108 protein-coding genes, 1 tRNA gene, 3 pseudogenes and 1 riboswitch (2 of these 113 running past the window's edge) are annotated in these 113,298 nt (G+C 64.5%); of the genes and pseudogenes, 71 read left to right on the top strand and 41 right to left on the bottom strand.

The genetic code is table 11. From position 1 onward, the window contains the following. From H4V95_RS09455 to H4V95_RS09430, 6 genes are all read left to right on the top strand, one after another. Positions 1 to 730, top strand: partial view of a metalloregulator ArsR/SmtB family transcription factor gene (locus tag H4V95_RS09455; protein WP_209730056.1) — the 3' portion only. The gene continues 86 nt to the left of window position 1, outside the view; only the last 730 of its 816 coding nucleotides appear in the window; the start codon falls outside the window, past its left edge; its stop codon occupies positions 728 to 730. Beyond that, entirely contained in the window at positions 730 to 2,205 is a 1,476-nt protein-coding gene (gene sufB / locus H4V95_RS09450; protein WP_171585131.1) for a Fe-S cluster assembly protein SufB, read from the top strand. The genes H4V95_RS09455 and sufB overlap by 1 nt, the downstream gene beginning before the upstream one ends. A 3-nt stretch (positions 2,206 to 2,208) precedes the next feature. After that, entirely contained in the window at positions 2,209 to 3,474 is a 1,266-nt protein-coding gene (sufD, locus tag H4V95_RS09445; protein WP_196866887.1) for a Fe-S cluster assembly protein SufD, read from the top strand. After that, the gene (locus H4V95_RS09440) at positions 3,474 to 3,833 is read left to right on the top strand and encodes a non-heme iron oxygenase ferredoxin subunit (protein ID WP_196866888.1); all 360 of its coding nucleotides are present in this window, start codon (positions 3,474 to 3,476) and stop codon (positions 3,831 to 3,833) included. The genes sufD and H4V95_RS09440 overlap by 1 nt, the downstream gene beginning before the upstream one ends. Positions 3,834 to 3,911: 78 nt before the next feature. Next, positions 3,912 to 4,700 carry a Fe-S cluster assembly ATPase SufC gene (gene sufC, locus H4V95_RS09435; RefSeq protein ID WP_196866889.1) on the top strand — a complete coding sequence of 263 codons (789 nt, stop codon included), beginning with the start codon at positions 3,912 to 3,914 and terminating at the stop codon, positions 4,698 to 4,700. A gap of 46 nt (positions 4,701 to 4,746) precedes the next feature. Further along, positions 4,747 to 5,076, top strand: a complete 330-nt coding sequence (locus tag H4V95_RS09430) for a metal-sulfur cluster assembly factor (RefSeq protein ID WP_196841456.1) — start codon at positions 4,747 to 4,749, stop codon at positions 5,074 to 5,076. A 70-nt stretch (positions 5,077 to 5,146) separates the two neighbouring features. Here the strand turns inward: H4V95_RS09430 and H4V95_RS09425 are convergent, their stop codons facing one another. The 4 genes from H4V95_RS09425 to H4V95_RS09410 are packed head-to-tail and all read right to left on the bottom strand — an operon-like array spanning position 5,147 to position 7,313. Next, positions 5,147 to 5,290: a hypothetical protein gene (locus tag H4V95_RS09425; protein WP_196866890.1), complete on the bottom strand. Its 144-nt coding sequence runs from the start codon at positions 5,288 to 5,290 to the stop codon at positions 5,147 to 5,149. Continuing rightward, on the bottom strand, positions 5,283 to 5,918 hold the full coding sequence (locus H4V95_RS09420; protein WP_196866891.1) for an energy-coupling factor transporter transmembrane protein EcfT: 636 nt from the start codon (positions 5,916 to 5,918) through the stop codon (positions 5,283 to 5,285). The genes H4V95_RS09425 and H4V95_RS09420 overlap by 8 nt, the downstream gene beginning before the upstream one ends. Beyond that, positions 5,915 to 6,631 carry an energy-coupling factor ABC transporter ATP-binding protein gene (locus H4V95_RS09415; RefSeq protein ID WP_196866892.1) on the bottom strand — a complete coding sequence of 239 codons (717 nt, stop codon included), beginning with the start codon at positions 6,629 to 6,631 and terminating at the stop codon, positions 5,915 to 5,917. The genes H4V95_RS09420 and H4V95_RS09415 overlap by 4 nt, the downstream gene beginning before the upstream one ends. Positions 6,632 to 6,656: 25 nt before the next feature. Then, positions 6,657 to 7,313, bottom strand: a complete 657-nt coding sequence (locus H4V95_RS09410) for a biotin transporter BioY (protein WP_196866893.1) — start codon at positions 7,311 to 7,313, stop codon at positions 6,657 to 6,659. A 151-nt stretch (positions 7,314 to 7,464) separates the two neighbouring features. Between H4V95_RS09410 and H4V95_RS09405 the strand changes: the two genes are divergently transcribed. After that, on the top strand, positions 7,465 to 9,063 hold the full coding sequence (locus H4V95_RS09405; protein ID WP_196866894.1) for an ABC-F family ATP-binding cassette domain-containing protein: 1,599 nt from the start codon (positions 7,465 to 7,467) through the stop codon (positions 9,061 to 9,063). Positions 9,064 to 9,195: 132 nt separating this feature from the next. Here the strand turns inward: H4V95_RS09405 and H4V95_RS09400 are convergent, their stop codons facing one another. From H4V95_RS09400 to H4V95_RS09390, 3 genes and pseudogenes are all read right to left on the bottom strand, one after another. Next, the gene (locus tag H4V95_RS09400; RefSeq protein ID WP_209730054.1) at positions 9,196 to 10,032 is read right to left on the bottom strand and encodes an SURF1 family protein; all 837 of its coding nucleotides are present in this window, start codon (positions 10,030 to 10,032) and stop codon (positions 9,196 to 9,198) included. A gap of 174 nt (positions 10,033 to 10,206) precedes the next feature. After that, a pseudogene (locus tag H4V95_RS09395) lies at positions 10,207 to 10,464 on the bottom strand (hypothetical protein); the annotation flags it as partial. Continuing rightward, positions 10,461 to 10,919 (bottom strand): DUF3099 domain-containing protein, encoded by a 459-nt coding sequence (locus H4V95_RS09390; RefSeq protein WP_209730052.1) that lies wholly within the window; start codon positions 10,917 to 10,919, stop codon positions 10,461 to 10,463. The gene H4V95_RS09390 and the pseudogene H4V95_RS09395, both read right to left, overlap by 4 nt. Positions 10,920 to 11,056: 137 nt before the next feature. Here H4V95_RS09390 and H4V95_RS09385 point away from each other — a divergent pair, with 137 nt between their 5' ends. Beyond that, positions 11,057 to 11,794: a beta-ketoacyl-ACP reductase gene (locus tag H4V95_RS09385; protein WP_196866897.1), complete on the top strand. Its 738-nt coding sequence runs from the start codon at positions 11,057 to 11,059 to the stop codon at positions 11,792 to 11,794. 59 nt (positions 11,795 to 11,853) lie between these two features. Next, on the top strand, positions 11,854 to 12,597 hold the full coding sequence (locus H4V95_RS09380) for an SDR family oxidoreductase (RefSeq protein WP_196866898.1): 744 nt from the start codon (positions 11,854 to 11,856) through the stop codon (positions 12,595 to 12,597). A 51-nt stretch (positions 12,598 to 12,648) separates the two neighbouring features. Here H4V95_RS09380 and serB read toward each other — a convergent pair whose 3' ends face one another. Continuing rightward, the gene (serB, locus tag H4V95_RS09375) at positions 12,649 to 13,533 is read right to left on the bottom strand and encodes a phosphoserine phosphatase SerB (RefSeq protein WP_196866899.1); all 885 of its coding nucleotides are present in this window, start codon (positions 13,531 to 13,533) and stop codon (positions 12,649 to 12,651) included. Positions 13,534 to 13,715: 182 nt separating this feature from the next. Here serB and H4V95_RS09370 point away from each other — a divergent pair, with 182 nt between their 5' ends. The 5 genes from H4V95_RS09370 (at position 13,716) to H4V95_RS09350 (ending at position 17,677) form a co-directional block, all read left to right on the top strand. After that, positions 13,716 to 14,507: an ABC transporter ATP-binding protein gene (locus H4V95_RS09370; protein ID WP_196866900.1), complete on the top strand. Its 792-nt coding sequence runs from the start codon at positions 13,716 to 13,718 to the stop codon at positions 14,505 to 14,507. Between the two features lie 18 nt (positions 14,508 to 14,525). Further along, positions 14,526 to 15,305: a sulfite exporter TauE/SafE family protein gene (locus H4V95_RS09365; RefSeq protein WP_196866901.1), complete on the top strand. Its 780-nt coding sequence runs from the start codon at positions 14,526 to 14,528 to the stop codon at positions 15,303 to 15,305. Next, the gene (locus H4V95_RS09360) at positions 15,302 to 16,108 is read left to right on the top strand and encodes an RNA methyltransferase (protein ID WP_209730050.1); all 807 of its coding nucleotides are present in this window, start codon (positions 15,302 to 15,304) and stop codon (positions 16,106 to 16,108) included. The genes H4V95_RS09365 and H4V95_RS09360 overlap by 4 nt, the downstream gene beginning before the upstream one ends. Positions 16,109 to 16,245: 137 nt before the next feature. Next, on the top strand, positions 16,246 to 16,500 hold the full coding sequence (locus tag H4V95_RS09355) for a type B 50S ribosomal protein L31 (protein WP_171585149.1): 255 nt from the start codon (positions 16,246 to 16,248) through the stop codon (positions 16,498 to 16,500). Positions 16,501 to 16,600: 100 nt separating this feature from the next. Next, positions 16,601 to 17,677, top strand: coding sequence for a biotin/lipoate A/B protein ligase family protein (locus H4V95_RS09350; RefSeq protein ID WP_196866903.1), 1,077 nt, complete (start codon positions 16,601 to 16,603; stop codon positions 17,675 to 17,677). 15 nt (positions 17,678 to 17,692) lie between these two features. Here the strand turns inward: H4V95_RS09350 and pepN are convergent, their stop codons facing one another. Further along, positions 17,693 to 20,314, bottom strand: a complete 2,622-nt coding sequence (pepN, locus tag H4V95_RS09345) for an aminopeptidase N (protein WP_245345639.1) — start codon at positions 20,312 to 20,314, stop codon at positions 17,693 to 17,695. A 294-nt stretch (positions 20,315 to 20,608) separates the two neighbouring features. Between pepN and H4V95_RS09340 the strand changes: the two genes are divergently transcribed. Next, positions 20,609 to 22,005 (top strand): IS3 family transposase gene (locus H4V95_RS09340; RefSeq protein ID WP_395939811.1). Its coding sequence is split into 2 segments (ribosomal slippage): positions 20,609 to 20,960 and positions 20,960 to 22,005, totalling 1,398 coding nucleotides; the frame shifts between segments, so codons are not numbered across the junction. Here the strand turns inward: H4V95_RS09340 and H4V95_RS09335 are convergent. Beyond that, complete coding sequence (locus H4V95_RS09335) at positions 22,002 to 22,310, bottom strand: hypothetical protein (protein WP_209730048.1); 309 nt, start codon at positions 22,308 to 22,310, stop codon at positions 22,002 to 22,004. The two genes, H4V95_RS09340 and H4V95_RS09335, sit on opposite strands and share 4 nt — an antisense overlap. Before the next feature lie 113 nt (positions 22,311 to 22,423). Here H4V95_RS09335 and H4V95_RS09330 point away from each other — a divergent pair, with 113 nt between their 5' ends. The 4 genes from H4V95_RS09330 to H4V95_RS09315 all read left to right on the top strand — a co-directional run bounded on the left by H4V95_RS09330 (position 22,424) and on the right by H4V95_RS09315 (position 27,881). Further along, entirely contained in the window at positions 22,424 to 24,049 is a 1,626-nt protein-coding gene (locus tag H4V95_RS09330; RefSeq protein WP_209730046.1) for a circularly permuted type 2 ATP-grasp protein, read from the top strand. After that, positions 24,042 to 24,968 (top strand): alpha-E domain-containing protein, encoded by a 927-nt coding sequence (locus H4V95_RS09325; protein ID WP_196866907.1) that lies wholly within the window; start codon positions 24,042 to 24,044, stop codon positions 24,966 to 24,968. The genes H4V95_RS09330 and H4V95_RS09325 overlap by 8 nt, the downstream gene beginning before the upstream one ends. Beyond that, positions 24,965 to 25,816, top strand: coding sequence for a transglutaminase family protein (locus tag H4V95_RS09320; protein WP_196866908.1), 852 nt, complete (start codon positions 24,965 to 24,967; stop codon positions 25,814 to 25,816). The genes H4V95_RS09325 and H4V95_RS09320 overlap by 4 nt, the downstream gene beginning before the upstream one ends. A gap of 622 nt (positions 25,817 to 26,438) precedes the next feature. After that, on the top strand, positions 26,439 to 27,881 hold the full coding sequence (locus tag H4V95_RS09315; protein WP_209730044.1) for an HNH endonuclease signature motif containing protein: 1,443 nt from the start codon (positions 26,439 to 26,441) through the stop codon (positions 27,879 to 27,881). Positions 27,882 to 28,302: 421 nt separating this feature from the next. Here H4V95_RS09315 and glgC read toward each other — a convergent pair whose 3' ends face one another. After that, on the bottom strand, positions 28,303 to 29,535 hold the full coding sequence (glgC, locus tag H4V95_RS09310) for a glucose-1-phosphate adenylyltransferase (protein ID WP_209730042.1): 1,233 nt from the start codon (positions 29,533 to 29,535) through the stop codon (positions 28,303 to 28,305). A gap of 102 nt (positions 29,536 to 29,637) precedes the next feature. Here glgC and glgA point away from each other — a divergent pair, with 102 nt between their 5' ends. Both glgA and H4V95_RS09300 read left to right on the top strand, forming a co-directional pair. Next, the gene (glgA, locus tag H4V95_RS09305; protein ID WP_209730040.1) at positions 29,638 to 30,834 is read left to right on the top strand and encodes a glycogen synthase; all 1,197 of its coding nucleotides are present in this window, start codon (positions 29,638 to 29,640) and stop codon (positions 30,832 to 30,834) included. Positions 30,835 to 30,954: 120 nt separating this feature from the next. Next, on the top strand, positions 30,955 to 31,176 hold the full coding sequence (locus H4V95_RS09300; RefSeq protein ID WP_209730038.1) for a hypothetical protein: 222 nt from the start codon (positions 30,955 to 30,957) through the stop codon (positions 31,174 to 31,176). Between the two features lie 166 nt (positions 31,177 to 31,342). Here the strand turns inward: H4V95_RS09300 and H4V95_RS09295 are convergent, their stop codons facing one another. Continuing rightward, positions 31,343 to 33,439 (bottom strand): acyl-CoA dehydrogenase, encoded by a 2,097-nt coding sequence (locus tag H4V95_RS09295; protein ID WP_196867975.1) that lies wholly within the window; start codon positions 33,437 to 33,439, stop codon positions 31,343 to 31,345. Continuing rightward, positions 33,436 to 34,176, bottom strand: a complete 741-nt coding sequence (locus H4V95_RS09290; RefSeq protein WP_312883988.1) for a TetR/AcrR family transcriptional regulator — start codon at positions 34,174 to 34,176, stop codon at positions 33,436 to 33,438. Before H4V95_RS09290 ends, H4V95_RS09295 begins: the two co-directional genes overlap by 4 nt. Before the next feature lie 65 nt (positions 34,177 to 34,241). Between H4V95_RS09290 and H4V95_RS09285 the strand changes: the two genes are divergently transcribed. From H4V95_RS09285 to H4V95_RS09270, 4 genes are read left to right on the top strand one after another with little or no spacing between them, the layout of a single operon-like run. Next, positions 34,242 to 35,573, top strand: coding sequence for an acetyl-CoA C-acetyltransferase (locus H4V95_RS09285; RefSeq protein ID WP_196867976.1), 1,332 nt, complete (start codon positions 34,242 to 34,244; stop codon positions 35,571 to 35,573). Further along, on the top strand, positions 35,570 to 36,904 hold the full coding sequence (locus tag H4V95_RS09280) for a 3-oxoacyl-ACP reductase (RefSeq protein ID WP_196867977.1): 1,335 nt from the start codon (positions 35,570 to 35,572) through the stop codon (positions 36,902 to 36,904). The genes H4V95_RS09285 and H4V95_RS09280 overlap by 4 nt, the downstream gene beginning before the upstream one ends. Beyond that, positions 36,901 to 37,827, top strand: a complete 927-nt coding sequence (locus tag H4V95_RS09275) for a MaoC/PaaZ C-terminal domain-containing protein (RefSeq protein WP_196867978.1) — start codon at positions 36,901 to 36,903, stop codon at positions 37,825 to 37,827. Before H4V95_RS09280 ends, H4V95_RS09275 begins: the two co-directional genes overlap by 4 nt. Positions 37,828 to 37,836: 9 nt before the next feature. Beyond that, positions 37,837 to 39,075: a kynureninase gene (locus tag H4V95_RS09270; RefSeq protein WP_209730036.1), complete on the top strand. Its 1,239-nt coding sequence runs from the start codon at positions 37,837 to 37,839 to the stop codon at positions 39,073 to 39,075. A 43-nt stretch (positions 39,076 to 39,118) separates the two neighbouring features. Here the strand turns inward: H4V95_RS09270 and H4V95_RS09265 are convergent, their stop codons facing one another. From H4V95_RS09265 to H4V95_RS09240, 6 genes are read right to left on the bottom strand one after another with little or no spacing between them, the layout of a single operon-like run. After that, positions 39,119 to 40,282, bottom strand: coding sequence for an acyl-CoA dehydrogenase (locus H4V95_RS09265; RefSeq protein WP_209730034.1), 1,164 nt, complete (start codon positions 40,280 to 40,282; stop codon positions 39,119 to 39,121). Continuing rightward, positions 40,279 to 41,715 carry an LLM class flavin-dependent oxidoreductase gene (locus H4V95_RS09260; protein WP_209730032.1) on the bottom strand — a complete coding sequence of 479 codons (1,437 nt, stop codon included), beginning with the start codon at positions 41,713 to 41,715 and terminating at the stop codon, positions 40,279 to 40,281. The genes H4V95_RS09265 and H4V95_RS09260 overlap by 4 nt, the downstream gene beginning before the upstream one ends. Further along, entirely contained in the window at positions 41,712 to 43,511 is a 1,800-nt protein-coding gene (locus H4V95_RS09255) for an ABC transporter ATP-binding protein (protein WP_209730030.1), read from the bottom strand. The genes H4V95_RS09260 and H4V95_RS09255 overlap by 4 nt, the downstream gene beginning before the upstream one ends. After that, positions 43,508 to 44,332: an ABC transporter permease gene (locus H4V95_RS09250; RefSeq protein WP_209730028.1), complete on the bottom strand. Its 825-nt coding sequence runs from the start codon at positions 44,330 to 44,332 to the stop codon at positions 43,508 to 43,510. The genes H4V95_RS09255 and H4V95_RS09250 overlap by 4 nt, the downstream gene beginning before the upstream one ends. Continuing rightward, the gene (locus H4V95_RS09245) at positions 44,329 to 45,255 is read right to left on the bottom strand and encodes an ABC transporter permease (RefSeq protein WP_209730026.1); all 927 of its coding nucleotides are present in this window, start codon (positions 45,253 to 45,255) and stop codon (positions 44,329 to 44,331) included. Before H4V95_RS09245 ends, H4V95_RS09250 begins: the two co-directional genes overlap by 4 nt. A gap of 6 nt (positions 45,256 to 45,261) precedes the next feature. Further along, positions 45,262 to 46,938 (bottom strand): ABC transporter substrate-binding protein, encoded by a 1,677-nt coding sequence (locus H4V95_RS09240; protein WP_209730024.1) that lies wholly within the window; start codon positions 46,936 to 46,938, stop codon positions 45,262 to 45,264. Positions 46,939 to 47,083: 145 nt separating this feature from the next. Continuing rightward, positions 47,084 to 47,213, bottom strand: a riboswitch (SAM riboswitch). A gap of 197 nt (positions 47,214 to 47,410) precedes the next feature. On the opposite strand from H4V95_RS09240, the gene H4V95_RS09235 reads away from it, so the two are divergent. Further along, positions 47,411 to 48,652, top strand: a complete 1,242-nt coding sequence (locus H4V95_RS09235) for an MFS transporter (protein ID WP_209730023.1) — start codon at positions 47,411 to 47,413, stop codon at positions 48,650 to 48,652. Then, positions 48,649 to 49,008, top strand: a complete 360-nt coding sequence (locus H4V95_RS09230; RefSeq protein ID WP_209730021.1) for a metalloregulator ArsR/SmtB family transcription factor — start codon at positions 48,649 to 48,651, stop codon at positions 49,006 to 49,008. The genes H4V95_RS09235 and H4V95_RS09230 overlap by 4 nt, the downstream gene beginning before the upstream one ends. A 181-nt stretch (positions 49,009 to 49,189) precedes the next feature. On the opposite strand, the gene H4V95_RS09225 is transcribed toward H4V95_RS09230, so the two are convergent. Then, a complete protein-coding gene (locus H4V95_RS09225) occupies positions 49,190 to 49,492 on the bottom strand; it encodes a DUF4193 domain-containing protein (RefSeq protein ID WP_019482691.1) in 303 nt (100 codons plus the stop codon). A 378-nt stretch (positions 49,493 to 49,870) separates the two neighbouring features. Between H4V95_RS09225 and H4V95_RS09220 the strand changes: the two genes are divergently transcribed. The 5 genes from H4V95_RS09220 (at position 49,871) to H4V95_RS09200 (ending at position 52,874) form a co-directional block, all read left to right on the top strand. Continuing rightward, positions 49,871 to 50,578 (top strand): MSMEG_4193 family putative phosphomutase, encoded by a 708-nt coding sequence (locus H4V95_RS09220; protein ID WP_209730019.1) that lies wholly within the window; start codon positions 49,871 to 49,873, stop codon positions 50,576 to 50,578. 10 nt (positions 50,579 to 50,588) lie between these two features. Further along, positions 50,589 to 51,146: a DUF3090 domain-containing protein gene (locus H4V95_RS09215; RefSeq protein ID WP_196867984.1), complete on the top strand. Its 558-nt coding sequence runs from the start codon at positions 50,589 to 50,591 to the stop codon at positions 51,144 to 51,146. Further along, positions 51,146 to 51,913, top strand: coding sequence for an SCO1664 family protein (locus tag H4V95_RS09210; RefSeq protein ID WP_196867985.1), 768 nt, complete (start codon positions 51,146 to 51,148; stop codon positions 51,911 to 51,913). The genes H4V95_RS09215 and H4V95_RS09210 overlap by 1 nt, the downstream gene beginning before the upstream one ends. A gap of 56 nt (positions 51,914 to 51,969) precedes the next feature. After that, a complete protein-coding gene (arfB, locus tag H4V95_RS09205) occupies positions 51,970 to 52,392 on the top strand; it encodes an alternative ribosome rescue aminoacyl-tRNA hydrolase ArfB (RefSeq protein ID WP_209730017.1) in 423 nt (140 codons plus the stop codon). A 119-nt stretch (positions 52,393 to 52,511) separates the two neighbouring features. Beyond that, positions 52,512 to 52,874 carry a hypothetical protein gene (locus H4V95_RS09200; RefSeq protein WP_209730015.1) on the top strand — a complete coding sequence of 121 codons (363 nt, stop codon included), beginning with the start codon at positions 52,512 to 52,514 and terminating at the stop codon, positions 52,872 to 52,874. Positions 52,875 to 52,942: 68 nt separating this feature from the next. Here H4V95_RS09200 and H4V95_RS09195 read toward each other — a convergent pair whose 3' ends face one another. The 4 genes from H4V95_RS09195 to H4V95_RS09180 form a co-directional block, all read right to left on the bottom strand. Beyond that, positions 52,943 to 53,443, bottom strand: a complete 501-nt coding sequence (locus H4V95_RS09195; protein WP_209730013.1) for a DUF805 domain-containing protein — start codon at positions 53,441 to 53,443, stop codon at positions 52,943 to 52,945. Between the two features lie 133 nt (positions 53,444 to 53,576). Continuing rightward, the gene (locus tag H4V95_RS09190; protein WP_245345637.1) at positions 53,577 to 54,422 is read right to left on the bottom strand and encodes a hypothetical protein; all 846 of its coding nucleotides are present in this window, start codon (positions 54,420 to 54,422) and stop codon (positions 53,577 to 53,579) included. Between the two features lie 73 nt (positions 54,423 to 54,495). Next, positions 54,496 to 54,798, bottom strand: coding sequence for a hypothetical protein (locus H4V95_RS09185; protein ID WP_209730011.1), 303 nt, complete (start codon positions 54,796 to 54,798; stop codon positions 54,496 to 54,498). A 508-nt stretch (positions 54,799 to 55,306) separates the two neighbouring features. Further along, positions 55,307 to 55,462 carry a hypothetical protein gene (locus H4V95_RS09180; RefSeq protein WP_209730009.1) on the bottom strand — a complete coding sequence of 52 codons (156 nt, stop codon included), beginning with the start codon at positions 55,460 to 55,462 and terminating at the stop codon, positions 55,307 to 55,309. Between the two features lie 9 nt (positions 55,463 to 55,471). On the opposite strand from H4V95_RS09180, the gene H4V95_RS09175 reads away from it, so the two are divergent. Continuing rightward, complete coding sequence (locus tag H4V95_RS09175) at positions 55,472 to 55,717, top strand: hypothetical protein (protein ID WP_209730007.1); 246 nt, start codon at positions 55,472 to 55,474, stop codon at positions 55,715 to 55,717. A 30-nt stretch (positions 55,718 to 55,747) separates the two neighbouring features. On the opposite strand, the gene H4V95_RS09170 is transcribed toward H4V95_RS09175, so the two are convergent. Continuing rightward, entirely contained in the window at positions 55,748 to 56,788 is a 1,041-nt protein-coding gene (locus tag H4V95_RS09170) for a LacI family DNA-binding transcriptional regulator (RefSeq protein ID WP_196867994.1), read from the bottom strand. Positions 56,789 to 56,940: 152 nt separating this feature from the next. Between H4V95_RS09170 and pulA the strand changes: the two genes are divergently transcribed. The 4 genes from pulA (at position 56,941) to H4V95_RS09150 (ending at position 64,462) form a co-directional block, all read left to right on the top strand. Further along, positions 56,941 to 60,024 (top strand): pullulanase-type alpha-1,6-glucosidase, encoded by a 3,084-nt coding sequence (pulA, locus tag H4V95_RS09165; protein WP_196867995.1) that lies wholly within the window; start codon positions 56,941 to 56,943, stop codon positions 60,022 to 60,024. Between the two features lie 129 nt (positions 60,025 to 60,153). Continuing rightward, the gene (locus H4V95_RS09160; protein ID WP_312883985.1) at positions 60,154 to 62,868 is read left to right on the top strand and encodes an alpha-amylase family glycosyl hydrolase; all 2,715 of its coding nucleotides are present in this window, start codon (positions 60,154 to 60,156) and stop codon (positions 62,866 to 62,868) included. A gap of 130 nt (positions 62,869 to 62,998) precedes the next feature. After that, the gene (locus tag H4V95_RS09155) at positions 62,999 to 63,319 is read left to right on the top strand and encodes an aldo/keto reductase (protein WP_196867997.1); all 321 of its coding nucleotides are present in this window, start codon (positions 62,999 to 63,001) and stop codon (positions 63,317 to 63,319) included. A 60-nt stretch (positions 63,320 to 63,379) separates the two neighbouring features. Next, complete coding sequence (locus H4V95_RS09150; protein WP_395939831.1) at positions 63,380 to 64,462, top strand: IS630 family transposase; 1,083 nt, start codon at positions 63,380 to 63,382, stop codon at positions 64,460 to 64,462. Here H4V95_RS09150 and H4V95_RS09145 read toward each other — a convergent pair. Then, entirely contained in the window at positions 64,459 to 64,620 is a 162-nt protein-coding gene (locus tag H4V95_RS09145) for a hypothetical protein (protein WP_209730005.1), read from the bottom strand. The two genes, H4V95_RS09150 and H4V95_RS09145, sit on opposite strands and share 4 nt — an antisense overlap. A 321-nt stretch (positions 64,621 to 64,941) precedes the next feature. Between H4V95_RS09145 and H4V95_RS09140 the strand changes: the two genes are divergently transcribed. The 5 genes and pseudogenes from H4V95_RS09140 to H4V95_RS09120 all read left to right on the top strand — a co-directional run bounded on the left by H4V95_RS09140 (position 64,942) and on the right by H4V95_RS09120 (position 69,235). Further along, entirely contained in the window at positions 64,942 to 65,385 is a 444-nt protein-coding gene (locus H4V95_RS09140; RefSeq protein WP_209729989.1) for a hypothetical protein, read from the top strand. Continuing rightward, positions 65,382 to 66,383, top strand: a complete 1,002-nt coding sequence (locus H4V95_RS09135) for a DDE-type integrase/transposase/recombinase (protein WP_209730003.1) — start codon at positions 65,382 to 65,384, stop codon at positions 66,381 to 66,383. The genes H4V95_RS09140 and H4V95_RS09135 overlap by 4 nt, the downstream gene beginning before the upstream one ends. 147 nt (positions 66,384 to 66,530) lie before the next feature. Continuing rightward, a complete protein-coding gene (locus H4V95_RS09130) occupies positions 66,531 to 66,803 on the top strand; it encodes a helix-turn-helix domain-containing protein (RefSeq protein ID WP_196868154.1) in 273 nt (90 codons plus the stop codon). A gap of 644 nt (positions 66,804 to 67,447) precedes the next feature. After that, positions 67,448 to 67,882, top strand: coding sequence for a DUF805 domain-containing protein (locus H4V95_RS09125; RefSeq protein WP_196868155.1), 435 nt, complete (start codon positions 67,448 to 67,450; stop codon positions 67,880 to 67,882). A gap of 297 nt (positions 67,883 to 68,179) precedes the next feature. Continuing rightward, a pseudogene (locus tag H4V95_RS09120) lies at positions 68,180 to 69,235 on the top strand (IS3 family transposase). Positions 69,236 to 69,401: 166 nt separating this feature from the next. On the opposite strand, the gene H4V95_RS09115 reads toward H4V95_RS09120, so the two are convergent. From H4V95_RS09115 to H4V95_RS09090, 6 genes are all read right to left on the bottom strand, one after another. Further along, positions 69,402 to 69,839 (bottom strand): MarR family winged helix-turn-helix transcriptional regulator, encoded by a 438-nt coding sequence (locus H4V95_RS09115; RefSeq protein WP_196868156.1) that lies wholly within the window; start codon positions 69,837 to 69,839, stop codon positions 69,402 to 69,404. A gap of 53 nt (positions 69,840 to 69,892) precedes the next feature. Further along, positions 69,893 to 70,975: an acyl-CoA desaturase gene (locus tag H4V95_RS09110; protein WP_196868157.1), complete on the bottom strand. Its 1,083-nt coding sequence runs from the start codon at positions 70,973 to 70,975 to the stop codon at positions 69,893 to 69,895. A gap of 86 nt (positions 70,976 to 71,061) precedes the next feature. Beyond that, a complete protein-coding gene (locus H4V95_RS09105) occupies positions 71,062 to 71,529 on the bottom strand; it encodes a DUF4383 domain-containing protein (protein WP_196868158.1) in 468 nt (155 codons plus the stop codon). A 49-nt stretch (positions 71,530 to 71,578) separates the two neighbouring features. Then, positions 71,579 to 72,172 carry a DUF3618 domain-containing protein gene (locus H4V95_RS09100; protein WP_196868159.1) on the bottom strand — a complete coding sequence of 198 codons (594 nt, stop codon included), beginning with the start codon at positions 72,170 to 72,172 and terminating at the stop codon, positions 71,579 to 71,581. Next, the gene (locus tag H4V95_RS09095) at positions 72,169 to 72,618 is read right to left on the bottom strand and encodes a phage holin family protein (RefSeq protein WP_196842362.1); all 450 of its coding nucleotides are present in this window, start codon (positions 72,616 to 72,618) and stop codon (positions 72,169 to 72,171) included. Before H4V95_RS09095 ends, H4V95_RS09100 begins: the two co-directional genes overlap by 4 nt. Continuing rightward, entirely contained in the window at positions 72,618 to 73,412 is a 795-nt protein-coding gene (locus H4V95_RS09090; RefSeq protein ID WP_196868160.1) for a hypothetical protein, read from the bottom strand. The genes H4V95_RS09095 and H4V95_RS09090 overlap by 1 nt, the downstream gene beginning before the upstream one ends. A 533-nt stretch (positions 73,413 to 73,945) precedes the next feature. Between H4V95_RS09090 and H4V95_RS09085 the strand changes: the two genes are divergently transcribed. The 4 genes from H4V95_RS09085 (at position 73,946) to H4V95_RS09070 (ending at position 77,245) form a co-directional block, all read left to right on the top strand. Then, positions 73,946 to 74,389 (top strand): hypothetical protein, encoded by a 444-nt coding sequence (locus H4V95_RS09085; protein ID WP_209730001.1) that lies wholly within the window; start codon positions 73,946 to 73,948, stop codon positions 74,387 to 74,389. Next, a complete protein-coding gene (locus H4V95_RS09080) occupies positions 74,386 to 75,351 on the top strand; it encodes a DDE-type integrase/transposase/recombinase (protein WP_209729999.1) in 966 nt (321 codons plus the stop codon). Before H4V95_RS09085 ends, H4V95_RS09080 begins: the two co-directional genes overlap by 4 nt. Then, entirely contained in the window at positions 75,351 to 75,899 is a 549-nt protein-coding gene (locus H4V95_RS09075; RefSeq protein WP_209729997.1) for a DDE-type integrase/transposase/recombinase, read from the top strand. Before H4V95_RS09080 ends, H4V95_RS09075 begins: the two co-directional genes overlap by 1 nt. Positions 75,900 to 76,055: 156 nt before the next feature. Further along, a protein-coding gene (locus H4V95_RS09070; protein ID WP_209728230.1) for an IS3 family transposase occupies positions 76,056 to 77,245 on the top strand; the annotation gives its coding sequence in 2 pieces (ribosomal slippage) (positions 76,056 to 76,302 and positions 76,302 to 77,245; 1,191 coding nt in all). A gap of 604 nt (positions 77,246 to 77,849) precedes the next feature. Here the strand turns inward: H4V95_RS09070 and H4V95_RS18770 are convergent. Further along, complete coding sequence (locus H4V95_RS18770; protein ID WP_196868140.1) at positions 77,850 to 78,905, bottom strand: phosphatase PAP2 family protein; 1,056 nt, start codon at positions 78,903 to 78,905, stop codon at positions 77,850 to 77,852. 1,274 nt (positions 78,906 to 80,179) lie between these two features. Between H4V95_RS18770 and H4V95_RS09060 the strand changes: the two genes are divergently transcribed. The 4 genes from H4V95_RS09060 (at position 80,180) to H4V95_RS09045 (ending at position 84,544) form a co-directional block, all read left to right on the top strand. Then, positions 80,180 to 81,910: an alpha/beta fold hydrolase gene (locus tag H4V95_RS09060; RefSeq protein WP_196868141.1), complete on the top strand. Its 1,731-nt coding sequence runs from the start codon at positions 80,180 to 80,182 to the stop codon at positions 81,908 to 81,910. Positions 81,911 to 81,977: 67 nt separating this feature from the next. Further along, the gene (locus tag H4V95_RS09055) at positions 81,978 to 82,868 is read left to right on the top strand and encodes a diacylglycerol kinase family protein (protein WP_209729995.1); all 891 of its coding nucleotides are present in this window, start codon (positions 81,978 to 81,980) and stop codon (positions 82,866 to 82,868) included. Between the two features lie 344 nt (positions 82,869 to 83,212). Continuing rightward, the gene (locus H4V95_RS09050; RefSeq protein WP_209729993.1) at positions 83,213 to 83,785 is read left to right on the top strand and encodes a recombinase family protein; all 573 of its coding nucleotides are present in this window, start codon (positions 83,213 to 83,215) and stop codon (positions 83,783 to 83,785) included. Between the two features lie 255 nt (positions 83,786 to 84,040). After that, a complete protein-coding gene (locus H4V95_RS09045) occupies positions 84,041 to 84,544 on the top strand; it encodes a hypothetical protein (protein WP_196868144.1) in 504 nt (167 codons plus the stop codon). A 415-nt stretch (positions 84,545 to 84,959) separates the two neighbouring features. Here H4V95_RS09045 and H4V95_RS18765 read toward each other — a convergent pair whose 3' ends face one another. The 4 genes from H4V95_RS18765 to H4V95_RS09025 form a co-directional block, all read right to left on the bottom strand. Continuing rightward, a complete protein-coding gene (locus H4V95_RS18765) occupies positions 84,960 to 85,757 on the bottom strand; it encodes a multicopper oxidase domain-containing protein (protein WP_209729991.1) in 798 nt (265 codons plus the stop codon). After that, positions 85,754 to 86,197: a hypothetical protein gene (locus tag H4V95_RS09035; RefSeq protein ID WP_209729989.1), complete on the bottom strand. Its 444-nt coding sequence runs from the start codon at positions 86,195 to 86,197 to the stop codon at positions 85,754 to 85,756. Before H4V95_RS09035 ends, H4V95_RS18765 begins: the two co-directional genes overlap by 4 nt. A gap of 517 nt (positions 86,198 to 86,714) precedes the next feature. Next, positions 86,715 to 87,074: a hypothetical protein gene (locus H4V95_RS09030; RefSeq protein WP_196868162.1), complete on the bottom strand. Its 360-nt coding sequence runs from the start codon at positions 87,072 to 87,074 to the stop codon at positions 86,715 to 86,717. Positions 87,075 to 87,174: 100 nt separating this feature from the next. After that, a tRNA-Leu gene (locus H4V95_RS09025) sits at positions 87,175 to 87,257 on the bottom strand. Positions 87,258 to 87,408: 151 nt separating this feature from the next. Here H4V95_RS09025 and H4V95_RS09020 point away from each other — a divergent pair. Next, positions 87,409 to 88,713 carry a M20/M25/M40 family metallo-hydrolase gene (locus H4V95_RS09020; RefSeq protein ID WP_209729987.1) on the top strand — a complete coding sequence of 435 codons (1,305 nt, stop codon included), beginning with the start codon at positions 87,409 to 87,411 and terminating at the stop codon, positions 88,711 to 88,713. Positions 88,714 to 88,733: 20 nt separating this feature from the next. Further along, positions 88,734 to 89,891: an acyl-CoA dehydrogenase family protein gene (locus H4V95_RS09015; protein ID WP_196868164.1), complete on the top strand. Its 1,158-nt coding sequence runs from the start codon at positions 88,734 to 88,736 to the stop codon at positions 89,889 to 89,891. Between the two features lie 13 nt (positions 89,892 to 89,904). On the opposite strand, the gene H4V95_RS09010 is transcribed toward H4V95_RS09015, so the two are convergent. Next, entirely contained in the window at positions 89,905 to 90,138 is a 234-nt protein-coding gene (locus H4V95_RS09010; RefSeq protein WP_196868165.1) for a DUF5703 family protein, read from the bottom strand. 40 nt (positions 90,139 to 90,178) lie between these two features. Here H4V95_RS09010 and H4V95_RS09005 point away from each other — a divergent pair, with 40 nt between their 5' ends. Beyond that, on the top strand, positions 90,179 to 90,403 hold the full coding sequence (locus H4V95_RS09005) for a hypothetical protein (protein ID WP_209729986.1): 225 nt from the start codon (positions 90,179 to 90,181) through the stop codon (positions 90,401 to 90,403). Here H4V95_RS09005 and H4V95_RS09000 read toward each other — a convergent pair. Continuing rightward, a complete protein-coding gene (locus H4V95_RS09000) occupies positions 90,400 to 91,338 on the bottom strand; it encodes an aldo/keto reductase (RefSeq protein WP_196868167.1) in 939 nt (312 codons plus the stop codon). The two genes, H4V95_RS09005 and H4V95_RS09000, sit on opposite strands and share 4 nt — an antisense overlap. 74 nt (positions 91,339 to 91,412) lie before the next feature. On the opposite strand from H4V95_RS09000, the gene H4V95_RS08995 reads away from it, so the two are divergent. Then, positions 91,413 to 92,237, top strand: coding sequence for an undecaprenyl-diphosphate phosphatase (locus tag H4V95_RS08995; protein WP_196868168.1), 825 nt, complete (start codon positions 91,413 to 91,415; stop codon positions 92,235 to 92,237). 73 nt (positions 92,238 to 92,310) lie between these two features. Next, positions 92,311 to 93,588, top strand: coding sequence for a cysteine--1-D-myo-inosityl 2-amino-2-deoxy-alpha-D-glucopyranoside ligase (gene mshC, locus H4V95_RS08990; RefSeq protein WP_196868169.1), 1,278 nt, complete (start codon positions 92,311 to 92,313; stop codon positions 93,586 to 93,588). 109 nt (positions 93,589 to 93,697) lie between these two features. On the opposite strand, the pseudogene H4V95_RS08985 reads toward mshC, so the two are convergent. Both H4V95_RS08985 and H4V95_RS08980 read right to left on the bottom strand, forming a co-directional pair. Continuing rightward, positions 93,698 to 94,595: pseudogene (locus H4V95_RS08985) on the bottom strand (IS5 family transposase). An 82-nt stretch (positions 94,596 to 94,677) separates the two neighbouring features. Beyond that, positions 94,678 to 95,532, bottom strand: coding sequence for a PAC2 family protein (locus tag H4V95_RS08980; RefSeq protein ID WP_312884090.1), 855 nt, complete (start codon positions 95,530 to 95,532; stop codon positions 94,678 to 94,680). A 139-nt stretch (positions 95,533 to 95,671) separates the two neighbouring features. On the opposite strand from H4V95_RS08980, the gene H4V95_RS08975 reads away from it, so the two are divergent. The 16 genes from H4V95_RS08975 to H4V95_RS08900 all read left to right on the top strand — a co-directional run. Next, positions 95,672 to 96,460, top strand: a complete 789-nt coding sequence (locus H4V95_RS08975; RefSeq protein ID WP_209729982.1) for an HAD family phosphatase — start codon at positions 95,672 to 95,674, stop codon at positions 96,458 to 96,460. Continuing rightward, positions 96,457 to 97,614, top strand: a complete 1,158-nt coding sequence (locus H4V95_RS08970) for a site-2 protease family protein (protein WP_209729980.1) — start codon at positions 96,457 to 96,459, stop codon at positions 97,612 to 97,614. Before H4V95_RS08975 ends, H4V95_RS08970 begins: the two co-directional genes overlap by 4 nt. Before the next feature lie 52 nt (positions 97,615 to 97,666). Continuing rightward, on the top strand, positions 97,667 to 98,758 hold the full coding sequence (locus H4V95_RS08965; RefSeq protein WP_209729978.1) for a tRNA (adenine-N1)-methyltransferase: 1,092 nt from the start codon (positions 97,667 to 97,669) through the stop codon (positions 98,756 to 98,758). A gap of 96 nt (positions 98,759 to 98,854) precedes the next feature. Beyond that, positions 98,855 to 100,624: a proteasome ATPase gene (gene arc, locus H4V95_RS08960; protein ID WP_209729976.1), complete on the top strand. Its 1,770-nt coding sequence runs from the start codon at positions 98,855 to 98,857 to the stop codon at positions 100,622 to 100,624. Next, positions 100,621 to 102,276: a depupylase/deamidase Dop gene (dop, locus tag H4V95_RS08955; RefSeq protein ID WP_209729973.1), complete on the top strand. Its 1,656-nt coding sequence runs from the start codon at positions 100,621 to 100,623 to the stop codon at positions 102,274 to 102,276. The genes arc and dop overlap by 4 nt, the downstream gene beginning before the upstream one ends. A gap of 50 nt (positions 102,277 to 102,326) precedes the next feature. Then, on the top strand, positions 102,327 to 102,542 hold the full coding sequence (locus H4V95_RS08950; protein WP_209729971.1) for a ubiquitin-like protein Pup: 216 nt from the start codon (positions 102,327 to 102,329) through the stop codon (positions 102,540 to 102,542). Positions 102,543 to 102,547: 5 nt separating this feature from the next. Continuing rightward, positions 102,548 to 103,372: a proteasome subunit beta gene (gene prcB / locus H4V95_RS08945; protein ID WP_196866095.1), complete on the top strand. Its 825-nt coding sequence runs from the start codon at positions 102,548 to 102,550 to the stop codon at positions 103,370 to 103,372. Between the two features lie 2 nt (positions 103,373 to 103,374). Continuing rightward, a complete protein-coding gene (prcA, locus tag H4V95_RS08940) occupies positions 103,375 to 104,112 on the top strand; it encodes a proteasome subunit alpha (RefSeq protein ID WP_196866217.1) in 738 nt (245 codons plus the stop codon). Beyond that, complete coding sequence (gene pafA / locus H4V95_RS08935) at positions 104,112 to 105,473, top strand: Pup--protein ligase (protein WP_196866096.1); 1,362 nt, start codon at positions 104,112 to 104,114, stop codon at positions 105,471 to 105,473. The genes prcA and pafA overlap by 1 nt, the downstream gene beginning before the upstream one ends. Positions 105,474 to 105,637: 164 nt before the next feature. Next, on the top strand, positions 105,638 to 106,555 hold the full coding sequence (locus H4V95_RS08930; RefSeq protein WP_196866097.1) for an FKBP-type peptidyl-prolyl cis-trans isomerase: 918 nt from the start codon (positions 105,638 to 105,640) through the stop codon (positions 106,553 to 106,555). A gap of 39 nt (positions 106,556 to 106,594) precedes the next feature. Continuing rightward, the gene (locus H4V95_RS08925) at positions 106,595 to 106,990 is read left to right on the top strand and encodes an FKBP-type peptidyl-prolyl cis-trans isomerase (RefSeq protein WP_171585200.1); all 396 of its coding nucleotides are present in this window, start codon (positions 106,595 to 106,597) and stop codon (positions 106,988 to 106,990) included. A gap of 72 nt (positions 106,991 to 107,062) precedes the next feature. Further along, positions 107,063 to 109,030 (top strand): YafY family protein, encoded by a 1,968-nt coding sequence (locus H4V95_RS08920; RefSeq protein WP_209729969.1) that lies wholly within the window; start codon positions 107,063 to 107,065, stop codon positions 109,028 to 109,030. 87 nt (positions 109,031 to 109,117) lie between these two features. After that, positions 109,118 to 109,459 carry a hypothetical protein gene (locus H4V95_RS08915; protein ID WP_196866099.1) on the top strand — a complete coding sequence of 114 codons (342 nt, stop codon included), beginning with the start codon at positions 109,118 to 109,120 and terminating at the stop codon, positions 109,457 to 109,459. A gap of 75 nt (positions 109,460 to 109,534) precedes the next feature. Then, entirely contained in the window at positions 109,535 to 109,834 is a 300-nt protein-coding gene (gene tatA / locus H4V95_RS08910) for a Sec-independent protein translocase subunit TatA (protein ID WP_196866100.1), read from the top strand. 60 nt (positions 109,835 to 109,894) lie between these two features. Next, positions 109,895 to 110,680 (top strand): twin-arginine translocase subunit TatC, encoded by a 786-nt coding sequence (tatC, locus tag H4V95_RS08905; protein ID WP_196866218.1) that lies wholly within the window; start codon positions 109,895 to 109,897, stop codon positions 110,678 to 110,680. Between the two features lie 54 nt (positions 110,681 to 110,734). Continuing rightward, positions 110,735 to 113,298: the 5' portion of an RNA helicase gene (locus H4V95_RS08900; RefSeq protein ID WP_196866101.1), read on the top strand. Its footprint extends 262 nt past the window's final position; only the first 2,564 of its 2,826 coding nucleotides appear in the window; its start codon is at positions 110,735 to 110,737; the stop codon falls past the right edge of the window.

Below are 113,298 nucleotides of genomic sequence, written 5' to 3'. Positions count from 1 at the left end.
AGAAGACCGGACCCGCAGCAAGGTCCTGGCAGCGGTCCTGGAGCACGGACCCGTCAGCGCCGCCGAACTCGGCGAACGCCTCGGCTTCACCCCCGCAGCGGTCCGACGCCATCTTGACGCCCTGTCCCGCAAGCAGCTCATCGAAGTGAAACTCGTCGGTAATCCGTCCTCCGGCGCCGGCCGTCCCGCCCGGCGCTACGTCCTGAGCCAGCGTGGGCAGACCGAGCTCGGCACCGACTACCTTTCCATCGCCAAGGCCGCACTCACACAGTTGCAGGACGTGGCCGGCCCGGACGCCGTCGAGCAGTTCGCCCGCACCCGGTTCGCCGAAATGGAGTCCCGGTACCGTCCCCTGGTGGAAGCCGCAGGCCCGGACCTCGAAGACCGGGCGCGTGCCCTGGCCAGCGCCCTGACCACCGACGGTTTTGTCGGGTCGACCACGGTCGTGGGCCGGAACGCCCCCAACGCTGCCATGCTGGCCGTCCAGCTCTGCCAGGGGCACTGCCCCGTCCAGGAGCTGGCCGCCGAATTCCCGTCGTTCTGCGATCAGGAGACCGAAGTGTTCTCCCGGCTGCTCGGCGTCGATGTACGGCGGCTGTCGACGCTCGCCCGCGGCGGCCACGTCTGCACCACCCATATTCCCGTGGGCCGGGTTACACCTGCCCCCGCCGGAGCTGACACCTCCGAGCTAGAACCGACCGTATCCACCCATCAGCAAGAAAGGCCGTGATGACGGATCAAGTAGACCAGAAGACAATGGCAGAGGCAGCCGTTCCGGAAGCAGTAATCAGCGACATCCTGGAGCGCAACCCCGAGCTCGAAGGCATCGGTAACTATGCCTTCGGTTGGTCCGACAAGAACGACGTCGGTGCCAACGCCAAGCGTGGACTCAGCGAAGAGGTGGTCCGCGACATTTCGGCCAAGAAGGACGAGCCAGAATGGATGCTCGACCTGCGGCTGAAGGGCCTGAAGTACTTCGACCGGAAGCCCATGCCCGCATGGGGTGCCGACCTGTCGGGCATCGACTTCGACAACATCAAGTACTTCGTGCGTTCCACGGAGAAGCAGGCTGGCAGCTGGGAGGAACTCCCGGAGGACATCAAGAACACCTACGAGAAGCTCGGGATTCCCGAGGCCGAGCGTAACCGCCTCGTTTCCGGCGTGGCAGCCCAGTACGAGTCCGAGGTGGTCTACCACCAGATCAACGAGGAACTCGAACGCCAGGGTGTCATCTTCATGGACACCGACACCGCGTTGAAGGAACACCCCGAGTTCTTTGAGGAGTACTTCGGCTCCATCATCCCGGTGGGCGACAACAAGTTCGCCTCGCTGAACACCGCGGTCTGGTCCGGCGGCTCTTTCGTCTACGTGCCACCCGGCGTACACGTCGAAATCCCGCTGCAGGCCTACTTCCGCATCAACACCGAGAACATGGGCCAGTTCGAGCGCACCCTCATCATTGCCGACGAGGGTTCCTACGTGCACTACATCGAGGGCTGCACCGCCCCGATCTACACGTCGGACTCCCTGCACTCGGCCGTCGTCGAGATCGTGGTGAAGAAGGACGCCCGCGTCCGCTACACCACCATCCAGAACTGGTCGAACAACGTGTACAACCTGGTCACCAAGCGGGCCATCGCCCACGAGGGCGCCACCATGGAGTGGGTCGACGGCAACATCGGCTCGAAGGTCACCATGAAGTACCCGGCCGTGTACCTGGTCGGCGAGCATGCCAAGGGCGAGACCCTGTCGATCGCGTTTGCCGGCGAGGGCCAGCACCAGGACACCGGGTCGAAGATGGTGCACATCGCGCCGAACACCAAGTCATCGATCATTTCGAAGTCGGTTGCCCGGGGTGGTGGGCGAGCCGCCTACCGCGGCCTGGTCCAGGTTCGCGAGGGTGCCAAGCATTCGGCGAACACCGTGCGGTGCGACGCTCTGCTGGTCGACACGATCTCGCGGTCGGACACGTACCCATACGTGGACATCCGTGAGGACGACGTCACGATGGGCCACGAGGCAACCGTCTCGCGGGTCAGCGAGGAACAGCTGTTCTACCTGATGTCCCGCGGCATGCCCGAGGATGAGGCCATGGCAATGATAGTGCGCGGATTCATCGAGCCGATCGCCCGTGAGCTCCCCATGGAGTACGCACTAGAACTGAACCGCCTGATCGAACTCCAGATGGAAGGGGCCGTGGGCTAACACATGGCTGAAGCTACCCAGCTGGACGCACCAGCGTCCGCAGAGAAAATTGCCATCGACGGTTTCACCGAGGAAGGGGAGAACCTTTCCCCCTTCAACGAAGGGACTGTGCAGCACGGCGCCAAGAAGCATAGCCACGGCGACGCCCCGGTCATCCCGGAGGCGTCCCGCGGGGAACGTCTGAAGTCCTACAAGCTGGCCGACTTTGCGCCACTGAATGGCCGGGAAGAGGACTGGCGGTTCACGCCGCTGAAGCGTCTGCGCGGCCTGCACAACCAGCCGCTGACCGGCGCGGGACCCACTGTTGACGTGACGGGTGCCACCAACGTCACCGTTGAGACGGTCGGTCGGGACGACTCGCGGATCGGCTCCGCGTCCGTTCCCGACGACCGGGTGTCGGCTGCTGCCTGGGAGGCGTTCACCGAGGCGACAGTGGTGACCATTCCGGTGGAGACCATTGCCGACGCCGACGTAAAGATCAGCATCAACGGTGTCGACGAGGCTCCGGCCGCGCAGCACCTGATCATCAACGCGGAACGCTTCTCGAAGGCAGTGGTGGTCCTGGACCATCACGGGAAAACCACCCTCGCGCAGAACGTCGAGATCGTCGTCGGAGACGGGGCCGAGCTCACGGTAGTCAGCGTGCAGGAATGGGACGACGACGCCGTTCACGCCTCCACCCAGCAGGCCAAAATCGGTCGGAACGCAAAGTTCAAGCACGTGGTGGTCAGCCTCGGCGGAGACCTGGTGCGGATGACCCCGTCGTCGCTCTTCACCGGACCCGGGTCCGAGGTGGAAATGTACGGACTGTACTTCGCCGACGCCGGCCAGCACCTGGAGCAGCGGCTCCTGGTGGACCACGCCGTACCGAACTGCAAATCCCGTGTCACGTACAAGGGCGCACTGCAGGGCCAGGACGCCCACACCGTGTGGGTCGGCGACGTGCTGATCCGCAAGGCGGCCGAGGGAACGGACACGTACGAGACGAACCGTAACCTCCTGTTGACCGACGGCACGCGCTCCGACTCGGTCCCCAACCTGGAGATCGAGACCGGGCTCATCGAGGGTGCCGGCCACGCCAGCGCCACCGGCCGGTTCGACGACGAGCACCTGTTCTACCTGATGGCACGCGGCATCGACGAGAAGACCGCCCGCCGGCTGGTGGTCCGCGGGTTCCTCAACGAGGTCATCCAGCAGATCAAGGTGCCAGAGCTCGAGGAACGGCTCACTGACGCCGTCGAGCGGGAACTCGCGGCAGGAAACATCTAATGGCCGACGCACCGAAGGGCGAGCTGGTCTGCAATGTCAACGACATTGAGGTCCGGCAGGCACTGCGCATCCTGATCGACGACTACCCGGTGGCAGTGGTGAAGGACTCCGAGGGCGCCATCCACGCCCTCGGAGACACCTGCTCCCACGCCGACATCTCCCTCTCCGAGGGCGACGTCGAGGGGTGCGTCATCGAGTGCTGGGGCCACGGGTCGCAGTTCGACCTGCGCAGCGGTGCCCCGCTGCAGCTGCCAGCCTACGAACCCGTCCCGGTGTTTGCCCTGGAAATCCACGGCGACGAGGTCTACGTGGACATCAGCACCGTCACCAACGGTGCCGCTGTCCCTGACCTCGGTTAGCCACCCACACACTTTCGACCACCACGGTCTAACCCACATTGCACTCCCTGCCACGCAGGGCGCGAAGGAGAACCACAGATGTCCACCCTTGAAATCAAGGACCTCCACGTCAGCATCGAGACGGAGCAGGGGGCCCGGAAGCAGATCCTCAAAGGCGTCAGCCTGACCATCAACACCGGCGAGTCCCACGCCATCATGGGGCCCAACGGTTCCGGCAAGTCAACCCTCGCCTCCACGATCGCCGGCCACCCCCGGTACCTCGTGGACAGCGGATCCATCACCCTCGACGGTGAGGACGTCCTCGACATGAGCGTCGACGAGCGTGCCCGCGCAGGCCTCTTCCTGGCCATGCAGTACCCCGTTGAGGTGCCCGGCGTGACCATGACCAACTTCCTGCGCACCGCGAAGACCGCCCTGGACGGCAAGGCCCCGAGCCTGCGCCACTGGACCAAGGACGTCAAGGAAGCGATGTCGCAGCTGCGCATCGACGCCGACTTCGCCCAGCGCAACGTCAACGAGGGCTTCTCCGGCGGCGAGAAAAAGCGCGTCGAGATCCTCCAGCTCGAGCTCTTCAAGCCCCGCTTCGCCATCCTCGACGAGACCGACTCCGGCCTCGACGTCGACGCGCTCAAAGTGGTTTCAGAGGGCGTCAACCGCGAGCACTCCAAGGGCGGAATGGGTACCCTGTTGATTACCCACTACACACGGATCCTGCGCTACATCAAGCCTGACTTTGTGCACGTGTTCGTCGACGGCAGGATCGCCGAGCAGGGTGGCCCCGAGCTGGCCGACCGGCTTGAGGCCGAAGGCTACGACCGCTTCGGAACCCCCGCCCCGGCTTCAGCTGCTGCCCCGGCCGGCGCCTAGGTTCGTTGGTAGTGAGCTCGGTAACGCTTCGAGAAGGTAGACAACAATGAGTGAAGTGAACGCGGGACAGACCGCGATAGACGACGTCGAGGAAGCCCTCAAGGACGTGATTGACCCCGAGCTGGGCGTCAACATCGTCGACCTGGGTCTCCTCTACGGGCTCAAGTACGCCGACGACGGCGCCCTCCTGATCGACATGACGCTCACGACGGCGGCCTGCCCGCTGACGGACGTCATCGAGGAGCAGGTGGGGCAGTCGCTCGACGGGGTCGTCGACGACTGGCGTCTGAACTGGGTGTGGATGCCGCCCTGGGGTCCCGAGAAGATCACCGAGGACGGCCGCGACCAGATGCGGGCCCTCGGGTTCAACATCTAGGTCTAGGACAGCGCAGGATTCAAGACAACGCAGGATTCAAGACAACGCAGTATTTAGGACGGCGCAGCATTCAGGACAGGGCGATCCGGTAGTCCGCAGTGTAAAACGGCAGCCGCACCAGATATTTCTGGTGCGGCTGCCGTTTTTCTGCTGTGCCGGCCGTTCTGCGGCTGCCATTTTCACTGCGGTCGCCGTTTCCTGGTGCGTTAGCCATCCTCCGGGCCGGACTCGCCAAGCCCGCGGGCAGCCAGCGCTTCACCGGTCTGGTGCGCGTAGGCGACCGCGCCGATGACCACCGGGATGACCAGGGCCCGCGGGTTCCGCTCCAGGCCGCGCGCCCTCGCCGCGTCCCGGACGTCAGCGACCGAGCCGACAAGGTAGGGAATGCTGCGGGTCATGAGGGCAAGGGTCAGCCCAAACCGCTCCGGATCTGCTCCCACCCGGCGGAACGGGACGGCAAGGGTTACCAGCCCATCCAGCAGACGCTGCCCCTCGGTGGTCAGGGTGAGCAGGCGGGCAGCCAGGAGACAGGTGGCAATGTTCCCCACGAGCAGCACCGCCGGCGCAGGGCCGTTGACGATCACCTGGTACCCGCCGAGGATGACCAGCATCGGCCAGACCGGGGCCAACGGCCGCCACAGGTGCACCGGCGCCAGCCGAGCACCCACCAGATACCCGACGACGACCAGCACCAGGGCCGCCCCGGTGACCGCGGGACGATTGGCCAGCAGTACGCCCGTCGACAGGAGCAGGACGGCGAGGCCCTTCGACCATAGAGGAGCGCGGTGCAGCCGCGAGTCACCCTCCACGTAGGTGCCCAACAGGCTTCCGTGGCCCCTCACCGGTCGTCTCCCGGCAGCGCTTCCGCGTCCAGGTGCAGGCGGCGGTAGTGGTCGATGGCGGTGCGGGGAGCGCCGTCGAACACCAGTCGTCCGTCGTCGATCACTAAAACCCGGTCGCTGTCGCCCGCGAACTCCAGGTCATGCGTCGTGAAGACCAGCTGCTGGTCCAGGCCGCTGAACAGCCGCCGGACCCGGCGCTCATTGCGCAGGTCCAGGAGGGTGGTGGGTTCGTCGGCCACAAGGATGCCGGGGTCGACGGCGAGGACGGCAGCCAGTGCCATCAGCTGCCGCTCACCACCCGAAAGGTCATAGATACTCTGCTCGGCCAGGGACGCCAGCCCCAGGCGCTCCAGGACAGCCAGGGCGGCGGTCCGTCGTTCGGTGGGGTTCCGGAGACGGGCGCGCAACGACAGCTCCACGTCTTCGAGTCCCGTGGGCATCACGAGTTGCGACAAGGGATCGGTGAAGACGAACCCGACGCGCTGGCGGACCGCCCGGCCGGCCTTGACCGTGTCGAGTCCCTCCACCGCCACCCGTCCGGCCGTAGGGGGGACCAGGCCGTTGATGAGCTTCAGCAGGGTGGATTTACCCGACCCATTGGCACCGATCACCGCGATCCGACGCTCGGTGAGACTGAGGTTAAGGGGCGCCAGGATCCGGCGCTCACCCTCCGGTCCCGTGACGCTGACCGCGGCACCCTCAAAGACAATCATGGTTTTATCCGGTGCGACCGCCCGCTCAGGAAGCAGTCCCGGCGGCGGTTACCGGGCGCCGACCGGTACCGATCAACCGGGGGAACGCACGGTGCACGCTCAGCCCGATGGCCGCGGCGACCAGGTTTTTCAGCACATCGCCGGGCAAATAGATGACGTCGGCGGCGACGGCTGCCATCAGATCCAGCTTTCCGTTGATCATCAGACCCGCAATACCGAGGGGATGGATGACCAGCAGGCTGCTGACCAGGCAGGCCGCGAAAAGAGCTGCGTACCGGAACCTTTGGACCCTGGCCAGCACCAGTCGTGCCAGGAAACCGGCGACCAGCGCGGCAAGGGGAAAGGCCAGCAGGTACCCGGCGGACGGGCCCGCGAGAACCCCGACACCCCCGCTGAAGCCGCTGAAAATGGGAAGTCCGGCCAGTCCGACGACCAGATACAGGGCCACCGCCGCGAATCCTCGGCCCGGGCCGAGGACAATTCCCGTGACCATGACGGCGAGGGTCTGGAGGGTCAGCGGCACACCGAGCGGGCCGACGGGGATAGCGGGTAGGATTGCAAGAGCGGCCACCAAGGCCGCGAAGACCGCGATCAGCGAAAGATCCGTGGCATTCCAGCGGCGCCTGGCGTGAGTGGGAGTATCCACAGCGGCGGCCGCCGGAACCTGATTCTTCAGACGCATGATGGCTCTTTCTGTTAGTTATCGACAACAGCTTGCCGTCACTTACTGAGATTAGTGCCCCCGGATCCAAATTCGCTTGTAGGTTTCCTACAAAACTAGGCATCCAGCAACCATCCGATGGTGCGGACCCGTCCATTGAAAGGCCACGTAATTGATTACCGTCTCGAACTTAGAGCTGCGCGCGGGAGCACGCCTGCTCATGGATGCGGTGTCATTCCGTGTTGACCGCGGGGACAAGATTGGCCTGGTGGGGCGCAACGGTGCCGGTAAGACCACACTCACCCGCGTCATGGCGGGGGAGGGGCTGCCCGCCGGCGGCACCGTCAGCCGCAAGGGTGAGATCGGTTACCTGCCCCAGGATCCGCGCACCCCGGACATGGCCCAGCTGGCACGCGACCGCATCCTGTCCGCCCGCAACCTGGACGTCGTCGTCACCAAGCTCCGCGCGGCCCAGGAAGACATGGCCAGCGAGAACAACGCGGTGCGTGACAAGGCCATGGCCCGCTACGACCGGATTGAGGCGGAGTTCCTCGCCCACGGCGGCTACGCGGCAGAAGCCGAAGCTGCTGCCATCTCCTCCAACCTTGCCCTCCCGGACCGGATCCTCAACCAGTCCTTGAGCACCCTTTCCGGTGGCCAGCGCCGTCGTGTCGAGCTGGCGCGCATTCTCTATTCGGGTGCCGAGACGATGCTCCTCGATGAGCCCACCAACCACCTCGACGCCGATTCCATCACCTGGCTGCGGGAATTCCTGAAGAACCACCAGGGTGGACTGATCGTGATCAGCCACGATGTGGACCTCCTGGAGGCGACGGTGAACAAGGTATTCCACCTGGACGCCAACCGCGCCACGATCGACATCTACAACATCGGCTGGAAGCGCTACCTGCAGCAGCGTGAAACAGACGAGCGCGCGCGGAAGCGTGAGCGTGCCAACACGGAGAAGAAGGCCCAGGTTCTCATGGATCAGGCCAACAAGATGCGCGCGAAGGCCACCAAGGCCGTCGCCGCGCAGAACATGGCGAAGCGCGCCGAACGTCTCCTTGGCGGGCTGGAAGCGGTCCGTGCGCAGGACCGCGTCGCCGCCCTGCGCTTCCCCGAACCCTCGCCGTGTGGCAAGACGCCGATGACCGCTGAGGGTCTCAGCAAGTCCTACGGGTCACTGGAGATCTTCACCGACGTCGACCTGGCCATCGACAGGGGATCGAAGGTCGTGATCCTCGGACTCAACGGTGCAGGCAAAACCACCCTGCTGCGGATGCTGGCGGGCGTTGACAAGCCCGATACCGGCGAGGTCATCCCCGGCCACGGCCTGAAGGTGGGCTACTACGCCCAGGAGCACGAAACCCTCGATACCGAGCGGACCGTGCTGGAGAACATGCGCTCGTCGGCGCCGGACATGAAAGACGCGGAGGTCCGTGGTGTTCTCGGGTCGTTCCTGTTCACGGGTGACGACGTCGACAAGCCTGCGGGCGTGCTTTCCGGTGGTGAGAAGACGAGACTGGCCCTGGCCACGATCGTCGCGTCGTCAGCGAATGTCCTGCTCCTCGATGAACCGACCAACAACCTCGACCCCGCGAGCCGCGCAGAAATTCTCGATGCGCTCCGCAACTACAGCGGCGCGGTTGTCCTGGTCAGCCACGACGAGGGGGCAGTGGAAGCACTGAACCCGGAGCGGGTCGTCCTGCTGCCCGACGGCGTCGAGGACCTGTGGAGCGACGATTACCTCGACCTGGTGACGATGGCCTAGAACGATGGCCTAGAGAGTGCGGGCCGGGTTCTTGCGAGCCCGGCTACTGCTGAGCGTGACTACAGTGAGCGTGACTACGGCGGAGCTGGCTGCAACCGACCTGGAAGCCGTCCGCTGCCTGGAAGCCGTCCGCTAGTAGCCGCGCGCGTCGAGATAGGCGTCCTCTTCTTCCTCGGCGGTCGGCCGGCGCTGTCGCCTGACCGGCGCGGCCTGCACGGTGCCGTTGGCTTCCGCCAGGTCTTCCTCATCGGAACGCTGCTGCTGTCGGGCGGCGTAGCCGAAGCCGACGAAGAGGAGGGCGCCGAACGCAAACCACTGCATCGAGTAGGACAGGTGTGGTCCGGAGTCCAGGTAGGGACGGGGGAAGATCTGGGGCGACGTCGCGGGGCTGGGACTCTCTGCCGACATCAGGCCGTAAGCACCGGTCTGCAGGTCGTAGTCGACCACCTCCTGGTACCGGGTGAGGTCAATCGACGGGATCTGGCCGTCGGGCGCGCCGCGATTCAGCTCTGGCTCACCGGGTTTGATCCTGGCGGTCACCGTCACTTCACCCTCTGGCGGTTGCGGGAAAGCGTCGGGACGTCCCGCCTCATCGTTGCCGATGGGAAGCCAGCCCCGGTTGATGACCACGGCTGACCCGTCGGGGAGCTGCAGTGGCACCAGCACCTCGTAGCCCGGCCGCCCGCTGAAGGGGCGGTTACGGACCACAAGCTGGTTGGCCGTGTCATAGGTGCCGGTCAGCTCAAGGGGCAGCCACTCCTCCGCCGGGTCGAAGGACCTGAAATCAGCGGACCCAGCAGCATAGGGCGCCGCCGGCTGATCGTAGTTGGCCTCGATCCGCTCGATCGTGTCAGCCAGCTGATCCCGACGGTCCAACTGCCACATGCCGAGCGCACCGCAGGCGAGGGCCAGGACAGTCACGAGCGCCAGCCAACCGAGCCAGCGGGGTGAGATAAGGAACCGGTACATCTAGTCCGTGTTCCCGCCAGTAGAATTTTCCGCCGTGGCACTCTCTGCAGTGGCACTTGCTCCGGTGGTGTTGTCCGCGGTGGCGCTCTCTGCGTTGGTGCTTTCTCCGGTGGCACTTTCTCCGGTGGTGCTGTCAGCGGGGCTGCTTCCTCCCGATGCCGTGCCTTGTGAAGGGTTCCCCTCCGGGTGGGACCCAGCCAGGGGAAGGGTCTCCTTCCACAGACCACGGGTCTGCAGGTAGTCCTCAAGCCAGTCCCGGTGGTCGGCACAGGCCACCCAGGTCTTGCGGCGGTCTGGGGTGTGGATTTTGGGGTTGTTCCAGAGCAGCTGCCAGGCAGCCGGCAGGCGGCAGGCCTTGCGCGAGCAGACAGCCTCCGCGGGCCGCTCGTCCGGGGCAGGGTTGAGCTGCTGCAGCTGGTCAAGAAGGTTCATGCGGTGGGTCGGCCCTTGTCACGGTCGATGTACTCACGGTCGATGTACTCACGGTCGATGTACTCACGGTCAGCGTCCTGGATGGCAGTGGGATCGATGTCGTCGTCGATAATCTCGCCCTGCAGCACATCGTCGGCAGGCTCCACCGGGGCCGGAGCCATGGGCTCAAGCGCTGGGAGCGGCACATTGTCAATGAGGGACTGGCTGTGCGGGATGTCGCTTGTGTCGGATCCTCCGTTGGCGAAGATCACGGCGAAGTAGGGGAGGACAACCGCGCCCGCGATGACCACCCACTGCAGCCAACCCTCGACGAAGAACACCAGAACGAGACACACCAGGCGGATCCCCATCGAAATGGAGTACTTGATCATCCGCCCGCGGACTTCGTCACTATGAGGGGTTCGCGCGTCAGTAATACTGTGTACGTCAGCGCCGTGCCGGATCTGCTTGCTCATCACACTCCAAGGGACTTCTCAATTGTCTCACCCAGTGCTCCAGTTGTTAAAAGCCCCAGCGACACCAAAGGTTCCCTCCTGCCGCAAACTTGCGGTTGCGTGGGCGCCAGCTAGGATCGGCAGGGATAGTTGGAGCAATGATTTTGGAGGATTCCGTGGCAGACGCCGAACAGGGACGCAGTGTTTTGGTAACCGGAGGCAACCGCGGCATCGGGCTCGCCATTGCGCAGGCCTTTGTCGAGAACGGCGACCGGGTGGCCATCACCTACCGCAGCGGCGACGTTCCCGAGGGCATGCTGGGCGTCAAGGCCGACGTCACCAGCGAGGACCAGGTTGATGCGGCGTTCTCCGCCGTCGAGGAAGCCCACGGTCCGGTTGAGGTGCTCGTCGCCAATGCCGGGATCACCCGCGACACCCTGCTGATGCGGATGAGCGAGTCCGACTTCACCGACGTCATCGACACCAACCTCACCGGTGCTTTCCGCGTCATCAAGCGCGCGTCGAAGGGCATGATCCGGCTTCGCAAGGGCCGCGTGGTCCTGATCTCCTCCGTCACGGGCCTGTACGGCGCACCAGGCCAGATCAATTACTCGGCCTCCAAGGCGGGCCTGATCGGCATCGCCCGCTCGCTCACCCGGGAGCTCGGCTCGCGGGGGATCACCGCCAATGTCGTGGCCCCAGGTTTCATCAACACCGACATGACCGCCGAACTGCCTGAGGACACCCGCAAGAATTATCTCGCGACGATCCCTGCCCGCCGCTTCGCCGAGCCCACTGAGGTAGCCAACGTGGTGAAGTGGATAGCCAGCGACGACGCCGGCTACATCTCCGGTGCCGTCATCCCGGTTGACGGCGGTCTGGGCATGGGCCACTAGCGCCGTGTGAGAACCCCGTGCGGCATCTTCACCTCATTCATCAAACCTAAGGAGTACCCATGGCTGCGCTGACCGGCACAACCGCAATCGTTACTGGATCATCACGGGGAATCGGGGCTGATGTCGCGAAACTGCTCGCCGACGAGGGTGCCGCCGTCGTCGTGAACTACCGCCAGAAGGCACCCCGCGCTGCGAAGGTGGTGGCCGGGATCGAGGCTGCCGGGGGCAAGGCCGTCGCCGTGGGCGCCGACCTCACCACCGCTGAGGGGTCGGCAGCGCTGATCCAGGCAGCCGTCGACAACTTCGGCGGGCTAGGCCTGCTGGTCCTCAACGCGTCCGGCGGGATGGAATCGGGGGTCGAGGAAGACTACGCCCTGAAACTCAACCGCGATGCCCAGGTCAACATGCTGCGCGCCGCGATGGAGGTCATGCCTGCAGGGTCGCGGGTGGTTTTCATCACCAGCCACCAGGCGCACTTCATCAATGAAGTCCCCACCATGGCAGCCTACGAGGCCGTTGCCCGCAGCAAGCGTGCCGGCGAGGACGCGCTCCGCGAGCTTCTCCCCGAGCTGGAAGCCAAGGGCATCACCCTTGTGGTGGTCTCCGGCGACATGATCGAGGGCACTGTCACCGCCACCCTGCTCGACCGGGCCACCCCGGGGGCTATCGAGGCACGCCGCGAGCAGGCAGGGAAGCTCTACTCAGTCGCCGAGTTTGCTGCCGAAATCGCGAAAATGGCCACCGCGGATGTGCCCAACGGCCACACCGAGTACGTCGGCGGTCACGAATACTTCACCAGGTAACCGGTTCGCTCACCGCCCCCGGATCGACTCCCGGGGGCAGTGGGGATCAGGTCAGTGCCTGCTGAAGTACTTGACCACGTCCAGGTAGGGCAGATCGATGGATGCGTCCGCGGCGGCCCGCACCGCGGGCTTCGCGTTGAACGCCACGCCCAGTCCGGCCGCCGTGAGCATGTCCAGGTCATTCGCTCCGTCGCCGACGGCGATGGTCCGATCCACCGGAACACCCGCCTCAGCAGCCCAGCGCCGCAGGGAACGCTCCTTCGCCGCACGGTCCACCACGGGGCCCACCACCTCACCGGTGAGGTACCCGTCGGCACTGATTCCCAACAGGTTGGCCTCGGCGAACGTCAGGCAGAGCTGCGCGGCGAGGGGATCCAGCAGCTGGGTGAACCCGCCCGAAACAGCGGCGACGGCGTGCCCTGAGGCCAGATAGTGCCGCACCAGCTCCGCCGCGCCATCGCTGAGTTCGATGGTTGCCCCCACATCGGTGAGGACGCTGGCGGGAAGTCCCTTGAGCACCGCCACCCGTGAGCGCAGGCTCTGGGTGAAGTCGATGTCCCCGCGCATTGCCGCCTCGGTGACCGCCGCGACCTCGGCCTGACGCCCGGCGTGCGCAGCGAGCAGCTCGATGACCTCCTGACGGATCAGGGTGGAGTCAACGTCCATGATGAGCAGTTTCCGGCCCTCCGCCAGCAATGCCGGTGGAACGACGGCGCACCCGTGGCCGCCGGTGACCCGGGACTGCACCGCTGTGCGGAGCTCTGTTGCGGTGCCGTCGAAGGAAACCAGGAGGGTGGACGCCTGGAAACGGGACTCGTCGGCGTTCTCCAACTCGACGATCTGCGCTCCGGTCTCCTGCACCGCGCCCTGCACGGCGATCAGGAAGTCATCCGCGAGTTCCATGCCGTAACTGACCACACCGAATTCCCTGGGCATATTCCTCAGCTTTCACTAATCGTCGTGCAGCCGGATCGCCGTCCGCTTCCTTTAGTCATTATGGGCATGCGCCGGGCGGCGTCCGAAATCGTTGCCCGGCGACGGCGCCGTCCACGGGACCCATCCGGTGACGGGTGAGCCGTTTCGCGTTTGCCCCGGCAGTTGGCCTAATGTCTAGTGCTATGAGTGATGTTCTTGAGTTAGCTGGGGTAAGCCTTGTCCGGGGCGGTAAGAAGCTGTTGGACAGTGTGGACTGGCAGGTCAAGGAGGGCGAACGCTGGGTGATCATGGGTCCCAATGGTGCCGGCAAGACCACTTTGCTGCAGGTGGCCGGAGCGCGGATCCACCCCACCACCGGAGTGGCAGGCATTCTCGATGAAGTACTCGGTGCCGTTGACGTGTTTGAACTACGGCCACGCATCGGGCTCGCCTCCGCGGCCCTCGCCGCACAGATTCCCGAGCACGAAACGGTGCTGAACGTGGTCGTTACCGCCTCCTACGGCGTAACCGGCCGGTGGCGGGAGCAGTACGAGAAGCAGGACGCGCGCCGGGCCTTCGCCCTTCTCGACACGTGGGGCATGTCGACCTTCATGAACCGCAAGTTTTCCTCCCTCAGTGAGGGGGAGCGCAAACGGGTCCAGATCGCCCGTGCCCTGATGACCGACCCCGAACTGTTGCTGTTGGACGAGCCCGGCGCAGGACTCGACCTCGCCGGCCGGGAAGACCTGATCAGCCGCCTCACCACCCTGGCGCAGGACGAGGAAGCACCCGTCATGATCCTGGTGACCCACCACCTGGAAGAGGTGCCTCCGGGGTTCACCCACGCCATGCTGATGCGCGACGGCGGGATCGTGGCGTCCGGCCCCATCGACACCGTGTTCACCGAGGAGCATCTCAGCGCGGCGTTCGACGTGCCCTTGGACGTCCGCCAGCAGGACGGCCGCTACACGGCTGTCGCCCGCGTCAGCGCCTGATATCCAGGGAACCTGCTGATGGAACTATTGCAGGGCGCCCTGATCTTTGTCGCCGGGCTGTGGGCGGGCGCCATCAACTCGGTGGTCGGCTCCGGCACCCTCGTGACCTTCCCCGTGTTGCTCGCCCTGGGGTTTGCGCCGGTGACTGCCACGATCAGCAATGCGATGGGGCTGATTGCCGGCGGCGTCTCGGGCACCTGGGGGTACCGCCGGGAACTCGCTGGCCTCCGCTCGACCATCCTGCGCCTCCTGCCCGCCTCAATCCTGGGCGGCATCACCGGGGCGGCACTGCTGCTGAATCTCCCGGAGCAGGTGTTCGAATTCGCCGCACCGGTGCTGATCATCATCGCCCTCGGCTTCGTGATTTTTCAGCCCGCCTTGCAACGACGGGTCCTCCTCCGGGCGGAACGCCGAGAATCCACCGGTTCGCACCCCGTCGGACTGACCATCCTGGTGTACCTGGCTGGCGTCTACGGCGGGTACTTCGTGGCTGCGCAGGGGATCCTGCTGGTGGGCATTCTGGGGATCTTCCTCCACGGAACCATCCAGAATGCCACGGCGGTGAAGAACCTGCTGGTACTGGCTGTGAACGTGGTGGCGGGAATCTCCTACATGCTCTTCGCCTTTGACCGGATCAACTGGTGGGTGGTGCTGGTCATCGCGGTCAGCTCGCTGATTGGCGGGTTCCTGGGCGCGCTGATCGGCCGCCGGTTGCGGCCGGTGGTGTTGCGCTCCATCATCGTGGCGCTCGGACTGGTGGCCCTGTACATCATGGTTGCGCGGTTGGTGATCGGATGAGCATCCACCGGCTCGTTGACCCGGCCGACCCGCGGGTGTCGGATTACACCTCGCTCACCGACACCCAGCTGCGCCGTCGCAGGGAGCCTGCCGAGGGTCTCTACATCGCCGAAAGCACCAAGGTGCTTCGCCGCGCGGTCGACGCCGGCCACACGCCGCGGTCCTTCTTCCTCACCGACAAGTGGCTGCCCGACCTGCAGGACCTGCTGGACAGGTTCCCGGACGTCCCGGCGTACGTCGGGACCGAGCACATCCTTGAGCAGATCACCGGCTTCCATCTTCACCGCGGGGCCCTGGCCGCCATGGACCGGCCACGCCCGCTGGCGCTTGCCGACGTCCTGAACGGAGCCCGCCGGATCGCGGTCCTGGAGGACATCGTCGACCACACCAACCTCGGTGCCATCTTCCGTTCCGCTGCGGCGCTCGGCGTCGACGCCGTCTTGATCAGTCCCCGGTGTGCCGACCCGCTGTACCGGAGGGCGATCCGGGTCAGTATGGGCGCCGTTTTCCAGGTGCCCTGGGTGCGGCTGACCGACTGGCCAACCCAGCTCGCCGACTTGCAGGACGCCGGGTTTGTGGTTGCGGGGCTGGCGTTGGGGGAGCGGTCCGTGGACCTCGACGAGCTCAGCGCGGCACGCCACGAGCGGCTGGCCCTGGTCCTCGGCACCGAGGGCGACGGGCTCACCCAGGCGACCCTGGACCTCGCCGACCAGAGCGTGCAGATCCCGATGCGGGCGGGCGTCGATTCGCTCAATGTGGCCGCTGCCAGCGCCGTCGCGTTCTGGGAATGCCGCCTCAGCTAGGCGGGCCACGCGCACCGTTGGCCTTTTAGCCGCGAAGGCGCGCGGTGCGGTAGAGTAGGTTGCTGGTCCACGGGCCAAACAACTTTTCCAACCCCCTTGTGCCTGGCCAAATCCAGGCAACTAACGAAGGTAACACTGTGAAGTCTGATATCCACCCCAAGTACTCAACGGTTGTCTTCCGCGACCTCGCGTCCGAGAAGTCATTCCTGACCCGGTCCACCGTGACCTCCAAGAAGACCATTGAATGGGAAGACGGGAACACCTACCCACTGGTCGAGGTCGAAATCTCCTCCGAATCGCACCCTTTCTACACCGGCAAGCAGCGGATCATGGACTCCGCCGGCCGCGTGGAGCGCTTCAACGCCCGCTTCAAGGGCTTCGGCAAGAAGTAACGCCGACCGCGGCCTAGTTCTGCCGGATGGGTCCGGACCACTTCGGTGGTCCGGACCCATTTCTCGTTCACCACCCACTACGCCTCCAAGGAGCCACCAGATGACCAGCCCACTCCCCGCGGGAGAACTGCACGGCGAGTACAAGGTGCCCGGCGGAAAGCTTGTCGCCGCTGACTTCACCGTTGACGGCGGTTTCCTGACCAAGGTGTCAATTAACGGTGACTTCTTCCTTGAACCCGATGAGGCGCTCGACGACATCAACCGGGCGCTGGAGGGCCAGCCGGCAGCTGCGACGCACGGGGAGCTGACCGCGGCCGTCGCGCAGGGCCTGGACCCGGCAGCCCAGCTGTTCGGCTTTTCCCCGGAGGCGGTGGCGACGGCGGTCCGCCGCGCGCTGGGGTTGGCTACCGGCTGGTCCGACCACCAGTGGGATGTCATCGCCCCCACGCCCCTGTCCACCGAGATGCATGTCGCCATGGATGAGGTGCTGACCCGTGAGGTGGGCGACGGCCGTCGCAACCCGACCCTCCGGTTCTGGGAGTGGGAATCGCCGTCGGTGGTGATCGGCAGTTTCCAGTCGATGCGCAACGAGGTCGATCCTGACGGGGTGGCGCGGCACGGCGTGAGCGTGGTCCGGCGGGTCAGCGGCGGGGGAGCGATGTTCATGGAACACGGTAACGCCATCACCTACTCCCTGTACCTGCCGCAAACCCTCGTGGATTCGCTGAGCTTCGCCGAGTCCTACCCGTTCCTGGATGCCTGGGTGATGGAGGCCCTCCGGACGCTCGGCATTGAGGCCTGGTACCAGCCGCTGAACGACATCGCCACCGACGTCGGCAAGATCGGAGGGGCAGCGCAGAAACGGCTGAGCAATGGCGGAATGCTCCACCACGTCACCATGTCCTACGACATCGACGCGGACAAGATGCTCGAGGTGCTGCGGATCGGCAAGGAGAAGCTGTCCGACAAGGGCACGCGGAGCGCCAAGAAACGGGTCGACCCGCTCCGCCGCCAGACCGGTCGCAGCCGGGAGGACATCATCAGGGTCATGATTGACACGTTCAAGGCGCGGTACGGTGCGCAGGACTCGACCTTCACCGAGGCTGAGCTCGCCCGCGCCGGACAGCTCGTGGACGAGAAATTCGGCACCTCCGACTGGCTTTACCGGGTGCCCTAGGCACCGGATCTTTCCCTACCGGGCCTGCTTCTCCTGCGCCCGGAGTGAGCGCAGCAGGTGGTCGCGTTCCTCCAGCACGATCCGCCGCAGGGCGGCAGGGGCCGAGTGGTGGTCCGCCAGCCACGCATCGGCCGCCCGCACCACCCGATGTTCCCCTGCTGGCAACCCTGGCTCAAGGTCCTGGGAGCCGGGGAACAGTCCGCGCACAATCCGGCTGGCCATCTCGATGCCCCTGGTTTCCCACACCCGCCCAATCTCGGCAAAGTACTGTTCCAGGTAGGGGGCGCGCAGCTCGTCCGGGCCTTCAGCGAACCCAGCGATCGTCGCCGAGAGCAGCTCGTTGGAGAGCCGGGTGCCAAACACCGCTTCCTGCCACGCCTTCTCCTTGATGGCCGGGTCGGGAACCGAGGTGGATGCCCGGGTGAACCCGGCCTTGCCAGCCGCAGTGCGGTCGCGTTCCAGCTCAGCCTCCAGGTCCACTGCGGACGCACGTGCCTGGGCAGCGAGGGCCTGCCAGAGGAGCCAGCGCAGTTCGGCGTCGACGGCGAGTCCGGGCACGCGGTCCTGTCCTTCCAGCAGCGCTCTGAAGAGGTCCGAATGGGTGTCGCTGTGACGACCCAGCGCGGCGGCAGCGCGTGCCCAGACCAGCTGCTGGTCCGATTCGGGCCGCGCGGCGCGAAGGCCGTCCACCACAAAGCCGAACAACCGCTCCCGGAGCTGCCCGCGTCCCTCCGCCGACGCATAGTGTTCGACGGCGTAGTGCGCGTTGCGCAGCATGACCTGCAACGCACCGACGCCCGTCTCGCCGGGCGCAGCCAGCTGGACAGCGCCGACATAGTCGGCCGCGGAGAGCGCGGCGTCACGGGTGTTCGACCACAGTGCGGCCTGGCACACCGCGCGTGCCAACGGCTCGTCCAGCTGCCCCACACTCTTCAGCAGGGTCGCCAGGGAGCGGTCGTCGAAGCGGATCTTCGCGTAGGTCAGGTCGTCGTCGTTGATCAGGAGCAGATCCGGTTGGAGCGTACCGCGCAGTTCCGGAACCTCTGTGAGAGCACCGTTGATGCGCACATCGACGGTGCCGGTGCGGATGAGGGCCCCGGCGACCCGACTGTAGAGTCCCAGCCGGATCTGGTGCGGCCGCAACGCTGATTCACCGGTGACCGGGTCTACGGCCTCCTGATGGATCACTACGGAGCGGTAGGCGCCGTCGTCGTCGACCGTCACCTCGGCACCCAGCGAAGGCACACCGGAGGTCTGGAGCCACTGTTGGGCCCACCCGGTCATGTCCTGGCCGGTGGCGTCGGTCAGGGCTGAGAGCAGGTCGGCCAGTCGGGTGTTCCCGAAGGCATGGTTCCTGAAGTAGGCGCGGGCCGCTTCGAAGAACGCGTCGCTGCCGGCGTAGGCCACCAACTGCTTCAGCACCGAGGCACCCTTGGCGTAGGTAATGCCGTCGAAGTTCTGCTTGGCTGCTTCCAGATCAACAATGTCAGCGGTGATCGGGTGGGTGGAGGGCAGTTGGTCCTGGAGGTAGGCCCACGCCTTGCGGCGGTTCGCGAAACTCACCCACGAGGTGGCGGAGCCGGTTGCCTCGGCCACCGCGAGGGCGCCCATGTAGTCGGCGAAGGACTCCTTCAGCCAGAGGTCGTCCCACCAGAACATGGTCACCAGGTCGCCGAACCACATGTGGGCCATCTCGTGCAGGATGGTGTTGGCGCGGGCTTCGTACTCGTCGTGGGTTGCCTTGGACCGGAAGATGTAGCTCTCGGTGAACGTGACCAGGCCCGGGTTCTCCATGGCTCCGAGGTTGTACTCCGGAACGAACGCCTGGTCGTATTTGCCGAACGGGTAGGGATATTCGAACCGCTCGTGGAAGTACTCAAGCCCGCGCTTGGTGACGTCGAAAATGGTATCGGTGTCGAACGCACTGGCCAGGGACGCCCTGCAGTAGAGACCCAGCGGGATCTCCAGGGTGCCGCCGTCGGACAGGGTGCCGGACCAATGGTCGGTGGCTGCGAAGTAGGGTCCGGCGAGGACCGTGGTGATGTACGTGGAGATCCGTTCGGTCGGAGCGAACCTCCACACCGCCACGCGGTCCCCAGCCGCGGCGGGTGGCTCCTCTTCTGTCCGGGAGACCTCCGCGCCGTTGGAAGCCACGATCCACCCGTTCGGCGCGGTCACCGAGAAGGTGAAGGAGGCTTTCAGATCCGGCTGCTCAAAGTTTGCGAAAACACGGCGGGCGTCGGCTGGCTCGTACTGCGTGTAGAGGTAGGTCTCGCCGTCGGCCGGGTCGGTGAAGCGGTGCATTCCTTCGCCGCTCCGGCTGTAGAGAGCTGTTCCCGTCACCGTGACGGTGTTCTCTGCCGCCAGTCCGGGCAGGTTGATCCGGGCGCCGTCGACGACGACTGCGGGGTCCAGCTCGCTGCCGTTCAGGGTGATCGAGTGGACCTCACCGCTGATGAAGTCCATGAAGGTATCGCTGCCCGGTTCGGCGCAGGTGAACCTGACGGTCGACCGGGACAGGAAGCCGGCGACATCGGGGTCGGCAGCCGCAGTGAGGTCAAGGTGGACCTCGTAGCTGTCGACGCTCAGGAGACTGGACCGGTGGGCCGCTTCATCGCGGCGGAGATTCTCGTTCATCACCCGGTCATTCAATCACGGGTGGCAGCCGGAATATCAGTCAGCGAACAGGGACCCCAGGGGAGCGACCGGGACCACGCCATCGGCCTTCACCGCGAAATCCTCATTCACCGTGACGAGCGCATCGGCCTGGAGCCGGGTGACGGCGAGGTACTCGGCGTCGTCGATAGCCCTACGTGTCAGGGTTGGGTGAGGCCAGTACTTCGTAGCAACTTCGTCTAGTTCGTAGGGCGAGAACCAGGATCACCACTAATGTCTATCTCCACAATTTCCCCGCCGCGGGAGAATGGGTCGATGAGTAATCCTGGCCCCAGGTCCGGAGGCCCGACCCCTCGTAGGTCGTTCACTCCGGCACAAAAATTGGCGTACTTGGATGCGTACCAGCAGGCCTGTGACGATGGCACCGGCGGCGGGGCTTACCTGCGCCGCGAGGGCCTGTATTCTTCCCAGATCACCGAGTGGCGTAAGCTCCGCGACGCCGGTGTCCTCGAGGGCAAAAAGCCCGGGGAAAAGATCGGCAAGCCCACTGCTGAACAGGCAGAAATCGGGCGTCTACGTCGGCAGCTGGAGGTGAGTGAACGCAAGCTGGCACGGACTGCAGCTGCGTTGTCGATAATGGAAAAAGCACGGCTGCTTTTGGAGGATATCTCCGAAAGCGCGGAGCAGCAGCCCTGGTACAAGAAACCCTGATGAGCGCCTACACCGCCCTCACCCTGGCGGATATCTCTACCCGGGAAGCGGCCGTGATTGCAGGGGTATCCAGGGCCACAGCGACCCGCAAACCCCGCATCGCGGTGGAAGACCCTCCGCCGGTCCCGGCGCCGGCAAACAAGCTCTCAGTGGCCGAGCGCGCCCACATCCTGGCGACCGTGAATTCGAAGGATTTCGTGGACCTGCCGCCGGTGCAGATCTATGCCCGGCTCCTGGACGAAGGCGTCTATTTGTGCTCAATCTCCACGTTCTATCGCGTCCTGGAGGAGAACTGCCAGGTCAAGGAACGCCGCCGGATCGCACGCCACCCGGCGCGGGCCGTGCCGGAGCTGGTCGCGACCGGACCCGGACAGGTTTACACCTGGGACATCACCAAACTCGCTGGCCCGATCAAGGGAAAATACTACGACTGCTACGTCATGATCGACATCTATTCCCGCTACATCGTCGGCGCCTACGTCCATGCCCACGAGTCCGGGGAACTGGCCGTGGAAATGATGAAGGAAATCTTCGGCATCCACGGCATCCCGCAGATCGTCCACGCCGACCGTGGCACCTCGATGACCTCCAAAACAGTCGCGGCGCTGCTCTCGGACCTGGAGGTCACCCGGTCCCATTCCCGTCCCCGGGTCAGCAATGATAATCCGTACAGTGAGGCCTGGTTCAAGTCGCTGAAGTTCGCTCCCACGTTCCCCGAACGCTTCAGTTCCCTACCCGACGCGAGAGCGTTCATGGACTTCTTTGTCGACGGGTACAACCACACCCATTGCCACACCGGAATCGGCCTCAACACACCGGCGGATGTCCACTACGGACTGGCCGCCAGCAAAGCCCTCGAACGAGCCAAAATCTTGGCCGCCGCACGGGCAAAAACACCCGAACGATTCACCACCAACAACGACCCCAAAATCCTCGCCATCCCCAACACCGCCTGGATCAACAAACCAACCGAGAAAAACGACACAAAAGCAGCAGCCTAATTCCCACTGGCCTCATTCACCTTGACAAATTCCGTAGCGGCCCAGCCTTGATCCCGCGCGATCATCCAGGCGGTCCGGCGAGACACCCGGTCTCCCAGGAGCCGCAGCTTCAGCTCGGTCATCCGGTCGTGCTGTTTGAGGGCCTCCGCTTCGGTGAGCTCCCCGCAGCGGACGGCGGCAAACAGGATGGCGAGGGCCTGCGAACGGATGGTATTCGGTGCCACCAGCTGATGCTCCGCACTGGGGCGCCGGTCCTGGTTGACGAGGTGCACGAGCGTCGGCGGATCGATCACATAGCGGGTCATGGCGGCACTCTACGCTCTCCCAGGCTCGACGCCCTTGAGGCCGCTTCAAAACGCCACACGAGTGACCTACTGCACAATATGTATTCCAAGAAATCCGTGGCAATGTTGAACCCATGTCCGATCTCTTCCAAGATTATGCCGCTGCCGCCAGCCGCACGCCCGCCTTCGACGAAATGTTCGCGTCCGGCCAGCAGGCCCGTGGTGAATACAGCCAGGTAGCCGCCGCCCTCAGCGAACTGAACCTCGCCGATGTCACCGCGCGTGCCGATTCCATGGCCAGGACTTTCCTGGATCGTGGAGTCACCTTCGACTACGCGGGGGAAGAGAGGCCCTTCCCCCTGGACATTGTTCCGCGGGTCATCTCCGGCACCGACTGGCAGGTACTGGAGCAGGGCGTCACCCAGCGGGTGCGGGCTCTGGAAGCGTTCCTGAACGACGTCTACGACAAGATGGCTGTCGTAGCCGACGGCGTGATTCCCCGCCGGCTGATCACCTCCAGCGCCCACTTCCACCGCCAGGTGTCCGGTTTCGACCCGGCCGGTGGCGTCCGGGTGCATATTTCCGGGATCGACGTCGTCCGGGACCAGGAGGGCACTTTCCGGGTCCTCGAGGACAACGTCCGGGTCCCCAGCGGGGTGAGCTACGTGCTGGAGAACCGGCGCGCGATGGCCAAGGGCCTGCCGGAGGCCTTCGGGCAGCAGCACATTCGCCCAGTCGAGGAGTACCCGCGGCGACTTCTCGCTGCGCTCCGCAAGACGGCTCCGTCGTCGGCGGAAGACCCCACCGTCGTCGTCCTCACCCCAGGTGTGTTCAATTCCGCCTACTTCGAGCACACCCTGCTCGCTGGCCTGATGGGCGTCGAACTGGTGGAGGGCCGCGACCTGATCGCACGCGGAAACCGCGTGTACATGCGCACCACCGCCGGCGAACAGCGCGTGGACGTCATCTACAAGCGGATCGACGACGAGTTCCTCGACCCACTGCAGTTCCGTTCCGACTCCATGCTCGGCTGCCCGGGGCTGGTCAACGCAGCCCGCGCCGGCACCGTCACCATTGCCAATGCGGTGGGCAACGGGGTGGCCGACGACAAGCTGGTGTACACCTATGTCCCCGACCTGATCCGCTACTACCTCAGCGAGGAGCCGATCATCGCGAATGTCGACACCTATCGGCTGGAGGATCCCGAGGCTCGTGAGGAAGTGCTTGACCGGCTGGATGAACTGGTGGTCAAGCCGGTGGACGGTTCCGGAGGCAAGGGTCTGGTCATCGGCCCCGACGCGTCGAAGGAAGAACTTGATGCCCTGCGGGAACGAGTGACCGCTGATCCCCGCGGCTGGATCGCGCAGCCGGTGCTGCAGCTGTCTACGGTGCCGACGATGTCCGGTGGCCAGTTCAGCCCCCGACACGTGGACCTGCGCCCGTTCGCAGTGAACGACGGCGACGACGTCTGGGTGCTGCCCGGTGGCCTCACCCGGGTGGCCATGAAGGAAGGCTCGCTGATTGTGAACTCCAGCCAGGGCGGCGGTTCGAAGGACACCTGGGTGGTTGACGAGCAGAACCAGACCCCGGTGCGCCCGATCGTTGAGACGGTGCGGCGCCCGGTGCAGGAGAGGGTCTGGCCGATCGAATCGGGATGGCAGGATCGCCAGCCGGAGCAGCAACAGCAACAGCTGGGGTGTACCGAAGCCCCGGCCGGGGACAACCGCGGGAACCATGGAGAGGACACCGTCAATGCTTAGCCGGATCGCCGAAGCACTGTTCTGGATCGGCCGCTATGTCGAGCGTGCCGACGGAACAGCCCGTATCCTCGATGTCCACCTGGAGCGACTGAACCAGATGCCCCGCGCTGAGCAGCGCGATGTGTCCCGCCAGCTGCTGGGTGTGATGGGCAGCCGGGTGGACGGTGACGAGCTCGAGCTCTCTGACCTCCTGCAGGCGCTGGCCTACGACCGCACGAGCACCACCTCGATTGCGGGGGCGCTCGGCGCTGCCAGGGAAAACGCCCGCCGGGCCCGCGAAACCGTGTCCGGCAGTGTGTGGGAGAGCCTCAACACCACCTGGTACGGGCTGACCCAGCACCGGAAGGACGTGGTGGGCACCTACCGGTTCTGCCACTGGGTGGTGGAACGCACCGCGATGATTCGGGGGCTCTCGGATACCACCATGAGCCATGACGAGAGTTGGCAGTTCCTCGTGCTGGGCCGCAGCCTTGAGCGCGCCGACATGACGGCACGGATGTTGTCCACCCACGACGTCCACGCCGCGGGGTTGTCCTGGGTGAACATGCTGCGGTGCGCCGGAGCGTACGAGTCGTTCCTGCGCACCCGTCGGGCATCGTTCGGTGACCAGCAGGCCGCCGAGTTCCTCCTGCTTGACCGGTTGTTCCCCCGGTCGATCGTCTACGCGCTCAGCGACGCCGAGAAGTGCCTGACAAATCTCAACCCCGCCTATCGCCGGGTGGGATTCATCAACGACGCGAGCCGCATCGTGGGGCAGGCCCGCACGTTCCTTGAGTTCCACCAGACCGATGACCTGATGTCAGAACTGCCGGAACATATGGAACGCGTTCAGAAGGCCTGTGCGAAGGCCTCGGACGCGATTTCACGCACCTACTTTTCCCAGGCAGACGAACTGTCCTGGGTGGGAGAACTCTCATGACCCGCTTGCTCATCACCCACCGCACCGGTTACAACTACGTGCGGAAGGTGACCCTGTCCTACAACGAGGCCCGGATGACTCCGCTTACCGACCCCCAGCAGGTGGTTCTGGAGTCCACGCTGAAGGTGTCGCCGTCGAGCGCTGCCGTGTCGACCTACAAGGACTACTGGGGCACCCGGGTAACTGCCTTCGACATGCAGAGCGCCCACGAATTCCTCGAGGTAACAGCGGTGACCACCGTCGAGGTGAGCCGGATGGAACGTATCCCGGCCGACGACGAGGTTGCCACCTGGGAACAGCTCAGGTCCGACGACGTCGCGAACGAGTACGGTGACTGGCTCCCGCAGACCGCACTGACCGAACCCGACCCCGAGGTGAGCGCGAAGGCGCTGGAACTCGTTGACGGCCGCAACCCGCATCAGGCGGCTCATGCGATCTTCGCGTGGATCAAGGAGGAAATGTCCTACGTACAGGGCGTGACCGGGGTGCAAACCAACGCCAAGGACGCCTGGGGGTCGCGGAAGGGTGTCTGCCAGGACCTGGCACACCTTGCGATTGGTGCGTTCCGGAGCGTCGGCATTCCTGCACGCTACATTTCCGGGTATCTGCATCCGCGCAGCGGTGCGGGCGTTGGCGAGAAGGTCGCCGGTCAGTCCCACGCCTGGGTTGAATGGTGGGACGGTGAGTGGCGCGGCTGGGATCCGACGAATAAGGGCCCGGTCAGCGACTTCCATGTCTCGGTGGCCCGCGGACGCGACTATAAGGACGTGTCCCCATTGAAGGGCATCCTCTCTGGTGGCGGTGGGTCGACCCTGAATGTGACCGTGGAGATCACGCGCGTCGCCTAGCCCTGAGTTTGGTTTAGTGCTGCGTCTGGCTTGGCCGTGAGGTTGGTTTAGTGCTGCGGCTGGCTTGATTACCGGCTCCTTGGGGTATGCCCCAAGGTTTTTTTGGTGCTGCGTCTGGCTTGGCCCTGAAGCTGGTTACCTGAGCTTCGCTGGACTCCCGGCTCCGTGGGCATGCCCGTGAGGTTCCAGCCCGATTCTCGGGTGCGGTTCGGTTTGTGGGGTTCCGGTCCGGTTCGGTCGAGGTGTTCGGCTCAAGCGGCTCAGCTGGTGCCCCGCCGTGAAAACACCGGTGAGAAAGAGACCCGCCATCCTCCACTGAGCCCCACCAAATGTTCGCTGTGGGCTTAATTTCTTATAGCGTTTATCGGTCTCACCGGCGCCCAAAAATGTCAGTGGCGGGTGATGTGATAGGGGTATGAAGCGGCAGGAGAACGCAGAGCAGATCACAGGTTTTCCGGTGTCTGATCCTGGTGTCCCTAGCCAGCTTCCCGGCAGGTTTCATCCGAGCGAGAGGCCACGGGAAGGTGGGTCGGTGCCGGATTCGGCGGCGGTCCCGGATTCGTCGGCAGAGCGGAGTTCGTCAAGTAACCCGGAGTCGTTCAGTCTTGGGGGGAGGATCTGGATGGAGCCCGTCGCCGCTAGGGTCCGCCGCCGCCCGGTCGCAGGTGACACTCCACCCACCGTGGTGGAGGTAGCCAGCCCGGAAACGCTGGTGGCCATGCTGCAGGGGGACACGAGGCAGGCGGCGGGGACTGGTGCGCTTGAGCCACCGCCTGACACTGCCGAACCTGATACTGCCGAGTCTGACACCGCCGAGCCTGACACCGCCGAGCCTGATACGGCTGATTTGTTGGTGGCGGCTGATCGGTTGATGTCGTGGGTTGTTGCCCGGCAGGCGGAACTGGTCGCCGCGTTGCACACCGAGGTCCAGGACCAAACAGCCGCTCAGGCCGGGTCCCGCCCTGGTGGGAGGGTGGGGGCGGGTCTGGGGTTTACTTTGACGGCTGAGGAGCTGGTGCCGTTGCTGAACCTTTCCACCCGTGCCGCGCACCGGCTGCTGGACCAGAGCTTGAGGCTGGTCGAGGATCTTCCCAAGACCCTGCAGTCGCTGGGAGCGGGGATGCTCACGGCCCGGCAAACCCAGATCATCCTCGATGAGGCATCCACCATCCCGGCGCAGGCGTTGGCGGGCTTCGAAGATGAAGTCCTCGCCTCGGGGGCACACCTGATGGCGCCGCGCCTGAAAGCCAAGTGCAAGCGAGTCAGGGAGAAGCTCCACCCCGAATCTGCGATCGCCCGAAGGGGTGCTGCAGCGGCGGACCGGCATATCGAGGTAACCCCCGATCAGGACGGCATGGCCTGGCTTTCGGCGTATCTGCCCGCAGAGCGGGCCTGTGGCATCGAGAACCGGCTCACCTTCATGGCCCGGGCACTGCAGAACCCCCAGGAAACCCGGACCCTCACCCAACTCAAAGCCGACGTCTTCGGAGACCTCCTCACCCACCGCTGCGACCCGGGCCCCGGCGACGCTCACGCCAGCGGTACCGGTGCTGAGGGTGCGGGCCTGGTCGATTTGGCGTCAGTGCTGGGCGTGCAGCCTGTGGTGTTCGTGACTGTTCCCGTGATGACCCTGCTCGGCGGCAACGAACCAGCCGAGCTCGAGGGGTTCGGGCCGATCGACGCGGACACCGTCAGGAAGCTCGCCGCCCACGCAAAAGGGTTCACCCGGATCCTCACCCACCCGGAAACCGGGACGGTACTCAGCGTCGGCCGTGACCGCTACAAGGTCCCCAAAGACCTTCGCAGGACCGTCCTGGTCAGGGACAAAACCTGCCGCCACCCGGGGTGTAACCGGCCCGGCCCTGCCTGCGACCTTGACCACACCATCCCCTGGCACCAGGGCGGAAACACCAGCTACGACAACCTCGCCGCACTCTGCCGGAAACACCACATGCTCAAATCCGCTGGCTACTGGCACTACGAGCAACCCGAACCCGGCACCCTCACCGCCACCTCACTCACCGGCAAAACCTACACCACACTGCCCCAACCACACCCGTTCTAGCGGGTAAATCGGTTCCTTGAGATGCGGAGGAGGGGCGGCGTCACGGGGCAAGCCGCGCCGGGGACATCGTGATGAAGCGGGCTAGGGGGATAGCGAGCTGATGAGGCGATACCCGGGGTTCGTCAAAGTAAGCGCCAACGGCAGGCTAGTGCAGGCAACGTCATGCTCAGGCCAGCCGAGGCCATGTCACCAGTAGACAGGAGCAGGCACAGCCACCCGCAGACCGGTGTAGGACACGTTACCGGCAGGCCAGTGCAGGCAACGTCACCCGCAGGCCAGCCAAGGCCATGTCACCAGTAGACAAGAGCAGGCCAGCCACCCGTAGACCGGTGCAGGACACGTCACCGACCGGCCAGCGCAGGCCGGGTCAGGCCGTAAACTCCTTCACGTTGCAGGCGATCCGTTCCGGGCCCGGCGGTTCTCAGCCAGGCTGGACTATCTGACCCTTACTGAGGATGGTAAGTCCAGAATCGGTCACCGTGTAGCCGCGGCTGATGTCCTTGGCCTTGTCCACGCCAATCGAGGCTCCGGCCGGCACCCTGACGTTCTTGTCGATAATCGCCCGTCGGATCACCGCACCCGGACCCACAGTCACTTTGTCCATCAGTACCGAACCGGATACCGACGCGCCCTCATCGACAAACACGTCCGTCGCCAGAATTGAGCCCAGGACCTCGCCACCGGAGACCACGGCACCGTTGGAAACAATCGAGTCGTGGGCAAAACCTGAGCCCCCTGACGCGCTCCGCACAAACTTCGCCGGGGGAGAGACACTTTGCCGGGTGTAGATCGGCCACTGCAGGTTGTACAGATTGAACAGGGGCAGCGGCGAGATCAGGTCCATGTTGGCGTCGTAGTACGAGTCGAGCGTTCCGACGTCGCGCCAGTACTGCCGGTCCCGGTCGGTGGAACCGGGAATGTCATTGGAGGTGAAGTCGTAGACGGCTGCGTCCCCACGCTCGACGAAGTACGGGATGATGTCCCCGCCCATGTCGTGCTTGGTGTTCAGGCGAGCCGCGTCCTCTTCAAGAGCCTTGACCAGCGCATCCGCGGTAAAGACGTAATTGCCCATTGAGGCAAGGAAACTGTTGGGATCGTCCGGCAGCCCGGGAGTGGTCTTTGGCTTCTCCACGAAGCCCGAGATCCGGCCGGACCCGTCGGTCTGGATCACGCCGAACTGGTCGACGAGGTTCATCGGCTGACGCACCGCGGCGACACTGGCCGACGCGCCACTGGCAATGTGAGCCGCGACCATCTGCTCAAAGTCCATCCGGTAGACGTGGTCGGCACCGATGACGACGACGATGTCCGGGTTCGCGTCATGGATCAGGTTCAGAGACTGGTAAATCGCATTCGCGCTGCCCAGGAACCAGCTTTTGCCTCGGCGCTGCTGGGCGGGGACCGACGCCACGTACTGCTGAAGCTGGGTGGACATGCGCCACGTCTCGGAGATGTGGCGGTCAAGGCTGTGGGATTTGTACTGCGTGAGCACCACGATCTCCAGGTACCCCGAGTTCACCAGGTTCGACAACGCGAAGTCGATCAACCGGTAGATCCCGCCAAAGGGTACCGCCGGCTTAGCACGGTCGGCCGTCAACGGCATCAGCCGCTTCCCTTCGCCGCCGGCGAGGACAATCGCCAAAACCTTTTTCATTGCCACCTATGGCCCCCTGTACTGCTATAGCTCTTCATTGAGTTGGTACCCCTGACTGACTCACACTAGATGAGATGGCCGCGCTGCACTACGTTTGGAAACGTGCGTATAGATATTGTGACAAAAGAATTCCCACCCGAGATCTACGGCGGCGCCGGAGTGCACGTCGCCGAGCTGAGCCGGGTGCTGGCCAGCCAAGTGGATTTGCGGGTCCACTGCTTCGGAGCGGAGCGTGACCCCAACTATCACGGCGCCACCGTGAGCACCTACCGGGCGCCCGCAGAACTGGCGTCCTCAAACGCCGCTGTGCAGACCTTCGGCACCGATCTGGCGATGCTGGATGGGCTGGCTGGCACCGACCTGGTGCACTCGCACACCTGGTACGCCAACATGGCCGGACACCTCGCGTCCCTGCTGCACGGCGTCCCGCACGTGCTGAGCGCGCACAGCCTCGAACCGTTACGCCCGTGGAAGGCCGAGCAGCTCGGTGGGGGCTACGCGCTGTCCTCGTGGGCCGAACGGACCTCCTACGAGGCCGCCGCCGCCGTCATCGCCGTCTCCCACGGGATGCGGGCGGACATTCTGCGCAGCTACCCCGAGGTGGACCCGGCCAAGGTCAAGGTCGTCCACAACGGCATCGACGTGAGCATGTGGGAACGCGACGCCGACGACGACGCCGTCCGGAAACTCGGCATCGATCCTGACCGGCCCAGCGTGGTGTTCGTGGGACGAAATACCCGGCAAAAGGGTGTCCCGTATCTGCTCCGGGCCGCGGCACTGCTGGAACCGGGGGTGCAACTGGTGCTCTGCCTGGGCGCCGCCGACACCCCAGAACTGGCAGCCGAAACAGCCGAACTCATTGCCGAACTTGAAGCCAGACGGGGCTCGGTGATCCTGATCGAACGGATGTTGCCCCGGCAGGAACTCATCCGCGTGCTCAGCACCGCCACGGTGTTCGCGTGCCCGTCGATCTATGAACCGCTGGGCATCGTCAACCTGGAGGCGATGGCCTGTGGTGCAGCGGTAGTCGCCAGCGCCACGGGCGGCATCCCCGAGGTGGTCGACGACGGCGTGACCGGCACCCTGGTGCCGCTGGAGCAGGTGACAGACGGGACCGGAATCCCGCTGGACCCCGAACGGTTCGTCAAGGACTTCGCTGCCGCCGTCAACGCCCTCGTGGCCGACCCGGCACGGGCCCGCCAGATGGGCGAGGCAGGTCGCCGGCGTGCTGAGGAACATTTCTCCTGGGACTCGATCGCTGAGTCGACCCTGGAGGTCTACCGCGCGGCAATCGGTTGACCCTGGATTCCATGACCGTCGATCGGGATCCCCAGGGCATCAGGGACCCGGCGGCGGTCGACAGCCCGCCAGCTGCCAGCGTAAGGTTTCGTACCACTATCCACCCGGGAGGACCCAGCAGTGACCGACACCCCTAGCCCCATCAGTTCCGGTTCACCGGACTCACCCGATTCACCTGACTCGGCGGACTCGCCGGATGAGGTGCAGCTCCCCGACCCCAAGGAGACCGAAGTCGATGAAGCCGTGATGGACGAGTCGGCTGATAATCCCGCGCTGGATGTCGGGCAGGTCACTACCTCCGTGGATGAAGAAAACGAGGATAGCGACCCGCGCCAGGTGTAGAACTGAAGCGAGACGGGTAGCGAGGCCTGAACCGAGGCTCGGGTCTGACGGACGCTCCGGTCTGGACTGACGCTCCGGCCTGCACCGGGATTCGGTCTGGAGCGCACCTCCCAGATCGCAGCGCCCGGGGGCACATTTCCCAGAGCGCGGCGCAACGCCAACCGGCTTAGCGCTTGGCTTTGGCCTTCTTCTCGCGTGCCAGGACCGTCTTCTCATCGATCGGGAAGCTTCCGCTGGCCCGCTGCTGCCGTGCGTAGGCCCTCGCCTCGTCCTGGCGTTCTTTCTCCGCACCGGTAGCGATCGCTGCGCGAAGGTGCTCCGGACCGTAGCCGAACGCATCAACCAGGTCGACGGCGTGCGGCCGGATCTTCACCAGCAGACGGTTGATGTAGGGGGACAGTGTCCGGGCACGCTGGGTGGAGAGCCTGCCGTGCATGAGGTACCAGGCCAGGTTGCGCTCGATCAGGCACAGACCGAAGAGGTCACGCAGCCAGGTCAGCACCTGCTTGGTACCCGCGTCCTCCGCCTGGTGGACGGCAGCGGTGAACGCCTCCCACTGCAACAGTTCGGCGTGGGCCTTGGCGGTCTCGATGAGCTCGTTCTGGTGCTCGTTGAACTTCTTCGCTGCCGCCTCCTGGGACAGCTTCCGGACGCCACGGAGTTCCCCGGCCAGGTCAGCAACCATCGCCTCCACCCGGTCCGACAGCAGTTCGTGCTGGGTGTGCTCGTCCCGCAGGGCGATAGCTGACTTCCGCTCCGAGCCGCCGTCGACAACTGTCTGCACTACCCGGCGCAACCCTGACCGGTGCAGAGTCTTCTCCGCTTGCTGAGTGACCACGTAGCGCGCCAGCACGCCGAAGTCGACGCCGCTGAATTCCTTGGCATAGTCAGCCAGCAGGCGTTTCGCGACGAGCTGCAGCAGCACATTGTTGTCGCCCTCGAAGGTTGCGTAGACGTCCATGTCGGCACGCAGCGAGGTGAACCGGTTCTCGGTGAGGAAGCCAGCTCCGCCGCACGCCTCGCGGCACTCCTGCAGGGTGTCGAGAGCATGCCAGGTCGACAACGGCTTCAGCGCAGCTGCCAGCGTCTCAAGGTCCTGGCGGTCCTCGTCGGTGTCGTGCGCGCCTGAGAAGACGTCGTCGAACTTGGCCAGCAACTCCTCATGGGCAAACGACGCTGCGTAGGTCGCCGCAATGCGGGGGAGCAGCCGGCGCTGGTGCTGCTGGTAGTCCATGAGGACCTCTTCGGTGAGGTCGGAACCGGCGTTGAACTGACGGCGCTCCACCGAATACTGGACGGCGGTCTTCAGTGCCAGCTTGGTGACGGCCACGGCTGCCCCGTCGAGGGACACCCTGCCCTGCACCAGGGTGCCGAGCATCGTGAAGAACCGCCGGCCGGGGGAGGCGATGGGCGAGGTGTATACGCCGTCGCTGTCCACGTTGCCGTACCGGTTCAGCAGGCTGGTGCGGGGAATCCGCACCCGGGTGAAGTGAAGGCGGCCGTTGTCAATCCCGTTCAGGCCGCCCTTGAGTCCATCGTCCTCGCCGCCGACGCCCGGCATGAAGTTGCCGTTGGCATCCCTGAGCTGGACATAGAACGCGTGGACTCCGTGGTTGACGCCGTTCGTAATGAGCTGGGCAAAGAGCACCGCTGCGCGGCCGTCGATTGCGGCATTGCCGATGTAGTCCTTCCACGCGGCCCGGAACGGCGTGTGGATCTCGAACTCGTCGGAGTCCGGCTGATAGACGGCGGTGGTGGCAATGCTCGCGACGTCGGACCCGTGACCCGTTTCGGTCATGGCGAAGCAGCCGGGAATGTCCATGTTCATGATGCCAGGGATCCAGGCACGGTGATGTTCTTCGGTGCCCAGGTGGAGCACCGCGCTGCCGAAGAGGCCCCACTGCACTCCCGCCTTGATCTGCAGCGACGGGTCGGCAACCACCAGCTCCTCGAAGCCGGCAATGTTGGCGCCGTGATCGTCCTCCCCGCCGAGGCTTGCCGGGAAGGCGCGGTGGACCGCCTTGTTCTGCACCAGGTAGTGCAGCTGGTCGAAGCAGCGGCTCCGCTGCTCGGCGTGGGACTCGCCTTCGACCCGGTGGACTTCCGGCCGGCCGGCGAGCTCACGGGCGACCCTGCGGGTCGCTGCCCACCGACCCAGCAGGAGCTCGCCGAGGGCAGCGACGTCGACGACGGCGCGGTCGTCGTCAGCGATGGTGGCGGTGGCCGGAACCTTGAGCTCGGGCCGCGTGGCTGTCTGTGTCATGGGGTGTCCTCCAGAACGGATGTGATCGTGTCAGGTGATGGAACGTGGTTGGCGATGCCCTCGAAGAGCCACGTGGTGAGCTGTTCGCTGAGTTGGGCTTCAGTGGGTTTGGTGGGGCTTTCGGGGGTGGCAAGCCAGAGCTCTCCGGCAGCCCGGACCATGCCGATGGCCGCCTGCGGCCAGAGGGTGAGCGCGGGACCGCCGAGCTGCCTCGCCCGCGGGTCGGATGCCAGGAAAGACTGCATCGGACTGGCCAGCATGTCGGTGACCGCTTCGAAGAAGTGGCTTAGCAGTTCGGAGCTGTGGGGATCCGCCGGGTTGGTGAGCGCATCGGGGGCGCCCAGCCGGGTGACGAAGGCGTAGACATTCGGCGAGGTCTGGGCCATTTGCAGGTAGGCGGAGACCATTGCGTGCAGGCCTTCGCGCGGCGACGCAGCCTGCCGGGCCGCAGCGAGCACCTTGTCCTGCATCTGCGCGATCACCACTTCGCCCATGGCCTGCTGCAATCCGGCCTTGTCGCCAAAATACCGGTAGTACACGGACTTCGAAGTGCCGGCGGCGGCGGCAATATCCTCCATTGACGCCGCATACCCCAGCGAGTGCACGGCACCGCGCGCCGTTTTGACCAGGGCGCGACGTCGTTTGTCCCGGTGGGCCTGCCAACGACTGGATCGACCATCGCCGGCCGCAGCACCTTGCTGGGCGGGAGGTCTTGACTTGAGCGCCTGCTTGTTCACGATACTCAGCGTATCAGGTACGCTGGGTATCGGTAACTGATTGGAACCAGAAGGAGAAGCACAGCATGGTCGACCAGGCAGCAGGACAGCGCAGCGCGCAATCCTCCCCATCCGTCCGCAACGCGGTCGTCATCGGCGGTAACCGGATTCCGTTCGCCCGCTCCGGTGGCGCCTACGCCTACTCGTCCAACAAGGACATGCTGACGGCGGCTCTGGACGGTCTCGTGGCCCGGTTCGGACTGCAGGGTGAGCGGATCGGCGAGGTCGCTGCCGGGGCTGTGCTGAAGCACTCACGTGACTTCAACCTGACCCGCGAGGCGGTACTGGGATCAGCCCTCGCCGCAGACACACCCGCCTATGACGTACAGCAGGCCTGCGCGACCGGACTGGAAACCGTGATCGGTGTGGCCAACAAGATCAAGCTCGGCCAGATCGAGTCGGGCATCGCCGGTGGTGTCGACTCGGCGTCCGATGCACCCATCGCCGTCAGCGAAGGTCTGCGTCGCGTCCTCCTGGACCTGTCACGGGCCAAGACCACGCCCCAGAAGCTTTCCATCCTGAGCCGGCTCCGGCCCCGGGACCTCGCCCCCAACGCTCCAACCACCGGGGAACCACGCACGGGCCTGTCGATGGGCGAACACCAGGCCATCACCACTGCCCGCTGGGAGATCTCCCGCGAAGCGCAGGATGAGCTGGCCCTGAATAGCCACCACAACCTGGCCGCCGCGTATGAACGGGGCTTCTTCAGCGACCTGGTCACCCCCTACCGCGGTGTCACCCGTGACGCCAACGTCCGGGCTGACACGTCACTGGAAAAGCTGGGTCGGCTCAAGCCCGTCTTCGGCAAGAGCCTGGCCGCCACAGCCACGATGACCGCTGGCAACTCGACCCCACTCACGGATGGCGCCGCCACCGTGCTCCTCGGCTCGGAGGACTACGCCCGCAGGAACAACCTGCCCATGCTCGCGAACGTGGTTGACGCCGAGGCGGCCGCGGTGGACTTCGTCCATGGCGCCGAAGGCCTGCTGATGGCCCCGGTCTACGCGATGCCGCGCATGCTGCAGCGCAACGGACTCACCTTCGACGACTTCGACTTCTTCGAAATCCACGAGGCTTTCGCCGGCACCGTCCTCAGCTCGCTCGCCGCCTGGGAGAACGAGGACTTCTGCCGCAACTCCCTCGGTCTGGACGGGGCCCTCGGCAAGGTCGATCGGAGCAAGCTCAACGTCAACGGCAGCTCTCTGGCAGCCGGCCACCCGTTCGCCGCCACCGGCGGTCGGATTGTGGCCACGTTGGCCAAGGCCCTTGCCGACAAGGGCTCCGGCCGCGGGCTGATCTCCGTCTGCGCCGCCGGCGGCATGGGTGTCGTCGCTATCCTGGAGGCACGCGAAAAGTGACCGACAAGTACCTCAACCTCGTCAACTCCGGCCCTGCCGGAAAGATCGCCCGAAAGCTTGGCCTCCCCAAGCCTGCAGTGCTGCGCCGGTACCGTCGCGGCGCGCCGCTGGTTCCCGGTCCACTCCTCGTGCTCGGCTCGTCACCGGCAGCGGACAGCCTCGCCACGGAGTTGCTCGGCTGGGACCAGGATGTCCGCCGTCACGCCCGGCCGGGGGAGAAGCTCGGTGCGATCGTCGTCGTGCTGGAGAACCTCACCGAGCCCGGCGAGCTTGCCGCTCCCATCCTGGAGCTTGGTCAGGCGCTGCGCCAGCTGGAACGCGGCGGCCGGATTGTCGCCGTGTCCCGCCCCGCCCGTGAGACAGCCAACCCCGCGGAGGCGGCTGCCCGCCAGGGCGTTGATGGCATCGTCCGGTCGATAGGACGTGAGCTGCGCGCCGGTGCTACCGCCAACGGGATCGTGCTGCGCGACGGTGCACCCATTTCGGCTGCCGCCGGAACGCTCCGCTTCCTGCTCTCGGGCAAGAGCGCCTTCGTGAACGGTCAGTTCATCACGGTTGGAGGTACCGGTCAGGATGCCACCCAGGACGAGGACCGGCCCCTGCACGGCCAGACCGCCGTCGTCACCGGCGCGGCCCGCGGCATTGGTGCGGAGATCGCAGCGGTGCTGAGCCGCGACGGTGCATCCGTGGTGGTGGTTGACGTTCCCGCGGCCGGTGAGCAACTCGCCGCCGTCGCCAACCGGATCGGAGGCACCGCCCTACAGCTGGACATCACCGCTGACGACGCCGCCGCCAGGATCCTCGACCAGGTGCAGCAGCGGTCCGGTTCGCTGGACCTGCTGGTGCACAACGCAGGGATCACCCGGGACAAGCTGCTGGCCAACATGGACTCGGCCCGGTGGGACTCGGTGCTGGCGGTGAATCTTGCCTCGCAGCTGCGGGTCAATGAGGCACTGCTCGCGTCCGACGTGTTCGCGGCGTCGGGCCGCATCGTCTGCCTCGCCTCCACCAGTGGCATCGCCGGTAACCGGGGGCAGTCCAATTACGCAGCTTCGAAGGCGGGCGTGATCGGCATGGTCCGGAGCACCGGGAGCACGCTCGAGGGCACCGGACGCACCATCAACGCTGTCGCACCAGGCTTCATCGAAACCGAGATGACCGCGCGGATGCCGTTCGCTACCCGAGAGGTGGCGCGGCGCCTGAGCAGCCTGCAGCAGGGTGGCCAGCCGATCGACGTTGCCGAGACGATCGCGTTCCTCGCCTCACCGGTAGCCGCCGGGGTTAACGGCGAAGTGGTCCGCGTCTGCGGGCAGTCGCTGGTGGGCGCGTGAGGGACGTCGCCCTGGACTCGGTTCCGGGGTTGCCGGCGCTGTACCGTAGCGCCCTCCTAAGCAGCATCCCGTTGCCGTGGGCGGACGGTGCGGTGCAACGCACTTCCGACGCGGCAGCGGTGACCCTGCCGGAGGTTCGCCACCGCGCGTCCGGTGTCCAGGCCACGGTCGGGGACCTGACCCGGTTCCAGCAGTTGATCGGTGCCCCCGCGCAGGATGCGTTGCCGTCGGGCTTCGTCCACACCATTGCCTTCCCCGTGGCCATGAGCGTGATGGCCCGCAAGGATTTCCCGTTGCCGCTACTCGGCATGATCCATCTGCGGAACGCAGTGGAACACCGGCGTGCCATCGGATTCGGCGAACAGCTTGACATCGCTGCCTGGGCCGAGGACCTGAGACCGCATCATGCCGGTACGCAGGTGGACCTGGTCACCGAGGTCAGCAGCTCCGGTGCAGTGGTGTGGACGGGACGCTCGACCTATCTTGCGAAGGGTGCCCGGCTCGCCGGGCCGGCTCGCGGGACGAAAGAGGAGCGCACGCCGTTTGTGCCGCCCCCACTCACGGCCGTCTGGAACCTCCCGGGCAGCATCGGCCGCAGCTATGCGGCTGTGTCGGGGGACTACAACCCAATTCACCTCACCGCGCTGACCGCGAAGGCACTCGGAATGCAGCGGGCCATTGCGCACGGCATGTATCTTGCCTCGCGGATGGTGCAGGAAACCAAGCCTGCAGGGGTCGAATCGTTCTCCTGGAGCATCGACTTCCGCTCACCAGTCCTGCTACCCGCCCGGGTGGCAATCGCTGTCACACCGCAGAGTGAGGCGGGGGTGTGGCAGGGTGCTGGCATCACTGGCTGGAACCACCGGCGGGGGCGGGAGCACTTTGTTGGCAGCCTCGCAAGGCTGGCCGGGGTTCACCCCTAAACTGGGTCCATGAGTGAGAACACATCCCTGCTGAGCCGCGCCCGCACCCTCGACGCCGAGGATCCCCTCGCCGGGTACCGGGCGCGGTTCGAGGGGCACGACGATCCGGACATTGTTGCCTACCTGGACGGCAACTCGCTCGGGCGGCCCCTCACCGACACCCTGCAGCGGCTCGAATCGTTCGTGCGGGAGCAGTGGGCTGGCAGGCTCATCCGCGGCTGGGACGAGGGCTGGCTGGGGCTGCCGGAGCAGGTGGGAGACCTGATCGGGCGGGTAGCGATCGGCGCCGCGGCTGGACAGTGCACGGTAGCCGATTCGACGAGCGTGCTGCTCTACAAGCTGGCCCGTGCGGCGGTGGCCGCCCGCCCGGACCGCACCGAGATCGTCATTGACCGGGACAATTTCCCCACCGACCGGTTCATCATGGAGGGCATCGCCGCAGAGCGGGGCCTGCAACTGCGTTGGGTCGATCTGCAGTACGACGGCGGTGCCACCGCAGCGGAGGTCGCCGCCGCCGTCGGCCCCCAGAGTGCGCTCGTGGTTCTCAGCCATGTGGCCTACCGGTCGGGCCACCTGGCGGACGTCCCGGCCATCACCCGGGTGGTGCACGACGCCGGCGCGCTGGTGCTGTGGGATCTGAGCCATTCGGTGGGCTCGGTCCCCGCCGAGCTCGACCAGTGGGACGTCGACTACGCCACGGGGTGCAGCTACAAATACCTCAACGGCGGACCGGGAGCGCCCGCCTGGGCGTACGTGGCGCAACGGCACCTCGCGGATTTCCAGCAACCCATTCAGGGCTGGCTCGGCAGCGCCGACCCGTTCGGGATGGGATCCGATTACGAACCGGCCCCGGGCATCCGCCGGCTGGTCTCTGGTACCCCACCGATTATCGGCATGCTGGCGATGCAGGACATGCTCGGGCTGATCGGCGAGGTGGGGATGCCTGCCGTCAGGGCGAAGTCGATCGCCCTGACCTCGTTCGCCATCGAGGCTGTCGAGGAGCTGATGGAGGGAGCCGGCGTCGTCATCTCCTCACCCCGGGATCCGCGGAAGCGCGGCAGCCACATCACGATCGACCACCCGGCGTTCCGGGATCTGGTGCCGGAGCTGTGGGCGAAGGGCGTCATCCCGGACTACCGCAACCCGGCGGGCATCCGGCTGGGTCTCTCGCCACTGTCAACGTCGTTTGAGGAAACCTATCTCGGTATCCAGCGGATCGCCGAGAGTCTGCCCCGGGCGCTGAACTAGCTAGGTCGGCTGAGAGGTCACCAGCCGACGTTCCGCCAGCTACTTAGTCAGGGAGCGGCTCCCGGGTTCCCGTCACGGCCCAGTATCCGACTGCCCTAGCCTTGTAGATGGCCGGGTTGTGGGAGGAGACGGTTCTGGCGTTCCGCCAGTGCCGGTCCAGGGAGCGCCCGGCAGCAGTGGCCGACGCGCCGCCCACCTCGAACAGGTGACTGGTGGCGTTGAGCACCTGACTGACCGAGACAATCTGCGCCTGGCTTACGGCGATCTCCGCGGCATCCACCGCGGCCCTCGCGTCGTCAGGATGCCCGGAGGCGAGTGACCAGCGGGCGGCCTCCAGCTTCCGCGCCGCCGCCGCAACCGTGGCCGCCGCGGCGAACGAGGTACTCGAGAGCTCGCCGAGTACCGCCAACACCTGCGGGTCCTCACGCGGTAGGGCCGCCGTAGCGTTCACGTACGAGCGGGTGCGTGGCCTCACGAAGGAGGCGGCGTCGTCGGCCGCGGCCCGGGCAATCCCCGCGAGGGCCGCCACGAGCACCAGTTGGAAGAACGCAGGCACATGGTTCGGTTCCCCGGGGGTGTAAGGACGGACGTTCTCCGACGCCACCGCCACCTCCGAAAAGTGGGTGGTGCCGCTGCCTGTGAGCCGCTGACCGATCCCATCCCAATCGTCGATACGATCCACTCCCGGCGCGGTGGCCGACACCGCGTAGCCCACGCGCTGCCCGTCGTGGACCGCGCTGCCCGCGATCCAGTCGGCGAACAGCGCACCGGTGCTGTAGTACTTTGAGCCGTTGAGCGTGAGCCCGGCCTCGGTGGATGTGAGAGTGGTGCTGATGTCGCGCAGGGATGTGCCGGTCAACTCGCTGGAGGCGTTGCCCACCATGGCTCCGCCCGCAATGTCCCGGAGCCAGGCATCCCGTGATGTCGAGGCGTCACGGAGGAGCACACCCTCGACGTAGGCGAAGTGCCCACGCCACAGCTGGGTGAGGTTGGAGTCAGCGGCGGCCAGTTCCGTGAGGAGCTCAAACAGCTGCGGCAGAGTGGCTCCCAGGCCGCCATGGGTCGACGGGATCCTTAGCGCTCCGAACCCCGCGTTCTTGAGAAGCTCTACCTCCGCGAAGGGAAGCTCGCGACGTAGTTCCCGGTCCACCGCGCCGGCGGCGATCTCGGCGAAGATCGGGCGGAAGTGCTGCAGCAGATCGGTCATGACCGGCTCCCGGCGTAGGCGGGGGAATCGGCCAGATCAAGGGCCGCTCCATGATCCAGATTCGCCCCACCGCGGTACCGGGCGCCGGGATGCTCGTCGAACAGGCGGGTGTTTCCGCTGCCAAACAGCCGCTCCCGGAGGGTGGACTCCTCGTAGGAGGTCCGGTACCGGCCGCGCCGCTGGAGTTCCGGGATTACCTGGGTAATGAAGTCCTCTGCGGTGCCGGGGGTAAGGAACTGCCGCAGGTTGAAACCGTCCAGGTCGGTGGCGTCGATCCACCGTTCGATTTCGTCTGCGACCTCCACCGCGGTGCCGATGGCGACGAAGGGACCCCGATCAAACCGGGTGATCCGCTCCAGCGCCTCACCAACGGTTGTACCGGGCGGGTGCCGCCGGCTGCTGGGCTGGCTGTCCCTTCCCGGGCGGTTCTCCCGGGCGAGGATATCGTCGATCACCTCGTCGCTGCGGTAGGCGGCCAGATCGATCCCACCGCCGCCGGCGTGGGCCAGGTACCCCTCGGCGCTCGACAGCCTGCGGTACTCCTCAGCCTTGCGCTGGGCCTCCTTGTGGGTGCGCCCGACGATGACGACGGCGCTGGCGAAAGCCTTGATATGGTCAGCCTGCCTCCCCTTCGCAACGGCGAGGCGGCGGAGGTCCTGGACATTCTCCCGGTAGGCGGCGGCGTCACGACCGCCCACGAAGACGCCCTCGGCGTGTTTCGCGGCGAACTCCTTGCCCGCCGTCGAACTGCCGGCCTGGAACAACACGGGGGTGCGCTGGACCGATGGCGAGCTGAGGTGGGGACCTGCCACCGAATAGTTGGGCCCCCGATGGTTGATGTATCTCACCTTGGCGGGGTCCGTGTAGACCCGCCGGGCGCGGTCCTCGATCACGGCGTCGTCGTCCCACGACCCTTCCCACAGTTTGTACAGCACATCGAGGTATTCGTCGGCGATCGCGTAGCGCTGGTCATGTTCCACTTCGTCGGCCAACCCGAAATTGCGTGCCGCGTTCGGCAGGTAGGAGGTGACGATGTTCCAGCCGAACCTCCCCTTCGTCAGGTGATCCAGCGTCGAGGCGCGCCGGGCGAAAGCGAACGGGGGTTCGTAGGTCGTGGAGAAGGTTGCCGCGAAGCCAAGGTGTTTAGTGACGGCCGCCATTGCCGGGATGATCAGCAGCGGGTCGTTGCTGGGGATCTGCACCGCTTCCCGCAGCGCCGTGTCGGGACCGTTGCGGTAGCCGTCGTAGGTCCCGATCACATCGGCGAGGAACACGCTGTCGAACAGTCCGGCTTCCAGGATCTGGGCGGTCTCCACCCAGAAGTCGAGGTCATTGAACCGGTGCCGGTTGTTTTCCGGATGTACCCATAGTCCGTGGGAAATGTGGCCGACGCAGTTCATTTCGAAGAGGTTGAAGGAGATCTGGCGGGTCATGAGCGGGTTCCGTCCTGTCCGGTGGCGGGGAGTGGGGTGGTAGAAAGTGGGGTGATGGGAAGTTGGGGGATGGCGTTGATCAGGTCACGGGTGTACTGGTGTTGCGGCGTATCGAAGACGGCCGTGACCGTGCCCCGTTCGAGAACCTCCCCGTCCTTCATCACCAGGACGTCCTGGCTGAGGTGCTGGATCACCCCCAAGTCATGGGAGATGAAGAGGTAACCGAGGCCCAGACGCTCCTGGAGTTCGGAGAACAGGTCCAGGATGGTGGCCTGCACCGACACATCGAGGGCCGAGACAGGCTCGTCACAGATAATGATCTCCGGTTCGGCGGCCAGCGCCCGCGCAATCGCTACCCGTTGCCGTTGTCCGCCCGAGAGGTCAAGGGGACGGCTACGGAGTTTGTCCTCGCCCAGTCCCACGAGGGCCAGCAGCTCGCGGATACGGTGGTCCCGCGCGGTTCGTGGGACCCCGGCCGCGGCGACGGCCTGGCCGATGACCTGTCGGACGGTCTTCCGGGGGTCGAAGGAGTGCAGCGGATCCTGGTAGATCATCTGGACGGCGCGGCGTGCGCGACGGTTCTTCTGCTCGTGGTGCTCCCGCCAGGTGCGCCCACGGAACCGGACGCTGCCGGCGTCGGGAGCCTCGACGCCCAGCACCATCCGTGCCACAGTGCTCTTGCCCGAGCCTGACTCACCGACGATGCCCAGGGTGGATCCTTTCCGCAGCTGGAAGGACACCCCGGCCACTGCAGTGCGCGAGGTCCCACCCGAGTCCGGGTAGCTCTTGTGGATGCGGTCGGCCGTGAGGAGCGCCGTACTGCCTCGTTCCGGTGTACTGCCTGGTACCGATGTTTTGGCTGGTTGCGGTGTCCTGACTCGTGCTGGCGTTCTGGTTGGCGTGGGTGAGTCGACACGTGTGAGTGGGCCCGTCAGCCGGGACCCCCGGGAGGCCGCCGAGGGAATGGCGGCCAGGAGGCCCTTGGTGTAAGGATGCTGCGGGTCCAGGAGGACCGCCTCCATGGTTCCTTCCTCGACAATTTCGCCCTGGCGCATGACTGCCACCCGATCCGCCAGGTTGGCAACGACGGCCAGGTCATGGCTGACGACAAGCATGCCGGTACTGCCGCCCTTCAGGTCGCCCAGCAAGCGCAGGACCTGGGCCGCGATGGTCGCGTCGAGCGCCGTCGTCGGCTCGTCGGCGATCAGGAGGCCCGGCTCAGCGGCGATGGCCGACGCAATGAGCGCCCGTTGCCGGAGCCCGCCCGAAAGCTGATGCGGGTACTGGGAAGCGCGGACCTCCGGGTCCGGGATCCCTACCGACCGAAGGAGTTCGATGATGCGGCGGTCGCGTTCGACGCGGGAGAACAGCGAGTGGAGTCGCAGTACCTCACCCACCTCCTTTCCCACTGTCCGCAGGGAATCAAGGGACGAAAGGGCGTCTTGCAGGATGAAGCCGGCGTCCTTGCCCCGTACCCGGCTCCACTGCCGTTCGCCCCAGCCGGTTACGTTCTGCCCGTTGAACCTCTGGAAGCGGGTGCTCACCTGGGAGCCGTGACCGGTCAACCCGACCAGGGTCCGCGCGGTGACGGACTTGCCGGAGCCGGACTCACCCACCAGGGCGAGGCACTCGCCCGGCAGGACCGACAGGCTGACGTCGTTCACGGCACGGTGTCGGCGGGTACCCCTACCGAAGTCGACCGTGAGGTTCGCGAGCTCGACCAGGGGGGAGGGAAGAGGGATGGCGGACGGGGTGGGCTCCCGGGTGGCGAGTGCTGTGGCGGCTGTGGCGGTCATTGGACTCTTCCTTCTGCTCGGCGTCGGAGCTCGCGCCCGATCACGGTGATGGATAGTACGGTGGCGACAAGGAATGCGGCGGGGAGGGTGATCATCCACGGCGCGTTGGTGATGAAATTGCGGCCAACGGACAGCATCGCGCCCCACTCCGGCGCCGGGGGTGGAGTGCCCAGACCCAGGAAGCTCAGGGACGCCCCCGCGCCAATGGCGGAGCCGACGCCGATGGTTGCCAGGACGAGCACCGGCTTCATGACATTGGGAATGACATGCGTGAGCAGAACCTGGCCGCGGCGCAGCCCGAGTGTGCCGGCCGCTTCGACGTAGCCGGAGCGGCGGACCAGATGGGTCTGGGCCCGGGTGATGCGGGCGTAGTAGGCGACGCTGCCCGCCCCGATGGCCAGGATCGCGTTCTCGGTGCCTCCGCCGATGATGCCGATGACCACCAGGGCAAGGAGGATCTCGGGGATGGCAAGGGTCACGTCCAGGACCCGCATAACCGAGGCTTCGACGAGCCGGCCGTTCAATCCGGCAAGCAAACCGATGGCCGTCCCGCCGACCAGCCCGATGGCGGTCGCACCCAGCCCGATGTAGAGGGACGTCGCAGCACCGTGCACGATCCGGGAGTAGATGTCCGCCCCTGAGTCATCGGTCCCAAAGAGGGCCGTGGGGTTGGGCGCCTCGAAGCTGCGCGCCGGATTGACGGTATAGGGGTCGGCGCTGGCGAGCACGCCCGGCACCAGGACTGCTGCGGTGAGCCAGAGGAGGAAGCCGGTGGCAAGGAGCAGCCCGGGGCGTCGCGCTGTCTGGGAGAGGATGCTCAAGAGGTCACCACTTTCGGGTCGATGAGCGTGTAAAGGAGGTCGACCGCCAGGTTGACCACCACGTAGACGGCTGCCGACAGGAGAACGATGCCGATGATCACCGGCAGGTCCTTGTTGTAGACAGAGGCGAGGGTCAGGGCGCCGATTCCCTGCCGGCTGAACAGGGTCTCGACAATCACCGACCCGCCGAAGAGGGAGGCAACAACGAACCCCGACAGGGTCATCACAGGGATGGCGGCGTGCCGGAGCGCGTGCAGCATACGAACCGGGAGGTCCCGCATGCCGCGTGCGCGGGCCGTCAGAATGAACGGCTGCTCCAAAACATCTTCCAGCTCGTTGCGCAGCACCTGTGAGAGCGTTCCGAACACCGCCAACGCCAGGGTCAGCGCCGGAAGGATCAGGGCGATGACACCCTGATCCCCTCCGATGGGAAACCAGCGCAGGGTGAAGGAGAAGACGATCAGCAGGACGAAACCGATGATGAAGGTGGGTGTTGCGGCGAGCACCACCTCGATCCCGGACACGATTGATCGAACCCAGGGGGACCGCTGGGCGGAAAGCACGGCAACGAGCACCGTCAGTGGCAGGGCGACGAACGCAGCCGCGGCGGCGAGCATCGCCGTCGCACCGATCTGCTGCCCGATCGCAACGGTGACGGGGATCCGGAGGCGGTAGGACTGCCCCAGGTCTCCCTGCAGCAGGTTGCCCAGGTAACTGGCGTACTGCACGATCAGGGGTTCGTTGAGCAGGTAGTCGCTGCGCACCTGGGCGAGGGTTTCTGCGGTGGGGCGGGCATCGGGTCCGCCAAGAATCAGGAGGGCGGTGTCGCCGGGGATGAGGTAGACGGCAAGGAAAGTCATGGTGGCCGCCCCCCACAGGACTCCGAGCCCGATTACCAGCCGGAACAGGATCCGCCGTGCCATGCCCACCTACTCCGCCTTCCAGGCGTAGGTCAGGACGGGGACGGGGTGAGAGGTGTCCACGGCAACGTCCCGCACCGCATTGGAGTAGGCGAACTGGCTGGGGTTTTCGTGCAGCGGCAGGCCAGGCACAATGTCCAGCAACCGGTGCTGGACCTCCGAGTAGGCTTCGTCGGCGATCTGCCCGTCATCGGCCGCCCGGGCCGCCAGGAGAAGGTCATCGAGAGTGGGGTCATCCACATAGGAGGAGTTCTGACCGATTCGCTCTCCCGTGATCTCCGAGGAGTGATACCTGATGAACAGCACGTCGGTGGTGTTGGTGTGCCACACGCCGGCCAGCGCGTCATAGTCACCGGCGTACCGCAGTTCGCTCAGCTGTGCTTGCGGCAACTGGATGATCTGGAGGTCGAAGCCGGCCTTCCGTGCTTCACCCTGCAGCTGGACGAGCAGGGGGTTAGGCGTGGTGCTCTCGACAGTGGGCACGTCGATGACGAGGCGCTCGCCGTCCCTGGTCCGGAACCCCTCGTCGTCGCGGCCGGTCCAGCCAGCGTCGTCCAGGAGCTGATTCGCTTTCTCCAGGTCGTGGTGCAGGGTCCCCTCAACCGCCGGATCGTAGTATTTGCTTGCCGTCGACAGGAAACTGTCGGTCGGTGTGAACGTGCCGAAGCCGAGACTTTGGGTGACCGCCTGCGTGTCGATGGCAGCCACGAACGCCTCGCGGACGGCCTGGTCGCTGAAGGGTGCACGGCTCAGGTTGAAGCTGAGCACGTTGGGGCTGCCGGTGCGCACCAAATTCTCGTAGGTGAAGTCCGGGTTTGCGTCGACCGCGGCAGCGTTCTGCGGGGCCAGGTTCTCCGTCAGGTCATACTGCCCGGACACGAGGGACTGGTGGCGGATGACCGGCTCACCCACCAGGGTGACCTCCACCCCATCAAGGTAGGCCTCGCCGTCACCCTCAAGCCACTCCGGTGCCCAGTCGTACCCCTCCCGTTTGGTATAGCTGATGCCCTGGCCAGGGCGGTAGTCGGCAACGGTAAACGGGCCCGTTCCGATCGGCTCTTGGCAGAGAGTGTCAGGGGATTCGAGGATGGCCTTGCCGGAGTTCATACCAAGCCACGACTGGGCCAGCGTGTAGAGGAAGGGTGTGTAGGCGTACTCCAGGTGTGCCTCGAACGTGTACTCATCAATCACCGTGCCGTCGACGTAGGGCGCTATGTAGGCGGCGGCAAGGGGGGACTTGGTCGCTGGATCCCTCATGTGCTCCAGATTGAGCCCAAACACCTCGGCGTTCCAGGGGGAGCCGTCGCTGAAGGTGACTCCCTCCTTGAGGTGGAAGGTGTACGTCTTGCCGTCGTCGGAAATTTCCCACGACTCCGCGAGATAGGGAGCTATCTCGCCGTCGTCGTCAAGGGTGACCACATTGTCGTAGATCAGCCTCCCCAGGAACTGTTGCTGGGTCGCTGAGATGCCGTGTCCGTCGAGGCAACCCGGCTCGGCCGAGATCGACACGTCGAGGATGCCACCAGACACGGGATCCGAGGCCGGGTCAACAGCCGGGTTCGCAGCCGGGTTGGCGGACGCAGCGCAACCGCTCACCAGGGAGGCTACGAGGAGCGACGCGAGAATGGCTATTCTGCCCTGCGGTCGCTGGGAATTGTGGGCAGGATGGAGCGCTTTATTGTTCATGTGCTATTCCTCGGTGCGGTCCGGGGGCACACTAAAGGCACTACCCGGAGAAAGAATAAAGGGGGTCGAATCAGCGCTGAATTGTTAGCGCATAATTATCAGGAAATGGAACGGCTAGCCGGACAACTCACGAGGTACGCCTTTCGAAGTGCTCTTGCCTGCGCCGGCTCGGTCTGGTAATTACCGAGGCGAAGGCCGCTTCGTCATCCGAACCACCCACGAACATGGGGTTGGTGCGCGGTCCAGTCGGAGCTTTACGACCGCGTCTCTTGAAGCTGTCCCCAGTATATGCACAATGCGCAGACCAGCAATTAATAGGAAGTAACTTCCATCAATTGCGGGTCATAATTCGGGTATTTGTTTATGCGCTGATCACGCTGTGCTTATGTGTGCGAACGTGTGCACATATACTGAAGGGGATGCAAGCTGTTTCGTTCCGGACGGCTCGCCCCTTTGACCGAGAGGACACTTCGTGCTTGAAGTACTCAGGGTGACCGCCTACAGACGACTCTTCACGGCCCAGGTGGTGGCCTTGGCGGGAACGGGTCTCCTCACCGTTGCCCTGGGTCTACTCGCCTATGATCTGGCGGGCGCGCGGGCCGGGACGGTGCTCGGAACGGCTCTGACGATTAAGATGCTGGCCTACGTTTTCGTTGCACCCGTCATGGCGGTACTGGTGGAACGGGTACCCCGGAAGGCCGTCCTGATCGGCGCGGATCTGATGCGCACTGGTATAGCACTCACGTTGCCGTTGGTCGATCAGGTCTGGCAGATCTACCTATTGGTGTTCATTTTGCAGTCCGCATCGGCAACGTTCACACCCGCGTTCCAGGCGTTGATTCCAACGCTTCTACCGCGGGAGCGCGACTATACCCGGGCGCTGTCCCTTTCCCGCCTCGCCTATGATCTGGAGTCAGTACTCAGCCCGATCCTGGCGGCGGCGCTCCTGACTTTCATGAGCTTTCACCTCCTTTTCGTCGGCACCGCTGTGGGTTTCCTCCTGTCGGCCGCGATGGTCGTCGCCACCCCACTACCCCCTCAGCAGATCACCGTACAACGCGCCTCGGTTCTTCACCGGACCACCCTCGGTACGCGAATTTTTCTTGGTGAGCCGACCCTCCGTGGACTCATGGCGCTGAATTTTGTCGTGGCCTGCGGGACTGCCCTTGTGCTGGTGAACACCGTTGTCTACGCATTGGAGCTGTTCGAAGGAACAAATACCGACCTTGCCATTGCTCTGGCCTGCTACGGCGCAGGTTCCATGGCTGTCGCCCTCACGGTTCCACCTCTTCTTGACCGCGTGACGGATCGAACCCTGATGATTGCGGGAGGCGGTGTGATCTCACTAGGCCTGGGATTGGCCGGGGTGCTTGCCGCTGCTGGGCAGTCCTGGGTTCTTCTGCTCGCGGTGTGGACTGTGCTGGGTGCTGGGACCTCTATGATCAACACCCCATCTGCACGGCTACTCAGGAGAGCTGCCACCAGCGCGTCGCGGGCCCCCCTTTTCACCGCCCAGTTCTCGCTGTCGCACGCCTGTTTCATCCTGACCTACCCGATCGCGGGGTGGTTGGGGGCGACCCTGGGGCAAGAGGCAACGGCAGGGATTCTTGCGGGCCTGGCTACACTGGGGGTATTGGCGGCACTGAAGCTGTGGCCTCGAGGTTGGAGCCCGGTTTCCGGGGAAACAGCGACTGTCCAGGAGGCACATCAATGACTGACCGCCAGTTACAGCCGGAGCCGAGCCTGCACCATTCTGGATCCCCGGATGACCTGCGGCTGGAGGCGGGAGCAGCCGTGTTCAAAATGCTCGCAGACCCTACCCGGCTCCACCTGTTATGGCTCCTCACCCAGTCACCGGCCGATGTGACCGCCCTGGTAGATCACACCGCTGCCTCGCGGACGTCTGTGAGCCAGCATCTTGCAAAACTTCGGTTCTCGGGTCTGGTGACCACAAGAAAAGAAGGCCAGCGCGTTGTGTATAGCATCGCCGACGGCCATCTGGCCCGGCTGGTACGTGAGGGCATGAATCTTGCAGATCATCGCGTGAGCGGGGAACCCATCCACGGCTAGCGGCAGCCCGGTCAGCCCTGCTGGTCAACAATAATCGTAGAGACATCAAGATAGATCATGATTGTCCACCCCAGAGTGAGGGAGTTCCAGCCAGGTCACGCGAGAATCGAAGGATCTGGGCGCTCTACTGGATGGCCAGCAGTAGCTTATCCGGATCGATCGCCTTCGCCAGGAGCTGAGACTATCCTTCGCATTCGGCGCAGTACTTATCGCCGTTCTTCTCGCGTGCGAGCTGGGTGCGGTGCTTCACCAGGAAGCAGGACATGCAGGTGAACTCGTCTTCACGCTCGGGAATGACGGAGATGAGGAGTTCTTCCTCCAGGACGGCGCCGGGAAGATCGAACCCTTCAGCAGTGTCGCTCTCATCGGTGTCAATTGTTGAAGACTGGGTGGTGGCGCTGCGTTGAGCCTGAATCGCTTCGAGCGATTCGTTGACAGGCTGGTCTTCGGGCCTGACGCGTGGTTCGTCGTAGTCTGTTGCCATGCGGGCGTTGCTTCTCCTTCAGTTGTGTGATCAACCAGAGTACAGGGATCACCGGCCGTGATTGGCCGGCTTACGCTATAAGCGTCTGGAGGGGCCTTTAAGTTCCTTCAACGTCGACGAGATTCCCTCAGCGTCGACGAAACTCCTTCGGAGACCGCCGATGGTGAGTGTATCGGGGCTACCCAACGGCTGCAGTGTCCTTCTTCGGACGTGGCTTAAGGGCCAGCCCGTGAGTTTTGCCACACCTCGAGCTCTGAGGCTCAGACATCAAGCTCTGAGGCTGAGGACAGCCGCGATGTTGACGGCCGCCCATGCCTCGGGTCCTGTCCCTGCGGTTACTTGTTCACCTGACTGAGTGCGGATGGCTAGGCTGGGTGGATGGCAACAGTGATTCTCGTGCGACACGGCCGCACGACAGCGAATGCGTCCGGACTACTGGCCGGACGGACGGCAGGCGTCAGCCTCGACCAGGTGGGACGCGACCAGGCGGCGCTCACCGGCGAACGGCTCGCGGTGGTACCGGTGGTTGCGGTGGTGTCCAGCCCCCTGGAACGCTGCCAGCAGACCGCGGAGTTCATCCTGGCCCGTCAGAGCGGCTCTCCGGCGACGCCAACCGCCGTCGACCTCACCGAGTGCGACTACGGGCAGTGGCAGGGCCGCACCCTCAGCGAGCTCGCGGCCGAGCAGCTGTGGTCGGTGGTGCAGTCCCAACCGTCAGCAGCCACCTTTCCCGGGGGCGAATCCATGGCAGCGATGCAGGCCCGGGCGGTGGCCGCAATTCGTCGCCTCGACGCAGCCTTCGAAGCCGAGCATGGGCCCAACGCCATCTGGGTGGCGGTGAGTCACGGTGACATCATCAAATCGATCCTCGCCGACGCGCTCGGCGTCCATCTGGACCTGTTTCAGCGCATCAATGTGAACCCCGCTTCCGTGTCGATCGTTAGGTACGGCGAGAGCCGACCGAGCGTCATCGCCACCAATACTGACGGAGGGGACCTGTCGTGGTTGTCGAGCAGCCCACCTGCGGTCGATGCGCCGTTGGGCGGCGGAGCGGGACATCAGGCACCAACGGCCCCCATCGCATAAAATAACTACCATGCCCACAAAAGTTCACGAGTTTACTTGGCCCGATCGCGTCGTCGTTGGCACCATTGGCCTTCCGGGGGAGCGAACCTTCTATCTACAGGTACGCGCGGGGTCACAGATCGTGAGTATTGCGCTGGAGAAACAGCAGTCGGCCCAGCTGGCGGAGAAGATCGACGAGATCCTGGACCAGCTCGGTACGCTCGAGGGGAATCCCTTCAGCATTCCCGCGAGCACCCCCATCGAATTGGTCGACAATGACCAGTTGGAGCCGGTCGAGGAACAGTTCCGCACTGGCGCCATGAGCCTGGGGTGGGACCCCTCGACGGTGCAGGTGGTCATTGAGGCGTACCCGATCACGGAACTCGACGCTGACGACGACGAATCGCTCGCCGACGCTGAGGCCGAGGTCGAAGTAGCCGAGATGCTCCTCGTGCGAATGCCGGTAGGGACAGCCCGCGCTTTCGCCAAGCGCACGCGTGAAGTGGTGGGTGCCGGGCGGCCGACCTGTCCGCTGTGCGGTTACCCGATCGACCCCGGCGGACATACCTGCGCTACTCCCGAGGGCTGATGCGGGCACCCGACCTCGCGACCGCCGAGCTGACACTCACCGGTCGCATCACGACGGCGTCAAACGCCACCTTCCTCGGCAGTATCGGCGAGGCCGCAGTGGTCTACAAGCCCATCGCGGGGGAGCATCCGCTGTGGGATTTTCCCAGCGGGACACTCGCCCACCGGGAGGTCGCCGCCTATCTGGTATCGCAGGTCATGGGATGGGACGTGGTGCCCCACACGTGGCTGCGTGACGGTCCGATGGGTGAGGGGATGGTGCAGCTGTGGCAGGAACAGGACCCAGCCCAGGCCGCCGTGGATCTGGTGTCCGCCGACGAGGTGCCCGAGATCGGCTGGAAAAGTGTCCTGAGCGGACGGGACGAGAACGATCGGATCGTCAGCCTCATCCATGAAGACTCGCCAGCTCTGCGGCGGATGGGGGTGTTCGACGTCGTCGTCAATAACGCGGACCGCAAGGGCGACCATATTCTCGCGATGCCCGATGGACGCCGCCACGGTGTGGATCACGGGCTCACCTTCCATAGCGACAACAAGCTCCGTACGGTGCTGTGGGGATGGCTGGGAGCTGAGCTGACCGACGACGAACTCGACGGCATTGACCGGGTCAGCGCAGGCCTCGGCGGTGAGCTGGGGACTGAGCTTTCGGTCCTGCTCACCGACGAAGAGATCGAGGCTCTGATCGCGCGCTGCAGCCGGTTGCGCAACAATGGGCGATTCCCTGCACCGGGCGGGGAAATGTCGGCGGTGCCCTGGCCACTGTTCTAGCGGGGTGATCCCGGATCGGTTTTCCGGGGCTTTGCACCCTGTGTCACGCTGATGGAATGGATCTAGAAGTCTCGCCCGGGCTCACCATTCCTGAGCGTGAGCTGAACTGGCGTTTCTCCAGGTCGTCCGGACCTGGCGGGCAACACGTCAACACGTCGGACACCCGCGTGGAACTGTCCTGGAACGTCGCCGGATCGACCGCGATTTCGGACGAGCAACGGGAGTTGCTGCTGACCCGACTCGGTGATCGGATCGTCGCCGGATCGGTCACCATTGCGGCCTCCGAACACCGTTCCCAGCTCCGGAACCGTGAAACAGCTCTGCGCAAGCTTGCCGGCCTGGTGAGCAGGGGATTGTCTGCCGGTCCGCGCCGGCGTCGCGCCACCAAACCCACTCGAGGCTCCGTCCGGCGGCACCTCGCCGCCAAGCAGCAGCGTTCGACGACGAAACGGAACCGGCAGCGACCCTCAGCCGAGTAGCCCGTGCGGTCAAAGGGGAGCTGCGCTGGGGATCGTCACCAAATGTTGATCAGTTTCCCAGACTGCCAACGGCTCTGTCGCCCTAGAATTGACTACCCATCTTCGGCAAGGAGGACCTCATGGCAGCTGAATACGAGGACGGCTGGTTCCGGGCAATGCTCAAGACCGGCCTGAGCCATTTAGGGACAGTCAGCTTCGACGGTCACGGCCCGGACGCACTGGTAAGACTGACCCAACCCACCGGTCGCACTCTGGTCTTCGAGCAGGGCATCGCAGCGATCCACGAGCGAATAGCCATTGACGAGGAGAGCCGTTCAGCGATGTGGCCGGACTGGTCCCTGGCGGCTGCGTCGGTCGCCCTGCTGTCCGTTCATGCAGAAGAAGCCCTGAACACTGCACCGACCGAGGCAGACACGCTGAGCATTATCGACGGGGGAGTGACCGCATCCGTGTCGCAGCCTGCCGACCTGCAGCTGCGCTAGCTTCACCCGTGAACCCCTGGGCCAGCGTGATCAGTCGCCTTCGGTATCCAGGGAGTGACGGGTAGCGCTCAGTTGCCGGTGGGCCGATCCACGTCGTCCTCGGGACGGTCGAAACGCTGGCCAGCCGGATTGGGCGGCAGGAGCATCATGACAAACAGTGCCAAGGCGCCCAGGGCAGGGATGAGACCCAGAAGCAGGAACCAGCCACTGAGGTTCACGTCGTGTAACCGGCGAATGGTCAGCGCGATGGACGGGATGATGGTGGCCAGGCCCCAGCTAGCGATCAGGAGGTAGCCGGTGATGACCGCAGGCGCGGCCGTCATTTCACCGTTGGATGGGGAAATTCCGCCGCCCGCGTTCGTCAGCGTGTTCAGAAGGCTTCCGACCAGGGTTGCAACCAGGGTCCACCACCAGTATTCGCTGCGGCTCGCGCGGCCGGAGAACATCGCGTATTTCTTGAAGAACCGCTGCACTGCGACCTTGAAAGACGCCCCATAGTAGGGTGCCCAGAGGGGTGGTTCAGTGTGATCGGACTGCAAGCCGGCTGTCGGATACGGCGAATAGCTCATTGTTCCCCCAGGAGTGCTGTGACGTTTGGTTAATCCACCGTACGGGACCTTTGACCAGGAAGGTTGCTCGATTCGAGGGTCGGCGGCAGGACAACCCGTGAGGGCGGTGGAACCAGTGCGCGGTGCGTGCATTTCAGGCAACTGTTTGCGTTTTGGCCGTGCCACTGCCGTCGTTCACGGGCATCGCTCCCACCTCGCTGATGCGCATGGTGGTGAGGTGCAGCGTGCCCAGGATCAGGAAAAGCAGTGAAAGCCCGAGGGCTGGCCAGAATGCGGCCGGGTTCGGGGTGGCATTGAACAGTGGCTTGACGAGCTCGCCCACGGCCAGGGAGAAGATCAGGGTGAAGCCCAAGACGTGGATAGCCGGCAACAGCAGCAACCCGTTTTGATGCGACCGGTAGGTCAGGACGGCGAGGATCAGAAAGGCGGGCATGATGAAGCACAGATCCAGGATGAAGATCGAGTAGAGGGAGTCGATCTGTTCTCCGGAGCGCATCAGGGGCAAAAGCATCGCTATCCAGAGCGGATAGAAAAGGAGAGGTTGCAGGATGGCGCCCGAGGCCGAGAGGAGCCGAACCGGTCCCGGTAGGGCAAACTGGGGAAGGCCGCGGCGAAGGTGAGCTCCGGCGCATACCAGCGACCACAGGGCCAGGGTGAAAATTGCCATGTACACGAGGTACAGGCCGTTGTAGGAACGCTCGATGACGTAGATGCCGTACGCATAGAACAGGTACCCCAGCAGCCCCAGAGCCAGGATCTGGTGTTTCACCCGGTCGCCCTGGGCTGTGACTGCCAAATACAGGAGGCCAAGTGCTGCGGCCACGGAGAGTAGGTCCTGGGAGAAGGCCCCGGGGATAAGTTCTTCGCTGACGATTCCGGCATAGATGGTGGGGCGCCACAGCCCGGCCATCGCGGCTATCAGCGTCAGAACGCTGATGATCGCCCAGAGAGACCGGTGAAGGGGGAGATGAGTGAGCATGGTGCCCTTTCCAACGCAGGAGGGTGCTGGATGAACACTCCCGGGTACGTGAGTGAACCGACTCTGCCAGCGGCTATATGCCCCGCGACGACGGCACCGGTTGGTATCTGCGGTGGAGGGCCCGGTCGGTGCCATCGCCAGAGGTCACCGGCTCATTGTGCTGCCGGCAGGTTGTGCTCGACAGGGTCCAACGGCCCGTTCGCGCGAGCATCAGCGCCCGGGTACCGCGTTTGAAGTACAGCTCGCGTTCGATCGGCATGTCGTAGTTGCCGCGGACAGCCTCGATCTCCGGCCGGCTCGAGCGGTCAATAATCGATTGCTGGTGTGCGGCGGTCGGGGCAGGCGAGTAGCCGGCTCGTTTTGCGAGGAGTCTCATCAGGGCCTATCACCGTAGCGGTCGGGCACGTAGGGTCAGAGGATGAGGGAAAACACGACACCCCTGGCCGGAGCATTTTTTAGGATGGTCTTCGCAGGTGGAATCTTGGGCGCTGCGATTGTGTTCGTGTCTTCCGTAGCGGGAGGGTTCAGTCCGACTCCGTGGTGGGCCGCGATCCTTAGCTGGGCACCAGTGTTCGGCTTTTTCATGGGATTGGTCGTGGCAGCTTCAGCGGCAGGTCCTGCCGTCGGATTGCATGCTTTGGCAGCTGCCAAAGCCCCGAGGCTTCGCATTTTGGCAGCAGCCTGCGGTAGTGCCGTTGGCCCCGTGGCCGCGGTCAGCATCCTCCTGTGGGTGTCCCCAGCGGAGGCCCCCGTGGCAGGAATTCACTGGGCTCTGTTGCTACCCACCGCATCCCTTGCTGCCGTCTTCTTCACAAAGCCCCTCAGAGCGCCAGCATCTCGCGAAGCAGCCCTCAGCGGGCACTCGGGTTTAGGCAGCCACCGCGCTAATCCCGGGTGCTTTTCAGGACGAGCCCGCCGATGCCTTTCTCTTCGATCTGGTCCAGGCCGTAGAGCCCGTGACGGCCCCCTCTACCGTTGAGGATGAACCAGGGAGCGAGGCCCGCTAGCACCTCCTCAGCGGCGGGGCTGAGCGCAGCCACAGGACCATCATGGAGCTCGAATCGATCGCCCGGAGGGACCGCAAGCGGGGCATCGATGTCCTGAACCACATTCAGGAAGGGAACACCGGGTTGTGGCGGGCCGATAAGACCCGCACCATCCGGATTCCGGTCTATTTCGTGGACCAGATCACCAAGGTCATGAGCATCAGTGCCCAACTGGGACGAACCCTGGACCGGGTGCCGGAGATCGCCGAAATCGCTGCGGCAACGAAGCTCACCGCTGCGAAGCAGTAGCGTCCGGTTCGACCGGGGCGCCGGCTGGGTCTAGGAGCTCCCCCGGACGGCCGGCCCTGCGCCTGTGGAGCCGCGCACTACGAGATCAGCCTGGAACAGGATGTCTGTGCGTGTGACCCGGTCACCGGCCAGTTCCGTAACCAGCGCATGGACGGCGGCCTCCGCCATCGCGGCGATATTCTGCCGCAGAGTGGTCAGTGGTGGGTTGGTGAAGGCCATGAGCGGGGAGTCGTCGAATCCGACCACCGAGATGTCCTCGGGTACGCGAAGCCCGCGCGTCTGCGCCGCACGCATAGCGCCGAGGGCCATGATGTCCGAGGCGCACACGATGCCCGTATGGCCGCTGTCGATGAGTTCGTTCGCCGCGCTTTGTCCGCCCTCGATGGTGAACATGCTGGTCGCGACGTGTAAATCCGCGTTCTCGCCGAGGAAATCGGCGAGCCCGGAGCGAAACCCCTCCATCTTGCGGCGACTCGGGATGAAACGGTCGGACCCGGTGGCGAAACCGACGCGTTGGTGCCCTTGCGTCGCGAGGTGCCGGACGGCGGTTCGGATCGCCGTAGCGTCGTCGTTCGAGATAGACGGTGCGTCGATCTCCGCTCTGGCCCCGTTCACGAGCACGAAAGGAACACGGCCCCGCAACCGCCGGTAGCGATCCACTCCCGCTCGGCCGTCAGAGTGCGCCGCACACACGAAGATGATGCCGCTAATGCCCTGGTCGAGCATTAGTGCAACGTACTCATCCTCAGTGATGCCGCCGCCCGGCAGGGTGCACAGGGCCGGAATGTAGTCATTGGGCGCCAGTAGTGCCGCGATGGCACCGGCGAAGGCGGGGAAGATGGGGTTCACAAGGTCTGGTACGACGACGCCGATCTGCCCTTTCGAGCGTCCGGCCGTCCGAGCGGGGCGTTCGTACCCGAGGCTGTCCATCGCGGTGAGGACAGCCTGCCGGGTTTCCGGGGAGGCGCCGCTCTTCCCATTGAGAACGCGTGAGACGGTGGGGACGCTGACGCCCGCGGTACGTGCGACGTCATCCAGGCGCGGCCGAACGTTATGCGTCTCAGGAGTCATGGCTTTAATGTAGTGCACCAGAAATCCCGACAGAAAGTTTTCGTGAAAATTACGTTTTTTCGTTGACGGCCAGCGGTGGCCGTCTTTAGGATCGGGGTATCCACTCCTCGTCAGTCCGATCCAGCAGAGACGCTCGGTCGGGAAGGACTACCATGATCCCCGAAGACATCACGAGCGTGCCCCGGGCGGGCAGCAGGCCCTCCCTGAAGCGCCATACTCGACTAGCCGCCGCCATCCTGGTCGCACCGCTTCTCGCCACCCTCATGCCGGTTTCCGCACTGGCCGACCACACAGAGGTTCCCAACACCGTCGCGGTCGTCGGTTCCCTGCAATCTGAGCTTGGTTGCCCTGGAGACTGGCAGCCCGAATGCGCAGCAACCCGACTTGTCCCCGTGGAGGGATCGCCCGATACATGGGGGGGAACCTTTGATGTTCCCGCCGGATCCTATGAGTACAAGGTGGCGTTGGATGACTCCTGGGGGGAGAATTACGGTGCCGGCGGCGCAGCGGGCGGTGCCAACTTGGCACTGCAGACAGCTGGAGGTCCCGTGACGTTCACCTACAACCATCGGACGCACGTCATCTCCAGTGACGCGCCGCAGGCGGCCACGGCCGCGATGGCGGGCCATTGGCTCGCCGCTGAGACCCTCGCCTGGGACGTCGATCTGCCCGCCGACACGCAGTACAGGCTGTACACGGCGCCCGACGGCGGCCTCACCATCGAGGACGACGTCGTCACTGGCGGAACCTACCTCGGACTCGAGCGCAGCGGCGACGCGCTGCCTGCCGGTCTTGCGGCCCGGTACCCGCACCTCGCCGCGCTCGATACCCTTCAGCTCGGCCGGAAGGACGCCCGGAACGCGGGCAGCTTGTTGAAGGGGCAGTTGCTCCTGGCGGCAGTGTCGCCGGACGGCACCGTGCTGGCCGCCACCGGTGTCCAGGTACCCGGTGTGCTCGATGATCTCTATTCGGGCGCTGCTCGTAAGGAGCTCGGACTGACCTGGAAAGGCGCGAAGCCGCAGCTCGATCTTTGGGCGCCGACAGCGCGCAGCGTCTCCGTGCAGGTCTTCCGGGAGGGCTCCGGAGGCAAACCCATCACCACACGTGCGCTCCGGCAGGACAAAGACGGCATCTGGAGCGTGAAGGGCGAGAAAGGCTGGAAGAACGCGTACTACCTGTACGACGTCGAGGTCTTCGTGCCTGAAACCGGCGCCGTGGAACACAACCTGGTGACCGACCCCTACAGTGTGGGCCTGTCCACAAACTCGGAGCGGTCCCTCTTCGCCGACCTCACCGATCCGGCCCTCGCACCAGTTGACTGGAACCGGGTTTCGAAGCCCGTCCTCGATCGCCCCGAGCAATTGAGCGTTTACGAACTCCACGTGCGGGATTTCTCAATCAGTGACACCACCGTGCCCGAAGCCGAACGTGGAACCTACGCTGCTTTCTCACGGCAGGACAGCGACGGCATGAAGCGACTCTCCGAGCTCGCCGACAGCGGACTGAAAGCTGTTCACCTCCTACCCGTCAATGACATTGGCACCGTCGAAGAGGACAGGTCCCAACAGGCCGAACCCGCGTGCGACCTCGCGTCCTACGCCCCGGACAGCACAGAGCAGCAGGAGTGCGTTGCGGCCGTCGCCGGACAGGACGGCTTCAACTGGGGCTACGACCCGCTGCACTACACGACGCCGGAGGGCTCCTACTCGACGAATCCCGAGGATGCTACCCGCATCCGAGAGTTCCGCGGAATGGTCGCCTCACTCAACGAATCCGGTTTGAGTGTCGTCCAGGACATCGTCTACAACCACACAGCAGGCGCGGGCCAAGCGTCATCGAACAACCTCGATCGCATCGTGCCGGGCTACTACCACCGACTCAACCCTGAGTCGGGCTCCGTAGAAACCTCGACCTGCTGCCCCAACACGGCAACCGAACACACCATGATGGGCAAGCTAATGATCGACTCGATCGTGACCCTCGCCCGCACCTACAAGCTGGACGGATTCCGATTCGACCTCATGGGGCACCACTCAAAGCAGAACATCCTCGATGTCCGCGGAGCGCTGGACAAGCTGACGCTCAAACACGACGGGATCGACGGCAAGTCCATTTACCTCTACGGGGAGGGCTGGAACTTCGGGGAGGTAGCGGACAACGCCCGCTTCGAGCAGGCCACGCAAGCCAACATGGCCGGCACCGGCATTGGAACCTTCAACGACCGTCTCCGTGACGCAGTACGCGGCGGAGGTCCGTTCGACGAGGATCCGCGGGTTCAAGGCTTTGCGTCGGGGCTGCTGACCGACCCCAATGGCCTCGAGATAAACGGGACCGAGGACGAACAGCGTGCACGACTGCTCCAATCACAGGACCAGATCCGCGTTGGGCTGACAGGCAACCTGAAGGACTATGCCTTTACCGACCGGTTCGGCAATGAGGTCACCGGGGCCGACGTCGACTACAACGGCTCTCCCACGGGGTACACCGCCGATCCACAGGAATCGATCACCTACGTGGAGGCACACGACAACGAGACCCTCTTCGATGCCCTCGCCTTCAAGTTGCCGATCGACACACCCATGGCTGATCGGGTCCGTATGCAAACGCTGGCTCTTTCGACAACGGCGCTGGGGCAAGGTGTGTCCTTCTGGCACGCAGGTGGAGAGGTGCTGAGAAGCAAGTCACTGGACCGCAACAGCTACGACTCCGGCGACTGGTTCAACTTCCTGGATCACACGGGAGCGGACAACGGGTTCGGACGCGGACTGCCTCCACGCGCCGACAACGAAGACAAGTACGGCTTCATGAAGGCACTGCTCGCCGATCCGACCCTCAAGCCCTCACCCACCGACATCGAAGCGGCCCGCACACAGGCAGAGGAACTACTGCGCATCCGCGAGAGCAGCCCGCTCTTCAGCCTCGGCACGGCGGACCTTGTGCAGCAGAAGCTCTCCTTCCCCGGAGCGGGCCTGGATCAGGCACCCGGCGTGATCGTGATGCACCTCGACGACACCACCGGTCCGGACTTCGATCCCGAGCGCAAGGGCATCGTCGTCGTATTCAACGCCTCCGACGAAACCACCGCGCAGCAAGTACCTGCCGCGATAGGCAAGGGTTTCGCGCTGCACACCGTACAAGCCGAGGGGGGCGACAAATTGGTTCGACATGCAACAGCTGATGCGAACGGTGTCTTTACAGTCCCCGCGCGGACGGTGGCCGTCTTCGAGGCGAAATAACTCAACCTCGAGTTGCTGAACGTGATGGTCGGGCCCGCGACTGGATCGAGGGCCCGACCATCATCACCTGATCATCTATTGCATATCGACGCAGCATTCGCCATAACTCGCCCTCTCGAAGGAGACCCTGTGAAACCCCGCTACGCCACCTTAGTCGTGCTGACCGCCCTTGTTGCCGGTTCCGTCACGTCCCTGCCCGCCACCGCCGCCCCCAAGAATCCCGGCGCTTCCTCCACCGGAGCTCAGCATTCACTGCGCTCCGCGGTCACGGACGAGAACTTCTATTTCGTCATGGCCGACCGCTTCCAGAACGGCAGTACCGCCAACGACGACGGCGGGCTCGGATCCGACCCGTCGGTATCCGGTTTCGACCCCACCCGGAAGGGCTACTACAACGGCGGGGACCTCAAGGGCCTGCTCCAGGAGCTCGACTACATCCAGGGCATGGGTACCACCTCCATCTGGCTCACGCCCAGCTTCAAGAACCGCGCCGTGCAGCCCGAGGACAACTCGGCCGGCTACCACGGATACTGGATCACCGACTTCACGCAGATCGACCCGCACCTCGGCACCAACGAGGACCTCAAGACGCTCATCGACGCCGCGCATGCGCGCGGGATGAAGGTCTACTTCGACATCATCACGAACCACACCGCAGACGTCATCGGCTACGACGCCGGCGAGCGAGCCCCCTATATCTCCAAGGACGAGGAGCCGTACCGCGACGCCGACGGCACTGCGTTCGACGATCGCGACTACGCGGGCACGGACACCTTCCCCGAGCTCGACGCCGAGACCTCTTTCCCGTACATCCCGGTGGTCCCGGAGGCTGACAAAGACCTCAAGGTCCCCGAGTGGCTGAACGATCCCACGCTCTACCACAATCGGGGCGACACGACCTTCGCCGGCGAGGACTCCTTCTACGGCGACTTCTTCGGCCTCGATGACTTGTCCACCGAGCACCCTGTGGTGGTGGATGGCATGATCGACATCTACAAGACGTGGGTCGCCGACTTCGGCGTGGACGGCTTCCGGATCGACACGATGAAGCACGTCAACGATGAGTTCTGGCAAAAGTTCGGCCCCGAGGTGCTTTCCTTCGCGCAGGAGCAGGGCAAAGACGAGTTCTTCATGTTCGGCGAGGTCTTCGACACCACGAAGTCCTTTACTTCGCAGTTCACCACGCGCAACCGCATGCAGTCGGTCCTCGACTTCCCCTTCCAGGCAGCCGCCCGCGGCTATGCCTCGCAGGGTGCACCGGCGACCGACCTCGAACGCTTCTTCGCCGGTGACGACTGGTACACCGACGCCGACTCCAACGCCTACAACCTCCCGACGTTCCTAGGGAACCACGACATGGGCCGGATCGGGAGCTTCATCGCAAGCGACAACCCCGGCGCGGCCGACGGAGAGCTGGTGTCACGCGACACCCTCGCACACGAACTGATGTACTTCTCCCGCGGCAACCCGGTGATCTACTACGGTGACGAGCAGGGGTTCACGGGCCCCGGTGGCGATCAGGATTCGCGGCAGACGCTGTTCGCCAGCCAGGTCCCCGAGTATCTCGACGACGACCTGCTGGGTACCGACGCAACGCACGCCACGGACAACTTCGACGTGACCCACCCCCTGTACCAAAGCATCAGCACGCTTGCCGACGTCACCGCGAAGAACCCCGCCCTGCGCAACGGTGCCCACCAGCACCGGTCGGCCTCGGAAGGACCAGGGATCTACGCGTTCTCCCGGATCGATGCCAAGGACCAGCGCGAGTACGTGGTGGCGCTGAACAATAGCACCGAGCCGAAGACCGCATCGATCCCCACCTACGCCGGCAAGCGCAACTTCGGTCTCGTCTACGGTGACGCCCCGAAGCACACGAAGTCCGCGGCCGACGGCACCCTCACTGTTACTGTCCCCGCCCTGTCGACGGTGGTCTACAAGCTGGCAGGAAAGGTCCCGCACTCCAAGGCTGCGCCGGCGATCAGCCTGCAGCAGCCGGCACCCACCGCCGAGGACAACGGACGCATGCGCGTGGCCGCCGACGTCGCCGGGTCCTCGTTTTATGAGGTCACGTTTGAGGCCCGCACCCCGGGCTCCGGGTGGACGAGCATCGGCACGGACGACAACGCGCCGTACAGCGTCTACCACGACACCAGCGCCCTGCCGGCCGGATCAGCCGTCGAGTACCGCGCCGTGGTCCTCGACAACAACCGCCACACGCGGACCTCGGCGGCGGCGTCGGCCACCGTGCCGCAGCCGCGCCTGACGATGGGCCTTCCGGCCGAGGGTACGCAGGTCTCGGGCGACGTCGAGGTGACCGCCTCTGCGAGCCCGGAGAACTCCGAATACGCCGTAACCCTCGAGCGGAGCATCGCCGGAGGAGCATGGACGGCGATCGGCACGGATGACTCGTCGCCGACCTACACCGCCGTCGACGATCTCGCGGCGCTCGACCTCGCCGAAGGCACCCAGGTGCGGTACCGCGCCGTGCTCGGGACATCGGTGAGTGACATAAGGACCGTGACGGTCGGCTCGGTTATTGATCAGCCCGGCACGGTGGCCGTCGCCGGCAGCCTCGACTCCGAGCTGGGCTGCGGCGGGGACTGGGACCCGGCGTGCGATCAGGCGCAGATGACATTCGACGACGCCTCGCAGACCTGGCTCCTTGAGGTCGCCGACCTACCCGCCGGTACCTACGAATACAAGGCGGCCCTCAACCGCAGCTGGGCTGAGAATTACGGCGCCGGCGGCGGCCGTGACGGCAGCAACGTCGTGCTCAATCACGCTGGCGGTCCGGTAACCTTCATCTACGACCACCGGACGCACATCATCACCACTCAGTAACCAATCCATCTGGAATGACCGCGGCCGGGACCCTTGGGTTCCGACCGTCGGCATGTAAGTGGCCAACGACAGCATCAATAGGCTGACGGGCCAGCTCCGACCCCCAAGGTGCCCGTTGTATGCTCCTTGGATGATTCTGCGACAGCTCGGTAACTCGCCCCTGAGCGTTTCTGCTCTCGGTTTCGGTGCCGGCCATATCGACACAACGGGCCTGGATGAGAGGGACGCGCAGGACCTGCTTGATACCGCCCTTGATTTGGGCGTCACTTTCTTTGATACCGCCCGCAGCTATGGTGCGTCCGAAGAACGGCTGGGTCGAGATGTGCTTGGCAAGCTGCCCTTTGTAGCGCCTGATCGTGTAACCATTCGCATTCGTCAGCAGGTCAATGTGGTCCTCGACCATCCTGGTGACCGTATACACACCCATGAAGTGCTTCTGAGCGCTGGATAGGGCTAACTAGTGTAGCGTGTCGTTGGTTCCTTTGTGTCTGATCTTTGTCAGACTTGATCCATGGTTTATCTGGCGAGGGCTTTGGAATTGCGTGACGGGGACCGGGGCGCCTTGGAAGTGCTGACGCGTGGGAATTCTTCCTCGGCGACGTTAGCGTTGCGGGCACGCACAGTTTTGTTGGCTTCCGCCGGGATGCCGAATATCCAGATCGAGCAGATCACGGGGTTTTCAGCGCCCACGGTTTTGAAGTGGCGCAACCGCTATGCCGAGGGCGGGATCGAGGCCCTGTCCGATGTCCAGCGTCCGGGCCGGGAGCGAGAAATCGATGAACTTGCCTTGATCGCGGACACCCTGGCCAATGACGGGAACCCGCCGGCCGAATTGGGGATCTCGCACTGGTCCGCCCGCATCATGGCCGAACGCCACGGAGTCTCCTTTTCCTCTGTGGCCCGGATTTGGCGTCGTTGGAAAATCCAGCCGCACCGGATCGAGACCTTCAAGTTCTCCACCGATCCCGCCTTGGAGTTCAAGCTCCGGGACGTGGTGGGCCTGTATATGTCTCCGCCGGAAAACGCGGTGGTGGTCAGTGTCGATGAGAAGACCCAAATCCAGGCATTGTCCCGTACCGGCCCGGATCAGCCGTTGTCTCCGACGCACCCGCTGCAGCAGACCCATGACTACAAGCGCAACGGCACCACGACCCTATTCGCCGCTCTGGAGGTCCTCACGGGCAAACTCAGCGCGAACGCCTTCTACCCAAAGCACACCAACATCGAGTTCGTCGATTTCCTGGGCCGCGTAGCGGACGCCCACCCCGGGATCGAGCTGCATGTCATCTGCGACAACTACGCGACCCATAAACACCAGAACGTCTTGGACTGGCTGGACGCCAATCCGCGGGTCACCCTCCACTTCACCCCGACCAGCTGTTCCTGGCTGAACATGGTGGAGATCTTCTTCGGGATCATCACCCGCCAATGCCTCGAACGTGGCACATTCAGCTCCGTCAAAGACCTGGAACAAACCATGCAACGCTACATCGAGAACTACAACCAGGACGCCAAACCATTCACCTGGACCAAATCAGCGGAGTACCTCCTAGGCAAGATGAAACGCAAAGAAACCATTAACACGGAGCACTAGGTGTCGAGGTCGTGAGCCTCCAGGACAGTCATAATGAACTCGGCGTCCTTGACCTCGACAAAACGCTGGGTCTTTCGCTTACCGGTTTTTTCGTCGACCCAACGAAGGAGATAGGCAGTGGAGCCCTCCTTGCGTGGCCGTTTTTCGATGTTGAACATGGTTTGGATATGCGTCGACGTTGCTGACGGTCGTCCGAGATAAACAGGTCGCGTGGTTGGACACAGCGTTCGCATAGGAGGGCATAAAAAACCCCGGCGAACCGGGGTTTTTTCATTGTGCCCGGAGGGGGACTTGAACCCCCTTCGCGGCGTGTCGTTCTAAACAAAAACCCCGGAAACACGCGGAATTTACTACCCATAGGACCCCCTTATTACGTCTAAAACCACGTCGTTCGACCACGCCCCTCCCTGTCAGGCTGTTGTGAGACACCCCGGAGCCCCCGGGTCCATCGTGGAGGGTGGTGACAGGAGACAGGTTTCATGAGCGATAACAGTCCAGTTCTTCCCGGCCCGAATAATCAGCCGGTGGTCGGCGCAGGAGAGGCAGTAGTGGATCCGGCGCCTCGTCCGTTCCGGCGTTCGTTTACCGCGGCGTACCGGGCCAGGGTGGTCGCGGAGTACGAGGCTGCCCCGCACGGCAGCAAGGCTGCGGTGTTGCGCCGCGAGGGCCTCTACCGGTCCCAGATCCGGAAGTGGACGACCGCGCGGGATGCGGTGACCCGTGGCGCCTTGGCCCCACGACGTCCGCATCGCGCAGCTACCGGTGGCAAGGACGATCCGGGCCGGTTGCGGGCTGAGAACCAGCGGCTGACCCGCGAGCTGGCGGAGTCGGCGGCGGTGGTGGAGATCATGGGAAAACTACAAGGGCTCTTGGAGCACATCTCCGAGAGCACGGACGCGCCGACGTCGTCGACGAAGCGATGAGCGCGACATTCACCGAGCTACGTGCGGCGGGGATACCAATCACCAGGTCCTGCGCCCTGCTGGGTCGCCCACGGGCCACCCACTACCGCCACGCCCGCGGTCCGGTGCAGGGTCCGCGACCGGCCCGGGCCGTGCCTGAAAACGGCCAGGCGCTCTCGGGCGCCGAGCGGGCGGCGGTGCTCGCGCTGATCAACATTCCGGCGTACGCGGATCTGGCGATCGGCCAGATCTGGGCCCGCGAGCTCGATGAGGCTCGCTACTGGTGCTCAGTGTCCTCGATGTATCGGATCGCCCGGGCGGCCGGCCAAAGCCGCGAACGCCGGCGGCTCGCGACCCATCCGGCAAAGATCAAACCCGAGCTGCTCGCCGACGGGCCGTCGCAGGTATGGACCTGGGACATCACCAAACTGCGCGGCCCGGACAAGGGGGTCTTCTACCAGCTCTACGTGCTGATCGACATCTACTCGCGGTTCAACCCATCCTGGATCATCTCCCCGGTCGAGGACTCCCTGCTGGCAGCCGACTTCCTCGCGGAGGCCATCGAACGTAACGGCGCTATCCCACACACCGTGCACGCCGACCGCGGCACCTCGATGACCTCCAAACCCGTCTCGGCGCTGCTGACCGATCTGGGAGTGGCCCGGTCGCACTCACGGCCCCGGGTGAGCAACGACAACCCGTTCAGTGAGGCCCAGTTCAAGACGCTGAAATACCTGCCCGAGTTCCTGGCGTCCTTCGCGTCGCTGGCACACGCCCGCGAGTTCTGCGCCGGCTTCTTCTACGAGTACAACTACATCCACCGTCATTCCGGCATTGCCTGGCACACCCCGGCCTCGGTCCACTTCGGCACCGCCGACGCCATCGACCAGGACCGGCAGAACACCCTCACCGCCGCCTACCACGCCCACCCCGAACGGTTCGGTCGCCGACCGCACCCGCCAACCATGCCAACCCAATTCTGGATCAACCAGCCCGAAAACGAACCCCACATGAACTAACCCAAACTGTCTCATTTGACTTGACAGATTCCGCGCCGACCACGCGAAAACGGGCCGAAAAGGAATGTCGTACAGCCGTGGTGAGATTACGTGCATAGAAGTACCTGACGGATAACTAAGTGTCCGCGGTGACAGAAGGATGACGCGATGGCAGAGTCGCAGCTACAAACCGAATTTATGAGCCCCAAAGAGGTCGCTGTGCGACTTGGTATTTCCGAACGTTCAGTCCGGGAAAAGGTCTACCAGGGTGTCTGGTTACACCTGCGCTTCGATAAGCGGACGGTGCGCTTCTCCGAAGAGAACCTCGATGAGATTATCTCCATGGCCTATCGCTCAGGATCTTTGACGCCGCAACCCGTGGTCGAAATGGACGAAGGGGCCGCGCTAGCGATGCTCCTTCAGGGACGCAAAACCGGCTAGCTATCGCCACCCAACTCAATACGAGAATATCCCCTGGCAGAAGTCTTCGGCAGGTGGAAGTCTCCCCTTTGCCCATCCCGAACCCCAGGTCGGCGTACCCCCAGGCGTTTTGCGTCTTGGGGTCGTACTCGGCCACGTACCAGTCCATGTTGCCCTGGAAGTAATGGGCCTGCATCTTGATCTCCGCCAGCTGAGTCTCCTGGTTGGTGCCGATGGCAGGCCACTTGTCCATCTCCCGGACGCCTGGGTAGAATTTGTTGCCACGCATGCGCCGCTGGGTCTCAACAGGGCGGGGGAGAGGGGCGTCGGCGGCAGGCTCGAGCGGTGAGTAATCGATCGTTGGTGTGAGCTGGAGGTCGGACTCACTGTGGGAGGTGGCGGCGAACAGTCCACCGACAGGGATGCCTCGGGGCTGGCGTGCTGGGTTCTCGGTCATACCCTCTGGTGTGCGGCAATTGGGTCTGGCGATCAGCAACCTCAACTGGCCTGCTTAGCCCTCGGTCACCTCGCCGGGGGCTGGGCCCGGTAGCGGCTTCTGAGGTGTATATGCCCGTATAATGGACCCACCAATTGCATCACTTCCTGGGGAACAGATGGCTGCATGAAACACTCCGGCACAAGCCGCACCCGGCCCGCCGGTTTGGTTGCCGCACTACGGCGCATCGCCAAAGGCTTCAGCGCAACGCTTCTTCAAAAAGTACGCCACAACATCAGGGCGTGCCAGCCGGAGCGAGTTCTGGTGGTGGGTTCTTATCTCGGGAGTTGTGTGCAGTTTGTTGAACATACTGATGACTTCCAGTGGTCGTGTTTATCCATCGATCGGGCATCTCACCGCCGAACCGGTTGTAGCCATCGGATATGCGCTCTTCGCGCTTTGGATAGCTGCCACCATTGTCCCCAGCATCGCACTTGGCATACGCCGACTCCACGACGCCAACGAAAGTGGGTGGTTACTTTTGGTGATCGCGATACCAGTTGTTGGTCAGCTAGTGCTTCTCTTCTTGATGCTCCTCGGCCCGAACGCGGAAGGTCGTCGGTACGATGAGCATCAAGAAGGCATTGGCGCCATCCGCTCTTAGCCACGCCAGGCTGCCCAGCGAGCAGACTTGGCGATCAGTCCAGGGCAGGTCACAGTCTCGTGGCCTATCGCCTCAGAGGTTAGGCACGTAGGGTTCTTATGATGAGGGAAAACACGACACCGCTGGCCGGTGTATTCTTCAAGATGGTGTTCGCCGGTGGAATCTTGGGCGCCGCAGTTGTGCTCGTGTCTGCAGTTGCGGGAGGGTACAGTCCGGCTGGTTGGGTCCCCGGGTAGGAGTCCGGTGACTGTGTGAGTTTCGCATCCGATAATGGATGCAGGAGGAAATTCACAGATTATGGCACGTAGACATACCCCGGATCAGGTCATCGCGAAGGTCCGTCAGGGCCAGAAGATGCTCAACGACGGTCGGCCGATGATTGAGATCGTGAAGGAATTGCAGGGTGACCGAGGCGACGTGGTACCGGTGGCTGAACCAGTACGGCGGCGAGAAGGCCGAGTCGACGAAACGGACCAAGGAGCTCGAGAAGGAGAACGCCCGGCTGAAGAAGCTGTTAGCCGATCAGGTCCTGGCCATCGATATTTTGAATGAGGTGGCGCGGGGAAAATTCTGAGGCCCGAACCTCGCCGCCGTGCGGTCCGTATGGCGCAGGAGCGGTTCGGGGCGTCCGAAAGGTTCGCCTGCAAGGTGTTGGGGCAGAACCGGTCCGTGCTGCGCAAAGGCCGACCGGAGATCAGGTTCGAAGAACAACGCAAGGCCTGCTGGCACCTACTTGGCCAGCCAGGCTGGGACGGCATGGCACTGAATAAGAAGCGGGTGCGCCGGCTCTGGCGCCTCGAGGGGCTCACCTGCAAGCCCAAGGTGCGGAAGCGTCTCAGGGCTGAGTACCCGATGCATGTGGTGAGCTTCGATTTCCAATCCGATGTGACTTCGTGCGGGCGGCATATCCGGTTCTTCAACGTGATCGATGAATACACCCGCACCGCCCTGGCTGTCATCCCGAGACGGTCCTTCACTGCGACCGATGTGGTCGCGGCACTGGAGGACATCATCGCCGAAACCGGCATCGTCCCGACCTATGTGCGCTCGGATAACGGGCCGGAGTTCACCGCGGCCGCGCTGGTCGATTGGTGCGCCACTGCCGGGGTGGAGACCGCGTTTATCGATCCGGGTTCACCGTGGCAGAACGGCTTCATCGAATCTTTCAACGCCCAGTTCAGAAGGGAACAGCTCTCCGGAGAAATCATGGACACGATGGCCGAGGCGAAGTATTTGGCCGAGGAATGGAAAGAGATCTACAATCATGAACGGCCCCACGGATCCCTGAACGGCATGACGCCGAAGCTCTACTGGGAAACCTGGACGCAAGAGAACAAATCAGCTATCGCATAGACGCTGGACTGCTAACGGGGGCCCAATCACTGGGCCTTCCTAGGCCCATACAGCGACCTGGATTTTGGTAGCTGGCTCTTTGAGCCAGCTCTTTCCGGCAAAGAACTGGTGCGATACGTTCTGGCCAGCTCCGAAGCAGTCGAACACAGTGCAACCACGAAATAGGTCACATGCCACGGGTGCGAGGGCGGGTGAGTTCAGCGATTGCTTGCTGCAGATAGCGACGTACGCTCCCGTCCGGGAGCTGGTCTCGCGGTAAAATGTTCTGTTCCATTTCAGCGGTTGAATCAAGAACTTTACTGCCCGCGGGAGTGATGGCGAATAGCTGTTTTTTTTGGTTGACGCTGGTTTGTACGCGGGCAACGAAACCTTTGTATTCGAGGTTATCCAGGATCCTGATCATGGTTTGTGGCTGGACCCGCACGCTCCGGGCAATTTCACTTTGGGTTCCCGCGCCCTGCAGGGTGATCACAACCAGGACTGTCAGCCCGGCGTGGGTGATTCCGAAATCAGCGAGTTCCTTGCTCCACGCGTTTTCCACTAAACGGGTGGCTGTCAGCAGCAGACGGCTCGTTGACCATTGGTCCAAGTCCAGATCCAACATTACGTGGACCCCCTTTTTCGTTCGATGCCACGTTTGACGTCAAGACGGTTCATCTATGAACGCCGGTACTTATTCACCATGGGGCAGTCGAAGGGGTCGCGGGCTGCTAGTCCCACGCGGTTGAGGTATGAGACTACGGCGCCGTAGGACGCGGCGACCCCGACCTCGGTGTAGGGAACCTTGAGACGTTCGCAGTGGTCACGGACGATCAGCGCAGCCTGACGGAGGTGCGGGCGGGGCATGTCCGGGAACAGGTGGTGTTCGATCTGGAAGTTCAGGCCGCCGAACGCGTTGTTGACGAAGGACCCGCCCTTGATGTTCCGTGAGGTCAGCACTTGCTTCTGGAAGAAGTCGAGCTTGCTGTTCTTCGGGATGGTCGGCATGCCCTTGTGGTTGGGGGCGAAGGACGCACCCATGTAGATGCCGAATACCGCCATCTGCACGCCGATGAAGGCGAAGGCCATACCGACGGGCAGGAACCAGAACAGGACACCCAGGTAGGCGCCGAATCTCACGGCCAGGAGCGCGAGCTCGACCCAGCGACCCTGGACGGCTCCCGGGCGGAAGAGGGTGCTGATCGATTTGGCGTGCAGGTTTAGTCCCTCGAAGGTGAGGAGGGGAAAGAACAGGTAGCCCTGGCGGCGGGTGATCCACGCGTGGAACCCTTTGGCCTTTGCTGCGTCTTCCTCGATGAAGGAAATAGTGTCGATCTCGATGTCGGGGTCCTTGCCCACCACATTGGGATCGTTGTGGTGGCGGGTGTGTTTATTCATCCACCACTGGTAACTGATGCCGACGACGCCGGCCGCCAAGATCCGCCCTGACCAGTCATTGGCGCTACGGGTCTTGAAGATCTGCCGGTGGGACGCCTCGTGGGCCAGGAACGCAATCTGCGTGAAGACGATGCCGAGCACCGCGGCGATCAGCAACTGGAACCAGGTGTCACCCAGCAGGGCGAACCCCGTCCAGGCCGCACCCATCGCCAGCGTAAGTGCAGCGAAGACGGCCACATAGAAGCGTCGTCGACGGTTCAATAATCCTTCCTTGCGCACCTGCTTGAGCAGGATCGAGTACGACGCGACGACGTCGTTGGGCTTGGCCACACGCACTGCTCGGACCGGGGTGGTTGTACTCATCTAAATTTCCTTGAGGGAACGAATTTACGGGGGTGGGGGAGGGGGAGCCGCCGGGACCTCATGAGAGGCCCCGGCGGTGTGGTGTTTTAGACCCGGTTTGTGGTGGCGTGGTCCCGTTTGCGGCTCAGGATCAGTGCCAGCGCGATCATTCCGACGCCCAGGAATAGGTGCAACCAGTTATCCGCGTCGTTGAAGGGCACGAAGTTGGCGTCTGAGTTGAGGTCTATCACCAGTCCGTAGATCCACAGCACCAGGTAGAGGACACCTCCGATCAGGAGATAGTTTTTTGCATTGGCGTACGTCCGTGCCAGCACCAGGCCAGCGACGCCGTAGAGCAGGTGGACGATGTTGTGAAGGATCGAGACCTGGAACAGGCCCAGCAGGAGGGCTTCAGATTCATGCCCTGCCATGTCCATCTGGTCGAACTCGGTGGTGACCCCGGGAACGAATCCCAGGACACCGAAGAGCACGAACACGATGCCTACGGCCATGGCGGCCTTTTGCATGGTGGTTTTTTCCCGGTCCTGACGAACCGGTTGATGTGATGCGGTCATTGTTCCCTCCTAGAGGTGTGTGTGGGGATTCCTTAGATCCCGGCGAGTGTTAGACGGTGCCGCTGTTGTGACTGGATTGGACGTTGTCTTTGGCGTCCTGGGACTTGTCTTTGAGGTCCGAAGCGGCGCCGGTTCCTTCGTCCTTCACGGTTTGAGCTGAGTCAGCCCCTGTTTCCTTGACCGAGTTCACTGCGTCCTGGGCGGGTTCCTTCAGGTCTTCCATGACCTGTTTGGCGGAGTCAGCGATTTCGGTTGTCAGTGGTTGGGCTTTGTCTTTCAGGGCTGACGCGGCGTCCTTCTCTTTTTCGCTTGCGGGAATTAGCGAAGCGACGAGCATGCCGGCGCCGAAGGCGATGAGCCCCGCGGCGAGGGGGTTGCCCTTGGCTTTGTCGGTGAGCTGGTGCGGGGCGTCGTGCACCGCACCGCCGGCATTTTCGGCGGAACCTATGACATTGGTTTTGACGTTGTCGGCAGAGCCCATGATTTTGTCCTTTACGTTTCCTGCGGCGTGCTTCACTTTGTCCGTTTGACGGTGGGCAATGTTTGAGGGGTTCACCTTGTCGGCTACGGCATCGACGTCGGTTCCGAGTTCGGCTCGTGTCCGTTCGATGTCGGCGCGGATTTGTTCTGGTGTCTGGCTCATGGGGTGTGCTCACCTGGCTTCAGAGTGGAAGGGACTTCTTTGAGGGTTTCAGCGGTGTCAGGCATGCCGCGGACGGCTTTGAGTTCCTTCTTGCCTTTCATCGCGAGGACGGCTGCGACAATTCCCCAGAGCACTGCGACGATCACTGAGGACCAGCCGAGACCGACCAGCTCACCCAAACCCCACATCAGGGCCAGGGACAGGAACAGCAAAACGAAGTGCCCCGCTACGCCGGCTCCGCCGAGCATTCCTGCGCCTTTACCCACCTGGGTTCCGGTTTCACGTAACTCGGCTTTAGCCAGTTCCAATTCCTGACGCATCAAGGTCGAAAGGTCGCGGCTGACATCGCTCAGGAGTGAACCCAGCGATTCATTGGCTGCCCGGCCCTCGGCCTCGCTCCTCGGCGGCTCATACGCTGGGGAACCTCCGGTGTGTGTTCCACTCATCAGCGCAGATCCCTGTCCAGTGGTCCGCCCTGGGTCTGCCGGCCTGGTTCGGTGGCCAGAGGATCGGCTAGAGGATCACTCAACGAAGTCTGCTCTCGCCCCGTGACACCTGTTTCGGTATCAAGGACTCCTGTGGAGGTGGTGACCGGTGTCGCGGTAGTAGGCGCGCCGAATCCGCTCCCCGTAGTCGGCTGCGTGGGCACTGTCGGCGGGTACTCGGGTGCGGGATTAGCTGGGGTAGCATCCTGATCATCAGATCCTGCTCCGGCCAGCCCACGAGTCAGTCGTCCGGCGAGCAGACCGGCACCCGCTGCCACCATCAGGAACGTTCCCGGGCGCCGGCGGGCGAAACCCTTGACTTCTTCAAGTAGTGATCCTGGATCGCGGCCTTCCAGCCAGCCTGCGACGTCGCCCGAGCGTTGGGCGGCTTGGCGGACCAGGTCATTTGCGGGACCATTCTGGTCCCCGTTATCTGCCATCGAGGACAGCTCATCACTGATAGAACGCAGGCCCTCGGCAGCTTTCTGCTGGCTGGCACCAGCCTGATCCTTCAGATCGGATCCCAACTCGCCGAGCAAGTTCTTCGCCTGGGCGCTTGCTTCTCCTACAACATTCTTCGCCTCCGCCCCAGCGGTCTGGGCAACTCCCTTAGCCGCGTCCGCTCCTTCATGACCAAGATTCTTCGCTTCGTCCTTCGCATGGCCCGACGATGACTGCCCACCATCCGGGTTACCAGATCCGTGCGTAGGTGACACTGGGACTATCGGGTCTTCCGACCAATTTTGGGTACTCATGGTTTCTCCTTCGGTAAACGGACCGGGAGATAAACCCTCGGCCCTTGATCTGGCATCGGATGTGGCGCGCGCCTCAAACTAGAGAACCGCTGCTTCACATAGTGCAGAAAAGCTTGACAACATCCCTGACGGTGACCGCTCAATCCATCAACGCCACAAAGACAGCATGCTTAGTTGTTACCGTAAAACCTAAGCATGCTTAGCGTTTATTCGCAAGGGTGCATGGAAACAAAGTTTCCGCTGGTAAAAGCTTCTTAGTGAGCCGCCCAGCGCGCGTAAGACTAAGTCGACGGCATCTGTTCATTCAGATTCGCTCACAGTGGGCGCTAAGCAGAGGAGGGGCAAGGCCCCCCTGGCCTTGGCCCTCCTCTGCTGGGAGAGTGTCTTCCCCGGTCTTATACGGCTTTAACGTTGTACGGCGCGCTTAGGCCTCGCCCGATAACGATGGATCTGTCCCCTCCCTGTCAGGCTGTTGTGAGACACCCCGGAGCCCCCGGGTCCATCGTGGAGGGTGGTGACAGGAGACAGGTTTCATGAGCGATAACAGTCCAGTTCTTCCCGGCCCGAATAATCAGCCGGTGGTCGGCGCAGGAGAGGCAGTAGTGGATCCGGAGCCTCGTCCGTTCCGGCGTTCGTTTACCGCGGCGTACCGGGCCAGGGTGGTCGCGGAGTACGAGGCTGCCCCGCACGGCAGCAAGGCTGCGGTGTTGCGCCGCGAGGGCCTCTACCGGTCCCAGATCCGGAAGTGGACGACCGCGCGGGATGCGGTGACCCGTGGCGCCTTGGCCCCACGACGTCCGCATCGCGCAGCTACCGGTGGCAAGGACGATCCGGGCCGGTTGCGGGCTGAGAACCAGCGGCTGACCCGCGAGCTGGCGGAGTCGGCGGCGGTGGTGGAGATCATGGGAAAACTACAAGGGCTCTTGGAGCACATCTCCGAGAGCACGGACGCGCCGACGTCGTCGACGAAGCGATGAGCGCGACATTCACCGAGCTACGTGCGGCGGGGATACCAATCACCAGGTCCTGCGCCCTGCTGGGTCGCCCACGGGCCACCCACTACCGCCACGCCCGCGGTCCGGTGCAGGGTCCGCGACCGGCCCGGGCCGTGCCTGAAAACGGCCAGGCGCTCTCGGGCGCCGAGCGGGCGGCGGTGCTCGCGCTGATCAACATTCCGGCGTACGCGGATCTGGCGATCGGCCAGATCTGGGCCCGCGAGCTCGATGAGGCTCGCTACTGGTGCTCAGTGTCCTCGATGTATCGGATCGCCCGGGCGGCCGGCCAAAGCCGCGAACGCCGGCGGCTCGCGACCCATCCGGCAAAGATCAAACCCGAGCTGCTCGCCGACGGGCCGTCGCAGGTATGGACCTGGGACATCACCAAACTGCGCGGCCCGGACAAGGGGGTCTTCTACCAGCTCTACGTGCTGATCGACATCTACTCGCGGTTCAACCCATCCTGGATCATCTCCCCGGTCGAGGACTCCCTGCTGGCAGCCGACTTCCTCGCGGAGGCCATCGAACGTAACGGCGCTATCCCACACACCGTGCACGCCGACCGCGGCACCTCGATGACCTCCAAACCCGTCTCGGCGCTGCTGACCGATCTGGGAGTGGCCCGGTCGCACTCACGGCCCCGGGTGAGCAACGACAACCCGTTCAGTGAGGCCCAGTTCAAGACGCTGAAATACCTGCCCGAGTTCCTGGCGTCCTTCGCGTCGCTGGCACACGCCCGCGAGTTCTGCGCCGGCTTCTTCTACGAGTACAACTACATCCACCGTCATTCCGGCATTGCCTGGCACACCCCGGCCTCGGTCCACTTCGGCACCGCCGACGCCATCGACCAGGACCGGCAGAACACCCTCACCGCCGCCTACCACGCCCACCCCGAACGGTTCGGTCGCCGACCGCACCCATCCGGGGCGTCTACTACGACCTGATGGTCATCATTGACCTGTTCTCCCGCTACGTCGTGCACTGGCACATCACCACCCGCGAGTCCGGGCTGGGCTCCAAGGACTTCATCGCCGACGCGGTCATGATCCACGGCACCCCGGGCGTGATCCACGCCGACCGGGGGACGTCCAAACCGGTCGCCGAGCTGATGATCGATCTGGGCATCGACCGCAGCCATTCACGGCCCCGCGTTTCCAACGACAACCCGTATTCCGAGGCGGCGTTCAAGACCACGAAGTATCACCACTCCTACCCGGGGCGGTTTGGCTCCCGCCAAGACGCGGTCGCCTGGGCCAACGAATTCTTCCTTTACTATAATTTCGAACACCGCCATTCCGGGATCGGGCTGCATACCCCCGCGACGGTCTTCGACGGCACCTACGCGGCCATCCAGGGCCGCCGGGCCGCGGTGCTCCAGGACGCCTACGCGGCGACCCCGCACCGGTTCGGTCAACCGCCGGCGCCGCCGGTGGGCCCCACGGCGGCGTGGATCAACCAGCCCCAGCAAAGCGAGGTCCCCGCACACGCCTAACCACTTAGCTGTGTCTCAAACGCCTTGACAGATTCCGTCCAGGCGCTCTACGAAGTGTTCAACCCAAGTATTGATCGTAAGAATTGGACTGCTGTGGAGATTTAGGACAGTGAGCCCTCTTAAAATGGGGGTTCTACTGAAAGTGAGACCAGCAGCATGTCTGCATCAAGATCACGCCGTTCGTATACCCAGGACTTCAAGGATGATCTCTGCCGTGAAGTTATCAGCACGTCCAAGCCGGTGGTGGATGTGGCCAAGTCCTATGGCATTGGCGCCGAGACCCTGCGCCGTTGGTTGATCAAGTACCGGGAGACCCACAACAGTCCTGATGCCGCGGCGACCGGCGCCGAGCTGGCCAGGCTGAAGGTGCTTGAGAAGGAAAATCGGGAGCTGCTGGCGGAGAATCTTTTCTTGAAAAAAGCCAGCGCTTACTTCGCGAGGGAGCAGCGGTAGTGAGCAAGTTTGAATACATCGACTCCCAACGAAACGACCCGGCCGAGACCAATCCAGTGACGAAGATGTGCCTTTGGTTAGCCGTCTCAACCTCCGGGTTCTACAACTGGCTCAAGCGCCCTCAATCGGCCACAGCAGCCCGCAGGGACGTCCTTGCAGCCCTCATCAAGGGCTTCTTCGACGATTCCGACGGCACGTACGGGTACCGGCGTGTTCACGCCGACCTGGCCGCCGCTGGCATTGAGTGTTCGCCGGAGTTGGCGCGAAGAATTATGCGTGATGAAAATCTTATTGCCTGCCAGCCGCGCCCGTTCCGGAACACCACCGAAGCCGATGTCGAGGCTGCCGCGTTGATCCCGGATCTGGTCAAGCGAGACTTCACCGCCACCGAGCCCGGGGTGAAGTTCGTCGGGGACATCACCTACATCCACACGTGGCAGGGGTTCATTTATCTGGCGACCGTGATCGACTGTTATTCCAAACGTGTGGTCGGGTGGGCCATCGCCGACCACATGCGTGCCGAGCTCGTCGAAACCGCGTTGCGCAACGCCGCCGCCACGACCATGATCCGGCCCGGCGCTACCTGGCACTCAGATCGGGGCAGCGTCTATACCTCCGGCTCGTTCCGAACCCTTGTCAAGGACTTGGGCATGCGTTCTTCCATGGGCCGCACCGGGGTGTGCTGGGACAATGCCGCCGCGGAATCGTTTTTCTCAGCACTGAAAAACGAGCGAGTCCACCGCACGGTCTACGCCACAAAAGAGCAGGCCCGCAAGGACGTTATCCGCTACATTGAAGGGTTCTATAACAGCCGGCGGCGGCATTCCGCCCTCGATTACCAGTACCCCAACGATGTCCATTACAGTTACCAGCAGCCGCACCAGGCAGCGTAAGAGAAAACACTAACTCCGCTGTCCGAAATTCACGCAGCAGCCCAAATGGCCATGGAACGTTGTTCCTTTGAGTTAGTCGAAGCGCCGAGGTGCAGACACATCGTTGTCAATGTCCAGCAATATCGTCAACATTTCGGGAAGCACCTGATTCACGCACTGCGACGGTTTCGTAACTCCAAAAGTTCGGTTGCGACGCGGTTCATGCTCCCGGGTGGGTCTGTGAGGATCTTGTTTGCTATCCCGTGTTCTTCCAATCTTCACACGGTCCGCATCAACGTAACCAAGAATTCCAGACCTTCAACCAGGTGTTCCCTATCCACAGAGCCAGCGGGGCTTTCTGCCAGACCGTCAGATAGTTCTGAAAGGTGAACGATTCCGGTATCAGTTTATTGCCAAAGACGTCCGAACGGGGTTTGAAGGAGGCGCTCAAAAGCCATAGCAGAAGGTAGGTGAAGACCACCGTTGCGCCGGGCGAGGGTAATCCAGGTGAGAACATGCACCATCAGTTTCCACTGCATGCATTGGATGCACGTTTTATTTGACTACCACGCCTCGGCTCCCACCTCGTACTGGTCCCCCTCAGACCTCATCTTCAAACCTTGCGCTAAGCCGTGGGCCGAAGCTTCGGAATGTTCCGGCGCCGACTTGGGAAGCGAATGATGCCTGTTGCAAGAGCGGCCAACCACACGGATAAACCGCCGATGGCAAGTCCGGCCGGGACGTCGAGTATGTAGTGCCACCCGAAATAGACGGTCGCCAGAGCGGTAAACACGACGTAAGCCCACAACGACCATCGGACCGGCTTTGGCAAACCAACCAGTTGCGCCATGAGTGCAGCTGTAAAAACGATTGAGACGTGCAGGGATGCGAACGCGGCAATCCCATGTACCGCCTGTGTTGCATGCGGATCGACGAGGACCGCCAACCGGTTTTCGTACAGCGAATCTTGGAGTTCCGACGTCGCGGTGATCGGCAGATCGGCGAACGAGGACTCCTCGACGTAGACCGGCCCTAACGACGGTAGGAGATAATACGTGGCAGTGCCGAGAATCCAGTTGAAACACAGGGCGCTCACGTACCACGCCCCGTGGGAGAAATCATCGGACCACACCATTGCCACGGCAAGCGAGAGTGGAACGAAGATCAAGAAGGATACGTAGACAACAGAGAGGAACTCTGCGGTGAAGCTCGTTCCCAGTAATTCGTGGAGGATGTCGCTTGGGTTGCCGCCGCCGGTGAACCACCTGTCGGTATCTACCAGCATGGAGTCCGTCAGACGATCCCGAAGAAATGGTAGGAAGCTTTTCAGGTTGCGGTATGCCACATAGGAGAGATAGAAACTCGCCAGCCCGGCGGTGATGGCTGCCAGCCGCGGCATCGTCCACCGCGATTTGAGTATTGTGCCGGTTGTGCGGAGCAAGTCTCGTACATCCGGCCGTCCGGCAAGCACCCGCGGCACTACGTCGGCCACCATCACCAGCACAACGATCAACGGTAGGCGGACGTAACTCGGACCGAGAAATCCGTCCGGGTCACGCACTGGCAACCCGTTGATAGCGGCCGTAACCACCATCAGCAGCATGAAAGAAGCCGTAGTGATTAATGGGATGCCAAAGAGACCCCGCCACGGGGAGCCACCGCGTTTGGCTTGAATTCTCACTTGACAACTTTACCCCAAGGGCGGGCGGATCGTACGGCTAGGGGCCGCTTAGGTGATTCACCATGCAGGCGGAAAGGATTAATGGGAGCGCCCGATGCTGTGCAGGGGTCCCATGAATCCAATCAATTTAAATCCGCCCTATTCCTCCTGGTGACGGTCCCCGATGCGCTGCCCCGCGTCGGCGAGAGACATGCCGTACGGGACGACGGTGACGTGGGCGGCACAGCGATTCGAGAGCGGAATGACCACTGAACTGGTACTCGACGTCGTCCTCGATGCGCCCTGCACTGTAGTGGACCTGCGGGCCGCACGGATCAGAATGTCAAACCGAAGTGGAGACCCTTTTTGCACCGTGAAGTGGGCCCATCTGGCCTCAGGCTTCGGACCAGGTAGTCCAATGTCGCGATCTTGGCTCGCCCCTTCCGAACTGTCCGCAGAGTGCTGTTGCCTCCACCGGTGGGATCTGAGACGGACATAGCTGCGCAGCCCTGTCCCGCCCGGTGAGGCAGGCTCCATCTGCTCGCTCAGATAGATCCCTAACCGTCTCTGGCAAGTCGATAGTAAGTCGGCTTGCTTTCCTGGCCTCTACGCCTTAACTTTATGGTGTAGAGCATTCCGTAGAGAAAACTGCGGCCCATTTTGCACTCCACTTCACCCGCGGATCGGCTCATCTCTGAGCACGGTATCCGCCGCCGATGACGGCACCCCCCCCAAGACACTTCAGGAGAATACTCAATACGAATACCAATGAGGCATCGACATGTTCGACGCACACCAGGGCATGGAGCTGACCACCTTCCTCACGATCGGCTACATGGTAGCCCGCGGGCTGGCGAAGTCCGGAAGTCGCGAGCACCACAACTCCTAGCACGACGCGATGATCCCCGCACCCGGGCCACTTACTCCGGGTGCGGGGATCGATGCCCTTCAACTGCCTCTCCCACAACAGCGGGATCAACCGATGACGTGGGTCGGGATACATGGATTCGGGACAGTATTCACCTCACCACATTCGCAGTCACCAAGGACCCCATGGATGACACCCAAACATCGCAAACGCGGCGCCGGATTGAACTTGCTGTTCGAGCACCAACCGGCACCGGCGACTCCGAAGTTTCTGCAGCGTCGCACCTTCCATACTTCGAAAGCGATTCGACAACCCTATGACGAACAGATTCAGTAGGCACTTCCGATCGCTCATTCGGGGCGGAGCCTCGCGTCTACGGACCGGAAACGGGCCAGCCGGTAACCCAGCACTGGCTGCGTTGCATGGTATGACCACCTCGCAGACGACTGCCCTCGCGACGACCATTCCCGCGCGGGCCGGGGGACCGCTTGACGTGTCGTACCGTCTGCACACATCACAGAGGGTATCTACGGATTCCCGGGTCCGGCCGGTCTTCGTGTTTGTGCATGGCATCGGAATGTCACACCGCTACTTCGCCCGGTTACAGGCACACCTGATCCCCTACGGTGACACCGTCGTGTTCGACCTTCCCGGCTTCGGAGGAACACCGACACCATCCCAACAACTCAGCGTCTCTGATTACGCACACGTCATCGCAGACGCACTGAAAAATGCTCAGCTTTCCGGATGCGTCGTCATCGGGCACTCCATGGGCGCCCAGTTCGTCACCGAACTCGCAGCGCAACACCCTAAGCTTGTCTCAGCTATCGTGCTCATCGGTCCGGTCACGGACACTGCCCATCCTTCCGCTACCCGGAACTCCCTGGTCCTAGCCTTCAACACCCTGCTCGAGCGACCAGTTACCAATCTCCTGGTCACTGCGGCCTACCTGAAGTGCGGAATTCGCTGGTACCTAGCGGAACTACCCGTCATGCTGACCTATCGCCTCGATGATAAGGTGGCCAGCCTCACTCAGCCGGTGCTGATTATCCGAGGGTCCCTTGATCCGATCGCAAACCGGGCATGGTGTCAGAAGCTTGCCCGACGAGCCTCCGATGGACGCGCAACGGAGATACCCGGCCAACCCCACGCCGCACACCGCACCGGCGCACCCCTGGTCGCAAACGCCATCCTCAACCTGGTCAAAGACATCCCCTCCGCCCACCTCCAAAGCAACAGGACCTGGATCCCCTCCAGCGCTGAAGACACCAAGACCTCCCTGCGGCCCGCCCTGCCAGCTCCGGCGCGGGCAAAAAACCCGGTGACGAAGCCGGACTGGCGCAGTATCACGGTCGGTGATCGTCAGTGCCGTGCGTACCTTCTCGAACATCACAGTGTGATCCACGAAGTGGCGGGCACAGTCCCGACCGCCCGTACCGTGTTCGTCCTCATCCACGGTATCGGCATGTCCCACCGGTACTTCCTGAGGCTGGGTCGATACCTTTCCCGGCAGGGGAGAGTGCTCGTGATCGATCTACCCGGATACGGTTGGACGCACCGACCAGCGGACGAGGTCACCAACCCCGCCAACGCCGAGCTCGTTGCAGCACTCATGGACGACATAGGGGTTTCCTCCTGCACGATCGTCGGGCACTCGATGGGGGTGCAAACAGCAACGGAACTGGCCATCCAACGACCTGACCTCGTGTCCCACCTCGTGCTCATCGGAGCAGCCGTTGATGAGCGCCGACGCACCATCGCCCAGCAGGCGCTCACACTGGGCCTGAACTCTTTCCTCGAGGAGCCGCTACTCAACGCCGTCCAGTTCCTGGATGTCCTGCGCTGCGGGCCTCGATGGTACTTGGCGGAACTAGGCATCGCCATGGCCTACCGCTTAGAGGAACGTTTGCCCCGTGCAACCCAACCCGTCCTCATCCTGCGCGGATCCCGTGACCTGGTCGCAGGCATCGCGTGGTCACGCAGCCTCGCCGACTCGTCCAGCGACAGCACTCTGACCGTGGTCGCAGGGGCACCGCACGCAGTCCATCACAGCGCACCGGGCACCGTCGCACACCACATCATCGGGTTCGTTACCCACAGCAACGATTGCCTACCAGAACACGCTGCAAATACGCCTCGCTTCATCGGGTCGCCCTAAGAAGCAGGACGAAGGGACGCGGTAGTACCAAGGCGATAGGGCCAACAGCTACGAAAGGGTTTCACTCATGGATGCACCGCACGGTTTCGCACTAATCACGATTGTTTTCAACCCCAACAGCACGGGGGACGCACCGAAACTCGCAGAGGAACTCCGGGACGATGTCCTGTCTGCGCGACCTGGACAAAATGTGAGGCTGCAGCCCACCGAGTACGCCGGTCATGCCGTAGAACTTGCCCGGGAAGCGGCATCCTCAAGAAACGCTCTGGTGGTGTCGGTCAGTGGTGACGGCGGGTACAACGAGGTCATTAACGGTGTCATGGCCAGTCACAACAACGACACGGTCTGCGCCGTCCTGCCGGCAGGTAACGCGAACGACCACAGCCGGGTCACCAGTCAAAAACCCCTGGTGAAAGCCATCACCGACGGAAGGGTACGCCGGATTGATCTGCTACGTCTCAGTCTAAACAAAGCAGGGGTAGAGCCCGTGTATGCGCACTCCTACATCGGCTTCGGCCTCACCCCGGTCGTCGCGTTTGACTTGGAAAAGGCAAGCAAGGGAGCCGCGAGGGAGATGTTTTCGGTCGTGCGGACCTTCTCAAAGTTTGAGCCCTTCGAGATCCGCCAGATTGACGGCGAGCAACGCTCATTCGATAGCCTGGTGTTCGCAAATATCTCGCAGATGGCGAAATACGCGACCCTCAGCGAGGCCGGGGACCAACCGGTCGACGGGAAGTTCGAAGTCATCACATTCCCCCACATGGCCAAGTGGCGCGTCTTGCTCGCCGCCCTGCGTGCCACCACGAAAGGGCTTGGCGACCAGCCGAGCTATACGCAGTACCGATTCTCCACGCTGAAGCCTATGCCCTACCAGATCGACGGTGAAGTGAAGTCAGTCAACGCCTATATTGACGTCACCATCGACAGCGCTCCGCAAGCCTTATCGATCCTCGGCTGACACACCCAGGCGTCTGAGATTCGGCTTCAAAGTTTCATCGTCGGGGTTCACTTGGTCTCCCGACATTGGACTCACAGCAGCGAACCGGGGGACTAAATCGTTTGTCACCCTATACCGCCAGACCAGGCCAACTTTCGATCTCCCAGCTGTCCTGTGGGCCAGTCGCGTAATTGTGCCCTCAAGGATCCTTTGTCAGGACGTGACGGCGGGCCCGGCTGCGGTTGGTCGGAGTCCAGCATTTGCGGCAATTCCCGGAGGCGTGTCGTGTCTCAGCAATGTGTCTCACATGGACTATTCTCAACAAAGCGGATTAGGGCCTTGGATGAGCTAATAGGGGAGTGGGCGTGGGCAGTATCGGGTATGCGAGGGTCAGCACCCTGGACCAGAACGCGGACCTGCAGCAGGCGGCGTTAGCGGCCGCGGGCTGCAGGCGGGTTTTTACGGACCATGGTGTGAGCGGGACGAGGGCCAGCAGGCCTGAACTGGATAAACTGCTCGATCATCTTCGGGAGGGAGATGAGGTGGTGGTGTGGAAGCTGGACAGGTTAGGGCGCAACACCCGAAACCTGCTGGCCCTCATCGATGATCTCGAACACCGGGAGGTGCACTTCCGCAGCGTCACGGAAGGCATCAGTACGACGGGTCCGATGGGCAGGGCCATGCTGACCGTGATGTCCGCGTTCGCTCAGCTCGAGCGCGACCAGCTGGCCGAGCGGACAAGGGCCGGCATGGCCGTAGCAGCTGAACATGGGCGGAAGGCCGGGCGGCGGGAAGTCACCGCCGCTCATGCGTTGGTCAAGCGCGCCCGTGATCTGAAGGCCCAGGGTCTTGCTCCGGCTGATATTGGGAAGATCATCGGGGCCAGCCGGGCAACTGTGTACCGGTACCTGAGCATGGGAACCAACGACGTGCTCTGACGAGGACCGAAGGTGACACCACGGACGACCGGAACGGGCGCGTAGCCCGCGATCAAGGTTCCTACGCGCCACTCTTGCCGAACACCCGCGAAGGCGGTCACCGCGGCCATAAAAAAGCACTGGGCTGGACCCGCCACATAGCGCTGACAGTGGTGTGGATGGGTCGGCGTCAGTGTGCTGGATTACAGAACCTCGATCTGTCACATGGATAGGGTGGGTAGATTATTTGTCATTCATTTTCTTTAGGAGACTATCGTGCGGCTACGAACGTTCCTCGCCCCAATGAGCATCGCCGTTTTGGCGTTGCTCGCTCCGAGTCCGGCTTTCGCGGACTCGGACGGCACCCCCCGCACCAACTCCAGCACCAGCGCCAGCGAGGTTCATCGCATCAATGGGGCAGCCGTGAGCTCCCTGCCGGAAGACCAGCGGAGGTTGTCGGTGGAAGGCAAACTCGGCAGCGACGGTGTGGCCGCCGGACGCCTGTCCTTCACGCATCAGAGCCCGTCAGGGTTATCCCACTTCACGGCCCGGTTGACCTGCCTGGAGTTCAATGACGGCCGGACAGAAGTCAGTGGAATCATCACCAAGGGCGAGACGGCCGCCGGTGTTGTCCTGGACGGCAAGATGGTGGCCTTCACCTTGGACACAGAAGGTGCGCAGAACTTCTCGCTCCCCCAGGTCGGTCCCGGAGCCGCCAACTGTGGAGGGGGCAGGGCCGAGACGGTACCCGTAACCCAGGCGGGCTTCCACATCCGCTGATTCCTTCGCGGTGATCCTCCCGGCTTGTTTACGCCCTGCCCCGCGAACGGTGTGCACAAGCCGCCCCTAACGTCCCTCGCGGCGCTGCCCGGGTGGTAGCAGCAAGCACATGGTCACTCAGAATGCATTACTCGATGATGCCGGGTTTGCTAGCCGTCGGCGGCATGCAGATTGCCGGGACGTCTTGCGGTCCGCCTTCGGGGTGGACTTCAACCGGCCATTTTTTGGCGGCTCGATCCCAGCACACCCAGCGCTGGTCCTGGCCGACAGCGCAGCGCAGCTGGTGCGATCCTCCTGATGCGTCCCCGATGGGGACGGGATCGTTGCACATGGTCCAATGTCACCGTTACCCCCGGGGGCAGCTGTCGGGCGCTGAGGTCCGTGCAGCGGCGTCGTCCTCCGGTAGCACCTAGCCTCAGCGGGCTTCGACGGTGCCCATCATGCCTTGGTCTTCGTGGTCGAGGATGTGGCAGTGGTAGACGGTGCGTCCGGGGAAGTCTTCGAAAGCGATGAGGACTTTCACCTGCCCGCGGGCCGGGACGTTGACGACGTCCTGCCACCTCGGTTCGGAGACGTCGCGGTAACCGTCGTCGATGATCTGCATGGGCCACACGTGCAGGTGTATGGGGTGATCCATGGGACTGGAGTTGATCAGGGTCCATTCCTCGACTGTTCCGGCCGTGACCGGGGTGTCGGTTCGTTCTGGGTTGAATTCCTGGCCGTTGATGGTGAAGGCCATCATGGTGTCCTCCCCGCTGCCCATACCACCCATCGTGGCAGCGTCACCGCCCATGTTGCCGGCCATGCCCATGGCGAAGTTCAGGGTCTTGCGTCCGGCGACTGGTTCTGCGCGCAGGTCCCGCAGCGCGGGGCCAGCGGGGACTGGTCTCGGGGTTTGGGCCGAATCGCCTACCACCTTGATCCGATACATCGAGGACACTGAGCACCAGTAGCGAGCCTCATCGAGCTCGCGGGCCCAGATCTGGCCGATCGCCAGATCCGCGTACGCCGGAATGTTGATCAGCGCGAGCACCGCCGCCCGCTCGGCGCCCGAGAGCGCCTGGCCGTTTTCAGGCACGGCCCGGGCCGGTCGCGGACCCTGCACCGGACCGCGGGCGTGGCGGTAGTGGGTGGCCCGTGGGCGACCCAGCAGGGCGCAGGACCTGGTGATTGGTATCCCCGCCGCACGTAGCTCGGTGAATGTCGCGCTCATCGCTTCGTCGACGACGTCGGCGCGTCCGTGCTCTCGGAGATGTGCTCCAAGAGCCCTTGTAGTTTTCCCATGATCTCCACCACCGCCGCCGACTCCGCCAGCTCGCGGGTCAGCCGCTGGTTCTCAGCCCGCAACCGGCCCGGATCGTCCTTGCCACCGGTAGCTGCGCGATGCGGACGTCGTGGGGCCAAGGCGCCACGGGTCACCGCATCCCGCGCGGTCGTCCACTTCCGGATCTGGGACCGGTAGAGGCCCTCGCGGCGCAACACCGCAGCCTTGCTGCCGTGCGGGGCAGCCTCGTACTCCGCGACCACCCTGGCCCGGTACGCCGCGGTAAACGAACGCCGGAACGGACGAGGCGCCGGATCCACTACTGCCTCTCCTGCGCCGACCACCGGCTGATTATTCGGGCCGGGAAGAACTGGACTGTTATCGCTCATGAAACCTGTCTCCTGTCACCACCCTCCACGATGGACCCGGGGGCTCCGGGGTGTCTCACAACAGCCTGACAGGGAGGGGACAGATCCATCGCGGTCCGGCTTTCAACTGCGATCGTGCGTCGGGACTGGGGCAGTCTTCGGCGGACCTATGACTGGCTGGTTTGTTTCGCTTCGGGTCCAGGCTCGAGCAATCCGGACAGTGACCTGTCCATGTTCGTCAGACGAAAAGTCTCTTCCGTACAGAGCCGTGGCCTCCGAGAAGCGCACCCCTGTCGCGGCGAGGAATGCGAAGAGGGGTCGATGGTCCTCCGGGATATGAGATTGCAGCAGACGCCATTCATCACGAGTAAGGAACGACATAGGATCCTCAGTTGCTGAGCTGCGAGGCAGCGATACTCCGGCGCACGGATTGTCGGTGCGCTTCTTCTCACGGACAGCGGTTTTGAATGCAGCTGAGGAGCCCGTGGACGTTCGCGATGGTCGTAGGGGAGGAGCCCGCAGCAGACATCGTTTTCACCTAGCCGACCACGTCACGATAATCGACCTCAAGTACATCAATGCGACCGATGGTTGGCGTGAGGTGCTTGGCAAGCTGCCCTTTGTAGCGCCTGATCGTGTAACCGTTCGCGTTCGTCAGCAGATCGATATGGCCCTCAACCATTTTGGTAACCGTGTAGGCGCCCATGAAGTGTTTCTGCGCACTCGATAAGGCCAGCGAGGTGTCGAGGTCGTGAGCCTCCAGAACGGTCATCATGAACTCGGCGTCCTTGACCTCGTCAAAACGCTGGGTCCTTCGCTTACCGGTCTTTTTGTCGACCCAACGAAGGAGATAGGCCGTGGAGCCGTCTTTGCGTGGGCGATTTTCGATGTTGGGCATGGTTTTACTATGCGTCGACTTTGCCGACGGCTGTCGGAGATAACCACGTCGCGTGGTTGGGGGCATAAAAAAACCCCGGAAATCCGGGGTTTTTTCATTGTGCGCGGAGGGGGACTTGAACCCCCACCCTCGTTAGAGGACTAGCACCTCAAGCTAGCGCGTCTGCCATTCCGCCACCCGCGCAGGTGATGTTTTCCGTGGCTCAAACCCTCGGAAGCAGCGAAAAAAACTCTAACACGATCAAGGCCCAAGAGTTTAATCCGCACCCTCAGCGGGGGTCTGAGCCAAAGTGGTTAGGCTGGTGGAACAGACTAGTTGCCTCAGGAGGCCCCACGTGACGAACATCTTGCCCGAAGACGAAGTTGTCCGCATCTGCCAGGAACTCATCCGCATTGACACCTCCAACTATGGCGACAATGTGGGACCTGGCGAGCGAGCGGCAGCCGAGTACACGGCGGGCCTGATCGAGGAAGTCGGCCTGGGCACGCAGATCTTCGAGTCCGAGCCAGGTCGCGCTTCAGTGATCGCCCGGATGCCCGGCTCCGATCCGTCGCTGCCCGCTCTGGTGGTGCACGGCCATCTGGACGTTGTCCCCGCGCAAAAAGAGGACTGGACGGTCGACCCGTTCAGCGGCGAGGAGAAGGACGGCCTCATCTGGGGCCGCGGCGCCGTGGACATGAAGGACATGGACGCCATGATCCTCTCGGTGCTGCGCAGCATGCAGCGCGAGAAGATCCAGTCCAAGCGCGATCTGATCTTCGGTTTCTTCGCCGACGAGGAAGCTGGCGGGAAATACGGTGCGTCCTGGCTGGTCGACACCCAGCCCGGACTGTTCGAGGGCGCCACCGAGGCCATCTCCGAGGTCGGCGGCTTCTCTGCCACGATCGGAGGCCAGCGGACCTACCTGCTGCAGACCGCCGAGAAGGGCATCTCCTGGTTACGCCTGGTGGCCCACGGCCGCGCCGGCCACGGCTCACAGATCAACACCGACAACGCGGTGACCCGACTGGCACGCGCCGTCACCCGCGTGGGGGAGTACAAGTGGCCGATCGAGCTGACCCCCACCACCCGCCAGTTCCTCGACGGTGTGACGGAACTCACCGGCGTCGAGTTCGACGCCGACAACCCCGACACCCTGCTCGCCGAGCTTGGCACCGTCGCGCGCTTCGTCGGTGCCACCCTGCAGAACACCTCCAATCCGACGGTGCTCAAGAGCGGGTACAAGCACAACGTCATCCCCGGCACCGCTGAGGCGCTGATCGATGTGCGCACGCTTCCCGGCCAGGAGGAGCAGGTCCTCGCCACCATCAAGGAACTCGCAGGCGCCGGCGTCGACGTCACCTACGACCACAAGGACGTTTCCCTAGAGGTGCCGTTCGCCGGAAACCTGGTCGACTCGATGATCGATGCCCTCCACAGCCAGGACCCGGGCGCCAAGGTCCTGCCCTACACGCTCTCCGGAGGCACCGACAACAAGTCACTCAGTCGCCTGGGCATCACCGGGTACGGGTTCGCCCCCCTCCAGCTCCCCGACGAACTCGACTTCACCGGCATGTTCCACGGGGTCGACGAGCGGGTCCCCACCGAGTCCCTGAAGTTCGGCTCACGCGTCCTCAACCGGCTGCTCACCACCTACTAGGCCTGACTGCGAACACTCCAGTGGACACACCAGTTGAAATCCTCCCGGACAGCCTCCTCGAGACGTTCCGGGAGCGCGCCGCGGGCTACGACTCCCGGAACGAGTTCTTCCACGCCGATCTCGCCGACCTCAGGGAGACCGGCTACCTTGCCCTGATGGCCGCCACGGGCGACGGCGGTCGCGGGCTGGGCATCGAAGCGACGGCCGCCTGCCAGCGGCGGCTGGCATCGGCCGCGCCGGCCACGGCGCTGGCCATCAACATGCATCTCGTGTGGACGGGGGTCGCCCTGCTCCTGCAGCGTCGGGGTGACGCCTCCCTGGACTACGTTCTCCGGGAGGCCGCCCAGGGGGAGCTGTACGCGTTCGGGCTGTCCGAGCCGGGCAACGACGCGGTCCTCTTCGATTCCGTCACCATGGCGACGCCCCAGGTGGGCGGCGGGTATGCGTTCGCGGGCACCAAGATCTTTACCAGCCTCGCGCCAGCCTGGACCCGGTTGGGTGTGTTCGGCAAGACCACGGCAACCGACGGTACTGAGCAGCTGGTGCACGGCTTCGTGACCCGGGGCACCCCCGGGGTCCACACGGTTCAGGACTGGGACACCCTCGGGATGCGTGCCAGCCAGTCACACACCACCCGGCTCGACGACGTCGTCGTCCCTGCCGAGCGCATCTTCAGGCACCTGCCCGTGGGCCCGAACGCCGACCCGCTGGTGTTCGCCATTTTTGCGGCCTTCGAGACGCTTCTATCAGCGGTTTACACGGGGATCGGCGACCGGGCGCTGGCTCTGGCGGTCGGCTCTGCCGGCCAGCGGACCACCGGCAAGGGGCTACCGCTGGCACAGACCCCGGAGGTCCGCTGGCAGGTCGCCGACGCGGCAATGGCCATGGATTCCCTCGACGCGCAACTGCGGTCCGTGGCACGCGACCTCGACGCCGGCGCCGACCATGGGGGCCGTTGGTTCGCGAAACTGGTGGGGCTGAAGCTGCGGGCCACCGCGGTGGCCCGCGAGGTCACTGACGCCGCGCTGCATCTGGCGGGAGGGCAGGGCTTCCGGACCGGAAGCGAGATTGGCAGGCTCCACCGTGACGTGCTTGCGGGCCAGTACCATCCGTCGTCCACCGAGTCGGCCCACCGGACCGTGGCCACAGCCTGGCTCGGCCAGCTGGAGGACACGTAGGGGGCCCGGCGTCCTACGCCGTCCGCTCCACCCGCATCACCTTGCGGCGCATCCAGTAGCGACGCCCACCGCCGATGTAGATGCAGCTGCGCTCCAGCTCCCACTTCCCGTACTCGGCGTGTTCGGTCAGCGCCTGACGTGCGGCGTTGACCGGCTCGCCCGCTTTAACGGTCAACACCAGGTACTCGTAGCGGCGCTCGACACCGCGCTTTGGTGCCGTCGTCGCGTTTAGAAATTGTTCGCGCATTTCCCTCCAATTTTGACCACTTTACCGATAACGTCTACCCATGAGTATTGATCCGCGTGTCGCGCTCCAAACCCTGGTTTCGGCGCTTGAGGAGCATCTCAACGCGGCCGCGTCCCGTCGCAGCGAGGAGGACCCGGCTGTGGAGGCCGCCTACCTCGCCGTCGCCGACGCCTTCGATACCTATGAGGAAGTCCTGTACGACGCCCACGGGGAAGTGACCCCGCTGGTCATCTACGAGAGCGACGACGACGACGACGAATCCTAGGACGGCGCCGATACCTCGCCCAGCACCTCGGAGATCTGCTGCGGCAGCGGGTCCTGAGCCGCGGCGAGCACGTCCTTGAGCTGATGACTGGTCCGGGCCCCGACCAGTGCGGCGGTCACGGTTGGTCGGTGCAGCACCCAGCGCAGCGCTACCTCAAGGGGCGCCAGATCCAGGCCCTTCGCCGCCGTCACTACCGCCTCGACGACGCGGTGCGGGCGGCCGGTGAGATACGGCTCCACATACGGCGCCCACAGGTCCGACGCCGCCCGGGAATCCGCGGGGGTCTGCCCGCGGTACTTGCCTGTCAGTACGCCACGGCCCAGCGGAGCCCAGGCGAGCAGACCGACACCCAGGGCCAGGGCCGCGGGGGTTGCCTCCCGTTCCACCGTGCGGTTCAGCAGTGAATACTCGGCCTCGTGGGCGACCAGCGGGAAACCGGCGGTCGCCGATGCGAGGGCGAGCTCCCAGCCCGCCTGGTTGGACACCCCGACGTAGCGGGCACGCCCGGTACGGTAGGCGACTTCCAACGCCCCGAGTGTTTCGTCCAGCGGCACCCCGGCTTGCCGGGCCGGCGCCAGCCACAGGTCAACGTGGTCCGTCCCCAGCCGGGCCAGGGAGGCGTCGAGAGAGTCGAGCAGTCCCTTGCGCGACGCGTCGGACCGGCGAACACCTCCGTGTGAGCGGGCAAGCCCACCCTGCACGGCGAGGACCAGCTCGGAGCGGGCCACAATGTCGCCGATCAGGTCTCCCAGCATCGCCTCCGCCCGGCCATCCGAGTAGCGGGCAGCGGTGCCCACCAGCGTGCCCCCGCCCTCGGTGAACAGGCGCAGCTGTTCACGGGCGGTTTCTTCATCCGCATCCTGACCCCAGGTCATAGTGCCCAATCCCACACGGGATACCGCCAGACCGCTGCTGCCCACGTTTTGCCACTGCATACGGTAAGCCTAAAGCCTCCGGCAGGACGGTGACCTCCCGGCCCTTGGCAGGTGGGTGCTCTAAGGTCTTAGATGTGAATTGGATCGAAGCTGCCATCCTGGGCCTGGTGCAGGGCCTGACGGAATTTCTCCCCATCTCCTCCAGCGCCCACCTGCGCATTGTCGGCGAGTTCCTGCCCAACGCCCAGGATCCGGGTGCCGCCTTCACCGCGATTACCCAGCTGGGCACCGAGACGGCGGTGGTGGTGTTCTTCTGGCGCGACATTGTCCGGATCATCAAGGCCTGGACCGGGTCGCTGGTTGGCAAGGTCCACACAAGCGACCCTGATGTGAGAATGGGCTGGCTGGTGATCCTCGGCAGCCTGCCCATCGGCATTCTGGGTTTGCTGTTCCAGGACCAGATCGAAAGCACACTGCGCAGCATGTGGCTGACCGCCACCATGCTGATCGTGTTCGGGCTGATCCTGGCGGTCGCCGATGCCGTCGGGAAGCAGGATCGAACACTTGAGCAGCTGACCTTTCGCCACGGAATCTTCTACGGTTTCGCCCAGGCACTTGCCCTGATTCCCGGCGTGTCCCGGTCGGGTGGCACCATTACCGCCGGCCTGTTCATGGGCTACAACCGTGAGGCCGCGGCCCGCTACTCCTTCCTGCTGGCCATCCCGGCGGTCTTCGCCAGCGGGTTCTTCCAGCTGGTCAAAAGCTTCGACGAACCCGGCCCGTACGGGCTGGGGGAGACGGCCCTCGCCACCGGCATCGCGTTCGTGGTCGGTTTCGTCATCATCGGCTGGTTCCTCAAGTTCGTCTCGACCCGCAGCTATGGCCTCTTCGTCTGGTACCGGATCCTGCTCGGGCTGGCGCTGTTCCTGCTGCTCGGGTTCGGCATCATCAACCCTTGATCCATGCTGTGACCACGGCGGACCGCACCACCGCTGGTCTGGTGCGCCCGGTGGAGAACGTATTGTAGAAGACGTGATTGCGTGGAACTCTCGACCTATTCCTGCCCTGCCTGGCCAGACAGCCGGCATCGGCCTGTACGACACCAAACAGCAGCAGCTGGTGAACCTGCCGCCGGAACCCGGGCAGGGACTGTATGTCTGCGGAATCACCCCCTATGACGCCACCCATATGGGCCACGCGGCCACGTATGTCGCGTTCGATCTCCTGAACCGTCTCTGGCGGGACTCGGGCGCCGTCGTGAACTATGTCCAGAACGTCACCGACATCGACGACCCCCTGCTGGAGCGGGCAACCGCCACCGGGGTGGACTGGATGGACCTCGCCATCGAGCAGACCGATCTGTTCCGTGAAGACATGTACGAACTCAACGTCATCCCACCCGAGCACTACATCGGGGCGGTGGAGTCCATCGGCTGGATCGTGCCGGTGATTGAATCCCTGCTGGAGCGCGGCATCGCGTACCCGGTGGCGGGCGACGGCGCCGAGCCCGACGGCGACATCTACTTCTCGGTGGACGCCGCGACGGCTTCGCTATCGGGTCCCGAAGCGTGGTTCCTCGGAGCGGTGTCCCACCTGGGAGAGGACGAAATGACCGGACTCTTCGCCGAACGCGGCGGGGACCCGGAACGTCCCGGCAAGCGGCACCCGATGGACCCCCTGCTCTGGCGGGTGGCCCGGAGCGGCGAGCCCGACTGGGACGGGAACACCCTGGGACGGGGACGGCCCGGCTGGCACATCGAATGCGCGGTGATCGCCCAGCGGTTCCTGAACCTGCCCTTCACCGTGCAGGCTGGCGGCTCCGACCTGGTGTTCCCGCACCACGAGATGAGTGCGGCCCACGCGGAAGCGGCCACCGGCACCCCGCTGGCCCGGCACTTCGCCCACGCCGGGATGGTGGGACTCGACGGCGAGAAGATGAGCAAGTCCCGCGGCAACCTGGTGCTCGTGTCCACCCTGCGCCGCGACGGCGTCGACCCTGCAGCAATCCGGCTGGCGATCCTGAACCACCACTATCGCTCCGACTGGTCCTGGACCGACAAGGTGATTCCCCGCGCCCAGGACCAGCTGGCCAGCTGGCGTCTTGCACTGGGCTCCGCCACCACCGAATCGGCGGCAGGGCTCACCCAGGAGTTGCGCAGCGCCCTGGCCAACGATCTTGACGCCCCGGCGGCCGTGGCAGCCGTCGACCGGTGGGCGGCAGTCGCACCCGCGACCGCTGGCACGGCGGCCGGCGCGGACGCCGTCGTCGACGCACTGGACGCCCTGCTGGGCATCAGGCTCACCCGTTAATCCTGGGGAAACCTGGACTTACCGACCGAACAAACAAACGAACAAACGTCCGTCCGCGCGCTGAATGAACTCCAGCCGACGGTAGCCCCGCTCGTGCCGGTCGAGACGACTAGGGCGCGTCTCCTAATTCTTTGAGCCAAATAGTGATGGCTCGGAGTACGACTCCTCCGCGGTAGGTGAGGGCGAGTTTGTCGTACCGGGTGGCCAGACCGCGCCATTGTTTGAAGGTGTTGAAGGAACGTTCAACGACGTTGCGCCGTTTGTAGGCTTCCCTGTCGAGACCGACGGGTCTTCCACCACTGCGGCCGCGGCGTTTACGGTTCGCTTGCTGGTCGGAGCGTTCCGGGATGACCGCCTGGATCCCGCGGGAACGCAGGAGGTTCCGGTTAGCTTTGGAAGAATACGCCTTATCTCCCAACGCCCGGTCCGGCCTGGTCCGAGCCCTGCCTTTGCCTATCCGCGGGACGTGCAACGCATCGAGCAAGAGCGGAAACATTGGTGAGTCCCCGCCCTGGCCCGGTCCGATGAGCATCACCAACGGCCGCATTTTCCCGTCGCAGAGATGATGGATTTTCGTCGTCAACCCGCCACGGGAGCGGCCGATCGCGTGGTCAGGAGGCTCCTCGCGCAGTTTCATGTAATTCGACAGGTCCCCCTGTGGTGCGCGGAAGGTTGGTTGGGTGTTGGTGAGCCCGGTTCACTGTCGAGTCCACGGAAACCTCCCAATCGATCATCCCTGCCGCGTCAGCTTCTGCCAGCAACTGGGTGTGGATCCTGTCCCAGGTGCCATCGCTGCTGAACCGGCGGTGGCGTTTCCACACCGTCTTCCACGACCCGAAACACTCCGGCAGATCCCGCCACGGGATTCCTGCCCGGAACCGATAAACGATGCCCTCAACGACCAGCCTGTGATTGTTGAAGGGGCGGCCCGGGCTTCCGTCCGAGCTTGGCATCAACGGCTCAATCCGAGCCCACTGAGCATCCGACAAAACAGCAGTACGTGACATACCACCAGCATCCCAAAGACCTCACCGAACAATAAGGAGACACGCCCTAGTGCCTGACAGGACGACGGGGGCCGCAGGGGGATCAGTCCTTGCGACGCTTCTTGAGGTACCGCTCGAACTCGCGGGCGATCGATTCACCGCTGGCCTCGGGAAGCTCGGCGGTGTCTTTCGCCTCTTCCAGCTGGCGCACGTAGGCGGCCACCTCGGGGTCCTCGATGGCCAACTCGTCGACGCCGCGCTCCCACGCCTCCGACTCCTCCACCAGAAGGTGCATGTCCAGTGAAAGGTGGAGCATCTCCTCGAGCCGGTTCAACAGGGCAAGCTGTGCCTTGGGCGAGGGTGACTGTCCCACATAATGGGGGACCGCTGCCCAGAGGGACAGGGTCGGAATGTCGGCGAGCAACCCCACCTCGCTGAGTACCCCGACAATCCCGATGGGGCCCTCGTAGGTTGAGGGCTCGACGTTGAGGTTTTCCCGGACCAGCTCGTCGTCCGAGGTGACGGTGACGGGGATGGGGCGGGTGTGTGGCACATCGGCCAGGAGCGCACCCACCAGAATGATGCAGTCAACATCAAGTTCCTTGGCGGAGGCAATCAGCTCCGCTGTGTAGGCTCGCCACTTGTAGGACGGTTCCACCCCGTGCACCAGGATCAGGTCCACGTTGGTATCCGGAACCGATGCGTTGGTGATCCGCGTGGTGGGCCACTTGATCTTGCGCTGGCCCTTGGAGTTCCGTGACACCACGGGGCGGGTGAACTGGAAGTCGTAGAACTCGTCGGCGTCGATCGTCGCAACCTTTTCGCTGCCCCAGTACCTGCCCATGAACTTCAGGGCGTCGCTGGCCGCTTCGCCGGCGTCATTCCACCCCTCGAAGGCGGCGAGCATGATCGTGACCCTGCGATCGGGCGCAGCACTATCCTGGAAAAGGCCACGGATTCCGGGCTGGACGCTCTCATCAAAGGTACTCACCACTTCACCCTAAACCTCAGCGCGCGCTGTTGGCAGGTATTGACTGGCGCTTCGCGCAGAGCCAAAGGAGCCGTTGCCGCGCTGGCAAGCCCCGTAGACTGGAGCCATGGCTACCCCCGATCCCAGTACAGCTGCGCCGATTTCCGGGCAGGCAACCCGCGAGAACGCAGGGGAACTGCACGACGGGACTCTGCCGAAGGGACTGCTCCAGGCGGTCCTCTGGGACATGGACGGCACCATTGTCGACACCGAGCCCTACTGGATCCAGGCCGAGAAGGATCTGGTCGCGGCGCACGGCGGCAGCTGGTCCACCACCCAGGCGGAGGCCCTGGTGGGTCAGGCACTGTCCTTCTCGGCTGGCGCCCTGCAGGAAGCCGGTGTCGCCCTGTCCATCCGCGACATCATCGATCACCTCATCGCTGAGGTGCAGGCCCGGGTGGCCGAGTCTGCCCCGTGGCGCCCGGGAGCGCGCGAACTGTTGGCGGAACTCGTGGCGCAAGGCATCCCCTGCGCCATGGTCACCATGTCCGAGAAGCTTCTGGCCGACGAGGTGGTGCGGCAGCTCCCACCGGGCACCTTCGATTTCCTGGTCACCGGGGATATGGTGCAGCGCGGGAAGCCTGACCCCGAGCCCTACCAGCTGGCTTTCGACGCCCTCGGCGGGGCTGACGGCGCCCTCCTCAAACACCGCGTGGTGGCCATCGAAGACTCCCTGCCCGGCGCCACATCCGCCGAAGCCGCCGGGCTGGTAGCCCTCGCGGTGCCACACATGGGACCCCTGCCGACGGATCGCGGCTGGTACGAGTGGCCCACCCTGGCGGACCGGTCGGTCGCCGACCTCACGCGGCTGGTCCACGGCCACCGCGGAGCACCGGTGGAGCAGGCCGCGCTGTGACCTCACCCGAGCCCCAGGCGCTGCAACGGCGCGAGGGCCTCTCGCTGGGGCGGTTGTGGGGGATACCCATTGTGCTCGCCTGGTCCTGGTTCATCATCGCCATCTTCGTGGTGCTGGTTTTCGGGCCCCAGGTGGAACGCGCGTTCCCCGGTATCGGGCTCGGCGCCTACGGGGTGGCGCTGAGCTACGCGCTGCTGCTCGCCGCCTCCGTTCTGGTCCACGAGTTGGCCCACGCCCTGTCGGCACGCGTCTTCGGCTGGCCGACCGCCCGCATCGTGCTGAACCTCTGGGGCGGACACACCCAGTTTGAACACTTCAACGCCAGTCCTGGCCGCTCCCTCATCGTCGCGCTGGCGGGTCCTGCCGCAAACTTCCTCCTGGCTCTCGGGGGCTGGCTTGCCCTCCCACTGTTCGAACCTCAGTCGGTGGGGCGACTGCTCGCCGACATCTTCATCTGGGCGAATCTCCTGGTCGCCGTATTCAATGTGTTGCCCGGGCTTCCCCTCGACGGCGGAAGGATCGTTGAATCGGCCGTCTGGAAGGCCACCGGCAATCAGGACAAGGGAACGGTCGCAGCGGGCTGGGCTGGCCGGATCATCGTGATCCTCCTGGTCGCTGCCGTGGTCGGGCTTCCCCTGCTGGTGGGCGGCACGCCCGACCTGACGGTCGTCGTCATCGCCGCCGTGATGGGCGCGTTCCTGTGGATGGGGGCGACGGCGGCCATCCGCAACGCACAGATGCGGCTTCGCCTGCCCGCGGTCAGCGCGGGACGGCTGAAGCAACCGGCCCTAAGTATCGCCGCCGGAACCTCGGTGGAGACCGTCCGGCGGCTCGTCAGGGACAACCCGGGAGCCGCGGTTGTCCTCACCGGCGCCACCGGGGTGCCCGAGGCCGTGGTGGACACCGGCGCGCTGGTCAGCGTGCCCGACGACGCCGCGGACAGCACCCCGATCAATGCCGTGGCGCGGGCGCTTGCCCCCGGAGCCTATGTGCCTGAGTCCGCGCAGGGCCAGGAACTGGTCCAGTTCCTGGCAAAACTCCCCGGCACCGAATACGCGGTGATCGACCGTCAGGGCCGCGTCACCGGGCTACTGCATCAGGCGACCGTTATCTCCGCGATTACCGGCAAGCCCCATCCCGGCCAGCACTCCTAAACCCCGCCAGCGGCGCGCACTCACCACCCCACTAGCTAAGGACCTTCGAAAGATGAACACCCCCGGAACTACCCCCGCGGACCACCCACCCCACGGGGCCGCCGCCCGCCGGGGCCCTTTCCGCCCGGGTGAGCGCGTGCAGCTGACCGACGAGAAGGGCAGGATGAACACCATCACCCTGACCCCCGGCGGCGCGTTTCACACCCATAAAGGGTTCCTGCTACACGACGGGTTGATCGGTTCCCTCGAGGGCACCGTCCTGGAAAACACCAGCGGCCAGCTCTACCAAGCACTGCGCCCGTTGCTCTCCGACTTTGTCCTTTCAATGCCCCGCGGGGCGGCAGTGGTCTATCCCAAGGACGCCGGCCAGATCATCACCATGGCCGACATCTATCCGGGGGCGCGCGTGGTCGAGGCCGGTGTCGGTTCGGGAGCGCTGTCCATCTCCCTTCTCCGGGCCGTCGGCGACGCCGGCTACCTCCACTCCTTTGAACGCCGCTCCGAATTCGCAGACATCGCGCAGGGCAACGTCGAAACCATCTTCGGTGGGCCCCACCCGGCATGGAAGATCAGCCTGGGTGACTTCCAGGAACAGGTGGTGGAGCAGGAGGAACCGGGCAGCGTCGACCGCGTGGTCCTCGACATGCTCGCGCCGTGGGAATGCCTGGACGCAGTGGCCACGGTGCTTGCCCCCGGCGGTGTCTGGATCAGCTACGTGGCCACCGTGACCCAGCTGTCCCGGACAGCTGAAGCGATCCGGGCCGACGGGCGGTTCACCGAACCGGACGGCTGGGAGTCAATGGTGCGCGGCTGGCACCTGGAAGGACTCGCGGTGCGGCCCGACCACCGGATGGTGGCACACACGGGGTTCCTGCTGATCACCCGCCGCCTGGCGCACGGGGTCACCGGGCTGACCACGAAGCGGCGCCCCTCGAAGACCGATTTCAGCGCCGAGGACCTGAACGCGTGGACCCCCCAGGCGGTGGGCGAGCGTGAGGTCTCCGACAAGCGACTGAGGAGGGTCGCGCGCGATGCCAGCTCCACCATCCAGCGCGGCGCCCTGCCGGCCGACGAAGCCCAGGCCCGCCGTGACCAAGTTGCTGCCGATACCCTCCGTGCGTCGGACGAGTCCTCCGACCAGTAGCCCTGAACCTCACACCGGCGACTTTCAGGAATTACCCGGCGCTCTGCGCTATGGTCGAAGGAGAGCAATAACCAAGCACTGAAGGTGGCGACACGCATGGCTGACTTCGAGCACGTTGATCCAACGGAACCATCGGCTGGCGAAGCGCATCAGGCCGGTGCGGCGGCCAGCCAGTTGGCGGCAACCCAGCGGCAGTTGAACGTCCTGCGGGACCGGCTGCGTAACATCGACCGGCAGCTCGCGTCCGCAGCCCAGAACAACACCAAACTGGTTTCGGCACTCGAAACCGCCCGGGCCGAGATCGTCCGGCTCAAGGGCGCCCTCGAAAATGAGGGTGCCACCCCGTTCAGCTTCGGCACGATCATCCAGATCAACCCCCAGCGGGCTGCGGAGCCCGGTTCGACGGCGGCCGCCACCTCGCAGGAGACCGCTGACATCCTGCAGTCCGGCAGGAAACTCCGGGTCTCAGTGAGCCCGCTGATCAACCTGGCGCAGCTGATGCCCGGCCAGGAGGTGCTGCTCAACGAATCCCTGACCATCGTCGCGGGCCTGGCCTTCGAACGCGCCGGCGACCTGGTGACGGTCAAGGAACTGCTGGGATCCGACCGAGCCCTCGTGATCGGCCGCGCCGACGAGGAGCGGGTGGTCCGGCTCAACGGGCCCCTCCAGGCCGAGCGGATCCGCGTCGGGGACGCCCTCTCGGTCGACAACCGGTCCGGGTACGCGCTGGAGAAAATCCCGCGCAGTGAGGTGGAAAACCTGGTCCTGGAGGAGGTTCCGGACATCGCGTACGAGGACATTGGCGGCCTCGGACCCCAGATTGAACAGATCCGCGACGCCGTTGAGCTGCCGTTCCTGCACCCGGACCTGTACCGCGAGCACGGACTGAAAGCCCCGAAGGGGATCCTGCTCTACGGTCCGCCCGGCTGCGGCAAGACCCTCATCGCCAAGGCGGTGGCGAACTCGCTGGCTGCACGGGTGATGGAACGGACCGGCTCCAACGAAACCAGAAGCTACTTCCTGAACATCAAGGGCCCGGAGCTGTTGGACAAGTACGTCGGCGAAACGGAGCGTCACATCCGGCTGATCTTCGCCCGGGCCCGTGAAAAAGCGTCGGACGGCAGCCCTGTCGTGGTTTTCTTCGACGAGATGGACTCCCTCTTCAGGACCCGGGGCACCGGGGTGTCCTCCGATGTCGAGACCACCATCGTCCCGCAGCTCCTCAGCGAGATTGACGGCGTCGAAAAGCTGGAGAACGTGATTGTGATTGGAGCGTCCAACCGGGAAGACATGATCGACCCGGCCATCCTCCGGCCCGGCCGACTGGACGTGAAGATCAAGATCCACCGCCCCGACGCGGAGGGTGCCGCGGAGATTTTCGGCAAGTACATCACCGAGAACCTGCCCCTGCACGCCGAGGACCTGGGCGAGCACGGCGGCAGCCGCTCCGCCACTGTGCAGGCGATCATTCGGCGCACTGTCGAGAAGATGTACTCCACCGAAAAGTCGAACGAATACCTGGAGGTGACCTACGCCAACGGGGACACCGAGATGCTCTACTTCAAGGACTTCAACTCCGGCGCGGTCATCCAGAATGTGGTTGACCGGGCGAAAAAGTATGCGATCAAGGATCTGTTGCTCGATAACCAGAAGGGTCTGCGGATAGAGCATTTCCTGCGTGCCGTCGTCGACGAGTTCCGCGAGCACGAGGACCTTCCCAACACCACCAACCCCGACGACTGGGCGCGTATTTCCGGGAAGAAGGGGGAGCGGATCACCTATATCCGCACCATCGTGCAGGGTAAGGCCGGCCAGGAACCCGGGAAGACCATCGAAACCACAGCCAATACCGGACAGTATCTGTGACGCGAGCCGGACCGCCAACCGATCCCTCAGTTCTCGACCCAGCCCGGTTCTCCGCCCACCGCGTGATGGGCACCGAAACCGAGTACGGCATCATCGCTCCATCCATCCCGGACGCGAACGCGACGGTCCTGTCCTCGCAGGTGGTCAACGCGTACGCTGCGACCCTCCGGGAAGGGCTCGGCAATCTGGCGGGCACCCGGTGGGATTACACCGACGAGGCACCGCTGGCCGACGCGCGGGGTTGGCACCAGACCCGGCATGCCGCGGACCCATCCCAGCTGACCGACGCCCCACCGGTCCTGACCGCCGAAGAGATCGCCATGCTGGACTCGCCGCTTGACGACGTCGGCCCGCTGGACTCCACGGTGCTCATGAACCTGGTCCTGAACAACGGTGCCCGGCTCTACGTCGATCACGCCCACCCCGAGTATTCGTCCCCGGAGGTCACCAACCCCCTGGATGCTGTGCTGTGGGACCGTGCCGGCGACGCCGTCGCACTGGCAGCGATGCGGCGCATCGCCGCCACACCGGGCTTCGCACCCGTCCACCTGTACAAGAACAACACCGACAACAAGAGCGTGTCCTACGGCTCACACGAGAACTACCTGGTGCCCCGCAGCGTCCCGTTCCATCACCTTGCCGCCGTGCTGACCCCGTTCTTCGTCACCCGCCAGACCCTCTGCGGGTCCGGCCGGGTGGGTATCGGCGCGTTGAACCAGGCGCCCGGTTTCCAGCTCAGCCAGCGGGCCGACTTTTTCGAGAACGAGATCGGACTGGAAACCACCGTCCGCCGTCCCATCATCAATACCCGGGATGAGCCGCACGCGGTCGCCGAAAAATACCGCCGCCTGCACGTGATCATCGGCGACGCGAACCTGAGCGAGACGTCCAACTACCTCAAAGTGGGGACCACGTCCCTGGTGTTGTCCCTGATTGACCGGAAGAGGGCCCCGGTCCCGGAAATCCACGATCCGGTCCGCGAACTGCAGGCCATCAGCCACGACCCCACCCTGAAGCACCGCGTCAGGCTGGTGGATGGCCGATCGGTCACGGCACTGGACGTGCAGGAAATGTACCTGGAAGCCTGCCTCAGCGAATCAGCACGGCAGGGCGGTACCGACCAGCAGAGCGCTGACCTGTTGCACCGGTGGGGGGCCCTGATCGACGTCCTGCGCCGGAATCCCCTCGACGCGGCACGCCAGCTCGACTGGGTGGCCAAGCTCAAGGTCCTCGAGGCGTACCGGAGTCGCGACGGGATGGCGTGGGACGATCCCCGGCTGGCCCTGGTCGACCTGCAGTACTCGGATCTGCGACCGGAGAAGAGCATTTACCACCGGCTGGCGGCCAGGGGAGAAATCGACCGGTTGGTCACCGACGAGCAGGTCACCGCTGCCGTGTCGAACCCGCCGGAGGACACCAGGGCCTACTTCCGGGGGCACTGCATCAGCAGCTTCCCCCGTGAGGTGGTGGGTGCCAGCTGGGATTCGATCATCTTCGAACTGCCCTCCCAGCGCCGGCTGCAACGGATCCAGACCCGGGAACCGCTCCGGGGTACCGCCGCGCTGACCAGGGAATTGTTCGCCGCGTCGGCGGACGCGGAAGAATTTGTTTCGCGGCTATTGAGCAGGCCACAATCCAACATGGCACCATAGAGATCACTAGGTAGTGCGCATCACATCCGCAGCAATGAAAGGTGCCAGCCATGGCTACACAGGACCGCAGAAACACCGGGTCACGTCCCGCGGAACAGGACGAGGAACAGGACACCGAAGTTCCCGACGCCGGGGGGGCACCTGAGGGCGGAGCACCCACGGTACAGACCCAGGGCGTCGACGACCTGCTGGATGAGATCGACGGGGTGCTCGAATCCAACGCCGAAGAATTTGTTCGCGGATTCGTCCAGAAGGGCGGGCAGTAACCTCCATGAAGTTAGAGGACGCTACCGCGTCGATCGGCCGTGCAGCCTCCACCTCGTTCAGCGGGTATCTCGGGGCAAACCATCCGGAACTGCTGCCCTCCAGCCGCTCCGCCGGGGGACTGACCCCGGCCAGCGCCCCCACCCTCGCGCCGCATGCCACCACGATCGTCTCGATGACCTACGCCGGCGGCGTCCTCATGGCCGGCGACCGGCGGGCGACGATGGGCAACGTCATCGCCAGCCGGCACATCGAAAAGGTCTTCCCGGCCGACATGTACTCGGTGCTGGGGATCGCCGGGAGCGCCGGAATAGCCCTCGACATCATGCGCCTCTTCCAGGTGGAGCTGGAACACTACGAGAAGATCGAGGGCGATCTGATGAGCCTGGACGGCAAGGCCAACCGGTTGGCCGCGATGATCCGGGCCAACCTGCCCCTGGCCTTGCAGGGCCTCTCCGTGGTCCCCCTGTTCGCCGGATTCGACACCGTCCAACGGGTCGGCCGGCTGTTCTCCTTCGACGTGACCGGGGGCCGCTACGAGGAACAGGAACACCACAGCGTCGGATCCGGTGCCGCCTTCGCCCGCGGTGCCCTGAAGAAGCTCTGGAAACCGAACCTTGACGAGGACCGCGCGGTCCGGGTGGCCGTGGAATCGCTCTACGACGCGGCCGACGACGATTCCGCGACGGGCGGCCCCGATGTGGTCCGCCAGCTGTGGCCCGTGGTCTACACGGCCAACAGCGCGGGCGCCCGCAGGGTGCCGGAGCGCGAACTTGCCCTGGCCGCCGCCCAGGTGATCGATTCACGGTCTGTGGCGGGCCGGGAGGCATGAGCGTGACCCAACAGTTCTATGTGTCCCCGGAGCAGCTCACCCGGGACCGCGCCGACTTTGCCCGGAAGGGAATCGCCCGGGGCCGGTCGGTCGTGGTGCTCAGCTGCCGGGACGGGATCGCCCTGGTCGCCGAGAATCCTTCGCCGTCCCTGCACAAGGTCGGCGAGATCTACGACCGGATCGCTTTCGCCGCCGTCGGGAAGTACAACGAGTTCGAGAGCCTGCGGCAGGCGGGGGTTCGCTACGCCGATGTGAGGGGCTACTCCTACGACCGCGGTGACGTGACCGCCCGCGGGCTGGCCAGTGTCTACGCACAGAGCCTCGGCGCCGTCTTTACCGCCGACAGCAAGCCCTTCGAAGTTGAACTGGCCGTCGCCGAGGTGGGTACCCGCACCGACACCGACCATCTGTACCGGCTGACCTTTGACGGGTCAATCGCCGACGAACAACGGTTCATCGTGATGGGTGGGCAGGCCGACGCCGTGGTGGACGCACTCTCCAGCCGCTGGGACGCCGACCACGACTTCGGCGAAGCGGTGCGGACCGCCGTCGACGCCCTCCGCTATGGCGGCGGGAGCGTCGTCGGCGGGGTCAGCGAACCCCGGGTCCGCCTGGACCCCGGCGCCCTGGAGGTCGCGGCCCTGGACCGTGACCCGCTGACCACCCGCGGAGCGCGTCGCGCGTTCCGACGGTTCCTGCCCGCGGAAGTGGCAGCCATGCTCGAAGGGGCGCAGCACTGATGGACCGCAGGATCTTTGGCATCGAGACCGAGTTCGGGATCGCCTATTCCGGGCCGAACTCCCGTCCACTCTCACCCGAGGAGGTGGCCCGCTACCTGTTCCGGAAAGTGGTTAGTTGGGGGAGGTCCTCCAACGTCTTCCTCACCAACGGGTCCCGGCTGTACCTCGACGTCGGCTCACATCCCGAGTACGCGACGGCCGAATGCGACGACGTCGCCCAGCTGATTGCCCATGACCGGGCGGGGGAGCTGATCCTCGAGGACCTCGTTGCCGAGGCACAACGGCGGCTCGCCCACGAGGGGTACGACGGGCGGGTGTACCTGTTCAAGAACAACACCGACTCCGCGGGGAACTCCTACGGCAGCCATGAGAACTACCTCATTCCCCGGAAGCTCGAGTTCAGCCGCCTGGCCGACATCCTGATTCCGTTCCTGGTCACCCGGCAGCTGCTGGTCGGCGCCGGGAAGGTCCTCAAGACGCAGACCGGTTCCATCTACGCCTTCTCACAGCGCGCCGACCACATCTGGGAAGGTGTCTCCTCCGCGACCACCCGGTCACGGCCCATCATCAACACCCGGGACGAGCCCCACGCCGACGCCGAGTACTACCGCAGGCTCCACGTGATCGCCGGGGACTCCAACATGTCCGAGACCACCGCCATGCTCAAGGTGGGGTCGGTCGACCTGATCCTGCGGATGATCGAGGCGGGCGTCATCATGAAAGACTTCCGGCTGGAAAACCCGATCCGCAGCATCAGGGAAATCTCCCACGACCTCACCGGCAGGCAGCCCCTCAAACTGGCCAACGGCCGTCGCATCTCCGCGCTTGAAATGCAGCGGGAGTATCTGGCCCGGGTCCGCCAGTTTGTCGACACGAACGGCGCCCACACCCCGCACGTCGAGCGGATCCTGGAACTGTGGGGCCGCACGCTGGACGCCGTCGACACCGGTGACCACTGGCTTATCGACCGGGAGATCGACTGGGCCATCAAGAAGAAGCTGATCGACCGCTACCGGGTCCGCCACGGGCTGGGGCTCGAATCGGCGCGGGTGGCGCAACTCGACCTCACCTACCACGACATTTCCCGGGAACGTGGACTGTACTTCCTGCTCCAGCAGCGTGGCGAAACCGAGCGGGTGGTGGACGACGTCGACATCAAGAACGCCGTGGACATTCCACCCCAGACCACCCGCGCGCGCCTGAGGGGCGAGTTTGTGCGGCGCGCCAAGGAGGCCAACCGGGACTTCACCGTCGACTGGGTGCACCTCAAACTCAACGACCGCGCCCAGCAGACCATCCTGTGCAAGGACCCGTTCCAGTCGGTCGACGAACGGGTTGAAGCGCTGCTGGCGCAACTGTGAATCCGCCGGGAAACTCCCGGGAAAACGAATGTGCGGGAGAAACTTCAGTCCCCAAACCGTTAGGCTGGTGAGGTTCATTCACCAGTTACGGCCCGTACGTCGCGGCCGGACGGCACGCACCACCGATCAACCGCGAAAGAAGTACCGTGCGAAAAGCTCTCACCATGACTCTGCCCCTTCTGCTTGCGCTGACTGCCTGTGGCGGTGATGCCGGCAGCGATGGCCCGGAGGGGAAGACCGCCGGGGACGCCGCGATTCTCGAATCCGTCCGCATTGAGGGCGGCACCGATGAGGAAGCCCCCGAGGTGACGTTCGAGTCGCCGCTGGAGGTCACCGGCCCCGCAGCCGCGGCCATCACCGCTGGCGACGGCGATCCCATTGCCGACGGCGACCGCGTCTCATTCCACCTGGTGGGGCTCAACGCCGAGGATGGCTCAGTGCTCGGAGACACCTACTCCGCCGGGCAGCCACAGACCCTTGACCTGACCGAGCAGCTGCAGGAGGTCGACCCTGAACTCTACGAGGTGCTGCTGGGCACCACCATCGGCTCCCAGATCGCGTACACCACGGTCCTCGAGGGCCAGGACCCGCAGCAGCTCATCGTCATGCGCGTGCTGAGCGCCGAGGATGCACCCCCAGTGCCCGAGGTCCTCAGCCCCGAGGCGGTCGAGGAACTCGACGCCGACGGCCAGCTGCCCACGTTCACCTTCGACGACGACGACGCGCCGGTCATTGAGATCCCCGACAACGAGCCCTCCGATGACCTGGTCATCAAGGTCCTCGAGGCCGGCGACGGCGATGTCCTCACCGAGGCCGACACCATCACCGCCAACTACGCCGGCTGGCGGTGGGAGGACGGCGAGCAGTTCGACTCCAGCTACCCCGGCGGTGAGCCGGTCGAGTTCCCCCTGACCGGCGTCATCGAAGGCTGGACCAAGGGCCTCGCTGGCCAGACCGTGGGCAGCAAGGTGCTGCTGGTCATCCCTGCGCCCATGGGCTACGGCGACCCGGCACCCGAGGGACGCCCGTCCGGCACCCTCGCGTTCTACGTAGAAATCGTCGAGAAGGTCGCCGCCGAATAGTTTCGGCGACACCGATTCACCACCATTTAAAGGAGAAATATGTCCATCGGATCAAACGGAACCGACCGCACCAAGCCCGAGATCGAATTCCCCGGCACCGAAGTCCCCACCGAACTGGTCATCTCTGACCTGATCGAGGGCTCCGGCGACGAGGCAAAGGCCGGCGACACCGTCTCCGCCCACTACGTGGGTGTCGCATTCTCCACCGGCGAAGAGTTCGACTCCTCCTGGAACCGCGGCGCACCACTCGACTTCAAGGTCGGCATCGGCCAGGTCATCCAGGGTTGGGACCAGGGTCTGCTCGGCATGAAGGTCGGCGGACGACGCCGGCTGGAAATCCCGGCGAACCTCGCCTACGGTGACCGCGGCGCGGGTGGGGCTATTGCTCCCGGCGAATCGCTGATCTTCGTCGTCGACCTGATGGGCCTGCGCTAACCGCAGCATTGTTCGACCGATGGCCGGGGCACAGTGTGCCCCGGCCATCGTCTTGCAGGTACTCTTGCCAACGTGTCAGCTAAACGAACGGAACGCCTCCTCACCCTGGTCATGCTGCTGCTCTCCACGCAGCGCGGCTACACCAAGGAGGAGCTGTTCAGGGAAATAGAACTGTACGGTGGGGCACCCACCCCTTCGGCCCGGGAAAAACTCTTCGACCGGGATAAGGCGATGCTCCGCGAACAGGGCATCCCCGTCCAGTCCTTCAGCGATGATCCCGCCTTCGATCACGACAACTCCATCCGCCGCTACCGGATCGACGCCGCCGAGTACCGGCTGCCCGCCGTGACCTTCAGCGCCGAGGAGTCCGCTGCTCTGACCCTCGCGGCCGGGATGTGGGACGTTGCCACCCTCGACTCCGCGGCCGCCCGGGCCCTGCGTAAGCTGCAGGACCGCGGCGCGGCCGACGGCGGTGCCGCACCACTTCCGGTGGAACCCCGGATCAGGACCAACGAACCCCACTGGGACGAGGTCTGGCGTGCCACCACCTCCCGCCGCCCGATCGCCTTCGGCTACGGTGCGGCGAGCACCGGCCGGGAAGAACCAAGGACCCTTCAGCCCTGGGGGATGGGCAGCCGCTTCGGGCATTGGTACGTGGTCGGCCTGGACCTGGACCGCGGCGAGGAACGGTACTTCAGGCTTTCCCGGATGACCACCGCCCCGCGGCTCCTGGAGGGTACCTACGACGTACCCGAACACTTCGCCATGCTCGATTCCCTCGCCTCCCTCGACCGTGCCGACGAACCCTTTGAAGCACTCGTTGCTGTTCAGCCCGACACCTGCCACCTGCTGCGGACCCGCCGCGGTGCGGTCCTGGACGGCGCCGACGGCGGCTGGGACCTGCTGCGCTTTCCGTACGGCGATCCGGGTGACACCGCAGCCGACATCGCAGCCTTCGGCCCCCGTGCCCGGGCCATCTCCCCGGCCGATCTGGTGGCCCAGGTGCGCAACCGGCTGACCCGCGCGTCCGCCGCCCAGGAGGGGCATCTCCCGGTGGTTGGGTTCACCGGCCCGGCACCACGACCGGCCCGCCGCAAGGCCTCCGCCGACGCCCGGCTGCGGAGGCTCCTCGACCTGGTGCCCTACCTCCTGGACCATCCGGGAGCAGACATGGGGGAGACCGCCAACCGGTTCGGCGTCAGCCTTGACCAGCTGGCGGCCGACCTGGAGCTGTTGTTCGTCAGCGGACCCCGCTACTACCCGGACGGCCTGATCGAGGTCAGCATCGACGGGGACCGCATTTTCCTTGACAACGCCGACAACCTGGCGGCGCCGGTCCGTCTGAACCTGGACGAGGCCTGCACCCTGATCGTGGGACTGGACACGCTGCGCCGCCTCCCCGGCCTGGATCCGGGCTCCGCGGCGGCGACCGCCCACGCCAAGCTTACGGAGGCCGCCGGGGACGCCGGTCGTGCCGGGAAAGCGATCGCCACCACCCTGACCGAAGATGCCGTGGGTCCCACCCTCGAAACCATTCAGACCGCCCTGCGCGACGGGGTGCGGCTGGAGCTGACCTATCTGGTGCCCGCACGTGACGAGGTCACCGAGCGGACGGTTGAACCGATCCGGGCCTTCTCCCGCGACGACGTCTGGTACCTGCAGGCCTGGTGCATCGGCGCCGAGGCAGTGCGGAACTTCCGGCTGGACCGGATCCAGAACGCACAACTGACTGCGGTCCCCGTTCGAGCCGAGCCCCGGCCGGTGCCAGCCGGCGACGCCGTGTTCAGCCCGACCGCCGGTGACGAGCTGGTGACCTTCATCCTCCAGGAGCCCGCCCGATGGGTTGCCGAGCACTACGACGCCGGGCGGACCGTCGAGCTCGCCGATGGGCGCCTGGCGGCAGAAATCCGGGTAGCGACCACCTCATGGATCCCCGGGCTGGTCGGCAGGCTCGGCGGGGATGCCGTCGTCGCTGCCCCCGGGCAGCTGTCAAAGGAATGCTCGGCCTGGCTCTCCGCTGCCCGGCTGAACTATCCCTGACTCCTCTCCCACTAGCGTGTCCGTCCAGCCCGCGAGGGCCCGGCACCGTTGTCCCCGCGACGGCCGGGACTCCCTTAGACTTGATTCATGCCTTGGTGGACGTGGATTGTGATCTGGGTGGCGCTGCTTGCGCTGACCCTCCTGGTTCTTGTCGCGCTCGGGTATTACCTCTTCCGGAAGGTGAAAGCCCTCCTCAAAGAGGTGGAGCACGCCGGTGAGGTGTTGGACCGGTCGACCACTCCCGCGGCCAGCCTGGACGAGGTTGTCCGGGAACCTGTGCCGCTGGCCGTATTCAGGGACCCGGCGGACGTCAGGGACGAGCGGGCGGCAGGGAAGGCCCTGCGGGTCGCGGCACGCCGGGAACGCCGGGTACACCGCCGGGTGAACCGTTCCCAACCGGTCAGCCTGAGAGATCTCCCGCATGTTTAGAACCCCGGTCCGGGCAGGATCAGAGGGTCGCCCCGGGGGGAATTGCCCTGGCAAGAACTATGAAAGGATTTCGTCATGAGACCTGAAGGCTGGGCACTAGTTGTCATTGTGGTTGTCGCACTGCTGCTTTTCGGAGCGCCCAAGCTACCCGGGCTGGCCCGCAGCGTTGGCCAGTCGCTCCGGATTTTCAAGTCCGAGGTGAAGCAGATGAAAGACGACGGTCCCTCCGAGACAGCCGACGACGGCGCACCCGTCGAGGGTCGAGTCGTCCCGCCAGCACGCACCCGGTCGGACCACCCCGACCAGCAGGGGCCAGCCGCGCCCGGAACGAACAACCCGCCGGGTCCAGCCGATCCGACATCACGTACACCCTAGGGTGAGCTGGCGGTGCTGAAGGTGCGCGGCAGAGGTCGCAAATCCAACCCCGAGGCGCGGATGGCTCTCCGGGAGCACCTGCTGGAAGCCCGGAACCGCCTGATCAAATCGGCGATCGCGCTGGTCCTCGGGACGGTGGTGGGGTTCTTTATCTACAACCCTGTCCTCACCGCGCTGTCCCAGCCCATTCTGGACATCAACGCCCGCGAGGGCAGGGAAGCGGTCCTGAACTTCGCCGGCGTCGCCTCGCCGTTCGACCTGCTCGTTCAGATCTCGGTCTTCATCGGAATCATCCTGGCGAGCCCGGTCTGGCTGTATCAACTGTGGGCCTTCATTACCCCCGGGTTGAAAACGAAGGAGCGCCGGGTGGCGTTGTCCTTCATCGCCGTCGCGGTGCCCCTGTTCCTGGCGGGGATCTACCTCGCCTGGCTGGTACTACCCAACGCGGTCCGGGTACTGACCGATTTCACCCCCAGCGGGTTTTCGAACTTCATCCTCGTCACCGAATACATCACCTTCGTGTTGCGCCTCATGCTGGCATTCGGGATCGCCTTTTTGCTCCCGGTGGTGCTGTTCGGGTTGAACCTGGTGGGAATCCTCACCGGCCGGCAGATCCTCAAAGCCTGGCGGATCACCGTCTTCCTGATCTGCGTCTTCGCCGCCATGGCAGCACCCGGCGGCGATGCGCTCGGCATGCTCTACCTGGCGGCCCCGATGGTGGTGCTCTTCTTCATCGCCATCATGCTGTGCCTCCTGAACGACAAGCGGCGTGACCGCCGGAGGGCAGCCCAGGACGCCGAGGTGGAAGCCAACGCCGACACCGCAGCACCCATCGACGAGCTGTAGGCGCCCGGGTCGGACGGTGCAAACCCGCCAGCCGGGACAGATTAGGCTTGAACCATGACCTCCCCCGCCGAGCGGTACCAGCTAGCACAGGCGCGCACCGCGCACTCAGCAACCGCGCTGTTCGCGTTCGAGCAGACGCTGGGATTCGACCTGGACCAGTTTCAGCGGGACGCCTGTGTCTGCCTTGAAGCGGGTCGGGGTGTGCTGGTCGCGGCGCCGACCGGTGCCGGCAAGACGGTCGTTGGAGAATTCGCCGTATACCTGGCTCTGGAGAAGGGCCTGAAGGCGTTCTACACCACCCCGATCAAAGCCCTCAGTAACCAGAAATACTCGGAACTGTGCGCCGTCTATGGCACGGGTCGGGTGGGTCTGCTCACCGGCGACACGACGATCAACCCGGATGCCCCCGTCGTCGTCATGACCACCGAAGTGCTGCGGAACATGCTGTATGCGAACTCTGACACCCTGGACGACCTTGGCTACGTGGTGATGGACGAGGTGCATTACCTTGCGGACCGGTTCCGTGGAGCCGTGTGGGAGGAAGTGATCATCCATCTGCCCTCCGAGGTCCGGCTCGTGTCACTGAGCGCGACGGTGTCCAATGCCGAGGAATTCGGGGCATGGCTGGACACCGTGCGGGGCCACACCGACGTGGTGGTCTCCGAGCACCGCCCCGTTCCCCTCTGGCAACACGTCATGGTGGGCCAGAACCTCCTGGACCTGTTCGCTGGGGAGGTGGCCTTCGATGAGGCCGCCCCCGCTGGAGCCGAGTCCGGCGCGCAGGACCGGTACGAGGTCAACCCCGAACTCCTGGAACTGGCCAGCTCGGAAACCCGGCTGACCCAGCGAGCCAGCTGGGGAGCCGGCGGTGGCTCACGGAGGGGGAGGGGACCGGCGAAACGGCCACCGCAGGCCGCATCCCGTGTCAGGCGTGCCAGCCGCCCCCAGGTGATCAGCGCGCTGGACAAGGACGGGCTGCTCCCGGCGATCACGTTCATCTTTTCCCGCAACGGCTGCGAGGCGGCGGTCAGCCAGTGTCTCGACGCGGGCCTGTGGCTCACCACTGAGGCCGAACGGGAGATTATCAGCCTCCGGGTCGATGAGGCGGCAGTCGACCTGCCGCCCGAGGACCTTGCGGTGCTCGGCTTCTGGGAGTGGCGGGAGGGATTGATCCGCGGCTTCTCCGCCCACCACGCCGGGATGCTGCCCACCTTCAAGGAAGTAGTCGAGAAGCTGTTCGCCAAGGGGCTCGTGAAGGCCGTCTTCGCCACCGAAACCCTGGCGCTCGGTGTGAACATGCCTGCCCGGTCCGTGGTGCTGGAGAAGCTCGACAAGTTCAACGGCGAGGCACACGTGAACGTGACGGCGGGGGAGTACACCCAGCTGACCGGCCGCGCTGGTCGCCGGGGCATCGATGTGGAGGGCCACGCCGTCGTGCTCTGGCAGCCCGGCACCGATCCCGGTGCGGTGGCCGGCCTGGCGTCCCGGCGCACCTACCCGCTGAATTCGAGCTTCCGACCTACCTACAACATGAGCATCAACCTGCTCGCCCAGTTTGGGCAGGACCGCTCCCGCGAAATCCTCGAAACCTCGTTCGCCCAGTTCCAGGCAGACCGCTCGGTGGTGGGGCTGGCGAAGCAGGTGCGGACCCGTGAGGAGTCCCTCAAGGGTTACGAACAGTCGATGACTTGCCATCTGGGGGACTTCACCGAGTACTCGAAGCTGCGCCGGGAACTGTCGGACCTGGAGAACCTCGCCGCGAAAGCAACATCCCGAGACCGCCGGTCGGCCGCCGCATCGTCGCTGGAAATGCTGCGGCCCGGAGATGTCATCGACGTCCCGGCCGGGCGGGTCCAGGGGTACGCAGTGGTCCTCAGCCCCGACACCTCCAGGGAGCCACGGCCCACCGTGCTGACCGAGGACAAACAGATCCGACGGGTGGGGGTCCAGGACCTCACCGGACCACTGGACGTGCTCTCCCACATTCGGATCCCCAAGAACTTCAACGCCCGCAGCCCGAAGGACCGGCGCGACCTGAGCTCCTCGCTCCGCAATGCGCTGCACGAGAAACGCCCGCCCCGCCGTGGCGCGGGGCCCCAGGACGGTTTCCACTCCGGTGCCACTGATCGCCAGGAGGCGGCCATCACGGGGCTGCGCCGGAAACTCCGGGCACACCCCTGCCACGGCTGCAGCGACCGGGAACAGCACGCCCGGTGGGCCGAACGGTGGTGGAAGCTTCGCCGCGAGACCGACCGCCTGACCGGCCAGATCCGTGGGCGCACCAACACCATCGCCAAGACCTTCGACCGGGTCTCCGACGTCCTGCTCCACTACGGGTACCTACAGAACACCCCGTCGGGCACCACGATCACCGCGGCCGGCCGCAAACTCCGCCGGGTGTATGGCGAGAAGGACCTCCTGATCGCCCTCTCCCTCGAACACGGCGCCTTTGACGGTCTGGACGCCGCCGAAACGGCGGCACTGGCCTCGGTCCTCGTGTACCAGGCCAAACGCGAGGAACGTGGACTGCGCCCGAAAATGCCCGGGGCAACCCTGGACCACTCGATCGACGTCGTCGTCCGCCAGTGGTCCACCCTGACAGACCTTGAGGAACAGTT

Origin of the sequence: Arthrobacter sp. CAN_C5 (genome assembly GCF_017875735.1) — a bacterium.
GTDB lineage: Bacteria > Actinomycetota > Actinomycetes > Actinomycetales > Micrococcaceae > Arthrobacter_D.
The sequence above is the reverse complement of the archived record's forward strand: the minus strand, read 5'-3'. Positions and strand labels throughout refer to the sequence as shown.

What these genes read in the sequence shown, in the direction of transcription:
- sufB (WP_171585131.1), top strand. Translation starts at nt 730, where the DNA reads ATGACGGATCAAGTAGACCAGAAGACAATGGCAGAGGCAGCCGTTCCG.
- sufD (WP_196866887.1), top strand. Translation starts at nt 2,209, where the DNA reads ATGGCTGAAGCTACCCAGCTGGACGCACCAGCGTCCGCAGAGAAAATT.
- H4V95_RS09440 (WP_196866888.1), top strand. Translation starts at nt 3,474, where the DNA reads ATGGCCGACGCACCGAAGGGCGAGCTGGTCTGCAATGTCAACGACATT.
- sufC (WP_196866889.1), top strand. Translation starts at nt 3,912, where the DNA reads ATGTCCACCCTTGAAATCAAGGACCTCCACGTCAGCATCGAGACGGAG.
- H4V95_RS09430 (WP_196841456.1), top strand. Translation starts at nt 4,747, where the DNA reads ATGAGTGAAGTGAACGCGGGACAGACCGCGATAGACGACGTCGAGGAA.
- H4V95_RS09425 (WP_196866890.1), bottom strand. Translation starts at nt 5,290, where the DNA reads ATGGCTAACGCACCAGGAAACGGCGACCGCAGTGAAAATGGCAGCCGC.
- H4V95_RS09415 (WP_196866892.1), bottom strand. Translation starts at nt 6,631, where the DNA reads ATGATTGTCTTTGAGGGTGCCGCGGTCAGCGTCACGGGACCGGAGGGT.
- H4V95_RS09410 (WP_196866893.1), bottom strand. Translation starts at nt 7,313, where the DNA reads ATGCGTCTGAAGAATCAGGTTCCGGCGGCCGCCGCTGTGGATACTCCC.
- H4V95_RS09400 (WP_209730054.1), bottom strand. Translation starts at nt 10,032, where the DNA reads ATGTACCGGTTCCTTATCTCACCCCGCTGGCTCGGTTGGCTGGCGCTC.
- H4V95_RS09390 (WP_209730052.1), bottom strand. Translation starts at nt 10,919, where the DNA reads ATGAGCAAGCAGATCCGGCACGGCGCTGACGTACACAGTATTACTGAC.
- H4V95_RS09385 (WP_196866897.1), top strand. Translation starts at nt 11,057, where the DNA reads ATGATTTTGGAGGATTCCGTGGCAGACGCCGAACAGGGACGCAGTGTT.
- H4V95_RS09380 (WP_196866898.1), top strand. Translation starts at nt 11,854, where the DNA reads ATGGCTGCGCTGACCGGCACAACCGCAATCGTTACTGGATCATCACGG.
- serB (WP_196866899.1), bottom strand. Translation starts at nt 13,533, where the DNA reads ATGCCCAGGGAATTCGGTGTGGTCAGTTACGGCATGGAACTCGCGGAT.
- H4V95_RS09370 (WP_196866900.1), top strand. Translation starts at nt 13,716, where the DNA reads ATGAGTGATGTTCTTGAGTTAGCTGGGGTAAGCCTTGTCCGGGGCGGT.
- H4V95_RS09365 (WP_196866901.1), top strand. Translation starts at nt 14,526, where the DNA reads ATGGAACTATTGCAGGGCGCCCTGATCTTTGTCGCCGGGCTGTGGGCG.
- H4V95_RS09360 (WP_209730050.1), top strand. Translation starts at nt 15,302, where the DNA reads ATGAGCATCCACCGGCTCGTTGACCCGGCCGACCCGCGGGTGTCGGAT.
- H4V95_RS09350 (WP_196866903.1), top strand. Translation starts at nt 16,601, where the DNA reads ATGACCAGCCCACTCCCCGCGGGAGAACTGCACGGCGAGTACAAGGTG.
- pepN (WP_245345639.1), bottom strand. Translation starts at nt 20,314, where the DNA reads ATGAACGAGAATCTCCGCCGCGATGAAGCGGCCCACCGGTCCAGTCTC.
- H4V95_RS09335 (WP_209730048.1), bottom strand. Translation starts at nt 22,310, where the DNA reads ATGACCCGCTATGTGATCGATCCGCCGACGCTCGTGCACCTCGTCAAC.
- H4V95_RS09330 (WP_209730046.1), top strand. Translation starts at nt 22,424, where the DNA reads ATGTCCGATCTCTTCCAAGATTATGCCGCTGCCGCCAGCCGCACGCCC.
- H4V95_RS09325 (WP_196866907.1), top strand. Translation starts at nt 24,042, where the DNA reads ATGCTTAGCCGGATCGCCGAAGCACTGTTCTGGATCGGCCGCTATGTC.
- H4V95_RS09320 (WP_196866908.1), top strand. Translation starts at nt 24,965, where the DNA reads ATGACCCGCTTGCTCATCACCCACCGCACCGGTTACAACTACGTGCGG.
- H4V95_RS09315 (WP_209730044.1), top strand. Translation starts at nt 26,439, where the DNA reads ATGGAGCCCGTCGCCGCTAGGGTCCGCCGCCGCCCGGTCGCAGGTGAC.
- glgC (WP_209730042.1), bottom strand. Translation starts at nt 29,535, where the DNA reads ATGAAAAAGGTTTTGGCGATTGTCCTCGCCGGCGGCGAAGGGAAGCGG.
- H4V95_RS09295 (WP_196867975.1), bottom strand. Translation starts at nt 33,439, where the DNA reads ATGACACAGACAGCCACGCGGCCCGAGCTCAAGGTTCCGGCCACCGCC.
- H4V95_RS09285 (WP_196867976.1), top strand. Translation starts at nt 34,242, where the DNA reads ATGGTCGACCAGGCAGCAGGACAGCGCAGCGCGCAATCCTCCCCATCC.
- H4V95_RS09270 (WP_209730036.1), top strand. Translation starts at nt 37,837, where the DNA reads ATGAGTGAGAACACATCCCTGCTGAGCCGCGCCCGCACCCTCGACGCC.
- H4V95_RS09265 (WP_209730034.1), bottom strand. Translation starts at nt 40,282, where the DNA reads ATGACCGATCTGCTGCAGCACTTCCGCCCGATCTTCGCCGAGATCGCC.
- H4V95_RS09260 (WP_209730032.1), bottom strand. Translation starts at nt 41,715, where the DNA reads ATGACCCGCCAGATCTCCTTCAACCTCTTCGAAATGAACTGCGTCGGC.
- H4V95_RS09255 (WP_209730030.1), bottom strand. Translation starts at nt 43,511, where the DNA reads ATGACCGCCACAGCCGCCACAGCACTCGCCACCCGGGAGCCCACCCCG.
- H4V95_RS09245 (WP_209730026.1), bottom strand. Translation starts at nt 45,255, where the DNA reads ATGGCACGGCGGATCCTGTTCCGGCTGGTAATCGGGCTCGGAGTCCTG.
- H4V95_RS09240 (WP_209730024.1), bottom strand. Translation starts at nt 46,938, where the DNA reads ATGAACAATAAAGCGCTCCATCCTGCCCACAATTCCCAGCGACCGCAG.
- H4V95_RS09230 (WP_209730021.1), top strand. Translation starts at nt 48,649, where the DNA reads ATGACTGACCGCCAGTTACAGCCGGAGCCGAGCCTGCACCATTCTGGA.
- H4V95_RS09225 (WP_019482691.1), bottom strand. Translation starts at nt 49,492, where the DNA reads ATGGCAACAGACTACGACGAACCACGCGTCAGGCCCGAAGACCAGCCT.
- H4V95_RS09220 (WP_209730019.1), top strand. Translation starts at nt 49,871, where the DNA reads ATGGCAACAGTGATTCTCGTGCGACACGGCCGCACGACAGCGAATGCG.
- H4V95_RS09215 (WP_196867984.1), top strand. Translation starts at nt 50,589, where the DNA reads ATGCCCACAAAAGTTCACGAGTTTACTTGGCCCGATCGCGTCGTCGTT.
- H4V95_RS09210 (WP_196867985.1), top strand. Translation starts at nt 51,146, where the DNA reads ATGCGGGCACCCGACCTCGCGACCGCCGAGCTGACACTCACCGGTCGC.
- arfB (WP_209730017.1), top strand. Translation starts at nt 51,970, where the DNA reads ATGGATCTAGAAGTCTCGCCCGGGCTCACCATTCCTGAGCGTGAGCTG.
- H4V95_RS09200 (WP_209730015.1), top strand. Translation starts at nt 52,512, where the DNA reads ATGGCAGCTGAATACGAGGACGGCTGGTTCCGGGCAATGCTCAAGACC.
- H4V95_RS09195 (WP_209730013.1), bottom strand. Translation starts at nt 53,443, where the DNA reads ATGAGCTATTCGCCGTATCCGACAGCCGGCTTGCAGTCCGATCACACT.
- H4V95_RS09190 (WP_245345637.1), bottom strand. Translation starts at nt 54,422, where the DNA reads ATGCTCACTCATCTCCCCCTTCACCGGTCTCTCTGGGCGATCATCAGC.
- H4V95_RS09185 (WP_209730011.1), bottom strand. Translation starts at nt 54,798, where the DNA reads ATGAGACTCCTCGCAAAACGAGCCGGCTACTCGCCTGCCCCGACCGCC.
- H4V95_RS09175 (WP_209730007.1), top strand. Translation starts at nt 55,472, where the DNA reads ATGGAGCTCGAATCGATCGCCCGGAGGGACCGCAAGCGGGGCATCGAT.
- H4V95_RS09170 (WP_196867994.1), bottom strand. Translation starts at nt 56,788, where the DNA reads ATGACTCCTGAGACGCATAACGTTCGGCCGCGCCTGGATGACGTCGCA.
- pulA (WP_196867995.1), top strand. Translation starts at nt 56,941, where the DNA reads ATGATCCCCGAAGACATCACGAGCGTGCCCCGGGCGGGCAGCAGGCCC.
- H4V95_RS09155 (WP_196867997.1), top strand. Translation starts at nt 62,999, where the DNA reads ATGATTCTGCGACAGCTCGGTAACTCGCCCCTGAGCGTTTCTGCTCTC.
- H4V95_RS09150 (WP_395939831.1), top strand. Translation starts at nt 63,380, where the DNA reads ATGGTTTATCTGGCGAGGGCTTTGGAATTGCGTGACGGGGACCGGGGC.
- H4V95_RS09145 (WP_209730005.1), bottom strand. Translation starts at nt 64,620, where the DNA reads ATGTTCAACATCGAAAAACGGCCACGCAAGGAGGGCTCCACTGCCTAT.
- H4V95_RS09140 (WP_209729989.1), top strand. Translation starts at nt 64,942, where the DNA reads ATGAGCGATAACAGTCCAGTTCTTCCCGGCCCGAATAATCAGCCGGTG.
- H4V95_RS09135 (WP_209730003.1), top strand. Translation starts at nt 65,382, where the DNA reads ATGAGCGCGACATTCACCGAGCTACGTGCGGCGGGGATACCAATCACC.
- H4V95_RS09130 (WP_196868154.1), top strand. Translation starts at nt 66,531, where the DNA reads ATGGCAGAGTCGCAGCTACAAACCGAATTTATGAGCCCCAAAGAGGTC.
- H4V95_RS09115 (WP_196868156.1), bottom strand. Translation starts at nt 69,839, where the DNA reads ATGTTGGATCTGGACTTGGACCAATGGTCAACGAGCCGTCTGCTGCTG.
- H4V95_RS09110 (WP_196868157.1), bottom strand. Translation starts at nt 70,975, where the DNA reads ATGAGTACAACCACCCCGGTCCGAGCAGTGCGTGTGGCCAAGCCCAAC.
- H4V95_RS09105 (WP_196868158.1), bottom strand. Translation starts at nt 71,529, where the DNA reads ATGACCGCATCACATCAACCGGTTCGTCAGGACCGGGAAAAAACCACC.
- H4V95_RS09100 (WP_196868159.1), bottom strand. Translation starts at nt 72,172, where the DNA reads ATGAGCCAGACACCAGAACAAATCCGCGCCGACATCGAACGGACACGA.
- H4V95_RS09095 (WP_196842362.1), bottom strand. Translation starts at nt 72,618, where the DNA reads ATGAGTGGAACACACACCGGAGGTTCCCCAGCGTATGAGCCGCCGAGG.
- H4V95_RS09090 (WP_196868160.1), bottom strand. Translation starts at nt 73,412, where the DNA reads ATGAGTACCCAAAATTGGTCGGAAGACCCGATAGTCCCAGTGTCACCT.
- H4V95_RS09085 (WP_209730001.1), top strand. Translation starts at nt 73,946, where the DNA reads ATGAGCGATAACAGTCCAGTTCTTCCCGGCCCGAATAATCAGCCGGTG.
- H4V95_RS09080 (WP_209729999.1), top strand. Translation starts at nt 74,386, where the DNA reads ATGAGCGCGACATTCACCGAGCTACGTGCGGCGGGGATACCAATCACC.
- H4V95_RS09075 (WP_209729997.1), top strand. Translation starts at nt 75,351, where the DNA reads ATGGTCATCATTGACCTGTTCTCCCGCTACGTCGTGCACTGGCACATC.
- H4V95_RS09060 (WP_196868141.1), top strand. Translation starts at nt 80,180, where the DNA reads ATGACCACCTCGCAGACGACTGCCCTCGCGACGACCATTCCCGCGCGG.
- H4V95_RS09055 (WP_209729995.1), top strand. Translation starts at nt 81,978, where the DNA reads ATGGATGCACCGCACGGTTTCGCACTAATCACGATTGTTTTCAACCCC.
- H4V95_RS18765 (WP_209729991.1), bottom strand. Translation starts at nt 85,757, where the DNA reads ATGAGCGCGACATTCACCGAGCTACGTGCGGCGGGGATACCAATCACC.
- H4V95_RS09035 (WP_209729989.1), bottom strand. Translation starts at nt 86,197, where the DNA reads ATGAGCGATAACAGTCCAGTTCTTCCCGGCCCGAATAATCAGCCGGTG.
- H4V95_RS09030 (WP_196868162.1), bottom strand. Translation starts at nt 87,074, where the DNA reads ATGCCCAACATCGAAAATCGCCCACGCAAAGACGGCTCCACGGCCTAT.
- H4V95_RS09010 (WP_196868165.1), bottom strand. Translation starts at nt 90,138, where the DNA reads ATGCGCGAACAATTTCTAAACGCGACGACGGCACCAAAGCGCGGTGTC.
- H4V95_RS09005 (WP_209729986.1), top strand. Translation starts at nt 90,179, where the DNA reads ATGAGTATTGATCCGCGTGTCGCGCTCCAAACCCTGGTTTCGGCGCTT.
- H4V95_RS09000 (WP_196868167.1), bottom strand. Translation starts at nt 91,338, where the DNA reads ATGCAGTGGCAAAACGTGGGCAGCAGCGGTCTGGCGGTATCCCGTGTG.
- H4V95_RS08975 (WP_209729982.1), top strand. Translation starts at nt 95,672, where the DNA reads ATGGCTACCCCCGATCCCAGTACAGCTGCGCCGATTTCCGGGCAGGCA.
- H4V95_RS08965 (WP_209729978.1), top strand. Translation starts at nt 97,667, where the DNA reads ATGAACACCCCCGGAACTACCCCCGCGGACCACCCACCCCACGGGGCC.
- arc (WP_209729976.1), top strand. Translation starts at nt 98,855, where the DNA reads ATGGCTGACTTCGAGCACGTTGATCCAACGGAACCATCGGCTGGCGAA.
- H4V95_RS08950 (WP_209729971.1), top strand. Translation starts at nt 102,327, where the DNA reads ATGGCTACACAGGACCGCAGAAACACCGGGTCACGTCCCGCGGAACAG.
- prcB (WP_196866095.1), top strand. Translation starts at nt 102,548, where the DNA reads ATGAAGTTAGAGGACGCTACCGCGTCGATCGGCCGTGCAGCCTCCACC.
- pafA (WP_196866096.1), top strand. Translation starts at nt 104,112, where the DNA reads ATGGACCGCAGGATCTTTGGCATCGAGACCGAGTTCGGGATCGCCTAT.
- H4V95_RS08930 (WP_196866097.1), top strand. Translation starts at nt 105,638, where the DNA reads ATGACTCTGCCCCTTCTGCTTGCGCTGACTGCCTGTGGCGGTGATGCC.
- H4V95_RS08925 (WP_171585200.1), top strand. Translation starts at nt 106,595, where the DNA reads ATGTCCATCGGATCAAACGGAACCGACCGCACCAAGCCCGAGATCGAA.
- H4V95_RS08915 (WP_196866099.1), top strand. Translation starts at nt 109,118, where the DNA reads ATGCCTTGGTGGACGTGGATTGTGATCTGGGTGGCGCTGCTTGCGCTG.
- tatA (WP_196866100.1), top strand. Translation starts at nt 109,535, where the DNA reads ATGAGACCTGAAGGCTGGGCACTAGTTGTCATTGTGGTTGTCGCACTG.
- tatC (WP_196866218.1), top strand. Translation starts at nt 109,895, where the DNA reads ATGGCTCTCCGGGAGCACCTGCTGGAAGCCCGGAACCGCCTGATCAAA.